Origin of the sequence: Dokdonella immobilis (genome assembly GCF_900115085.1) — a bacterium.
Lineage (GTDB): Bacteria > Pseudomonadota > Gammaproteobacteria > Xanthomonadales > Rhodanobacteraceae > Dokdonella > Dokdonella immobilis.
Window position 1 is genome coordinate 135,104 of record NZ_FOVF01000004.1, and the last position, 112,451, is coordinate 247,554.

General features: G+C 65.4%; 92 protein-coding genes and 1 riboswitch. Of the genes, 42 read left to right on the forward strand and 50 right to left on the reverse strand.

The annotated features are described in order from the left end of the window. Positions 1-551 precede the first annotated feature (551 nt). Positions 552-1,595 (forward strand): LacI family DNA-binding transcriptional regulator, encoded by a 1,044-nt coding sequence (locus BM125_RS04695; RefSeq protein ID WP_092405404.1) that lies wholly within the window; start codon positions 552-554, stop codon positions 1,593-1,595. On the opposite strand, the gene BM125_RS04700 is transcribed toward BM125_RS04695, so the two are convergent. The 12 genes from BM125_RS04700 to BM125_RS04755 form a co-directional block, all read right to left on the reverse strand. After that, the gene (locus BM125_RS04700) at positions 1,555-3,279 is read right to left on the reverse strand and encodes an alpha-amylase family glycosyl hydrolase (protein ID WP_092405406.1); all 1,725 of its coding nucleotides are present in this window, start codon (positions 3,277-3,279) and stop codon (positions 1,555-1,557) included. The genes BM125_RS04695 and BM125_RS04700 overlap by 41 nt on opposite strands. A gap of 1 nt (position 3,280) precedes the next feature. Then, positions 3,281-4,771 carry an MFS transporter gene (locus BM125_RS04705; protein WP_092405408.1) on the reverse strand — a complete coding sequence of 497 codons (1,491 nt, stop codon included), beginning with the start codon at positions 4,769-4,771 and terminating at the stop codon, positions 3,281-3,283. A gap of 898 nt (positions 4,772-5,669) precedes the next feature. Then, the gene (locus BM125_RS04710) at positions 5,670-7,130 is read right to left on the reverse strand and encodes a hypothetical protein (protein WP_245778788.1); all 1,461 of its coding nucleotides are present in this window, start codon (positions 7,128-7,130) and stop codon (positions 5,670-5,672) included. Then, a complete protein-coding gene (locus BM125_RS04715; RefSeq protein ID WP_092405410.1) occupies positions 7,127-8,287 on the reverse strand; it encodes an SPFH domain-containing protein in 1,161 nt (386 codons plus the stop codon). The genes BM125_RS04710 and BM125_RS04715 overlap by 4 nt, the downstream gene beginning before the upstream one ends. Before the next feature lie 215 nt (positions 8,288-8,502). Then, positions 8,503-8,844 (reverse strand): hypothetical protein, encoded by a 342-nt coding sequence (locus BM125_RS04720; RefSeq protein WP_092405412.1) that lies wholly within the window; start codon positions 8,842-8,844, stop codon positions 8,503-8,505. Positions 8,845-9,019: 175 nt separating this feature from the next. Then, positions 9,020-12,196: a beta propeller repeat protein gene (locus BM125_RS04725; protein WP_092405414.1), complete on the reverse strand. Its 3,177-nt coding sequence runs from the start codon at positions 12,194-12,196 to the stop codon at positions 9,020-9,022. Positions 12,197-12,706: 510 nt separating this feature from the next. Next, positions 12,707-13,300, reverse strand: coding sequence for a toll/interleukin-1 receptor domain-containing protein (locus BM125_RS04730; protein ID WP_092405416.1), 594 nt, complete (start codon positions 13,298-13,300; stop codon positions 12,707-12,709). Positions 13,301-13,476: 176 nt separating this feature from the next. Then, positions 13,477-14,046 (reverse strand): His-Xaa-Ser repeat protein HxsA, encoded by a 570-nt coding sequence (gene hxsA / locus BM125_RS04735; protein ID WP_092405418.1) that lies wholly within the window; start codon positions 14,044-14,046, stop codon positions 13,477-13,479. Further along, on the reverse strand, positions 14,031-15,233 hold the full coding sequence (gene hxsC, locus BM125_RS04740) for a His-Xaa-Ser system radical SAM maturase HxsC (protein ID WP_092405420.1): 1,203 nt from the start codon (positions 15,231-15,233) through the stop codon (positions 14,031-14,033). Before hxsC ends, hxsA begins: the two co-directional genes overlap by 16 nt. Beyond that, positions 15,233-16,732 (reverse strand): His-Xaa-Ser system radical SAM maturase HxsB, encoded by a 1,500-nt coding sequence (gene hxsB / locus BM125_RS04745; protein WP_092405422.1) that lies wholly within the window; start codon positions 16,730-16,732, stop codon positions 15,233-15,235. The genes hxsC and hxsB overlap by 1 nt, the downstream gene beginning before the upstream one ends. After that, positions 16,729-17,277 carry a His-Xaa-Ser system protein HxsD gene (hxsD, locus tag BM125_RS19695; RefSeq protein WP_139224856.1) on the reverse strand — a complete coding sequence of 183 codons (549 nt, stop codon included), beginning with the start codon at positions 17,275-17,277 and terminating at the stop codon, positions 16,729-16,731. The genes hxsB and hxsD overlap by 4 nt, the downstream gene beginning before the upstream one ends. Continuing rightward, positions 17,274-17,918 (reverse strand): hypothetical protein, encoded by a 645-nt coding sequence (locus BM125_RS04755; protein WP_245778789.1) that lies wholly within the window; start codon positions 17,916-17,918, stop codon positions 17,274-17,276. The genes hxsD and BM125_RS04755 overlap by 4 nt, the downstream gene beginning before the upstream one ends. 167 nt (positions 17,919-18,085) lie before the next feature. On the opposite strand from BM125_RS04755, the gene BM125_RS04760 reads away from it, so the two are divergent. Next, entirely contained in the window at positions 18,086-18,607 is a 522-nt protein-coding gene (locus BM125_RS04760) for a PIN domain-containing protein (protein WP_139224857.1), read from the forward strand. 283 nt (positions 18,608-18,890) lie between these two features. Here the strand turns inward: BM125_RS04760 and BM125_RS04765 are convergent, their stop codons facing one another. The 3 genes from BM125_RS04765 to BM125_RS04775 all read right to left on the reverse strand — a co-directional run bounded on the left by BM125_RS04765 (position 18,891) and on the right by BM125_RS04775 (position 23,756). Then, positions 18,891-19,352 (reverse strand): hypothetical protein, encoded by a 462-nt coding sequence (locus tag BM125_RS04765; RefSeq protein WP_139224858.1) that lies wholly within the window; start codon positions 19,350-19,352, stop codon positions 18,891-18,893. Between the two features lie 449 nt (positions 19,353-19,801). Next, entirely contained in the window at positions 19,802-21,382 is a 1,581-nt protein-coding gene (locus tag BM125_RS04770; RefSeq protein ID WP_092405430.1) for a hypothetical protein, read from the reverse strand. A 721-nt stretch (positions 21,383-22,103) separates the two neighbouring features. Next, positions 22,104-23,756, reverse strand: a complete 1,653-nt coding sequence (locus BM125_RS04775) for a TolB-like translocation protein (protein ID WP_092405432.1) — start codon at positions 23,754-23,756, stop codon at positions 22,104-22,106. A 356-nt stretch (positions 23,757-24,112) separates the two neighbouring features. On the opposite strand from BM125_RS04775, the gene BM125_RS04780 reads away from it, so the two are divergent. Together BM125_RS04780 and BM125_RS04785 are read left to right on the forward strand one after the other, a co-directional pair. Next, on the forward strand, positions 24,113-24,787 hold the full coding sequence (locus BM125_RS04780; RefSeq protein ID WP_139224859.1) for a hypothetical protein: 675 nt from the start codon (positions 24,113-24,115) through the stop codon (positions 24,785-24,787). Positions 24,788-25,151: 364 nt separating this feature from the next. Further along, a complete protein-coding gene (locus tag BM125_RS04785; protein WP_092405436.1) occupies positions 25,152-27,236 on the forward strand; it encodes a TonB-dependent copper receptor in 2,085 nt (694 codons plus the stop codon). Positions 27,237-27,752: 516 nt separating this feature from the next. Here BM125_RS04785 and BM125_RS20140 read toward each other — a convergent pair. The 4 genes from BM125_RS20140 to BM125_RS04810 all read right to left on the reverse strand — a co-directional run bounded on the left by BM125_RS20140 (position 27,753) and on the right by BM125_RS04810 (position 35,177). Then, on the reverse strand, positions 27,753-28,262 hold the full coding sequence (locus BM125_RS20140; protein WP_175497914.1) for an HIT family protein: 510 nt from the start codon (positions 28,260-28,262) through the stop codon (positions 27,753-27,755). 640 nt (positions 28,263-28,902) lie between these two features. Next, complete coding sequence (locus tag BM125_RS04795) at positions 28,903-29,703, reverse strand: hypothetical protein (RefSeq protein ID WP_217647804.1); 801 nt, start codon at positions 29,701-29,703, stop codon at positions 28,903-28,905. Between the two features lie 1,159 nt (positions 29,704-30,862). After that, complete coding sequence (locus BM125_RS04805; protein WP_139224860.1) at positions 30,863-32,596, reverse strand: Kelch repeat-containing protein; 1,734 nt, start codon at positions 32,594-32,596, stop codon at positions 30,863-30,865. Between the two features lie 565 nt (positions 32,597-33,161). Beyond that, a complete protein-coding gene (locus BM125_RS04810) occupies positions 33,162-35,177 on the reverse strand; it encodes a hypothetical protein (protein WP_139224861.1) in 2,016 nt (671 codons plus the stop codon). Positions 35,178-35,278: 101 nt separating this feature from the next. On the opposite strand from BM125_RS04810, the gene BM125_RS04815 reads away from it, so the two are divergent. From BM125_RS04815 to BM125_RS04825, 3 genes are all read left to right on the forward strand, one after another. Continuing rightward, positions 35,279-37,534: a prolyl oligopeptidase family serine peptidase gene (locus BM125_RS04815; protein WP_092405448.1), complete on the forward strand. Its 2,256-nt coding sequence runs from the start codon at positions 35,279-35,281 to the stop codon at positions 37,532-37,534. Between the two features lie 330 nt (positions 37,535-37,864). Further along, the gene (locus tag BM125_RS04820; protein ID WP_092405450.1) at positions 37,865-38,188 is read left to right on the forward strand and encodes a hypothetical protein; all 324 of its coding nucleotides are present in this window, start codon (positions 37,865-37,867) and stop codon (positions 38,186-38,188) included. 278 nt (positions 38,189-38,466) lie between these two features. Then, positions 38,467-39,084: a hypothetical protein gene (locus BM125_RS04825; protein WP_139224862.1), complete on the forward strand. Its 618-nt coding sequence runs from the start codon at positions 38,467-38,469 to the stop codon at positions 39,082-39,084. 192 nt (positions 39,085-39,276) lie between these two features. Here BM125_RS04825 and BM125_RS04830 read toward each other — a convergent pair whose 3' ends face one another. Then, positions 39,277-39,459, reverse strand: coding sequence for a hypothetical protein (locus BM125_RS04830; RefSeq protein ID WP_092405454.1), 183 nt, complete (start codon positions 39,457-39,459; stop codon positions 39,277-39,279). 149 nt (positions 39,460-39,608) lie between these two features. After that, positions 39,609-42,236, reverse strand: coding sequence for a tetratricopeptide repeat protein (locus BM125_RS04835; protein WP_092405456.1), 2,628 nt, complete (start codon positions 42,234-42,236; stop codon positions 39,609-39,611). Positions 42,237-42,396: 160 nt separating this feature from the next. Here BM125_RS04835 and BM125_RS04840 point away from each other — a divergent pair, with 160 nt between their 5' ends. Together BM125_RS04840 and BM125_RS04845 are read left to right on the forward strand one after the other, a co-directional pair. Next, positions 42,397-43,029: an aspartyl/asparaginyl beta-hydroxylase domain-containing protein gene (locus BM125_RS04840; RefSeq protein WP_175497915.1), complete on the forward strand. Its 633-nt coding sequence runs from the start codon at positions 42,397-42,399 to the stop codon at positions 43,027-43,029. Next, positions 43,026-43,721 (forward strand): hypothetical protein, encoded by a 696-nt coding sequence (locus tag BM125_RS04845; protein ID WP_092405460.1) that lies wholly within the window; start codon positions 43,026-43,028, stop codon positions 43,719-43,721. Before BM125_RS04840 ends, BM125_RS04845 begins: the two co-directional genes overlap by 4 nt. A gap of 40 nt (positions 43,722-43,761) precedes the next feature. On the opposite strand, the gene BM125_RS04850 is transcribed toward BM125_RS04845, so the two are convergent. The 4 genes from BM125_RS04850 to thiC all read right to left on the reverse strand — a co-directional run bounded on the left by BM125_RS04850 (position 43,762) and on the right by thiC (position 48,990). Beyond that, positions 43,762-44,349: a ferritin-like domain-containing protein gene (locus BM125_RS04850; protein ID WP_092405462.1), complete on the reverse strand. Its 588-nt coding sequence runs from the start codon at positions 44,347-44,349 to the stop codon at positions 43,762-43,764. A gap of 127 nt (positions 44,350-44,476) precedes the next feature. Further along, entirely contained in the window at positions 44,477-46,372 is a 1,896-nt protein-coding gene (locus tag BM125_RS04855) for a sulfotransferase (protein ID WP_092405464.1), read from the reverse strand. Between the two features lie 93 nt (positions 46,373-46,465). Continuing rightward, a complete protein-coding gene (locus BM125_RS04860) occupies positions 46,466-47,092 on the reverse strand; it encodes a plasmid pRiA4b ORF-3 family protein (protein ID WP_281243924.1) in 627 nt (208 codons plus the stop codon). 20 nt (positions 47,093-47,112) lie between these two features. Then, the gene (gene thiC / locus BM125_RS04865; protein WP_092405468.1) at positions 47,113-48,990 is read right to left on the reverse strand and encodes a phosphomethylpyrimidine synthase ThiC; all 1,878 of its coding nucleotides are present in this window, start codon (positions 48,988-48,990) and stop codon (positions 47,113-47,115) included. A gap of 92 nt (positions 48,991-49,082) precedes the next feature. Further along, positions 49,083-49,177, reverse strand: a riboswitch (TPP riboswitch). A gap of 291 nt (positions 49,178-49,468) precedes the next feature. On the opposite strand from thiC, the gene pepQ reads away from it, so the two are divergent. Then, entirely contained in the window at positions 49,469-50,809 is a 1,341-nt protein-coding gene (gene pepQ / locus BM125_RS04870) for a Xaa-Pro dipeptidase (RefSeq protein WP_092405470.1), read from the forward strand. A 159-nt stretch (positions 50,810-50,968) separates the two neighbouring features. After that, positions 50,969-51,520 carry a DUF3016 domain-containing protein gene (locus BM125_RS04875; RefSeq protein WP_175497917.1) on the forward strand — a complete coding sequence of 184 codons (552 nt, stop codon included), beginning with the start codon at positions 50,969-50,971 and terminating at the stop codon, positions 51,518-51,520. 15 nt (positions 51,521-51,535) lie between these two features. Here the strand turns inward: BM125_RS04875 and BM125_RS04880 are convergent, their stop codons facing one another. Continuing rightward, on the reverse strand, positions 51,536-52,309 hold the full coding sequence (locus tag BM125_RS04880) for a YdcF family protein (RefSeq protein WP_092405474.1): 774 nt from the start codon (positions 52,307-52,309) through the stop codon (positions 51,536-51,538). A 37-nt stretch (positions 52,310-52,346) separates the two neighbouring features. Further along, positions 52,347-53,534: a class I SAM-dependent methyltransferase gene (locus BM125_RS04885; RefSeq protein ID WP_245778791.1), complete on the reverse strand. Its 1,188-nt coding sequence runs from the start codon at positions 53,532-53,534 to the stop codon at positions 52,347-52,349. Between the two features lie 64 nt (positions 53,535-53,598). Between BM125_RS04885 and BM125_RS04890 the strand changes: the two genes are divergently transcribed. Beyond that, complete coding sequence (locus BM125_RS04890) at positions 53,599-54,351, forward strand: pteridine reductase (protein WP_092405476.1); 753 nt, start codon at positions 53,599-53,601, stop codon at positions 54,349-54,351. 51 nt (positions 54,352-54,402) lie between these two features. Here BM125_RS04890 and BM125_RS04895 read toward each other — a convergent pair whose 3' ends face one another. The 3 genes from BM125_RS04895 to BM125_RS04905 all read right to left on the reverse strand — a co-directional run bounded on the left by BM125_RS04895 (position 54,403) and on the right by BM125_RS04905 (position 57,106). Beyond that, entirely contained in the window at positions 54,403-55,248 is an 846-nt protein-coding gene (locus BM125_RS04895) for a DUF6159 family protein (RefSeq protein WP_092405478.1), read from the reverse strand. 119 nt (positions 55,249-55,367) lie between these two features. Next, a complete protein-coding gene (gene folK / locus BM125_RS04900; RefSeq protein WP_092405480.1) occupies positions 55,368-55,853 on the reverse strand; it encodes a 2-amino-4-hydroxy-6-hydroxymethyldihydropteridine diphosphokinase in 486 nt (161 codons plus the stop codon). Beyond that, positions 55,850-57,106, reverse strand: coding sequence for a mechanosensitive ion channel family protein (locus BM125_RS04905; protein WP_245778792.1), 1,257 nt, complete (start codon positions 57,104-57,106; stop codon positions 55,850-55,852). Before BM125_RS04905 ends, folK begins: the two co-directional genes overlap by 4 nt. A 106-nt stretch (positions 57,107-57,212) precedes the next feature. Between BM125_RS04905 and BM125_RS04910 the strand changes: the two genes are divergently transcribed. Continuing rightward, a complete protein-coding gene (locus BM125_RS04910) occupies positions 57,213-57,962 on the forward strand; it encodes a proteasome-type protease (RefSeq protein ID WP_092405482.1) in 750 nt (249 codons plus the stop codon). Between the two features lie 162 nt (positions 57,963-58,124). On the opposite strand, the gene folB is transcribed toward BM125_RS04910, so the two are convergent. Together folB and tsaD are read right to left on the reverse strand one after the other, a co-directional pair. After that, the gene (gene folB / locus BM125_RS04915) at positions 58,125-58,478 is read right to left on the reverse strand and encodes a dihydroneopterin aldolase (protein ID WP_092405484.1); all 354 of its coding nucleotides are present in this window, start codon (positions 58,476-58,478) and stop codon (positions 58,125-58,127) included. 42 nt (positions 58,479-58,520) lie between these two features. Continuing rightward, positions 58,521-59,561: a tRNA (adenosine(37)-N6)-threonylcarbamoyltransferase complex transferase subunit TsaD gene (tsaD, locus tag BM125_RS04920; protein ID WP_092405486.1), complete on the reverse strand. Its 1,041-nt coding sequence runs from the start codon at positions 59,559-59,561 to the stop codon at positions 58,521-58,523. 60 nt (positions 59,562-59,621) lie between these two features. Here tsaD and rpsU point away from each other — a divergent pair, with 60 nt between their 5' ends. The 7 genes from rpsU to BM125_RS04955 all read left to right on the forward strand — a co-directional run bounded on the left by rpsU (position 59,622) and on the right by BM125_RS04955 (position 68,059). Further along, a complete protein-coding gene (gene rpsU, locus BM125_RS04925) occupies positions 59,622-59,837 on the forward strand; it encodes a 30S ribosomal protein S21 (protein ID WP_092405488.1) in 216 nt (71 codons plus the stop codon). 209 nt (positions 59,838-60,046) lie between these two features. Continuing rightward, positions 60,047-60,493, forward strand: coding sequence for a GatB/YqeY domain-containing protein (locus BM125_RS04930; RefSeq protein ID WP_092405490.1), 447 nt, complete (start codon positions 60,047-60,049; stop codon positions 60,491-60,493). 133 nt (positions 60,494-60,626) lie between these two features. Continuing rightward, positions 60,627-62,429: a DNA primase gene (gene dnaG / locus BM125_RS04935; RefSeq protein WP_092405492.1), complete on the forward strand. Its 1,803-nt coding sequence runs from the start codon at positions 60,627-60,629 to the stop codon at positions 62,427-62,429. A gap of 215 nt (positions 62,430-62,644) precedes the next feature. Further along, positions 62,645-65,185 carry a bifunctional aspartate kinase/homoserine dehydrogenase I gene (gene thrA, locus BM125_RS04940; protein ID WP_092405494.1) on the forward strand — a complete coding sequence of 847 codons (2,541 nt, stop codon included), beginning with the start codon at positions 62,645-62,647 and terminating at the stop codon, positions 65,183-65,185. After that, the gene (locus tag BM125_RS04945) at positions 65,182-66,102 is read left to right on the forward strand and encodes a homoserine kinase (RefSeq protein ID WP_092405496.1); all 921 of its coding nucleotides are present in this window, start codon (positions 65,182-65,184) and stop codon (positions 66,100-66,102) included. The genes thrA and BM125_RS04945 overlap by 4 nt, the downstream gene beginning before the upstream one ends. Next, a complete protein-coding gene (gene thrC, locus BM125_RS04950) occupies positions 66,099-67,400 on the forward strand; it encodes a threonine synthase (RefSeq protein ID WP_092405498.1) in 1,302 nt (433 codons plus the stop codon). Before BM125_RS04945 ends, thrC begins: the two co-directional genes overlap by 4 nt. A gap of 449 nt (positions 67,401-67,849) precedes the next feature. Further along, positions 67,850-68,059, forward strand: a complete 210-nt coding sequence (locus tag BM125_RS04955; protein WP_092405500.1) for a cold-shock protein — start codon at positions 67,850-67,852, stop codon at positions 68,057-68,059. 101 nt (positions 68,060-68,160) lie between these two features. Here BM125_RS04955 and BM125_RS04960 read toward each other — a convergent pair whose 3' ends face one another. From BM125_RS04960 to BM125_RS04975, 4 genes are all read right to left on the reverse strand, one after another. Continuing rightward, positions 68,161-70,620, reverse strand: a complete 2,460-nt coding sequence (locus BM125_RS04960; RefSeq protein WP_092405502.1) for a choice-of-anchor B family protein — start codon at positions 70,618-70,620, stop codon at positions 68,161-68,163. Between the two features lie 161 nt (positions 70,621-70,781). After that, the gene (locus BM125_RS04965) at positions 70,782-73,697 is read right to left on the reverse strand and encodes a fibronectin type III domain-containing protein (RefSeq protein WP_092405504.1); all 2,916 of its coding nucleotides are present in this window, start codon (positions 73,695-73,697) and stop codon (positions 70,782-70,784) included. 267 nt (positions 73,698-73,964) lie between these two features. Continuing rightward, complete coding sequence (locus tag BM125_RS04970; protein WP_092405506.1) at positions 73,965-76,898, reverse strand: hypothetical protein; 2,934 nt, start codon at positions 76,896-76,898, stop codon at positions 73,965-73,967. 84 nt (positions 76,899-76,982) lie between these two features. After that, positions 76,983-77,804, reverse strand: a complete 822-nt coding sequence (locus tag BM125_RS04975) for a DUF4097 family beta strand repeat-containing protein (protein ID WP_175497918.1) — start codon at positions 77,802-77,804, stop codon at positions 76,983-76,985. Between the two features lie 252 nt (positions 77,805-78,056). On the opposite strand from BM125_RS04975, the gene BM125_RS04980 reads away from it, so the two are divergent. After that, positions 78,057-78,740 carry a TIGR02466 family protein gene (locus BM125_RS04980; protein WP_175497919.1) on the forward strand — a complete coding sequence of 228 codons (684 nt, stop codon included), beginning with the start codon at positions 78,057-78,059 and terminating at the stop codon, positions 78,738-78,740. A 217-nt stretch (positions 78,741-78,957) separates the two neighbouring features. Here the strand turns inward: BM125_RS04980 and BM125_RS04985 are convergent, their stop codons facing one another. Continuing rightward, positions 78,958-79,995, reverse strand: coding sequence for a type IV pilus twitching motility protein PilT (locus BM125_RS04985; protein ID WP_092405510.1), 1,038 nt, complete (start codon positions 79,993-79,995; stop codon positions 78,958-78,960). Between the two features lie 73 nt (positions 79,996-80,068). Between BM125_RS04985 and BM125_RS04990 the strand changes: the two genes are divergently transcribed. From BM125_RS04990 to BM125_RS05005, 4 genes are all read left to right on the forward strand, one after another. Continuing rightward, positions 80,069-80,755 (forward strand): YggS family pyridoxal phosphate-dependent enzyme, encoded by a 687-nt coding sequence (locus BM125_RS04990; RefSeq protein ID WP_092405512.1) that lies wholly within the window; start codon positions 80,069-80,071, stop codon positions 80,753-80,755. Positions 80,756-80,884: 129 nt separating this feature from the next. Further along, positions 80,885-81,730 (forward strand): pyrroline-5-carboxylate reductase, encoded by an 846-nt coding sequence (gene proC / locus BM125_RS04995; protein ID WP_092405514.1) that lies wholly within the window; start codon positions 80,885-80,887, stop codon positions 81,728-81,730. 10 nt (positions 81,731-81,740) lie between these two features. Continuing rightward, on the forward strand, positions 81,741-82,316 hold the full coding sequence (locus BM125_RS05000; RefSeq protein ID WP_175497920.1) for a YggT family protein: 576 nt from the start codon (positions 81,741-81,743) through the stop codon (positions 82,314-82,316). Between the two features lie 58 nt (positions 82,317-82,374). After that, complete coding sequence (locus tag BM125_RS05005) at positions 82,375-82,824, forward strand: DUF4426 domain-containing protein (RefSeq protein WP_092405518.1); 450 nt, start codon at positions 82,375-82,377, stop codon at positions 82,822-82,824. A 237-nt stretch (positions 82,825-83,061) separates the two neighbouring features. Here the strand turns inward: BM125_RS05005 and BM125_RS05010 are convergent, their stop codons facing one another. Both BM125_RS05010 and pdxH read right to left on the reverse strand, forming a co-directional pair. Further along, positions 83,062-83,877 (reverse strand): cobalamin-binding protein, encoded by an 816-nt coding sequence (locus tag BM125_RS05010; protein WP_092405520.1) that lies wholly within the window; start codon positions 83,875-83,877, stop codon positions 83,062-83,064. After that, positions 83,877-84,500, reverse strand: a complete 624-nt coding sequence (gene pdxH / locus BM125_RS05015; protein ID WP_092405522.1) for a pyridoxamine 5'-phosphate oxidase — start codon at positions 84,498-84,500, stop codon at positions 83,877-83,879. Before pdxH ends, BM125_RS05010 begins: the two co-directional genes overlap by 1 nt. Between pdxH and BM125_RS05020 the strand changes: the two genes are divergently transcribed. Continuing rightward, a complete protein-coding gene (locus BM125_RS05020; protein ID WP_245778793.1) occupies positions 84,499-85,380 on the forward strand; it encodes a kinase in 882 nt (293 codons plus the stop codon). The two genes, pdxH and BM125_RS05020, sit on opposite strands and share 2 nt — an antisense overlap. On the opposite strand, the gene BM125_RS05025 is transcribed toward BM125_RS05020, so the two are convergent. The 7 genes from BM125_RS05025 to xrtH all read right to left on the reverse strand — a co-directional run bounded on the left by BM125_RS05025 (position 85,328) and on the right by xrtH (position 91,418). Beyond that, positions 85,328-86,896, reverse strand: coding sequence for a hybrid sensor histidine kinase/response regulator (locus tag BM125_RS05025; RefSeq protein WP_092405524.1), 1,569 nt, complete (start codon positions 86,894-86,896; stop codon positions 85,328-85,330). The genes BM125_RS05020 and BM125_RS05025 overlap by 53 nt on opposite strands. Continuing rightward, a complete protein-coding gene (locus BM125_RS05030) occupies positions 86,893-87,393 on the reverse strand; it encodes a Rab family GTPase (RefSeq protein ID WP_092405526.1) in 501 nt (166 codons plus the stop codon). Before BM125_RS05030 ends, BM125_RS05025 begins: the two co-directional genes overlap by 4 nt. Then, on the reverse strand, positions 87,390-89,120 hold the full coding sequence (locus BM125_RS05035) for an OmpA family protein (RefSeq protein WP_092405528.1): 1,731 nt from the start codon (positions 89,118-89,120) through the stop codon (positions 87,390-87,392). The genes BM125_RS05030 and BM125_RS05035 overlap by 4 nt, the downstream gene beginning before the upstream one ends. 21 nt (positions 89,121-89,141) lie before the next feature. Continuing rightward, positions 89,142-89,690, reverse strand: a complete 549-nt coding sequence (locus tag BM125_RS05040) for a hypothetical protein (protein WP_092405530.1) — start codon at positions 89,688-89,690, stop codon at positions 89,142-89,144. 154 nt (positions 89,691-89,844) lie between these two features. Further along, on the reverse strand, positions 89,845-90,543 hold the full coding sequence (locus tag BM125_RS05045) for a response regulator transcription factor (protein ID WP_139224864.1): 699 nt from the start codon (positions 90,541-90,543) through the stop codon (positions 89,845-89,847). A gap of 57 nt (positions 90,544-90,600) precedes the next feature. Next, the gene (locus tag BM125_RS05050; protein ID WP_092405534.1) at positions 90,601-90,804 is read right to left on the reverse strand and encodes a dodecin family protein; all 204 of its coding nucleotides are present in this window, start codon (positions 90,802-90,804) and stop codon (positions 90,601-90,603) included. Positions 90,805-90,866: 62 nt separating this feature from the next. Next, positions 90,867-91,418 carry an exosortase H gene (xrtH, locus tag BM125_RS05055; protein ID WP_245778794.1) on the reverse strand — a complete coding sequence of 184 codons (552 nt, stop codon included), beginning with the start codon at positions 91,416-91,418 and terminating at the stop codon, positions 90,867-90,869. A gap of 30 nt (positions 91,419-91,448) precedes the next feature. Between xrtH and BM125_RS05060 the strand changes: the two genes are divergently transcribed. The 9 genes from BM125_RS05060 to BM125_RS05100 all read left to right on the forward strand — a co-directional run bounded on the left by BM125_RS05060 (position 91,449) and on the right by BM125_RS05100 (position 99,287). Further along, complete coding sequence (locus BM125_RS05060) at positions 91,449-92,000, forward strand: shikimate kinase (RefSeq protein ID WP_092405536.1); 552 nt, start codon at positions 91,449-91,451, stop codon at positions 91,998-92,000. Continuing rightward, positions 91,997-93,085, forward strand: a complete 1,089-nt coding sequence (aroB, locus tag BM125_RS05065; protein WP_092405538.1) for a 3-dehydroquinate synthase — start codon at positions 91,997-91,999, stop codon at positions 93,083-93,085. The genes BM125_RS05060 and aroB overlap by 4 nt, the downstream gene beginning before the upstream one ends. Before the next feature lie 55 nt (positions 93,086-93,140). Further along, positions 93,141-93,401 (forward strand): WGR domain-containing protein, encoded by a 261-nt coding sequence (locus BM125_RS05070; protein WP_092405540.1) that lies wholly within the window; start codon positions 93,141-93,143, stop codon positions 93,399-93,401. A gap of 19 nt (positions 93,402-93,420) precedes the next feature. Further along, entirely contained in the window at positions 93,421-94,377 is a 957-nt protein-coding gene (locus tag BM125_RS05075; protein WP_139224865.1) for a hypothetical protein, read from the forward strand. 103 nt (positions 94,378-94,480) lie between these two features. Beyond that, positions 94,481-95,527 (forward strand): uroporphyrinogen decarboxylase, encoded by a 1,047-nt coding sequence (hemE, locus tag BM125_RS05080; RefSeq protein WP_245778795.1) that lies wholly within the window; start codon positions 94,481-94,483, stop codon positions 95,525-95,527. Positions 95,528-95,536: 9 nt separating this feature from the next. Further along, positions 95,537-96,607 (forward strand): TraB/GumN family protein, encoded by a 1,071-nt coding sequence (locus tag BM125_RS05085; RefSeq protein WP_092405546.1) that lies wholly within the window; start codon positions 95,537-95,539, stop codon positions 96,605-96,607. A 138-nt stretch (positions 96,608-96,745) separates the two neighbouring features. Then, on the forward strand, positions 96,746-98,329 hold the full coding sequence (locus BM125_RS05090) for a flavin monoamine oxidase family protein (RefSeq protein ID WP_092405548.1): 1,584 nt from the start codon (positions 96,746-96,748) through the stop codon (positions 98,327-98,329). Continuing rightward, on the forward strand, positions 98,326-98,772 hold the full coding sequence (locus BM125_RS05095) for a c-type cytochrome (protein ID WP_092405550.1): 447 nt from the start codon (positions 98,326-98,328) through the stop codon (positions 98,770-98,772). Before BM125_RS05090 ends, BM125_RS05095 begins: the two co-directional genes overlap by 4 nt. 14 nt (positions 98,773-98,786) lie before the next feature. Beyond that, positions 98,787-99,287: a RidA family protein gene (locus BM125_RS05100; RefSeq protein WP_425429596.1), complete on the forward strand. Its 501-nt coding sequence runs from the start codon at positions 98,787-98,789 to the stop codon at positions 99,285-99,287. A 39-nt stretch (positions 99,288-99,326) separates the two neighbouring features. Here the strand turns inward: BM125_RS05100 and BM125_RS05105 are convergent, their stop codons facing one another. After that, a complete protein-coding gene (locus BM125_RS05105; RefSeq protein ID WP_175497921.1) occupies positions 99,327-102,929 on the reverse strand; it encodes a hybrid sensor histidine kinase/response regulator in 3,603 nt (1,200 codons plus the stop codon). 153 nt (positions 102,930-103,082) lie between these two features. Here BM125_RS05105 and BM125_RS05110 point away from each other — a divergent pair, with 153 nt between their 5' ends. The 5 genes from BM125_RS05110 (at position 103,083) to BM125_RS05130 (ending at position 108,073) form a co-directional block, all read left to right on the forward strand. Next, positions 103,083-104,591, forward strand: coding sequence for a GTPase (locus tag BM125_RS05110; RefSeq protein WP_245778796.1), 1,509 nt, complete (start codon positions 103,083-103,085; stop codon positions 104,589-104,591). 313 nt (positions 104,592-104,904) lie between these two features. Beyond that, positions 104,905-105,534, forward strand: coding sequence for a YceI family protein (locus BM125_RS05115; protein WP_092405556.1), 630 nt, complete (start codon positions 104,905-104,907; stop codon positions 105,532-105,534). Next, the gene (locus BM125_RS05120; RefSeq protein WP_092405558.1) at positions 105,515-106,090 is read left to right on the forward strand and encodes a cytochrome b; all 576 of its coding nucleotides are present in this window, start codon (positions 105,515-105,517) and stop codon (positions 106,088-106,090) included. The genes BM125_RS05115 and BM125_RS05120 overlap by 20 nt, the downstream gene beginning before the upstream one ends. Then, positions 106,087-106,632, forward strand: a complete 546-nt coding sequence (locus BM125_RS05125) for a YceI family protein (RefSeq protein ID WP_092405560.1) — start codon at positions 106,087-106,089, stop codon at positions 106,630-106,632. Before BM125_RS05120 ends, BM125_RS05125 begins: the two co-directional genes overlap by 4 nt. Before the next feature lie 52 nt (positions 106,633-106,684). Then, on the forward strand, positions 106,685-108,073 hold the full coding sequence (locus tag BM125_RS05130) for a GTP-binding protein (RefSeq protein ID WP_245778797.1): 1,389 nt from the start codon (positions 106,685-106,687) through the stop codon (positions 108,071-108,073). Positions 108,074-108,097: 24 nt separating this feature from the next. On the opposite strand, the gene BM125_RS05135 is transcribed toward BM125_RS05130, so the two are convergent. Next, positions 108,098-108,319, reverse strand: a complete 222-nt coding sequence (locus BM125_RS05135; RefSeq protein WP_092405609.1) for a glutaredoxin family protein — start codon at positions 108,317-108,319, stop codon at positions 108,098-108,100. A gap of 475 nt (positions 108,320-108,794) precedes the next feature. On the opposite strand from BM125_RS05135, the gene BM125_RS05140 reads away from it, so the two are divergent. Next, complete coding sequence (locus BM125_RS05140; RefSeq protein ID WP_092405562.1) at positions 108,795-110,177, forward strand: L-serine ammonia-lyase; 1,383 nt, start codon at positions 108,795-108,797, stop codon at positions 110,175-110,177. Positions 110,178-110,208: 31 nt separating this feature from the next. Here the strand turns inward: BM125_RS05140 and BM125_RS19700 are convergent, their stop codons facing one another. After that, on the reverse strand, positions 110,209-110,988 hold the full coding sequence (locus BM125_RS19700) for a hypothetical protein (protein ID WP_139224866.1): 780 nt from the start codon (positions 110,986-110,988) through the stop codon (positions 110,209-110,211). Between the two features lie 80 nt (positions 110,989-111,068). Next, positions 111,069-111,887: an REP-associated tyrosine transposase gene (locus tag BM125_RS05155; RefSeq protein ID WP_245778799.1), complete on the reverse strand. Its 819-nt coding sequence runs from the start codon at positions 111,885-111,887 to the stop codon at positions 111,069-111,071. Between BM125_RS05155 and BM125_RS20565 the strand changes: the two genes are divergently transcribed. Next, the coding region (locus tag BM125_RS20565; protein ID WP_245778800.1) for a hypothetical protein at positions 111,768-112,451 on the forward strand (684 nt) is incomplete at its 3' end. The two genes, BM125_RS05155 and BM125_RS20565, sit on opposite strands and share 120 nt — an antisense overlap.

A 112,451-nucleotide genomic window follows, 5' to 3' on the forward strand; every position in this document is an offset into this window, starting at 1 on the left:
GCGCGGGTTCCGATCACGCGAGCCGCGTCACCGCTCCGTTGTAGGAAGCGGCTTCAGCCGCGATGCTTGGTTGCGGCAAACCGCAAGACTTCTCCGCAACGCAACGTAGAGCATCGCGCCTGAAGGCGCTCCTACGAAGAGCGCGAAGCGCGATTGGGGGCGCGGGCTTCGATGACCGATGCCTGCCTGCGCAGGGACGACGAGCCTTTCCTCAATCCGGCTCGCCCAATAGCCGCATCCAACCTCGCCGTCTTCCCGGCGAAGGCCGGGACCTGGCGCCTTTTGCGCTCCCCAAGATCAACGCCGCGATGTGTCGCCTCTGCGACGCCCGCGCGCCCAATCCCCAATCCCCAATCCCCAATCCCCAATCCCGAATCCCGAATCCCGAATCCCGAATCTCGAATCCCGAATCCCGAATCTCGAATCCCGAATCTCGAATCCCGAATCTCGAATCTCGAATCTCGGCCACCAACCCATGCTGCAATGCAGAACGCCCAAAGGATGCCGATCCGGTAAAAAGGAGGCTTCGCATCCGCTGCGACAGCCACCGCGTGAGCTCGAAAGGAAAAGCCACCTCATTCGATATCGCCTACGAGGCCGGGGTCTCGCAGTCGACGGTGTCGCGCGCGTTGAGCGGCAGCTCGCTGGTCAGCCTCGACACGCGGCGCAAGATCCAGGCGATCGCCAAGCAGCTCAACTACAAGGTCGACAAGAACGCCTCATGCCTGCGCCGGCAGCATTCGGTGACCCTGGCCCTGCTCCTGTTCGAGGATCCGACCCCGGACGAGTCGCTGATCAATCCGTTCTTCCTCTCGATGCTCGGCTCGATCACGCGCGCCTGCGCGCGCCAGGGCTATGATCTGCTGATCTCGTTTCAGCAGTTCTCCAACGACTGGCACGCCGACTACCAGGACAGCCACAAGGCCGATGGCCTGATCCTGCTCGGCTACGGCGACTACCTGGTCGCGCGCAGCACGCTGCAGAAGCTCGAAGACCAGAACACCCATTTCGTGCGCTGGGGCGCCGTGGTCGAGGGCCAGCCCGGCATCTCGGTCGGTTGCGACAATGTCAACGGCGGGCGCGCAATCACCGAGCACCTGCTCGGCCTCGGCCGGCGCCGCATCGCCTTCGTCGGCAGCACCAGCGAGCAATGCCCCGAGTTCCTCGACCGCTACCGCGGCTACTGCGCCGCCCATGAAGCAGCCGGACTGCCGATCGATCCGGCCCTGCAGGTCGATGCGCTCGATTCTACCGAGCAGGTCGGCCACGAAGCGGTCGCCGCGCTGATCCGCAGCGGTGTCGATTTCGACGGTGTGTTCGCGGCCAGCGACCTGCTCGCGATCGGCGCGACCAACGCCCTGGTCGAGTCGGGCCTGCACGTTCCCGAGCAGGTGTCGGTGGTCGGATTCGACGATATCCCGATGGCCAGCTACGCAAGTATTCCGCTGACCACCGTGCAGCAGGACACCAAGCAGGCCGGCGAAATCCTCGTCGAACGCCTGCTTCAGCAGATTCGCGGCGAGCCGGCCGAGAGCGTCATGCTGCCGGCCAAGGTCATCGTGCGCCGCTCGTGCGGCGCTCACGCCCAGCCATGAGCTGATCGAGCCGCGCACGCAGGGCCGGGCGGCTGATTGGCGCATCGAGCAACCAGATCGCAACGCCATGCGCGGGTACCGAGAGTGACGGTGCCGCATTTGCCGCGATCGTCAGCGGCGGCGCATCGGGATTCAGGGCGTCATGCCAGACCCCAGGCTGTTGCTGCGCCCCGAGCATGAAGGTCTGTGCGCTGTCGCCCTTGTTGAGCAGGACCAACGCCGTCTGCGCGACACCGTCGTGTTCGTAGACGCGATAGAACGCGGCGCGATCGCCGGCCAGTTCGAGGTCGAGCTGCAGGCCGCGCTGCAAGGCCACCGAATCCTTGCGCGCATGCGCCACGCGTGACAGCGCGGCATGGATCGGATGCAGGCGCGCCGCGGCGATGCCCTCGGTGCCGAAATAATTGCGGTTGCCATGGTGCTCGGCGTGACCGCGCATGAAGCCTATTTCCGAGCCGTAGTAGACGACCGGAATCCCGCGCGCCGTGAACAACCAGTTGTGCGCGTCGATGAAGGCGTTGTCGCTGCCGGCGAAGCGGGCCATGTCGTGGTTGTCGTAGAACGTGGTCAGCTCGTAGGGGTTCTGGTAGGGCCCGCCTTCGAGCGCGAGCGCCGGGGCCAGCGCGGCAAAGTCGCCGCCGGGTTTCTCGAAGGTCGCCGCGATCGCCTGCTTCATCGGGAAGTCGAGCACGCTGTAGCGGCCATTCTCGTTCCAGGTGTAGGGCGCAATCTTGGCCGCGTCGTAATCGAAGGCCTCGCCGAACATGAAGAAGCCCGGGTGATCGGCACGGATGCGCGCGGCGAATCGGTTCCAGAAATCGAGCGGCTGATGACCGATCGTGTCGACGCGGAACGCATCGGCGCCCTGGGCGATCCACTGCCGATAGGCGCCGACCAGGTAGTCCATGAGCGCCGGATTGTCGGGATTGAAATCGCCGAGCTGGGCGAGATCGGGTTTCGTGTTGTACCAGCGCTGCAGCGGCTCGTGCGCCGGATCGAGGCGCTCGGGCGGAAGATTGCCGTGATCGGCGAGCAGCGTTCCGGAGGCATCAAACACTTGCCCAAAGCCGAGCTGCTTCTCGGGCATCGACCAGGCCGGCGAGCTGTGGTTGGCGACGATGTCGAGCACGGTCTTGAGGCCTTTCTCGTGCAGGCCGCGCGTCAGTTCGGCGAAGCCGAGTCCGGGGCTCGGCAGGTGTTCGTCGAGCCGGTAGAAATTCATGCCCCAGTAGCCGTGATAGCCGGCCTTGCCGCGATCGGTCAGGAACGAGGTGCAGGTGACTTCGTCGCCACCCGTGAACGCCTCGTCGGGATTGTCGACGATCGGCGTGATCCAGACCGCGCCGAAACCCATCTCGCGGATGTAGTCGGCATTGTCGAGCAGGCCGCGGAAGTCGCCGCCAAGGTAGCCGAGGTGGGCGACGATGCCGTCGTCGCAAGGCAACGGGATGTCGAAGGTCGGATGCACACCGCCCTGGTCGCGATGGTCATTGCCGGGATCGCCGTTGACGAAGCGATCGGTGACGACGAAGTAGATCGCATCACTGGCCAGCGGTTCGAGCGTGCCAAAGTACTCGCGCGAGGCCGGCGTCGCCTTGTCGTCGCGATCCGGTCGGGTCGTCTGCGTGCAGGCGCCTAGCGCAAGAGCAGCGAGCAGCGTGAAACCGAAGCGATATCGAACCATGTCAGCCTCCCCTCGCGGTCGCGACCGCCGCCGTCTGCACGTCTGGCACGCGCAGCATGCACAGCCCGGCGATCAGGAAACTCGCGCCGCCGAGCACCAGCGCATAGATCGGCTCGTTGCCGAAGAAGGTCTTCAGCAGCACACCGAGCACGCTCGCCGCGAGCAGCTGTGGAATCACGATGAAGAAATTGAAGATGCCCATGTACACACCCATCTTCTTCGCCGGCAGGCAGTCGCAGAGCATCGCGTAGGGCAGCGACAGGATCGAGGCCCAGGCAAAACCGATGCCGACCATCGAGGCAAGCAGCCAGTCCGGATCTCGGATGAACAGGAACGAGAACAACGCCACCGCGCCGATCCACAGATTGATCCAGTGCGTCGCACGCAGGCCGAGGCGCGCGACCATGAACGGAATCACGATCGCCGCGATCGCGGCGAAGCCGTTGTAGGCCGCGAACAGCACACCGACCCAGTTCGCCCCTTCGTTGTAGGCCGCCGAAGTCGGATCGCTGCTGCCGAAGTGCACCCCGGTCACGGCCGCGGTCGTGTAGATCCACATCGCGAACAGCGCGAACCACGAGAAGAACTGGACCAGGGCGAGGCGCCGCATCGGCCCCGGCATCGCGTGCAGGTCGGCCATGATCTGCACGAAAGCCCCACCCGAACGCGTGTAGCTTAATACCAGCAGGGCGATGCCGTAGCCGAGCAAGCCACCGGCCAGGATGAACAACTCATGGGCGAGGCCACCGAGCACGATCCAGGTCAGCAGGCCACCACCGGCGATCAGCCAAAGCAGCGCATTGCCCGGCGACGCCGACGTCGACGCTCCCGCATCGACAGGCACCGCATCATCGAAACCTTCGAGCGTCTCGGGCGGGTACTCGCGCGTGCGCAGCACGGTCCAGCCGACCGCCCCGAACATGACCACGGCCCCGGCATAGAACGCGTAATGGACCGTCTGCGGAATCTCGCCCGCCGCCGCCGTGTTGGCAACGCCGAAGCGCGCCAGCAGCCATGGCAGCAGGCTCGCGACGACCGCACCGATGCCGATGAAAAAGCTCTGCATCGCATAACCGCGCGCCCGCTGCTGCGCCGGCAACTGGTCACCGACAAAGGCGCGAAACGGCTCCATCGACACGTTGATCGAAGCATCGAGCAGCCACAGCAATCCCGCCGCCATCCAGAGCTGCGGGGAGTTCGGCATCAGCACGAGGGCCAGGCTCGCCAGCAGCGCCCCATAGAGGAAATACGGCCGCCGCCGCCCGAGTCGGGTCCAGGTCCGGTCCGAAAAGTGCCCAACGATCGGCTGAACGATCAGCCCGGTCAACGGCGCCGCGATCCACAGCAGCGGAATCTGATCCATGTCCGCGCCGAGCGTCTGGAAGATCCGGCTCACGTTCGCGTTCTGCAGGGCGAAGCCGAACTGGATGCCGAGGAAGCCGAAACACATGTTCCAGATCTGCCAGAAGGAAAGGGGTGGTTTGGTTGTCATCGGGGATTCCGCAAGACAAGGGGAAGCGCCGCGATCAAGGCAGTCGGCGGACTTCACCATGGTAGTTCGAGCGGCGGGCTGCGGGGTTGGCTGCATACGTATTCATCAATGACACGACCCCGTGCCTGTCGCATTGGACCGCCTAGAATCTCTCCGTTCGTCCTGAGCGTAGCGCAGCGAAGTCAAAAGACGCCCTCGGCACCCCGAAGCCTGCCACTATTCGCCCTGCTCAAACGAACGCCCGAAATCCCGCCGTTTGCCCTGAGCGTAATCCAGCGAAGTCGAAGGACGCCCCTCGCGCCTCGACATCCGCCTCCATTCGTCCCGCACGGACGAACGCCCAAAATCCCTCCGTTCGCCCTGAGCGTAGCGCAGCGAAGTCGAAGTACTCTCCCAGTACCCCAACATCCGCCTCCATTCGCCCTACGCAAATGAACGTAAACCACCTCCCCGTTCGTCCTGAGCGTAGCGCAGCGAAGTCGATGGACTCTCTCGGCACCTCAACCTGACCCTCAATCCCGTTTCGCGGGAGCGGGCGGGCTGGCGGCACAGCTTCTCACAAACGCCGTCCCCGCCATCGAAACCCGCGCCGCCTTTTGCACTCATCGTAGGAGCGCCTTCAGGCGCGATGCTTTTCGACACGGTGCGGAGAAGAGCATCGCGGCTGAAGCCGCTCCTACAACGGAGCGGCTACGCATCGAACACCATCGAAACCCGCGCCGCACGTCCGCGCCTTTCGAAGGGGGGCGTTCACGCCCGATGCTTTCCATCACTCTCGACGATCCTGAAAAGCATCGCGGCTGAAGCCGCTCCTACAACGAAGCGGCAACGCACCGCCCACCATCGAAACCGCGCCGGTCGCAACTGTCCGTTCCCAACGCTTCTCTGCCGCCGGCCCCTAGCGCAAACTCACCGTCTGGCTCTTCCACTCCGGATCCTGCCAGCGATAGAAGATGCTGAGGTAATCCGGCTTGTCGGCGCGCTTGTCGACATTGAGCGTGGCGAGGTCGAGCAGTTCGAAACTCTGCACGAAGCGGTCCTCGGCCAGGATCTCACGCGCGGCCAGCACCTTCTTTCCGCCCGGCACCCAGCCCGCGAATTCGATGTAGCCGAGATCGGGGCTGTCGGTGCCGGGCGGCGCGATGTCGACGCGCCACCGATTGCCGTCGCGATGGAACACCCACAACTCGCGCCAGGATTCGAGCGGCTGCACTGCCAGTGCAAGGGCCGTGCCTTGCGCGTTGACGCGTGCCGAGTTCAGCCACACGGTCGCGAACGTGCACTGGCGCATCAGCGGCGATTTCGGACCGTGCTTCGCGTCGACGAGCAACAGGCAGGTCTGGCCCGGGTCGCCGGGCTCGGTGACGAGCTTGAGGTCCGACTTGCTCGGGACGGCCCGCTCGGCCGCCCAGCGCGATGCGCCGACACGCACGGCCGCTTCGCTGTAGTCGTCAGCATCGCTCTCGGCGAGATGGCGCGTATCGACGGCGGCCAGTTCCGCGAGTGCACGCTCGGCCGCTTCGCGAGGGTCCTCGCCGCGACGCGAGCGCTGGAACGCGACACTGGCCCATACCGCCGCGCTTCGCATGCGCAGGCGGTTCTTCATGAGGTCCGACAGGTCATTGCGCGGCGCGCGGTCGAGCACGTCGGTGCGCCAGGTGTCGAACGCATGGCGCTGCACCGGCGTCATGTCGGGGTCGGCACACTCGGGACGCGTCAGCGCCAGCGCCGCGCGCGCCTTCTGCTCGTCGCTCGCCGGCAAGGCCAACACACGACGGAAGGCCTCGCCGTCGTAGCAGAGCTGCATGCGTCCGGCACGCTCGAAACTGCGGATCGCGACGCCGTACTGCGCCGCCACTTCGAGATGCGCCGCGAAGGTCACGTCACGCGAGGAATTGCGGTTCGACGAAGCGCGCTGGGCAAGGTGATCGGCCAACGTGCCGAGCGCATCGAAAATGTCGGCGCCGATCGCCTTGGCCGGCGCCGCACGCAGGTAGGCAGCCGCGTAGGCGATGCCGAGCGCCTCGTCACCGGGACTCTCGCGCAGAAACTGCACGACCGCGAACAGGTCAACGGCGCGTTCGGGATCGAGCGTGATGCGGCGCACGTCGCGCATGCGCACGAACCCGGCGCGCTCGCGCCGGTGGTCGTAGACCTGCAGGTATTCGAGGCGCTCGCCGCGCACTTCGAGAGTATCGCCCGCCCACAGCACCGCGTGCTGCGTCGCCGACCGACGCGGTTCGGCGCGTAGCGCGGACTGGTCCTCGACGACGATCGCGAGCGCAATCTCGGCGGCGCGCGCGATCGATGCCGAGCCGAGCAGGACGGCGATCGCGAACAGCACGCCGCGGCCGATCACTGCCCTGCTCCCCTGCTCACCGTGCCGATCAGGTTGCCGCCGACGAAGCCGCCGTCGGCGGGCGGTGCGGCGATGATCACCGAGATCTTGTCGGAGAGCTTGTCGGCCATGGTCTTCTGGATCAGCAGCGGGTACTTGCTGATCAGGGCGCCATCGCGTTCGAGCTGGATGCTCGAGACCTTGCCGATCTCGTCCATGCGGTAGACCTCGGCATCGGCGAGCTTCTGGCGCGACTTGGCCTCGGCCTCGGCTTCGATCAGGCGTGCCTGGGCCGTGGCTTCGGCCGCCTTCACGCGGGCGACCTTGTCCGCGTCGGCCTCGAGCTTGCGCTGCTCGATCTGCTTCTGCTTGAACGGGATCACGTGCTTCATCGCCTCTTCCTGGGCCTGCGCCGCGATCACCTGTTCGTTCGCCGCCGCCTCGGCCGCCTTCTGCCGGCGCACCTTCTCGGCCTCGCCCTGCAGCTCGGTCTGCTTGACCTCCTGTTCCTTGAGCTGCAGCGTGTACTGCATCTTCTCCTTCTCGAGTTCGACCGCGAGCAGGCGGTCCATGCCGGCGCGGTAGTCGGCCGGCAGATCGACATTGCCCATCATGACCTGGCGCAGGATCAGGCCGTCCTTTGCCATCAGCGGCTTGAGTTCGCTCTCGACCGCGTCCTGCAGTTCCTGGCGCTTGCTCGAAAAGATCTCGCGCACGGTGTAGCGCGTGAACACGCGATAGATCACGCCCTGCATGAGCGGATCGACGAGTCCGCCTTCGATGTCCTTCGGCAGGTTCACGCCGACCGTCGCGAGCCTGTCCGGATCGAGTGCGTAGCGGACCGTCAGTTCGACGCCGATCGACAGGCCCTCGGACGACTGCAGCGGCGCCTCGCCGTCGGCAGTCGCGCTGCGCGTTGGCCGAAACATGTGGTCCTCGAGCGAGAACCGGCGCAAGGAATGAACGCCCGGCACGACCACGGCCGCGCCTTCGCGCAGCAGCATCGTCGTTCCGGTCCACTGGTTCGTGCGAAGCGCGACTTCACGCCCCTTGATCGTCTCGACCGGCGGGTGCTTGACGAAGTAGACGACGCCGAAACCGACCAGCGCCAAGGCAATGATCCACGGGCGCAACAGCCGACGCCCGATGCGCTTCAAACCTTCAAATCGTTCCAACATGGGATCCCCCGGATGGTCTGTGTGGATGTCGACGACGCGAATTCGCGCGCCTCGCATTCACCCGGAAGGTCGCAAGTCCTCACCCATGCCACTGCGCATTCCGGGCGCAGGGTCATTGAGCAGGGCGACCGTGTCGACACGCGGACCGAGGTCTGACGGGATCATTCAAAGATATGGCGATTTGCGGGCAGCGAATCGCACGCCGAGCGACTGCCTCATCCGCGCGACGAATGACGCGCGAGAAGGACCTGGAGCGCGGAGCCGATGATCCAGGGGACGCCATCTTCGGGCTCGGCCCAGCGCTTCACTGCCGATCGGTGCAGGTCGATGTTGCGCTCGATCCGATCGAGGGTTCCACGCCAGTCGGGGTTGCCTTCGCGTTCCACGGAACAAAACTCGAACACGTTCAGGAGCAGCTCGACGATCAGCACGCGCTCGTCGTCGCGGGCATCGGGCCGGTCGTACGCCAGCAGCGCGGGCTCGATCAGCAGCGGGTCCGACATCGCGGCCGGCCAGTCCTCCCATCCGACGTCGTCATCGGGCTCGAGCGCAAGCACGGCATTGAGTCGCGCGATCGTGTCTCGACTCCAGCCAGGTTGAGGATCCGGTGAAGTGGCCATGCGCGTTGATCACCCACTGCGGTGCGCAGAGTGTATCGAATTGCCACGAGGCTCCGCGGGTTGGCGATTCTCCCTTGGCGGGACGTCGGTCCCGATGCGATGGCGCGGCCGCCTAGTCGAACCCGTCGCGGAAGATCAGGTCACTGAGGTCCACGCACTGGATCCGTACCGAGCTGATGTTCGCTCCGGCCAGCACGCCGCTGCCCCGGTTGACCCAGCACACCTGCTGGAACCCGGCCGCCGGTTGCGCCGAAATCGTCACGGCATAGCTCGACTCATCCGGCAGCGCGGTCGGGAAATCGAAGGCCGCGTTGGTCGACAGTACGCGCGTATCGCCGCCATTGTTCTGGACCGAGACGCTTGCGCCCGCGGCCAGGCCGGCGACCGTTCCTCCGACGAGATAGGTATTGATCGAGCAGGCGACCGCGACGTCGGCAATGTCGACACCGGCGATCGTGCCGCTGCCGTTCGAAACCAGGCAGGTCTGGCTCGGCGTGGTCGGCTGGGCGAACACGGTGACCGCATAGGGGCTGCCATCGATCACCGGCGCCGGGAACAGGAAGTTGCCATCGTCCGGGACGAGCAGGTCATCGCCGCCGTTGTTGCGCAAGGTCACGGTATTGCCGGGCGCCAGACCATTCACGGTACCGCCGACGCTGTTGAGGCACGGGTTGCAGATCCGCGTCGACCACACGCCGCGACCGTGCGTGAACGCAAACAGCCGCGTCCCGTTCTGGTCGACCTTCAGCGCCTCGACCGGCGTGCGCGCGAACCCCGAATTCTCCACGTTCCAGTTGACGCCACCGTCGGTCGACGTGAACACGCCGAGGTCGGTTCCGACGAACACCTGCTGCGAATCGTTGGGATTGACGACTACCGACAAGGCCGGAATCTGCGGGATCGACGTCGGGCCGCTGCCGACGCTCGGCGACCAGCCGACTCCGCCCGTGGTCGTCTTGTACACACTCGGAATACCGAAGGCGGAAACGGTCGCGTAGGCGACATTGACGTCGTTCGGATCCCACGCCATTGATGAAATGAAACCACTGGCGAGGGTGCCACCGCCCGGCCATGTACCCGTGTTGGGGGCCGACAGGGCGGCCGTGTTGTAGTGGAAGCAGCCATCCGACATGCCGATCAGGACGCGATTGCCATCGAGGGGATGGGTCGCGAACGCGGATATCGAACCGTTTCCACAGGTTCCGCTCGAGCCGGTCGCGCGCGCCCAGCTCGTGCCCTGGTTCGTGCTGCGCCAGATGTCGAACCCGCCGGTCCAGATCTGCTGGCGGTTGCCTTCGTTCATCGCGAACGGCGCGATGAACAGAAATCCCGTGCCGGTGATCGCGCCGCTGACGGAACTGAATGTCGCGCCGCCATTGGTCGATCGCTGCAAGGATTTTCCGGTGTTTTCCGCGAACAGCACGTCGTTGGCCGGATCCGAATCACCGAGCGTGTTGACAGCGGCATACCCGCCATCGCCACCGATCAGGGTCGACCAGTCGGACGACGACGAGTTTCCGCGTTGGGTGCCGTTGTCCTGAAGTCCACCGAAATACGTCATGCCGTTCGGATAGACGGCGCCGTCGTAGAACTGGCTGGTGACGTAGCCGGTGTTGCGATCGATCCACGCGGTGCCATTCGAAACGGGACTGCCGCAGATCTGAGCAAGCGTGGTATTGACCGGCGCGCGTGCGTTGTCCGTGCGTTCCACGCCGCCATCGCTGGTCGCGAACACGATGCGATTGCTGGTGCCGTTGTACTGCGGATGAAAGACGATGCCATGCTGGTCGGCGTGGTGGTATTCGGGATCGATGCCCTTGTCGAACCACCAGTAGCTTGCGGTGCCCCAGTCGACACCGGCATTGTCGGATCGCCACAGATCGACGCCACCGGCCCAGACGATATTCGGGTCGAGTGGATCGACGGCGAGGGCGTTGTCGTACCAGCCCTGGTTGAGGAATGAGGACGAGCCGAAGCCGCATTCGGTGAGCAGCGCGATGACGGGATTGCTGAGCAGCAACTGGTTGATCTTCTGCGCGGTGTTGGCGGGCGCGACGTTGCCCTGGCGCTGGGTGACGAAGGAACCGCTGGCGCCGTTGGACGCAGATCGATAGATGCCGTGCAGCCCATAGGTTCCGGGTCCGCCACCCGCGTTGCGCTGGGAGGCCATGACATAGACGACGCTCTCGTCGGACGGCGCGATCGCGATCGAACTGCGGCCCTGGCCGCTCAGCGAGAGCACGCTCGTCGGAGTCGAGGTGTCCGTGTCGTCGCCGCGATAGACCGTTCCTTGCGACGTTGCGCGCCCGCAGGCGACGAAGACGAAACCCGACGCCCCCTGATTCTGCATCGCGATGTCATTGCAGCCACCGACGGCGCTAGCGTCGATCACCTGGGTCCAGCTGCTGCCCGCGTCGAGGGACCGAAAGATTCCGGTGCCGGTCGCTGCCCACACGCGTTGCGTGTTACGAGGGCTGACGCCGATCTTCATCGAATAGTAGAAGTTCGAATTGTTGGTCGAGGCGAGCTGCGACCACGACGCGCCGGCATCCGCCGACTTGAAGATTCCGGCGCCGCGAATGGCATCCGAGTTGCCGAACCCCTCGCCGGTTCCCGCATAGATCACGTTCGAATTGCCGGGCTCGAAGGCCAGCGAAACCACGGCCAGGTTGGCCATCTGGTCGGTCAGCGCCGACCAGCTCGCCCCGCCGTCCGTGGATTTCCACATGCCCCCGGCCACGCCGCCCGCGTACAGGATGCTCGGGTTGACCGGGTCGATCAGCAGCGCCCGTGTGCGCCCGCCCTGGTTCGATGGACCGAGGTTGGTCCAGGTGCCGACGGCTTCGGGGGGCGTCGCCGCAAACGGATCAAACGGCGCCGCGGACCGCGCAGCGAGCGACGGATACGGCGCATTCCGCGCACTCGAAAAGCGTGGCATCGAGCGGATGTGCTTCAGCGCCGGGAAATACAGGTCGGGACTGATCGTCCCGGTGCCCACGGTCGGGTTCGGCCCTCGGGTCCGCAGCGGACCGAGGCGACTGTTCACGTAGAACTGTTCGGCCAGATCGGGATCGCCAAAGCGTTCCTCGGAAAACTCCGCATCCCCGGCTTCGAGTCGCGCGCGCCTCGACGGCGTCAGCGCACCGGAACTTTCGCTGCGCGCCTCACTCGCCTGCCCTCGCGACCCATCGGCCCCCGCGGCGGGAGCTTGCTCCGCCCTGACCGCTGTCGAACCGAAGACCCCCAACACAACAACAAGAACCCAGCCACAAACCGACAGTTTGCTCATGTGAATTCCAGCCTGATGCTGACGCGCCTGGGAACCGCGACGCACGACCGCCCGCGGGACGCGAAATTGTCCGCCTGTCCACGCTGAAAAGCCATGGTTTCGCGAGCCGGTGGAGTGAATCCGAACAGACCTGCCAGTCGACCGTTGACAGCTCGCGGATTGTCGCACCGACAATGGGGACACACGGGACCCCATGTCTTCTGCTTTCAGAAGCTCATACCGAACCAGAGCTTCGGTCTGCGTATGGGACAACTGGAGTAATGGTACGAAGGTAGACCTGACCCTCAATCCCCTGCGAAGGTAGACCTGACCCTCAATCCCCGCTCCAAGCTGGCTGCGGGTCCGGCGACGTGGCCATTCACTTCGAGCTCCTCCAGGGCCGTCGAGTGTATCGAACTGGAATCACGAAAAGGCAGGGAGTTTGAGATTCAAAATGAAAGACCTGATCCCGCTCTTCGCGCAAAACCTGACCCTCGTTCTCCGAATATACATGCGGACGCCATCGCACAGCTAACTGAAGTTCAGCTTTAGCGGATCGTACCGAACGCCATATACGTCTCGCAGTTCGTGCACTTTTCTGACATAGAATGATCTTGGCGTTTCGGAATCACGTCGTGATTCTATGCGCTTGTGGTAATCATAGCCAAGCTGGTCAATTAACTCTTTAATTTCTTGAATCTGACCTGCTTTCAGGACTTGCAAAATCTTCTTTATCCCTAGATCCCAATCAACCCAAAGACTTACCCATTGAAAATCCAAAAGCGTTCGACCACCGCCAATACTCAATGCGGGAACCTCACACTCAGATAGAAGAACTGGAATGAACCAAGGCTTATTTGCAGAGTGTTGACGCAGTTCATCTACTGCAAGTACGAGCTCCTCATTCATATAGCTCTTTGACTTGCTGCCGTACTCAGAAGAAAAACATGCAACAAAATACGATCCTCTCTGGATTGCTTCTCGGATTGCATCCTTCCAACGCACTCCAGGAGCAATATTGTCGCGATCTATCCAGACCTCTATGTCGTGTGCCCTCAATGACTCACATAGTTCTTTCACAACATGAGTGTTTTCGTGAACGTATGACAAAAAGACTGATGACATGGCTCATCCAATTCGTGGTTTCTTCATACAGAAAACAGTGAAGGTTTCAGATTTTACCCCGTACCTATGGGCGCTCGGGATGTGCTAACTCGCGCCCCCATCACGAGCTGAGCATCAAAAATGAGCTCACTTTTATCCATGCTTGACATCCCCATTGACAAGAAGAGTTGGTGTTTTCAGTTCAATGCGATCCCCAAGGCATTCAGTGTCTCGGTTGTGATGGTCCCGGTGACGGCCAGCCCTCGATCTGATTGAAATTTTCGCAGAGCCGTCTTGGTCGCTTCGCCCAGCACTCCGTCAATCGCGCCTGGATCGTAACCCTTGGAATACAAGCCCGCTTGGACACGCATGATCATCATCCGAAGCTGATCCGTCGTTGGCTTGCGTTGATCGACGGGCGCCAAGGTCTGGACCGGTGCCGCATTGCTTTCATCTGAGGGAGAAGGCGCGACGTTATTCCGCGGAGTGGCGTGCGCGGGTGCCGGTGCCGGAGCGCGATAACCGCCACCACTGCCTGAATAGTGCGAGCTGTGGGAACTGTGCGAACGATGTGAGCTGTGCGAGCGATGGGTTGCGTATAGGTTCTGCACGTTGATATTGAGCGGAGCGGTCAAGGTCGTCGCAAATGCCGAATCACGCGCACCCAGCTCCATGAGTTCTTCGGTCGTCGTGTGACCGTCTGGTTCCTGGGCAGAGCCTTTGAGTGTGGCCAATAGGCCACCAATCGCAGTCAATGCTTTTCGCATGAGACCCCCTCCTCATGGTGAGTAATGGTACGAATGGCGCGCGACGTCCACGCATCCGTCGTCCACGAAAAAAAGCCGGCGCACCGTTCCCGAACCAAGCAGCCCTCACATGGCGGCAAGTAGTCCCGCTTCCAGTTAGAGATGCTCTGGCGTGCGAACGGCCAGAGACTGCGAGACAGGGCGCATAGGGGCAGATTGAAGAGAGAGACAGCCATGCTGCGAGCAGCGAGGAACTCGACAGCCGCTTCAAGCGCGTCGGCCATGTCAGCCGGATCTATCCAGATGTCGTCGTAGTGAGCTTTGGCAAAGCCGGTAGGTTCGATACCCATTAGCGCAACATGCTCGACGAACGGCAAGTTCCGATAGAGGTATCGAACCAACTCCTGCAGGCGTTCTACTGTCGGCTTGACCAGGACGACGCGGATCTCGATGCGCTGCCCCGCCTGATGCAAGGCGTACAGGCCCTTGATGGTTTCAGCGAAGGCACCTGAACTTTGGACGACGTAATCGTGAAGGCAAAAGTGATCGCCATAGAGGGGCACGCCCCACGAAAGCGCGGGGTGGGCAGCTTCAAAGGTCGCAGCGTAGCCGTGCGCCGAGAATCGGCGACCGTTGGTCAGGACGTGAAGCGGTGTCGCCGGCAATCGGTCGGCGCAGTGCCCAATGACTCGGTTGAGCCCCGCGCCCAGCAAGGTGGGCTCACCACCGCTTATGGCCAGAGACGGTGTATCCGCGTCGATGAGTTTGACGAGTTCGCACATCTGTTCGATACGCCAGGCGTCGTCCACGTCGTGAGGCGGCTGCGAACACATCATGCAATAGCTGTTGCATTGTTCGGTTGCGAATAGAACATTGCTGGCATCGCCCCGCCGATATCGAACCAACACGCGCGAACGGAGTGGTTGCAGCTCGATGACGTCGCCCGGCCGTACGATGCCGGCTCGATCGTCGAGAACCACCCCAGGGCGACCCGATGGCAGCTGCGCGTCCTGATTAGCAATAAATCCTGCCCAGGGAAGGCCGACGAGTTCGGCTGTGGCGGCAGACTTCTGGCCGATTGACCGCAGATCCAACGCCATCCGCTCAAACGGAAAACGGCCAACTGCCATCTCGGCCAAGTCAGCGACCTTCAACAGAGGAGCATGGCCCCAGTTCGTCAGCTTCGCCTTGGTGTCGAGCGGGAGCATCAGCCCGCCTCACTCACATCGTCTGAGGGAGTCGAGCGCGGCGCTTTCAGCGCCCATTGTTCGAGTACGCGACGATCGGCATCACTGCCAAGCTCCCATCGCTCCAGTAGGAGATCGAACATTCCCATCTGCTTGCGGCAGAAATCGCTGGTGGGCCGATGTCCGACGGGATCGCCTTGCCGAGCGTAGTGGTCGATAGGGTCCGCGCCGCATAGGGGCACATACGCGCAGTCCGAACAGCCCGGCAATGCCTCGGCCACCCCAGCGTCGAGGATACGTCGCATCGCAGGCGAGCTCAGCCAGGTGCGTGGAGATTCTTCGACACGTCCTAATGCGAACGAGGTATCGCCCATCGCCGCTAGCATCCGGGCTTCATCGGACGGGTAAACCTGGCCATCGTAGTCGTAGACCACCGCGCCAAGCCCGGCACCCGTAGGCGAACGGAGATCTACATATCCGTGCGAGAAGGGGGTATGGAGCTGAGAGAGGAGCAAGCTCGCGTAACCTTCCTCCAGCTCGTATCCGTCGTGATTCACACTGAGGATGATCTCCAGAGCCTTGCGGTAGAAGGCCAGGAATTCGTCGATGGAATAGCCAGTGCGTGCCACGGTCTTTCGGGCAAAGCCATATGGGCTCAAGGGCCGGAGCGATATCGAGTGAAAGTCTCGCCTGCGGTATTCGTGGATGATGGCCAGGGGATCTTCCAGGCTGCGACGAGTAATCGTGGTCAGTGCCGACACCGAGCCTGGTCCCAGTGTTGCTCGTGCTCGCTCGATGCCGGCGAGCGTCCGGGCATGGCTGTCGCGCTCGGGGCGAGGACGGTTAGCATTGTGAAGGGCTTCGGGGCCGTCGAGTGAAGTCGAGAGCTGCACGTTATAAGTCTTCAGCACCTGTACTTGCTCATCTGTCAGGTCGTGAAGCGTGGAGGCGATAACGAAGCGGATTTCGCGATGTTCTCGTTGGTTGCGTTCAATGATTCGCGATAGGAGCCCATGAACCCGCTCGAAGTGAAGCAAGGGTTCGCCACCCTGGAGTTCGACGGTGAGGGTGTGCGACGGCCACTCGAAAAGGCGCTCAACTACCGTGTTCGCGACCTCCTCAGACATATCGAACGACGATGCACCGGTCGGTTTCCGAGAAACCTGGCAGTAGGAACACGTGTGGTGGCATCGCAGAGAGACCACAATGATGTGCAAGGCCGGCCCTTGCGAAAGGTAGGCCTTCCTCGCCTTGTATTGAGAGAGGAGCGGAGCGAGCGTGGATCGGTCGATATCGCGCGCGATAAGGTGCCGCGCCTCCATGTCGGTCAGAACGGGATCATCGGCAGCAAGAACTCGATCGATGACGCGCTCCAATGTCGCATGCTCCATGAGCAACCAGTCTCCGGACATCGATGAGACGAATGCGCGCGATGGATCCCAGGGGAGTCGTCGAAAGCGAAGCGGAAGCAGGCGATAGGGCCGGCTACCCGTGAACGCCTCGCGACCCCGAAACTTCATGGGGTCGGGCCTGCGTCGTCGGCTGGAACGGCTTCGCGAAGGGCGGCGGTTACGAGGGCGGCATGGACTTCACCGGTTTCTTCCCGAATCTGTTCCCGCATTCGCTCATCAAGTGCATCGGTCCGGAATCGCTCTTCGAGCAGGGCAAGGTTGACCGTGCTCGAGCGCGGCGCTAAGCGAACGACGAAGGTCGTGGCCTCATGTTCGACGGATGTGTAGAAGTCGCCAGAGTAACGGTAGGTCGTGCGCACGACCACGTCGGCGCTGAAGATCGCCGCATCGAAGCGGAGCTCGATTGTGCCCATAATTCCTTTGGACCCCCCTGTAACCTTGTGGAGCGGATTGACTTTGCACCTATTCAGACTATGGCGAAACGCCCTGGAGATGGGGAGATCGAGCGTTCCCGGGATGGACGGTCGTCCCCCATCGAATGCCTGAGGTTCTCGACTAAGGAGAGGCTCGGGGTCAAGTCTTGAATCTTGAATGGGTGCAGATTGCATGAAGGAACCGCGCTCTCGCTGGTCGCTTTCCTTCTCACCGCTCAATTCCTCTCCTGCTGCCTCTTGAAAGCGTCACGTAGTTCTTTCGAAACGACATCCACTTGCCGATTTTTCTGCAGGAAGGCTCGCCGGCCTTCCGGTAGCTGGCAGTTCCGCGAGAGCGTGGTTGCGCCGTCGGGTGTTGTTGCCCTCACGTCCTGAACGTTGATGACCACTGCAAGCGTATCGCCGAGCGGCTCGAGGGCCAGGCAGACGGTGTCGATCATCTTCATGCTGCGATGAGCGGCGCCGTCGACCATGACCACGAGGTTTTCGCGGTCCATCCAGACCGAAGACCGCACCCCGGGAATTTCTCGCACAGCTGCTCTTGCGGATTCGTGGTTTATCGGCCGCGTGTAATCGGGGACGCCGGCGGAGCGCGTAATTTCGGTGGTCATCGCCTTGATGTGGGCCGCGACGGCCTCGGAGTCGCCCAACGCGGCGGATGCGCGCGCGGCGTTGACGTGAGCGACCATCCTTGCCGGGCTGACCGGTTGGCCAGCCTGTTGGGGATGAGGGGATTGGGTAGCGGATTCAGAGGGGGCTTTTCCGCAGGCAGCAAGCCCCAGCGCAGTTGTCGCAACGACAATCAGCGCTGCAATATGCGCACTCGCACGCCAAAACGCCCTGGTCGCAACGGAATCCATCCCGACTCTTCCGCCCCTTGGCAATCCCGGAGCGCAGTAAGCAACAAACGCGCCTTCTGCGCAAGTGTATCGCGAGGCGCGGCAGTCCACGAACAGCCGGGACCACAGTTCGCTATCACCGAGCTACCCAGATGCCGGACGCCCGGAATCGAGCGGCGTGATGCTGGATGTCACCGATCAATCAATCCTCCGATCAACCAGGAATCTGGTTAGTCAACTATTCCGTGATTATCTCTCCGTTGGTTACACTCGCCGAAGCATCCGGCGCTTCGGGGAACGGCTTGGGTCTTCAATTCTTCCTGATCGATTTCGAGAACGTCCAGCCGACTTCGATCGGGTCGCTGGTACCAGGCCATTGCAGAGTCATGGTCTTTCTTGGTCAGAACCAAACCAAAGTGCCAGTCGCGCTGTTGCAGGAATTGCAGCCCCTTGGTAGCGATGTTGAGTACGTGCAGATTTCAGGAAGCGGTTCCAATGCCGTCGATTTCCACATCGCCTTCTATATTGGCAAGCTGGCTGTCTCGCATCCGGATGCAAGGTTCACGATCGTGTCGAAGGACACACACCCAATCGGGACATCCAGAATCCCGCTTCGATCCTACGCCGCGAGCCAGATATTTTCTACAAAAAGGCACTACTCCTGGCAACACGGTCGCCGTTGGCATCTAAAGCGAGGACCGGGACACTAAGGAACTCGAGTCGATTGTACGCCATAGATCGAAGTGTACAACTTGGTACACCTACGTTTCCTTCGCCTGATTCAGCGCAATGGTCCGCACATCCACCAAAAGTCCGGTGTCCTGCTCCACGGATTGACGATCTCCCACACTTGGTCGAATCCGACCAGGCTCCACCCTCGGAGATTGTCTCGACGTCCGGCTGCTGCGCGCTACAGCTTCCCAAATTGTTCGTGCCCGAATCACTTCGTTCCGATTCACTTCCGTTTGACGGGTATTGACCAAGCGACCGCAACTACCTGCCTTCAAGCAAAGCGGCAACCCAGGACCATAGGTCGTGACCCAGGGCTAGCAGTTGTCCCTCGGGCTCATCGGTTTTGTCGTTGCAGATGGTCAGCCGCTCGTCCCACGGAAGAACTAAGCAGCTGTTGTACTTCGAAATCTCCTTCCGCCCTAGAACGACCGGGGCTACGACCGCATCGAATCCGGCGGAGTGCGCGAGGTCGATCATTTTGGCGCAGTCACTAGCAACTAGGTGGCTTGAGAGAACGACAAGATCTCGTTCTCTCCACTCGGGATCTACGCCGTTCAAAGCGGAATTGACGGATCCGTACTCGAACTCAAGCGTCTCTTGGTAGGAGCGCGGTATGATCAAGGCATCAACGCTTCGGCCCCATGGAGAGACAAGCATGAACGTGCCTCTCTTCACCTTTTGAATGCTGCGGCGTTGACCTTGTGTGACGAGGGATCTGATCATGGTCGTCTTCCCATGATCGTTGTTGGCTAGCGGAACGAGGAATACACGTCTCGTAATTGCTTTTTTCAGCACAGGAAATTCTCCAACCAACCCTAGTGTCGGGACGACGGGGTATCCGGGGTGCGCACAATCTTCTGCCGCCGAGCTGCCGCACACCAAATCGGCACCAAATCGGGACATCCAGAATCCCGCTTCGATCCTACCCCGCGAGTCAGGGATTTTCTACAAAAGAAAGGAACCGGGACATCCACAGTCCCTCCGATCTCCCACTTGGCCAATCGACTATTTCCTGCACATTGGCGAATCCACCAGACCCCACTATCAGAAATGATCGGGACGCCCGATGCGCCAAGCTCTGTGACAGTGGGCGTTCCGAATGTTGGGTGTCCCGGATCCTGCGTTCTGATTTTGTCCCGATCGCTGTTGTCCGGATCACTGTTGAAATCTGATCACCTGGATGTCGAACAGATGCCATCTGGCTTTGGCGGCGCGACGCAGTTCAGTTTCAGCGTGGCACTGATCTCGGCGGCAGGGCCACTGCCGGAACGCCCGATGCTGGAAATCGATACACGGAAGAGTCCCTTCTGCTGGCGAATGCGTTCGAGGGCCGCGCGGGCTTCCGACTCGCTTGCGGCAGCGGCTCTCAGGTGGATTGTCTGGCCGTCGAGACGAACTTCGAGCAAGGTCAGGGAGTCGCCGACCAGCCTATCCAGGGTGCCGCGAACCTGTGCCTCGCTGTAAACCTCGGCATGCGGCGACTCGCCTGCCGGACATTCGCTCGGTCCGCCCGGCGCATCGCAGGAAAAGTTCAATTGTGCGGAGAACGCATATCCGCCAGCGCGTGGTGAACCGCCACCACCACTGACGTAGGTGAACTCGCCCGAATCCCGCAGCAGGCGCACGACATCGCGGGCAGAGGCAACGTCGGCCGCAACGCCTTCGAGGCGTCCGCCTCGGCGCCAGAGGGCAACATCCGTGATACGCGTGGATGCCGGAAGATAGCGCGCCACCACTTGCGCGACGTGTTCGCGCGGGTCGATGGGCAGGGCTGCAGCCGCGGCAGTCGGCAATGGCAAACCGGGCTCGGCGGACGCCAGTTCCCGCGCGGTCCCAACCTTGGCCAGGACGGCCTGGCGCAGCGCGCGTGCGGCGATTCGCGTGCTTTCGGCAAGCGGACTGGGATCGACCCGTCCCGCAGGCATGTCGAGTCGATCAAGTGGTCCATCGACCTCGATCCCGTAGTTCTTTGCCAGGGATCCGGGCGCTCGGGCGGGCTGATAGTAGCCCGCGGTGGTATCGGCACCGATATGGACTGACCAATGCGTGCCTGTCGTCGTGGTCGACACGCCCACATGCTGCGCACGGAATTCGTGCAGCAGCATCACGCTGCCGCCGTTCGAACTTCCCGCCTGCAGGAAGTCGATCTGGCCGTTACCACCGACGCGCACAGGAGCGTTGGCACTGATCGACAACAATCCGATTCGCGCCTGCTCCAGCCACAAGCGCTGGCCGAACCCCGGGTTGATCGAGATGCGCAATGCCGGCTGGTGCACACGATCCACCAGCACGGTCAAGCCATCGCCGCCCAGCAACAGATCGTGCGCCGTCGCGATCTGCACCGTGAAGCAGGCTGCGTCATCGCTGCCCGACCCTGACCCACGCGGCAATGACGTGATCGAAAGGCCACACGACCCCACCGCTGGACACGCCTGCGCGTGATCGGGTGCGAGCACCACATCGCGCGGAGTCGGCTTCTCATCCGGCGAAGTGTCGAGCACGCGAGACTGCTCGACCAAGACGACATCACTCCTGCCCGGGAACACCCGATTCTCGGTACCGGACAGGATCCGCACCGCACAGTCCTTGGCGGAAATCCGCAGATGTCGCAGGTTTCCGAGCCGCCCGTCTTCCGGCAACCAGGGGCGGTCGGCCGACTGGCGAACGCGGGCCGCCTGGGAAAGATACGAATCGGGGGAGGCCGGCAGCAGCCCGCCCGCGGCACAGGAGGAAGAAGCGACCAGCGCCAGCATCAACGCTGTTCCCGTGCGACAACGCGACAAGGTCATTGGCAGGCGCGGAATGGTGGCGAGCATTGACGAGGGCCGAGCGAACATGTGCTCCCATGATGTCATTTGCCCGGCGGGACGTATATCCGCGTTCCGCAATAGTGGGTTCTACCCGTCTCGCCGTGCCCTGCCCGCTTACTGCACACGGCGGCCTGGTGATGAAATTTCGTGGATTGGGCACGGGATTGGCCCATGCATCAATCGGCAATCCATCGAGGTTTCGGGGACACGCAAGGTTCGGGGGCGAGGATTCGGGGACAGATCGATAGGGTCATGATCGATGGGGTCTGAGCCAATGGATTTTCGACTTTTGATTTTCAATCGTTCTGCCCGCATCGATTGAGGACTTGCGCCTGCTGCCGATGGTCGAAGGCCGCGCCAAATGTACTAGTCTTGCCGACTGTGCAGTTGAAGCACGTCCAGGTTTCGAGTGGTGTGCCTCCGCCGTGACGTCTCGTTGTCGCTCGCGCACCGCGATGGGAATCAGGGAGGGACGAGTCATTGAGTCCCTGCCCCTTCGTTGGCCTGGATGGCATCGGCGGAAGATCGAGGTGTTCGGGAGCATGCGTCACAGCGCCTGCCTGCTACGCGCATTGAGTCCCGAATCCACGTGCACGGCGTTTTCGACGATGCGTCACGGCCATCATCAATCCGAATGAATGGTCGAGAGCATCGCTAGCGGCATCTACTCGAAACCGTTCGCGAAGAGGAAGTCGCTCGGCTCTCCCGTGGCGACGCTGTACAGCTCGAGCGTCTCGTCCGTGTCCTGGTCGGCGCGGTAGACCACAGCGCTGCTGTCGGGACTGAATCGCGCGTCGGAGACGTCGCCGCCGCTGACCATCGGTGCGCTGAGCTTTTCTCGGGTACCGCCGCTGATCGGCACCTGATAGAGCTCGATCACGCCGACGAAATCCTGGTCTGCGGCATACGCAACAAGATGACTGTTTGGACTGACCGCGAATTCCTTCACGCCGCTGCCGGTCGCGAACCCCACGGCAAGCGGTACGGCGGCGCCACCGTGTATCGGTACGCTGAACAGGCCGTTGTCCGGCGGTGAGTCTCCATTCACCGAGGCCCCGGGGCCAGCCAGCGATCGGGTTGTATAGACGACCCGACTGCCATTGTTGCTGAGCGCGAAGAACGAAACCTCGTCAGTCAGCGAGGGCGGCGCAATCAGCCGGGTGACGAGGCCGCCGTCGATCGCGACGCTGAAGAGCTCGTCGATGTCCACGTCGCTCTGGTAGACGACGGTGCTGCTGTCCGCGCTGATGGCGAAATAGAAAAGCGCGCCGAAACCGGGATCGCTCAGTTTGGTGGCGCTGCCGCCGCCAATCGGCACGCTGTACAACTCGCTGAGATCATTGGTTTCCTGGTCGGCACGATAGACCACTCGCGTACTGTCCGGGCTGACCTGGAACGAAGTGACGGCTCCGCCGCTGACGAGGGGTCCATTGAGCTTGCTGGGCATGCCCCCGGCAATGGGCACACTGTAGAGTTCGATCACGTTGTTCGTGGTCTGCTCGCCGGTGTAGATCACGCGACTGCCGTCCGGACTGAGGCCGAATCCAAAGGTGCCGATGTCCCCGCCAGCAGGCAGCGGCGCGTTGAGCTTGGTGACGGTGCCTCCTTCGATCGGCACACTGTAGATCTCGTTGACATTGTCCGTATCCTGGTCTGCCCAATACACGACGCGGCGGCTGTCCGGGGTGATGAAACGCCTGTTGAGAATGTTTCCGCCGGATGGCATGGCCCGATTGAGCTTGGTGACCGTTCCACCATTTACGGAGACGCTGTAGAGCTCGCCGACACCATCCCTGTCCTGCTCGCCCGTGTAGACGACCCTGGCGCCGTCGGGGCTGACATCGAAACTGAACAGGCCACCGGCGGAAGGGATGGGCTTGTTAAGCTTGATTGCCGTGCCGCCGCCGATCGGCACGCTGAACAGCTCATCGACGCCATTGGCGTTCTGATCCGCCAGATAGACGACCGTGCGGCCATCCGGGGTGATCCTGAAATCGGTGCGGACATCCCCGCCATTGACCAGGGGTGGGTTGAGTCTGGTCGGCACGCCACCGCCGATCGGTACGCTGTACATCTCGAAGATGTCATCCACGTCCTGATCCGCCACATAGACCACGGTGCGGCCATCCGCACTGACCTGCCTGGCCACTATGCGTCCACCGGCCACCATCGGGCCATTCAGTTTGATCGGCGGATCCGCGGCCAGCGTGACGCAGGAAAGCAACATCAGAAATGCGCCGCTCAGCAGAACCGGTTGCCTTGGGTGGCGGCGGATTTCCGCGGCGGGCGCGGCGGCATGATGGTGCGCGGTGTTCATGATGGGATCCTCGTTTCGATTGGCGACCCGGCAGCACGAGTCGGGCCTGGTCAGCGCATGAATGGCATGTCGGGGGCGAACCGCATGGGGGGTCGACGCGCATTGCACCCGTCGAACGTTGGAGCCAGCGTGGTAAGAGCGTGGTAATTCCGGGCTAAGCAAACGAGGCGCCCTGCGCGCCAGGATTGGTCCAAGATTCGTCCACGGGAATTCGACGTCTTCGTGCAGGCACCTCGACGGATCGCGAAAAATTTCCGGGTGTTCCGGAGCGATGTTGGATACGCTCTTCGCCCCCTTCCCCACACCGTGTCCAATTCTGGGGCGGCGTACTCGGAGCCCATAGCAAGGAGCAAGCGATGATCACACAGCACCATGTCGGACTCCTGCGAATCACAGGGCTGCTCCTGATCTGCCTTCTTTTGACAGCGTGTGGCTCCGACAACGTTGCTGAGCTTTCGACGGATCTCCCCGATGCGTCGCTCGCCACGCCCTACCCGGGCTGTTCGATCGTGAGCGTGTCACCGGCCGTCTCGCTGCCGTCCATATCGGGAAATGGCCTACGTCGTGCGTTGATGCGTCACGAGGCGGACTGCTATCCGGACGTGAGCGAGCCGCCCGACTGGCTTGTTCCGTATCGCATCGCGTTCGAGCAGGAGTTCACCGAATCCCGACAGGTTCCGGGCAACGTCGACGTCTGGATGGGTGGCGAAACCCGGTTTGCCGACGATCCGGAGGCGCCCACCGAACAGGTCGACGCCTCGACCGACGGCGCGGGAAGGAACTGCGCCTTGTTCATGGAGCAGTTCGAGTCCACGGCAATATCGTGCATGGCCTCGATCGATACGGACGCCAGCGAACGCGCAAAGGTCATGCTCGAGGGATTTCGACGGCAATCGGCCTTCAAGATCAACGTGAGGGGCGAAAACCATCTCAACGCGCTGCTGCTGGGCCGCGATGCCATGTGCCTGGAGCGCTGGCGACTGACACAGCGCCAGTTTGACAGTCGTTTTGAGTCCTGCCTCGTGAAGTGAAGCCTCGCGGCAGAACTTCCTTCCTCAATCCGCGAGATTGGGCCGCAGGTGAGTCGAGAATCCGGGAGGCGCGACCCGGGACGCGATCCGGCCCACTTTCATGGCCCCACTTACATGGCGGCTTCCGACTCGGACTGGAAATCTTCGCAGCTGTCTTCGTTTCAAACCGGACCTGATGATGAGCGGCAACGGTGACACCCAAGGCTCGACGCTGACCCCTGGCGGTGCGCGCAGTCGGGAATCGCGTGACGCCGAGTAGCGACATTTCGCCACGGCGGTGACCGCGCGGGTGCGACCGCGGGTCGCTGTGCGGACCCTGACCCGGCCGGTGTAATCGCTGCCTTGCCACCACCGGGATTGCTCCATGTATCAGGCTTTGCGCCCACTGCGCGCCGCGTTCGCTTGCGCCCTTCTGACCGTGGTGAGCGTGCATGCGCTCGCCGAACCGCCGCCCGTACCCGATGGCGCACCGGACGAGCTTGCGTCCGTCGTCGTGACCGGTGTCGCCGAGGATGCGCCGCTCACCGTGGTGACCGCCCCCAAGGCGCCACGCCAGCCCGTACCGGCGAGTGACGGTGCCGATCTGCTGAAGTCCATTCCCGGATTCGCGACCATTCGCAAAGGGGGAAGCAATGGCGATCCGGTTCTGCGTGGAATGGCCGGCTCACGCCTCAACATCGTCGTGGACGGCGGCGGTATCGCGGGAGGCTGCCCGTCGCGCATGGATCCACCCACGGGCTACATCGCTCCGGAGCTCTTCGACCGGGTCATCGTGATCAAGGGGCCGCAGAGTGTGATCCATGGTGCCGGCAGCTCGGCGGGAACGGTGCTGTTCGAGCGCGACCGCGTGCGCCGCGATGAAGCCGGATGGGACTTCGTGGGCAGTCTTCTCGGCGCCTCGTGGGGCCGCGCGGACGAAACCGTCGACGTCTCCGGGGGCACGCCGAATGTCTACACCCGCTTGCTGGCCAACCACGCGCGCTCAGGCGACTACGAAGACGGCAACGGCGAGCGCGTGCACTCCTCGTACGAGCGCTGGAACACCGACGTCGCACTGGGATGGACGCCGGATACCGATACCCGACTGGAGGTATCGGCCGGAAAGGGCGACGGCAAGGCCGCCTACGCATTCAGCATGATGGATGGAGCGCAGTTCCTGAGAGAAAGCCTTGGACTGGAGTACTCGAAGGACAACCTCTCCGAACACTTCACCCGTCTCGAGGCGCGCGCCTACTACAACTATGCCGACCACGTGATGGACAACTACACGCTACGCGATCCGGATCCCGGGTCGATGATGCCGATGGCGATGGCCAGCAATGTCGATCGAAAGACCACCGGAGGTCGCGTGGCCGGAACCTTCGCATGGCGCGACCTGAGTCTTGTGGCGGGCATCGACACCTCACAGAACATCCATACCAGCCGAAACGGTGGCCCTCAAGGCAGCATGATGGGCTACTACCGCGACATGCCCCGCATTCGCGATGCCCGGATGTCGACGACGGGCGCATTCGCCGAGACAAGCTGGACCGTCTCCGACCGGCAGCGGCTCATCTCCGGACTGCGGCTGGACCGCGGGCAAACCCGCGGATATGCGCTGTCGACGAGCGATGCGATGGGCGGCGGCATGGGTATGGGTGCGCCGTCGACGACGGTTGCGGCGAGCCGAAGCAATTGGCTTCGTTCGGGCTTCGTGCGATGGGAACACGACCTCCATGACGCTCCGACGACGCTCTATGCCGGCGTCGGCCATGTCGAACGCTTCCCGGACTACTGGGAACTGTTTGGCCAGCACGTCGATTCGTCGCTCAGCGCGTTCAATCAGCTTCAGCCTGAGCAGACCACGCAGCTCGACATCGGCGCGCGTTACGCCGGCGGTCGGCTGAAGACATGGGTATCCGCATATGCCGGCCATGTGTCCGACTTCATTCTGCTCCACTATGCCTCGGGCATGATGGGGATGAGCCGTGCGGACAATGTGTCGGCAATCATTGCCGGCGGCGAGGCTGGCGCACAGTACGCACTGACCGGAAACTGGAAGCTCGACACGTCGATTGCCTACGCGTGGGGTCGCAACAACACCGAGCACCGCCCTCTTCCGCAGCTGCCTCCACTGGAATCGCGTCTTGGCATCACATACGACGCGGAAACGTGGTCGATCGGCGCACTCTGGCGTGGCGCCTACGCTCAGAATCGCGTCGCTGAAGGTGAAGGCAACATCGTGGGCCAGGATCTGGGTCCCACCGCCGGCTTTGCCGTGTTCTCTCTGAACGGCGGCTACCGTTTGAGCCAGGGCCTTGTCCTCACATCCGGCATAGACAACGTCTTCAACAAGGTCTACGCCGAGCACGTGAATGCGGCCAACCCCGGCCTTGTCGGTTACGTCAACACGGTTCGCATCAACGAACCGGGTCGCACCGTGTGGCTGAAGCTCGGATTCAATTTCTGAGTAGGGCGCTTCGGACTTGCCTCAAGCGCCCATTGCACGCGGGAGAGGAGCGGTAATCGGGTAATCGGTGTAATCGGGTAATCGAGCGGGTAATCGGGGCGGGTAATCGGGACACGCAAAATCCCTGGGTAATCGCGGTAATCGGGACACGCAAAATCCCTGCGGAAGTAATGCGAGAACGCACGATCCGCTGGGAGAAACGGTGGTCACTTCCACTTTCGTAGCATCGCCACCCAGCCAAGGGGACCACGCAAACCGGGACATCCTGAACCTTGATTTGATCCTGCGCCCGGAGCCGGAGGACTCCCGCACACAGGCACGACGGTTCGAGTCAAGCTCCCGGGGGGACGAATGCCCGCAGCCTGATCGTCGATCCTGACATCCCCGCCCACCCTCAGACTTCCGCAAGGTGCGTTGGCCGGGCCTGGCTGCGGGATCAATCCCTGATGGCAGGGATTCGATACCGTCGGTTGCTGCTCATGCCCTACATGTGGGCCGAGTAGGATGACCTGCCGGCTACTCTGGCAGGTTCGAACGAATGCGGTTCACGGTTTCGGCGAGTTGCCGGGCAGAAGGCCGGACCCGCTGCCGACGTTGCGCATCTCCGCTGGCGTCGTGCGGGGTTCCGCATTCGCGTCCTGCACCGTCGAATGTCGCGAGTTGCGGCGGACCGATGCCCCAGTCGCTTCCCTGCTGCCGCGGCACGACGTGGAAGTGGAAGTGTGGGGTTTCCTGGCCGCTGTAGACGCCGTTGTTCTGGAACGTGAGGATGCCGAGGGGCTGGTAGGCCTTGACGAGCGCTTCGGCGGCCCGCTTGGCCGAACGCAGTACCTGTGCGCACTCTTCCTGCGAAAGTTCGAGGATCGTCGCGACGTGGCGACGCGTGATGACGCAGCACTGGCCCACTTCGAACTGCCACGGATTGATCACGGTCAGGGTGTGCTCCCCCTCCTCGATGATCTTCCACGGCTCCTCGCATGCCGCGACGCACAGGTCGCAGGGATCCCTGATGGGGAGTTCGATCACGCCATTCTCCAAATCGCCCTGTCGGTCCGTTCTGCCCGGATGGGATTCAACCTCGATTCGGGCGCAGGTGAAAGTCCCCGGGTCGCGCGATCCGATCAGCTGTCGGTAATCGGCACCGGTAATCGGGACACGGCGGTATTCGGGACACGGTATTCGGACACGGTATTCGGGACACGCACAATCCGCCGTGGAAACACCAGCAATGGGCAGCAATGGGGACGGCAGCAATGGGGACACACACAATCCACTGCGGCCAAGCCGCCGAGCCGCAGGTCGCGCGGGTGCCGATAACGGGAAGTTTTGGCCAACGGCAATGCCATGCCTCCGAAATGGACGGTATCCGGCCATCAATGGCCATTGAGCCGACTCACCTACCCGCTTTCGGGCAAGCAGGAGCCGGACTTCGGCAGAACGGCGCGGAACCGGCAGCAATGGGGACACACACACAATCCACTGCGGCCAAGCCGCCGAGCCGCAGGTCGCGCGGGTGCCGATAACGGGAAGTTTTGGCCAACGGCAATGCCATGCCTCCGAAATGGACGGTATCCGGCCATCAATGGCCATTGAGCCGACTCACCTACCCGCTTTCGGGCAAGCAGGAGCCGGACTTCGGCAGAACGGCGCGGAACCGCCTTAGCAGTCAGGCCACTTGTCGTCGCATCAGCAGTTGGGCGCTGCCGATTCCTTTGAGCCAAGCCTGTCCGATGGCGGCGGCTTTCTCCATCAGTGACCGGGGTGTGCCGATCGCCCGCCAGTAGCGGGTTTCCGTTCCCATCATCTGGTGGTGCCACTGCTGTCCGGTCAGTCCGAGCTTGCGCAAGATGGGCGGTTCGGTGGCGTCGATGCGGCTGCGCTTGTCGGCTCGGGCGATCCGGGCGCTCCAGTCGATCAGGTCGAGATAGGCTTCGGTGGTGATCGGCAGGTGGGCCGATACCATCGATGGGTTGATGGGCTTCAATGACTCGTTTCCCAGGGTTGGGCTGGATCGAACGCGCTCGATGCGCTGGACGGCGCTGGTGTGGGAGGAGGATTCGAGATTCCCGGCAATGCCGGCCCGGATCGGGTTCAGATCCACATAGCTCATGCAGGTCAGAACGGCGGCCTCATCGAGCAGGGCCTGGCATTTGTAGCGGCCTTCCCAGAATCGACCAGTACAAGCGTCTTCCCGATTGGCGCGGCGTGCGATGGGCTCATTGAGCGCCTTCATGAACCAGGCGAGACTACCGAGTCGCTGGCGGCAAGCGTTGAGTCGGTCCGTATTGCCAAGCAGGGTCGCCTCTTTCTGGCGACAGCCCGCATCGTCCACGTCTCCGCCCTTGGTTGCCGGAAACAGACGGACCCAGCGCACCGCGACTTCCTCGTCGTTCCACCTCGCTGCAGCGGTCGGATCGATCCGCAGAACCACATGCATATGGTTGCTCATCACCGCATAGGCATACACGCCGACGGCAAAGATCTCAGCCAGTTCCAGCAAGCGCTTCTCGACCCAACCGCGCCGGTGTTCGTACGAGGCGCCACTGTACGGATCGACACCGCACAGCCAGGCGCGACGCACGCACCGCGAGATGCAGTGGTAGAAGCCGGGGGCGTCCGGATCGACGAGAAGGCTGCGGGCGGAAGTCATGCCCGAAGCGTGACGCGACCGGATCAGCTTGTCTGTAGGAAAACGTCTACTCGTAACGTAGGATCATGTCGGGATTCTAGATGTCCGTGACTGCCGGTGACTGCCGTCCGTGACTGCCGTGCTTCTGACTGCCGTCCTGACTGCTCTTCTGGAACAAAGCCGTTCTATCCAGGTCCCGTCATGGATGACCTGGGAAACTCGCACCTTTGCAGGTAAATCTCATGACTCCGCGCGCGGATCAGCCATCGAGGGTGGGCATCGTGCTCCTCTCAGCCTTTGCGGCAACCGTCTCTGCAATCTGGGGCTACGACACCATCGCTTGCAACGGACTTCTGGCGGGCGCTCTTTCCGCACTGACGCGCGCAGGCTTTCTGGTCTTTGTGCATACCGGGACACTTGCAGGATGCCTTGGACTGTTGGCCTTGTTCATCGTGGTCGCCCATTGGCTAACCCGGCGTCGGGCTCTTGAAAACCGACAGGAGCTAGTCACTTTCGTTCTCCCAGTGGCGGCTCTGCTGGGCGGTCTCGCTCTCGGCATGTTTGCGCACATTGGATTGAGATGCGCTCTCCATCCTTGGGCCTAGACGCTTTTGTGTTCTGCGGGAGCCAGGCCCGGCAGTCCCACCCGGTCCGACGCGGACAGCAACCCAACAACCGGGACACACCCAAAGCGATGGGGAAAGCGATGGGGACACGCATGATTCGCTGCCGACGAGGAATTCTGGGTGTCCCCGTCCGCCCCTGGGTGTCCCCGTCCGCCCTCCCCGTCCGCCCCCCGTCCGCCCTGGGTATCCTCGCCCACCCTCCTCGACGATCTTCCACGGCTCCTCGCATGCCGCGACGCACAGGCCGCAGGCATCCCTGATGGGGAGTTCGATCATGCCAATCTCCAAATCGCCCGGTCGGCCCGTTCTGCCCGGATGGGATTCAATCTCGATTCGGGCGCAGGTGAAACTCCCAGGGTCGCGCGATCCGATCAGCTGTTGTCGCGGTAGGCCATGACGAGATACGGGCTGACCGCCGCCAGCGCCGGGCCCCGGGCCGACTTCACGTGGCCGTCCTTCGTGATCTTGATGTCCTGCGCGAGCCAGGCGTTGCCGTCGAACGTGTTGTACCAGAGGTCGGAACCGCCGCTCGCGCGGTAGGCGAGGTAAAGCTTGCCGTCGTAGCCCGCCAGGGCAGGCGAGCCGCTGGTTCTGGTGTGGCCGTTCTGGGTGATCTTGAGGTCCTGCGCGAGCCAGGTGCCGCCGTCGAAGACGTTGTACCAGAGGTCGTTGCTGCTACCGGCCTTGTAGGCGAGATAGAGCTTCCCGTTGTAGACGGCGAGGGCGGGACCGTCGCTGCTCTGCGTATGGCCGCCCTGCGAGATCTTGATGTCCTGCGCGAGCCAGCTGTTGCCATCGAAGACGTTGTACCAGAGGTCGTTGCTGGAGCCGGATTTGTAGGCCAGGTAGAGCTTGCCGTTGAACGCGGCAAGCGCGGGGCGCTTGTTGGTCCTGGTGTGGCCGCCCTGGGTGATCTTGATGTCCTGCGCAAGCCAGGAGTTGCCATCGAAGACGTTGTACCAGAGGTCGTTGTTGCTACCCGCCTTGTAGGCGAGGTAGAGCTTGCCATCGTACTCGGCGAGGGCGGGCGCTTCGCTGGTCCTGGTATGGCCGTTCTGGGTGATCTTGAGGTCCTGCACGAGCCAGCCGTTGCTATCGAAGACGTTGTACCAGACGTCGTTGTTGCTGCTGGCCTTGTAGACCGCATAGAGCTTTCCGTTGTAGGCCGCGAGCGCGGGTCCCTTGCTGGTCTTCGTGTGGCCCTGCTGCGAGATCGGAATGTCGGGAATGACCCAGCTCGCGCCGTCGAAGGCCGTGAACCAGATGCGCGCCGACGGTCCCGAGAACAGGTTGTCGATCAGCCAGCCGATCGCGCCGCCGATAATGCCGCCGAGGTAGGCGCCCAGCAGTGCGCCGAGCACTGCACCGATGACGGCGCCCACAGGTCCGAGAAGGCTGCCGAGGATCGCGCCGAGGTAGCCGCCGATGATGCCACCGACCAGCACGCCGACGCCGGAGCCGATCGCGCCGCCGGTATTGCTGAATCCGAACACCGAGTATCCGGCGGCAATGATCGCGAGCGGCCAGTTGATCAACGAACACCAGGTGCGCCCGACGCGGCTTTCGGTCTTGATCAGGTCCGGATTCGATTTCAGCGCGTCGGCATAGGCTTGTCCGCCTATCGTGTTCGGCGTCGGCCAGGGCGGCCGCCTGCAGGCGCATGGCAGACTGCCGCCGAGTTGCGCATCGATGAACTCGCTGAGCTTCCCATTGCCGTCGCAGCCGCCGTCGGAGTAATCGTAGGCCTCCTTCTCGAGCGCGTTGTCGCACTTCGCGCCGCGCCATCCGCAGCCGAGAAAGTGCGACACGTAGTAGGCCGCCCACGAGCCCGGTACATGGCCGCCACCGAGCATGCCCTGGATCTGCAGCGCGTGGACCAGTTCGTGCGCGATGACGAGGAAGGTGTCCTTCGAGCAGGGCCGGTAGTCGCGGATGTAGATTCGGATGTCGGGCCCGGGGCCGCCCGAGGACATCGTGAAGCCGTCCGCGCCCGACGCGCCGGGCGGAAGCCCCTCGTAGAACAGGATGCGGGAAAAATCGAGCTTCGGGAACAGGACCCTGCAGCAGTCCATCAGGCACGAAGGCAGAGCGATGGGGGTAGGCATGGCGCCTCCGGCTGCCGGGATTGTGGCCAATAGGATTAATAGAGAATAGGAGTCCTTATACGCCCGAACCAGCGCGCATGTGAAGATGATTGCCACACTTGGCACAGGGCCGCCTCGGGGAGGAGTTCGACCACGCGCCTGGCCCGTCCGTCGGCCGGGCCGGCACTTGCCCGCGCTGACGACTCCTGTCGCGGCGTGCCGCCGGCTCGACTCATCCACAATTCCCGTACGTTTTCATTACAAATTTCGGCGCGGACCCGGGAGCAATGGGGAGAGGCACGATCCGCCGCTGCTGATCCGAAGGTCGCGCGGGATTGTGTAGGCATGGGCGAAGCCATGGCCAACGGCGATGCCGCCGCCGAACCACCCGTTATCCGGCCGTCAATCGCCATTGAGCCGTCTCATCGGCATGCCTTCCGGCACGCAAGAGCCGGACTTCGGAAGAAGGGCACGAGGCACGCCGGACACCTACCCTTTTTCCGAGCATGACCCGTCTACGGCCCGCCTCCGGCTCAGAGCGTCGCGAACCCCACCGAAGAGGTGGCGTTCGCGACGCAATGGGGTATCAGTCGCCGTCGAAGCCTTCCCTGAAGATCAGGTCGCCGGCATTGATGATGGCAATGTTGCGGTCCGCGGTGCGCGTCAACGCGTCGCTGGTCGCGCGCAACACATAGATGCCTTCGCTGTCGGCAATGAGGTCCGCGAACGTCGCAAGGCCGTAGTAGGTCGTTGCGTCGGTGCCCAGCAGCACGGCGCCGGGCGGACCGCTGACAACGTCGAGCACGACCGGCGATCCGCCAAGAATGCCTTCATCGAAGACGTTGACGACGGCGACTTCGAGGGCGGGGGTGAGCGGCGCGTTCGGAAGTCCGACGCCCGGAATGCGCAGGAACTCGATATCCGACCCAATGCGGTCGACACGGTCAGCGGAAACTTCGAGGTTGTCCAGGATCATCGGACCTGGGGATGGGGAGGCGTTCGCGATTCCGAAGGCGAGTCGCCCAATGCCGATTCCGCTCGCCACCCCGTGAGCGCGTCCGCTCACGAGGGGGACGCCATCGCGGCTGACGTCGTAGGTACCTGCTTCCATGTCGTAGGCGAGGCGGAAGTGGTAGGTCTGGTTGACGACGTAGGACAAGCCCGGTGCCGATACCGTGCCGCCGGCGTCGCTGATCGAGCCCGCTCCCCCAGTGCCCGATATGGCAATCGTCGTGAAGACTCGTGCCGAACCGTTGGCCTCACGTACGCCAATGTTGTAACTGCCGAGCGCGCCGAACGCGACGTCGAATTCGACCACGACCGTGCCGACGGCAATTCCGATGTCGTCGAGAAGTTGCCACCGGCTGCTCTGCGCCGAGGACGTGTTCGTGCTCGTCAGAGCCAGGGCGTTATCGCCCGAGCCCTGGCTGATGATCTCTGTATCGAGCGCGGGGGCAATGAAGATCGGCTCCCCGACTTCGGCGCCTCCGGTGCCAATCCCGCTGCCGACAGCCGCTTCGTCGAAGTCGGCATACAAAGCGGTGCGCAGCGTGCGATCGGCCTGAACATGCACGTTGTCGAGATCGAATGCCGCGCCGCCCGAACCCGTCGGATATCCGATATAGAGGGTGCCGATACCTGACCCACTGACCCCTGTCGGCTGATCGAGGGCGAGAATCCGGTCGTTGTTCGCGAGCGTGACCGTGCCGTTATCGAGGTCGAAGCGCAGGTCGAAGTGCAGGCGCGCCCCGGCCGAAAAGCCGTTGTTGGCCAGCGCGATCGTGCCGGCGGCCGTGCTGGCCGAAATCGATCCGGTGCCCAGAACATTGAGGTTAAGGAAATTCGAGCCCGCGGAACCTTGCTCGCGAACGAGAATGCTGAAGAAGTCGAGTTCGCTCGGTGTGAAGTCGAATTCGATACGCACCGTGCCGCTCGAGACTTCGGCATCGCCAAGAAGGCCCCATTTGATGCGCCGCGCACTCGTGGTGCCGCTTTGGTTGATGACGCGAAGATGGTTCTCGCCCGCGCTGTCCTCGATGACGGTGGTCGACAGACCGCCGAGGTCGGCTGGCTCGTTCAGCTCGGCGTCGCCGGTACCGATGGGCAGCCCCGCGGGCTTGTTGTTGAAGTCGGCCTCGAGGAGGACGATCGGGGAAGAAGGGGCGCCGGCATTCGCCGTCGAAATACCGGCCGCAAGCAGGCCCAGCATGATCCAGATCGAGCTCATCGAGTGCTCCAGTGAGAGTCGAGGGTGGGGATCCCGCGCGTTCCCGCGGGGTGTCCCGATGTTGGCGCCAAGCCGGGGGCGATGCTTGCAGGAGTTCTGAAATTGTTGTGAAAAGCTCGGGCCTGTCGCTGAGAACCCCGGATTGGCTTCAGCCGGGCCGGGCCAATGGGCCGCATGAGCAGTGAATTCGGGTCGACATCGGGTGGAGCAGCGGAGCCAGGCCTTCTTTCGTACCTTCGCCATCCGGTCATGGGGGTCATGGGGACACACACGATTCAATGCCACCGGGGAATTCCTGATTCCCCCGTGCGAACCCCCGTCTGCCCCACCGTCAATTCGTACCGTCTGTCCGGGGCGGAACGTGGTCAGCGGCATCGCGGCCGCGCAGGCGTGGTCCGGTCGCCTCGACAACCAAGGGCACTGCGCTCTAGCATCGATCCGATGAGCCTGTGCTATCGACGAACCGGGACCAAGTGATGACGATGCGATCCATCCTCGTGGTTGGCTGGCTGGCCGCGCTCTCGTGCGCGCCGATCACCTCGCTCGGCGCGGACAAGGCGGCGCAGGAAGCGCCGTCGCGACGCATGACGCTCGACCGCCTCTACAGCCTGCCCTGGATCATCGGCACGGCACCCGGCAATCCGGTGTTCTCGCCCGACAGTCGGCGCCTCGCGTTCCTCTGGAACGACGAGGGGACGAACTTCCGCGATGTCTGGGTCGTCGACGTCAGCGGTGGTGCGCCAAGACGGGTGACGGCGATGCCGCGACCGTCCGCGCCGGCGGATCCCGAAACCGATTTCCACAAGCTCGAGCAGGTCGAACGCGCCGAGACCGATGGCGGTATCGACGAAGTGACCTGGGCAGCGGACGGCCGGCACCTGCTTTTCACCCTGCACGGTGCGCTCTATCGCGTTCTGCCGGGCAAGTCACCCGAGCCACTGACCGAGGCCGGCTCTGCGGTCTCGGACCTGGCGGTTTCGCAGCGTGGCAATGTCCTCGCGTGGCGTGCGGATCGCGAGCTGAAGGTCATGCAACTTCGGCCGGGCAAGCACAATATCCGTGTGGTCCACGCCCCCGAGCAGGCACGGGCCTCCGTGGAATCGTTCACGTGGTCGGCAGACGGTTCGCGCATCGCATTCATCGAGTCCGATTCGACGGATGTCCCCCGACGCGGCATTCCCGACTACCTCGGCGAGGAGACGCGGCTCGTCGAGATCGAGCGCGCTTTCCCGGGCGAGCCGTCGGAGAGTCGCCGGGTCGGCGTGGTCGAGGTGAACGGCGCGGCGGTCCGCTGGATGGACCTCGCCGGCGATCCGCGCGATCTGATCTTCGACGTGCGCTGGTCTCCGGATGGTCGGCATCTGCTCGTCGATACGAGCGATCTCTACATCAAGCATCGACGGCTGCTCGTGGTCGACGCCGACAGCGGAAGGGCAAGAACGCTGGTCGAGGAATCCGATCCGCACAACGTCACGGCCGAATGGTGGGCCGATTGGGCGCCCGACGGAGCGAGCATCTTCTTCACGTCCGACCGGGGCGAAGACTATCGCGTCTACCGTCAGTCACTGGATGCCGAGGATGCGGTGCCCGTGACCTCAGGCAAGGGCGCGGTCTTCGAGGCGCGCATTTCGGCCGGAGCCGAGGCGCTTTTCGTCGTCGACAATGCAGGCAACGCCGAGTCGCGACGCGTTTCGCGCGTATCGCTCGATGGCGGGCAGCAGCGCCTCGTCACCCCGGAGCCCGGTGCGCACCATCCGGTCGTCTCGCCCGATGGCCGGTTCCTGGCCGACCTCTATTCGAACGATGTCACGCCGCCTGATTTGTATCTGCGCTCGACCCGCGCCGACGGGTCGAAGACCCGCCGCGTCACGCATTCGCCGTTGCCGGAATTCGATGCGTATCGCTGGATCGCGCCGAAGTATGTGACGTTTGCAAACGTCGAGGACGGCACGCGGCTGCATGCGCGCCTGACCCTGCCGCCCGACTTCGACCCGTCCAGGAAATATCCGGCGATACTCGGATCGGTCTACAGCAACTCGGTCCACAACGAATGGGGTGGGCGGATCTATCACCCGACCTGGGGGCTCGACCAGTTCCTCGCCCAGCAGGGCTTCGTGATCATGAATGTCGACATCAGCGGCAGTTCGGGCTACGGCAAGACCTTCCGCCAGCGCATCGGCGAGGACTACGGCGGTGTCGACGTCGACGATCTCTACAGCGCGACGCGATATCTGGTCGACCAGGGTTACGTCGATGCGGATCGGATCGGCATCTGGGGCAGCAGCTACGGCGGCCTGCTGACGACGATGTCGATGTTCCGCTATCCGGATGTATACAAGGCCGGCGTCGCCGGCGCACCGGCGACGAGTCTCTTCCATGCCCTGACCGGCGAGATGCGCACGATGATGGCACCGCAAGGGCACGAGGCGCAGTACCGCAAGTCGTCGGCTTTCCTGCGTTCGGGCGATCTTGAGGGGCACCTCATGATCATCCATGGCATGCGCGACCCGATCGTGTTGTTCAAGGACTCGGTTACGCTCGTGCAGCGCCTGATCCTGCAGGGCAAGGACGTCGATTTCGTCGTGCTGCCGAACGCGCCACATGGCTGGGACACGCGCGGACTCGCCCAGACCCGCTTCGCCTTCCGCAAGCTCTACGAGCACTTCAAACGTTATCTTGGCAACCCCGAGCCTGCAGGCCAGGCGACCGAAGCCCGCACTGTCCCGCGCTGAACCGGTCTCGACCATGCGCGCGTTGCGGCGTGCGCATGGTGCAAAACGTCGCTTGCGCGGCCAGAGCAGCAAAGGAGCATCACCGAGGACACGCCAGATTCGTTGTCGCAGGGTATCGATGTCCCCGAATGTCCCTTAGCTTTGCATGGGCGAAAGGGCCGGTTTCGGGATCGACGACGTACACGGCCAGCTGTGCGGTGTCCGCAGCGGCAACCGGCAGCCTCTCGAACACGGCGACCGTCGGGGTCGGCGCAGGCGTCACCGACCCGACGCCTGGCAACAACTCGGCAACCGACACCGATACCGTGGTGCTGCAGCGGCCCACTGCAAGTGACCGCGATCACGGCCGCGCTGGCGCCGTTCGCGGAAGTCGTGGGCGGCACCTGCGGTACGGTGCCGTTCAACCTGACTGCCGGATCCAGCTGTACGGTGCTCTACAGCTTCACGCCGACCGCGCCGGGTCCGTACAGCCAGGATGTCACGATCACGGCCGATGTCGGCACCGCGACAGCGACCTTGTCCGGCAATGGCGCGGCCGGTGCAGTCGATGCAGTCGACCTCGATGCGGTCTCGCCCATGGCCGCCCTGCTCCTGCTGCGGGGCCTCGGGCTGATGGCGATGCGGACGATGCGACATAGCCGTCGGGTGTCCTGACGGCGAATCCTGAAAGCCCGGAGCGCACGCTCCGGGCTTTCTTGCATCCGGCCCTGCCTTACTCACGCGGATGCCGGGCGGCTTCGAGAGCCGCAGCGGGAACAAGCACCGTTCGCCGCCTGGCGTGATCCGCCCGCAATCGCCATTGCAGACTCCCGACGCGTGACCCACACTTCGCGGCAATGTCGTGGAAGTCGGACCTGTTCGTTCCGGCTTCTGCGCGCCCTGACAGACCTCGCAAGCCTCACACCCATCACCCCTTCTCGTCCGGTACTGCCATGAGCCTCGATGATCTGTCGCGAATGGTCCGGGAACACTCCGGGACATTCCTTTGCCACCGCATTCACGACGAAGAAATCACAAAGTGCGTGCATTTCGAGCACGTGGTTGGACCCGTTGCCGAGGAGGTCGATGTTCCGGAGCTGGGTCGACTCCGCGAGTTCTACGCAACGTTCGGCAGCATCCTCTTCTACCACGACGAGAAGTCCGGGGACGCCGGTCGGTACCTTGCGCACCCTTCCGAATGGCCCGGCCTGGAAGGCGAACTCAGCGGATGGCTTGACATGCTGGATGAGGACGAACGCGATGACTGCTTGCCGGGCGGCGTCGATGCCTGCCTCGTCATCGGGGAGACACCGCAATCAGGAAACTACATCCTGGTTCAATCCGCTGGAGATGCCGCTGGCCAGGTCTTTGAATTCGACCATGATGGCCTGGAGTTTACCCATTGCGCCAACGACATCGTCGAGTACGTGCACAAGCTGCTCAGACCCGATGGCCGACTGCTGACCGACATCGCCTCCCACATGCGATTCGTGGAGGGAGATTCAACCGATCAGTGGTGGATACGGGAGATGAAAGACAACGCCGGACTCGTCGTTGAGACGAGCGAGTAGCCTCCGCACGATTGCGCATGGTGCGATATCCGGCGTGCGATGGCGGGTGGAGAAGCGGGAACAGGGGAAGAACGAAGCTGGATCCGGCTCGCCGTGGATGGTCGCCGGAGACAGTCGGTCCCTGCGCGTTGCCACTTCTTCGTCGCTACCTGGTCGGATCGGCCCGAAGAACCGCATGCACATCGCTGCTCGTCACCGCATGGGCATACACGCCGGAGGCGACGGACCCAGCCCCTCGACCGGATCGCTGCACGACGGCGGCGCGGCGGCCCGCGCCGAGAATGCGTACAACATGAGCACGAAGATCAGGGCCACGCAAAGCGTGGCGGTCGAAATGCAGTCGATTCCGGGTTCCGGATCGGACTCGCGGCGCATCGCACACTCCCCTCTCGCTCGCTCGGCATTGCAACCTTGCGACAGCGGCTGGCGGAAGGCATGAAGGAACTCCGAAATTTCTCTTCAAATTTGCCTTGAGTCCGCCATTTGGGCGCGCTGATATCCCTCCGGCGCCGGCGTCCCGCGCTTCAGTACGGGATGGGTGGCGGCATGCCATCGACCGCCACGCCGCGACGACCGAGCTCGGCCCGGGCCTGTGCGGAACCGGCGCCATCGGCCAGCATTTCAGCGCGCAGGGCGAGCAGCTCGAAGCCGGTGGCGCGCGCGCGTGCGGCGACCCGCTCGAGCGCGGGCCCCCTGCTGGCCAGTCGCAGCGACGCGCGCAGCAGGTCGACGCGCAGGGTCAGCAGGGCATCCGGATTCTCGAGCAGTTCCTTTTCGAGGTCATCGAGCATGCGTTCGGCCTGCTCGGCGCGGCCCTGGGCGAGCAGGGTGCCCGCCAGCAGCACGCCGGCCTGGGCGGCGGCGTGGGCGTCGTTTGCTGCGCGCATGGCACGGCGCAGCTCGCGTGCGGATTGTTCGGCGGCCTCGAGCCGGCCCTGGCGCGCGGCCAGCTCGCTCAAGTCGAGCTCGCTCATGCGCACCCAGTCTTCGAGCCCGGCGCGTTCGCGCAACTCCAGGGCCAGGCGAAAACCGGCGTTGGCCGATTCGTTTTCGCCACGCAGGGCCGCCTGGCGCGCACGCGCCGTTTCGATAGCGGCACGGCGCGGCGCCGGAATGCCCTCCTCGAGACCGATCGCCGACAACAGCGCGTCGGCGCCTTCGAGGTCGGCTCGCAACAACAGCAGCTCGCCGAGACTGGCCACCACCTGCAGGCGGAAGTCGCTGGCACCCATGCGCGAGAATCCATCGAGCGCCTCGCGGAAGCGCGCTTCGGCGACGCCGATGCGACCGGCGCGACGATCCTGCACACCGAGATTGAACTGCAGACGGGCGACGTCGAGCGTGGCATCGACGGCCCTGAATGCGCGCAGTGCCGCTTCGTTGGCCTCGCGGGCGGCGTCGACGCGCCCGGCCCGCGCATAGAGAATCGCCAGGTTGCTGCGCGCGATCGCCTCGCCGCGGCGATCGCCACCCCGCTCGAACAGGGCCAGCGCCCTTTCCCATTGTTCCTGCGCATCGGCGGTTCGACCGGAGCGCGCCCGCAACATGCCCAGGGTATTGCGCGCCGATGCTTCACCGCCGATGTCACCGGCCTCGAGACAGGCCTTCAGGGCCGCCATGGCCGATACCTCGGCAGCCTCGAGATCGCCCGCACGCTGCTGGGCGATGGACAGCACATCGAGCGTACTGGCCTGCGCCCGCGGATCGCCGAGCTCCGTGGCTTCCTCGAGAAGATCATCCAATTCGGTCACGGCCCTGGCGTGTTGACCGCGGTTGGTCATGACGAACGCGGCATCGCGTCGGGCCGTCATGGCCAGGCTGTGCTGACCGAGCGCCGATGCCGACTCGGCGGCTGCCTCGAAGGCCGCGATGGCCTCGGCGAGCTTTCCTTCCTCGCGCAACAGGGTCGCACCGATGATCTGCCTTCGCGGCGAGGCCGCAGGCCAGGGCGTCGCATGAAGCAATGCGTCGACGCGGGCCAGGCTCGTGCGGACTTCGCCGAGATTGCCGGCGAGCATGCGTGCCGAAGCGAGTTCTAGCAGCGCGTCGACACGTGCACGATCGCTCGAAGCCAGACCGAAGGCGGTCTCGGCCGCCTTCGCGCGCGCCTTCTGGTCACCGCGAATGGCGGCCATGCGAGCTGTCATCAGGACCAGACGGGCGCGATCGAGGTCGGGCGACTTCGTGGCTTCGAGCTGGCCGAGCAGGTCAGCCGCTTCGCTCATGCGACCGGCGCCGATCAGCGCATCCAGCAGGCGGAATCCGGCATCGCTGTCGCCGGGATCGAGTTGGTGCAGGGCCTGCAGCGCAGCGATGGCCTCGCTGCGCCGGTACTCGAGACCGGCGCGGAATCCCTGCAAGCGAAGCTGGTCGGTTCGTGGCAGCTCACCCGCCACCGCAGCCGCCGCCTTCGCCCAGGCGCGCGCCTCGTTCAGGGCGCCGGAGCGCGCGCGGGTGTCGGCCAATGCGGTCATCGCCGCCACCGACCCGGGCTCGCGCTTGAGCACGCGCTCGAAGCGGTCGCGCGCGGTCAGCAGGTCGTCGCGGCGCAGCGCATCGATGCCGTGGCCATACCAGGCCAGTGCCTGCGGCTCGCGCGGTCGCCCTTCGTGCAGGACCTCGACCGCCGGCCAGGCATCGTTGCGGTCGGCATCGCGCGCCGCCTGCCACGGCTGCCAGACCAGGATCGCGGCGGCGACGATCCCCGGCACCGCCACCATCGCCGTCCACCTGCCCGCCGCACCGCGTGCTGACATCGATCCCGGCTCGGAGGCCACGTGCACCGGCAATTCGTTGGCCGCCGACTCGTTCGCGGCTGCATCTCCACCATCCGCCGCTTCGAGCAGAATCTCTGGTTGCAGCAGAAAACGGTAGCCGAGCTTGTGCTTGGTTTCGATGAAGGTGGAATTGCGTGCCGAGTCGCCCAGGGCCTGGCGCAATTCCCGGATCGACTGCGAGAGGACGCCGATGCTGACCGCCTGGCGACCCCAGACCTTGTCGAGCAGTTCGTCATGGGTGACCAGGCGCTGGGCGTTCTCGATGAGGTACCTGAGCACGAGAACGGTGATGGGCCTGAGCGCGATCTCGCCTTGCGGTCCGCGAAGCTGGGCATTGTCCGCGTCGAAGAGGTGGGAATCGAACCGATAGCGCATGGGTCCAGTCTAACCGGCATCGATGTCGCCACAACCGGCCCCGCTGGCGGATTTTCGCCGACCGGGCAGCTTGCCGACATGAACGCGAGCCACCACGATAGAATGAAGGCCCGGTCGAGAACCCAACCTTCCTCCAATGCTGTCGCTACCTGACCATCCCGTGCTGGACAAGATCGCCCTGATCGGCGGTTGCGCGCGGCTGCCGATTGGGTTCGACGCCGAGCGTGCATTGGCCGAAGTGGCCGCCCTGCCGGCCGACCACTGGGGGCACCGTGGCGGCCGCGTCGGTGTGCACAATCCGGCCCAGGCGATTTTCCTGCGCGGCCACGCGCCGGCCGAAGGCGAATTGCCGGTCGAGGATCGCGAGGTACTCGACCGCCTGCCGACCTTGCGTGACGTGATTGAAAGGATCGTGCCGGCCCCGTCCATGCGTTGCCTGCTGGCCCTGCTGCCGGCCGGTGCCGTGATCGCCCCGCACATCGACCAGGCCGACTACTTCAGCAAGACCCTGCGCCTGCATTTTCCGCTGACCAGCAACGAGCATGTCTGGATGTACAGCATCGATCGGTGCTACCGCATGCGACCGGGCGAGATCTGGGCGCTCAACAACAGCGCGCGGCACGGCGTGGTGAACGCCGACGCGAGCGAATCGCGCCTGCACATGATCTGCGACTTCCTTGCCAGCCCCGAACTGCTCGACCTGCTCGCCCGCGCCGATCGCAGCCTCGGCCGGCCCGATGCCGAAATCGAGCGGCAGATGCTCGCCGCCCCGCTGCCCGCGCGGCGCGCATGATCGCGACCAGTCGTTTCGTCTATGTGCATCTGCACAAATCGGGCGGCACCTTCGTCAATGAGTGCCTTGAGCGATTCTTCCCGGACGCCCGCCGGCTCGGCTATCACCTGCCGGCCAGGTTGATCCCGGAGGATCTGCAATCGCTGCCAGTGCTCGGCTTCGTGCGCAGTCCGTGGAGCTATTACGTCTCCTGGTACACGTTCCAGGCGCAGATGGCCCGACCCAATGCACTGTTCCGCTGCGTCAGCGAGGATCGACGGCTCGATTTTCCCGGAACGATCCGCAACCTGCTCGATCTCGGCAACGACGACGACCGGCTCGATGCGCTGCTGGCCCAGCTTCCGGCGACCTACGGCCAGCAGGGACTGAACCTGCCCGGGTTCGCGCTGGCGCCGATCCGTGGCAGTGGCAAGGGCTTCTACAGCTTCCTGTTCGACTACATGTACGGCGACAGCCGTGGCCCGCTGGCGATCGGTCGGGTCGAGTCGCTGCGCAGGGACCTGCTCGATTTCCTCGGCCGGATCGAGCAGCCGATCAGCGCCGAACTGCGCGCCTTCATCGAACAGGCGGCGCCGCGCAACACCTCGACCCACGGCAGCTACCGCGACTACTACGACGACGCGCTGGCCGCACTCGTCGCCGAGCGCGACCGCCACGTCATCGAAGCCTTCGGCTATCGCTTCGGGGCCTGAGGGGCATCGCGGTAGCTCTGCCGCGCCCCCGGCATCCGGCCTACTTGCGCTTTGCCGGCTTGGCCGGCTCGCCCTTCTTGCCGAGCGCCTCGAGCAGCGTGCTCATGTCTTCGGCATGCTCTTCCTCGACCGCGAGGATCTCTTCCATGATGCGGCGCGTGGTCGGATCGGCATTGCCGAGATAGGTGACGATCTCGCGATAGCTGTCGATCGCGATGCGTTCGGCGACGAGGTTCTCCTTGATCATGTCGACCAGATCGTCGCCCTCGACATAGTCCGAATGGCTGCGCGTGAGCAGGCCCTCCGGTGACAGGTTCGGCGCACCGCCGAGCTGGGTGATGCGCTCGGCGATGCGGTCCGCATGCCCTTGCTCCTCGTTCGCATGCTCGAGGAATTCGGCGGCGACGCTCTGCGCATTGATGCCCGAAGCCATGTAGTAGTGGTACTTGTAACGCAGTACGCAGACGATCTCGGTGGCTAGCGCCTCGTTGAGGATCTTGATCACGGTCTCGCGGTCGGCCTTGTAGCCTTCGGTGACCGCGCCGCGTTCGATGTGCTCGCGCGCACGCTTGCGGATGTTCTTGATGTCGGAAACGAAGGGTTTGCTTGCTGGATTGTTGGCGGCCATGGGTTTGATCTCCTTGCGTGGATGACGCGGGCCTGCCCGCGCGTTCGCGAAAATCGCGGACACGTTGCGGCACGGCGAAGCCCGACCATTGTGCAGATCGATCTACAGCCAAAGCTGAACGGAGCCGTTAACCCGTGCGCGATGCGGCTTCGGCGCGCTCGGCCGTGCCCGCGATCAAGGGCAGGATTGCCTCGATTTCATGTTCGTGACGTCGCCATTTTCCGGCCGATGGCGCGGACAACGTGTGCACCGAATGCGGTAGCGCCGCCTTTAGCAGGGTATCCCAATCCAGACCGAGTTCGGAGCAAAGTCCCTGAATGACCGACTGCGGGGCGGCTAGAAACGCGTCATAGCGGACCCGGTGAACGCGGTCAGCAGGGACCTCGGCCAGATCGTCGAGCAGGATGCGCGTGGTCGCCTCCCATTGCCGCGCCACGATTTCGGGCAAGGGTTTGCCGCGCAGCTCGCGCCAGCCCGGGACGAGGGCAAGCGACCAGGCTGGCTGGCCCCAGTCCGGCAGATTCGGATAGGTGCGGAATCGGCCGGAGCTCCACGCTTCGATCATGCTCGACAGAACCTCGCGGGGTTCGCGATAGAGATAGATGAATCGGGCGTCGGGAAAAACCTTGCGAAGAAAAGGAATGCGCAGCGCGTTCTTCGGAGTCTTTTCAAGCATGCGCAGACGATGGCCTGGCGGCGCCGAGCTGCCGTCGCGATCGCGCAGCACCTCATCGAAGCGACTGCGCAACTCGGCGATGACAGCGGGCGTGGCCTCATCGACACCGAGCCGGTTCGATTCGAATCCACGTGCCGCCGGATGCAGTTCGGGCATGCCCTCGAGGCGACCGTGGCTTTCGCCGCCCACCGTATACAGCGCCGGCGCCCGCGCCAGGGTCTCGAATAGCAAGGTAGAGCCCGAGCGGGGGGGCGATACGATGAAGACCGGGCGATCGAAGCGCGGATCCGCGATCGACGCCGACTGGGTGCGCTCGGCGACCGCAGACCTCAGGGCGACGCTGCTCGAAGGGGCATCGGCTCTCGCGCCAGCGTCAGGGTCGGTCCCAGGCGCAACAGACGAATCGGCTTTCGTCCGATCATCCAGGGCTGAACGCAGAATCATCGGTGCCAGCGCCGTGAGGAATGGCGATCCATTGCGCAACACAATCGCCTGGCCCTGTTGCTTCATCGCGTGAGCAAACCTGTCGAGCGCGGCGCGATAGGCGGGCCACCCATCGCGATCACTGCCTGATTGGGCCCAGAGGCCGAGCCAGGTAGCGCACAGCCGTGCGCTCTCCTGTTGAACAAGGGAAAGCTGGGGATGAGGTTGCGATTCGGCAATCAGGAAATTCAGATGATCACGCAGCTCCCAAGGCGACATCACACTGGGCAGGTTGACCGACTCATAGATGAGTTCAGGGTTGGCGCCCGGATCGGGGGCAATCGTTGGCGCATGCCATCCGGGAGCCGCGCGCCCCGCAACACGACCGCCACTGGCCAGTTCCCAGAAGCGTTCGCCGCCCACGGTGTCTGCGACCAGATGGATGCGCTGGCTTTGGGCGGCATTGATCACGCGATGCGTTCGCCAAGTATCGAATATCCAGCATTCACCGGCGGCCATGTTGACCTCGCCCTCGCCGCAGATGAAACGCACGGTTGGCTGGGTCAGGATCGGCACGTGCACCCGCACTCGTTCCCGCCAGTAATAGGCCAGATCGGAATGGGCTGGCACTTCGGCATGCCCGCTGAGGCGCATCAGACGACTGCGGCCCCAGACCGCGCCCATGCTGGCAAGCACCTGGCGCAGATAGGGACAGGCATCAAGATGGGGTGTCGGTCGCATTGGCCCGGAAATCGAATCGCTCGACGGATCGCCATCGACAGCGATCAGCGGCAAGGCGGAATTGCCGGCATAGCCCTGCGGATGCGGCCGCCAGACCTCCTCGCCGAGCCGCTCGACTTCTTCGAGCAGGTGGGCGGCGTCGTAGCGCAGCGGCAACTGGACAAACGGGACCTGGAGTTTCATGGCCCGATTATCCCACAGTGGCAGGATTCCTCGTGATCCTCTGCAGGCTCACGCGGCGCGCTTTCGCAAATGCCAGGCGATACGCGGATACCTTCAGGGCTTGCGAGAATCGATCGATCGCCGCTTGCCGAGCGCGGATTTTCCTGCCCTGGCCATGCGCTCCCAGAACGCGTGCAGATTCGACAACTGCCTGTTGACGGCTGCGATGTCGAACCGATTGGCGTCCCATTCACCGCCGAACCACTCAAACGTGTCGGCATGCTCCGGATGCGAAGGCTGCGCCATTACGTCGAGCAGCTCGCGATAGCGCCAGGGCCCGCCGCAGTCTTCGGGTGGACATGCGCCACTGCCCGCGAGGCACTTCAGTGCATCGCCTGCATGATCCGGAGGCGATACCGCCGTCACCGTCAGGTCGTGAATCCAGTCGTCGCCGAAATCGTAAAGATAAATGAGGCGAGCCCCCTCGGCGGGGGCAATCTGTTGCAGGGTGATCTTGCGTTCGTTGTCGGCCCCGCCGAACTCCGGATCTGGCGGGCCGTAACGCGCTCCGCTGCCAAGATCGGCGCCGGCCACGAACTGGTGCAGATGCGAATCCGTCCAGCCCATGGCGATCTGGATGGCGTCGTGCAATTGGTCCAGGCGCAGCCCTGACGGCGCGACGATTTCGCGGACCACGGTTGGCGTGACGTCCCTCAGCCGGATTCGCAATTGGTGCGTCACCGAAGTCTCCGTGGGGCGAGTCAGGCCGGCCGATACACGTCAGCGCCCGACTTGCGAAACTCCGCCGCCTTCTCGGCCATGCCCTCGTTCAGCGCGGCATCGGCTTCGAGGCCGTGTTCCTTGGCGTAGTCGCGCACGTCCTGGGTAATCTTCATCGAGCAGAACTTCGGACCGCACATCGAGCAGAAATGCGCGGTCTTGTGCGCCTCTTTCGGCAGGGTTTCGTCGTGGAATTCCTTGGCCTTCTCCGGATCGAGGCCGAGGTTGAACTGGTCGGCCCAGCGGAATTCGAAGCGCGCCTTGGACAGCGCGTTGTCGCGGGCCTGCGCGGCCGGGTGGCCCTTGGCCAGGTCGGCGGCATGCGCGGCAATCTTGTAGGTGACGATGCCGTCGCGGACATCCTGCTTGTTCGGCAGGCCGAGATGTTCCTTCGGCGTCACGTAGCAGAGCATCGCCGTGCCATACCAGCCGATCATGGCCGCTCCGATCGCCGAAGTGATGTGGTCGTAGCCCGGCGCGATGTCGGTGGTGAGTGGCCCGAGCGTGTAGAACGGCGCCTCGCCGCACTTCTCGAGCTGGCGCTCCATGTTCTCCTTGATCAGGTGCATCGGCACATGGCCGGGGCCTTCGATCATGGTCTGCACGTCGTGCTTCCAGGCGATCTGGGTCAGCTCGCCGAGCGTATCGAGTTCGGCGAACTGGGCCGCATCGTTGGCATCGGCGATCGAGCCGGGGCGCAGGCCGTCCCCGAGCGAGAAGCTGACGTCATAGGCCTTCATGATTTCGCAGATTTCCTCGAAGCGCTCGTAGAGGAAACTTTCCTTGTGATGCGACAAGCACCACTTGGCCATGATCGAGCCACCGCGCGAGACGATGCCGGTGACGCGCTTCGCGGTCAGGTGGATGAACGGCAGGCGCACGCCGGCGTGGATCGTGAAGTAGTCGACGCCCTGCTCGGCCTGTTCGATCAGGGTGTCGCGGTAGAGCTCCCAGGTCAGGTCCTCGGCGACCCCGCCGACCTTTTCGAGCGCCTGGTAGATCGGCACGGTGCCGATCGGCACCGGCGAGTTGCGGATAATCCACTCGCGCGTTTCATGGATGTGCTTGCCGGTCGACAGATCCATCACGGTGTCACCGCCCCAGCGAATCGACCAGACCATCTTCTCGACTTCCTCGGCGATCGAACTCGACAGCGCCGAGTTGCCGATGTTGGCGTTGATCTTCACGAGGAAGTTGCGGCCGATGATCATCGGCTCGGATTCGGGATGGTTGATGTTGTTAGGGATGATCGCGCGGCCGCGGGCGACCTCGTCGCGGACAAATTCGGGCGTGATGAGCTTCGGCAGCGAGGCGCCGAACGACTCGCCCGGATGCTGCTTGAGCAGGTGCTGCTCGCGGATCCGGTCGAGATTCTGGTTCTCGCGGATCGCGATGTATTCCATCTCGGGCGTGATGATGCCCTGCTTCGCATAGTGCATCTGGGTGATGTTGCGGCCGGCCTTGGCCCGGCGCGGTTTCGGCACATTCGGAAAGCGCACGTGGTCGAGCTGGTGTGCGCCGGCGTGCCTGCGCGTGAACGGCGAGGAGAATTCGGCCAGCGGCTCGCTGTCGCCACGCGCGGCGATCCAGGCCGCGCGCAGGGCAGGCAGGCCGGCGGCCAGATCGACGCGATAGTCCGGATCGGTGTAGGGACCCGAGGTGTCGTAGACCGCGAACGGTGCGTTCTTCTCGACGCCGAACGTGCTCGGCGTATCTTCGAGCACGACCTCACGCATCGGCACGCGGATGTCGGGGCGCGAACCCTCGACATGGATCTTGCGCGAACCGGGGATCGGCCGGGTCACGGATTCGGAGAGCTCGGCGGCTTCGGCCAGGAGCGGGTTCGGTACGGCGTTCATTGGACTTGTCCTGCTTTCCTAGGGATCGACCTCTGCGGATCGACTCCGGCGAGGGATTCGCGAATCAGAAAAGCGGGCCGTCGGGCGCGCAGCGCCCATCAGACAAAGCTCCCTACACCGGTGCAAACCGGATCAGGTTCCAAGGGACTCTCTCAGCCGGCAAACGCCGGCACCCCCGCTTCAGGCCGGCATTGAAGCACGTCGCCGCGCGGGAGGCCAGCCACTCACGTCTTGGGTCGAGACATGCGCAGTCGAAGCACCTCGAGGACCCCAGGCACCCTTCGAATTCGGCGCTGCGCGCCTACGCTCAGGGCGAACAGGGCATCCTCAGGTTTCGATGCCAGCGCCTTCGCTTCTGCGGAGCCCTGCGAAGGAGCCAGTCCGCAGGCTTGGGTAGCACCGGAGGCCTTCGGCATCCGACGCATCGCCATGCGAGCGCTCGCGGGGCACAATGGGCGCTCAATGCCGAGGAGTCGTCATGGATACGCAGCACCCCGACCTGTACCCGCTATTCGCCGCCCACATCGACGTCCTGAAGGCGCGTTCCGACGCCGCCCTGGCACGCGGCGGCTTCGACCATCTGGTCATGGCGGCCGGGGTCCCGCGCTACCAGTTCCTCGACGATCGCGACTATCCGTTCTTCGTCAATCCGCATTTCAAGCACTGGTTGCCGGTGACCCGGGCCCCGGGTTCGTGGCTGGTCTACACGCCGGGGCGCAAGCCGAAGCTGGTCTACCTGCAGCCGGCCGACTACTGGCACGTGGTGCCTGAAGCACCTGCCGGCTACTGGGTCGAGCATTTCGACATCGTCGTGATCCGCGAACCTCAGGATGCGCTGGCCGAGCTGCCGACCGACATCTCGCGCTGCGCGATCATCGGCGAGGACAACGCGGCGCTCGACGGCTTCAGCCCGAACAATCCGCAGGGCGTGATCGACGCACTGCACTACCAGCGCATGTTCAAGACTGACTACGAGCTGGCCATGATGCGGGTCGCCAGCAAGATCGGCGCGCGTGCGCATCGCGCCGCCGAGGCCGCGTTCCGCGCCGGCGAATCGGAATACGGCATCCACATGGCTTATCTCGATGCGGCGCGGCAGACCGAGAACGAATTGCCCTACAGCAACATCATCGCGCTCAACGAGCATGGCGCGATCCTGCATTACCACGACCTGCGCCATGCACCGCCGTCGCACCTGAACTCGTTCCTGATCGACGCCGGGGCCAGCTTCCATGGCTACGCCAGCGACATCACGCGCACCTACGCGGGCGCCGAGGCGGGCGAGTTCCAGGCCCTGATCGACGCCGTCGATGCGGTCCAGTTGGGCCTGTGCGAAAAGGTCCGTGCCGGCCAGGACTACGCCGCCCTGCACGTACACGCCCACCACGCGCTTGCCGGCGTGCTCAAGGACCACGGCTTCATCCGCATGAGTGCACAGAGCGCGGTCGAATCGGGCGTCTCGGCGACCTTCTTCCCGCACGGCCTCGGCCATCCGATCGGCCTGCAGGTGCATGACGTGGCCGGATTCGCGCGCGACGATTCGGGCGCGACGATTCCGCGTCCTGAAGGACATCCCTACCTGCGCATGACGCGCACGATCGAACCCGGTGCCGTGGTCACGATCGAACCCGGCCTGTACTTCATCGACATGCTGCTGGAAAAGCTCAGGAAAAAGCCCGAAGGCAGGGACATCGCCTGGGATCGTATCGATGCCTTCCGCAAGTATGGCGGCATCCGCATCGAGGACGATGTCGCCTGTACCGGCGATGCGCCGGAGAACCTCACCCGCGACGCCTTCGCCCTGGACAGGAAAGCCTGAGATGGCTGCCGCCGCGATCCGGACGGGTCCGGCGCGGCTGAACCCCGCACAAACGGCGTCGATCACGCCAGGCCAGGGTGCAACCGAATGGCTTCCTGCGACGTCCATGCTCACACGAGTGTGCGCAACTGCTGCGCACCCAGCCACGCGGAGATCGACATGAACCGTATTTCACCCTGGCGACGCTGCTGCGTGGCCCTGGCCTTGCTGGGCCTCGCCCTCGCCAGCGCAGCAACCGTGGCAGCGGAGGTCAGCGACGCGTCCCGCGTCAGCGTCAACTGGACCGATCCGGCGCAGTTCACCGAAGTCCGCTACAGCCATGCCCTCGGCCAGCCGAAGCCCGAAACCTGGCTCGAATCGATGCGCAAGACCGTGGTCCAGCGCGCCGACAAGCTGCTCAAACCCGGACAACACCTCGAAGTGACCTTAACCGACGTCAAGCTGGCCGGCCAGTACGAACCGTGGCGCGGCCCGGCCTACCGCGACGTGCGCGTCGTCAGGGACATGTATCCGCCGCGCATCGACCTGCGCTTCAGCCTGACCGACGCGAACGGCAGCGTCATCGCGAGCGGCGAGAGAAAGTTGCGCGATCCCGGCTTCCTGACCCGCGGTACGCCCAACGGCAGCGACTCGTACCGCTTCGAGAACCGCCTGCTCAAGGATTGGCTGGTGCGGGAGTTCGGCGCCGACGATTCGGCCGCCCGCAACTAGGGAGCGTCCGCCACGCTAGCGCTCGTCGGCACCGGCCCACGGATCACGCGTGGTGCTGCGTAGCCAGCCCATGCGATAGGCGGCCTCACCGACCATTTCATGGATGGCGGCGTCGGACTTGTCCAGCGCCGAGCTCGAGGGCAGGTAGTAGCCGATACTGTTGGGGCCGGCGTAGCGCGAATCGGCCGGCCAGGCACAGACCTCGAACCCCGTCTGCTCGAAGGCGTAGATCGCCCGCGGCAGGTGCAGGGCCGAGGTGACCAGCCCGATGCGCTGCGGGATAGCCAGTGCGCGGACGAACTGGGCGTTCTGCCAGGTCGAACGCGAGGCGGTTTCGAGGCTGATCGCCCCGGAAGGTACCCCAAGCCGTTGCGCCAGCGCGCCCATCAAGGCGCTCTCGGCGATTCCGTACTGGCCTTCGCCGCCGGAAATCACCAGCCGTCCGTCTGAATGCGCCTCGAAACGGTCGACCGCGGCAAACAGGCGTCGCAGGCTGTATTCGCCGAGCGCGGCAAAATCGCCTGCATCGCGTGGCTCACGAGAAATTCCCCCGCTCAACACCACGATCGTCGACGGCAGCGGAGGCGAGCAGAGGTTGCGTGCCGGCACACGCGACTCCTGCCAGCGCACCAACTGGTTGGCGACCACGGGCAGGCTGGCCAGCACGCAGGCCACCAACGGCAGCATCGCCAGCAGGCGCAGCCAGCGCGGCAGCCAGCGCCACAACGGCAGCAGCACGAGGGCAAGCAAGATGCCGAGGCGTGTCGGCGAGAGCAGGGTCGTCAGCATCGCTGTTGCACCGCTGGAGTGTCCGGGCAGGCCGGAGTCACAGCCGCGAACCCTGGTCGATCGCCGCCAGTCCGGGCGGCAGGGCCGCTTCGGGCACCTTGCGCGCCAGCAGCAGGGCCTGGAAGCGCTCACCCATTTCGCCGGGCAGGGTCAGGCGCTTGACCTCCTGGGCGAGACGATAGGTCGTCGCCTCATCAACGCCGGCACTGGCCTGCGCGAACCGCTGCGGCAAGCCGGCCGCGAGCAGGAACTGGGCCTGCGAGGCGTAGCCGGCGACACCGAATCCGGCCTGGTTGCCGGCCTCGGCCAGGGCAGTGAAATCGACGAAGGCGGTCAGGTCCTGCAAGCCCGGCCAGAGCAGCGCCTCGCCGTGTGCGCGATGCCGGTAGTGACAGACCAGGGTGCCGTCGTTGCGTTCGGGCAGGTAGTACTCGTTGCGCGGGTAGCCGTAGTCGACGAACAGCACCAGGCCCGCTTCCAGCGAGCCGAGCACGGCCTGCATCCAGTACGGCAGTTGCGGCAGGATTTCGGAACGGTAGCCGTCGGCGAACTCGCGCCCGAGGTCGCGCTCGACATGGCGTACGGCACCGGCCACTAGCGCGTCGGCGGGACAATCGGTACGCCGGAAGCGACTGTCGTCGTCGAGCGTGACGTGTTCTTCGTAGACCTCGCCATCGCGTTTGCTGAAGCGCGTCGCCGGCAGTGCATCGATGACCTCGTTGGCAAACAACACGCCCCGCCAGGCTGCTTCCGGAGGCCGTTCGAGCCACTCCACACGGGCGAACAACGCGGGCGCCAGAGCGTCGCGCAGCCGCTGGCGCTGGCGCTCGCGCAGGTCCGCGCTCGGTTCGAGGATGCGATAGCGGCGCGGCACGGTATCCGCCGCGGCGAGCGCACCGAGGGCGACCTCGGCAAAGGCACCGCTGCCACCGCCCAGTTCACAGAAATCGGCGTCGGCGCCGAATTCGCGCAGGCACGGCGCCAGGGCGTCGGCCACGGTCTGGGCGAACAGCGCGCCAAGCTCCGGTGCGGTGACGAAATCGCCGGCCGCGCCGAACTTGGTGCGACCGGCGCTGTAATAGCCGAGCCCCGGCGCGTACAGGCAACGCTCCATGAAACGCGAGAACGGCATCGGGCCGTGGCTGGCGATTTCCTCGCAGATCAGCGCGACCAGGCGCGCGGAGTGGGCGCGTTCCTCGTCCGAGGGTTGCGGAAGGGTATTCACGGCTGGTCCGCTGCGCCGACTTGCGGCAATCTGCGCAGGATACCGACGCGCACGGAGAACACCAATGACGGAAACCGCGAACGCCCGGCCAGTCGTGCTGATCACCGGCGCGGCCCGCCGCGTCGGCGCCACGATCGCGCGCACGCTGCACGCGGCTGGTTACGACCTGGCCCTGCATTGCCGACATTCACGCGACGAACTCGATGCACTGATCGCGAGCTTCGAGCAGGTGCGGCCTTCAAGCACGCTGGCCCTGCAGGCGGATCTGGCCGACTTCGAGCGCCTGCCCGACCTCGTCGATGCGACCCTGGGCTGCTACGGCCGCCTCGATGGCCTCGTCAACAACGCCTCGTCATTCCATCCGACCGCGTTCGGTGAAGTCGGCCAGGCACAATGGGACGAGCTGTTCGCCTCGAACGCGCGTGCGCCGTTCTTTCTTTGCCAGGCCGCCGTTGGCGCCTTGCGCGCCAGCAGGGGCGCCATCGTCAACCTGCTCGACATCTACGCGGAACGGCCGCTGCCCGGTTATTCGGTCTACTGCATGGCCAAGGCGGCCCAGGCCGCGATGACGCGCGCCCTCGCCCAGGAGCTCGGGCCGCAGGTGCGCGTCAACGGCGTCGCTCCGGGCGCCGTGATGTGGCCGGAACAGGGCAAGGCCTATGCGAAACAGGAAACGATCATCGAGCGCACGCCGCTCAAGCGCGCCGGTTCCCCGGAGGACGTGGCCTCGGCGGTTCTGTGGTTGTTGCGCGATGCGCAGTTCGTGACCGGCCAGATCATCAACGTCGACGGCGGTCGTTCGATCGCGATTCCGTGAGCCCCGCCCGCCGCGGTTGCGGCGAGCGGGAAGCGGTCGGGCGGGGAACGCTCAGGCCTTGACCTTGAACGCGCCGGCGACCATGGCGTTATCGAACGCCTGGCCTGCTTCACCTTCGGTGGCGTAGCGGTAGAGGGCCGCCGCATAGACCCCCTGCAGGGCGGCCTGGACCAGGATCAGCAGGAGCAGGGCCAGCACGAAGGCGACGATCGTCGTGACGATGATCGAAACGATGCCGGTGGAGACGGCCAGCACGATCAGGCCGCCGCCGAGGATCGCAAGGGCGAAGATGCCGAGCCCGAAGACGAGGCCGATGCCGCCGGTACCGATCAGGTTCTGGCCCCAGGTTTTCTTCAGCAGTTCGGCGCTGCGCTTGACTGCATCGATCGGACCGACATCCTGGCTGACCAGCACCGGCACGACGAGGAACGAGGCCACCGTCCAGGCCAGGCCGATCAGGCCGATGACGAAACGTCCGATGAAGCCGGCACGTTCCTGCAGCGCACGCAGGATGACGCCAACCGTGGCCGCGATCACCGCGTAACCGAGGATCGCCGGCAACTTGGACATGGCGATGCGGAAGCCGTCGGCAACGGTCGGATCGCCGCCATTGAGACGGATCATGGCCGCGCCGATCAGGGCCGAGTTGAAGAAGATGATGACGAAGTACTGGACCACGTAGAAGGCGAACAGGAACACATAAAGCAGCGGATTGGCATGCTCCTCGCGCATCCCGGCGAACAGGCCGCCGAGGATCGCCGGCACGAAAAAGCTCGCGGCGACGATGATGCAGCAGAGCGCCGAAAGCAGCGGAAAGACCAGCAGTTCCTTGTCGGCGCGGAGCACCGCTGCGCTGGACTTGACCAGCGACCAGCTATGCGAAAACTTCTCGAACATGTCGACTCCCTGGATTGGATACGGATGCAACGCGATGGCGCGGCCGGAGTATAGCGTTCAGGATGCGGGCGCGGCACAAGGCGCGGACGTTGCCGGCCGGACGACCCATGCCGGCACGCTCACTCGAGCGTCACGCGTTCCAGGTTGGCGGCATGCTCGGGATGCCGGCGCCACAGTTCGGCCATCGTTTCGCCGCTGAGCGGATGCCTTGCGTCCGGCGCGATGTCGGCGATCGGCGCCAGCACGAAGGCGTGGCGCAGTTCGTCGCGCGGCACCTGGAGGTGGCCCGGGCCGTCGATCACGCTGTCGCCGAACAGCACGATGTCGATGTCGAGCGTGCGGCTGGAAAAGCGCGGCACGTCGCGGCGGCGCCCGTGTCGGTCCTCGAGTGCATGCAGCCAGTTGTCGAGCTGCGGCGCAGTCCAGTCGGTGTCGAGGGCCACGGCCAGATTGAGGAAGGCCGGCCCGTCGAAGCCGACCGCTTCGGTGCGATAGGTCGGCGACACGGCCCGCACGCCGAACTGCGCGCGCAACTCGGCCAGCGCGGTGCGCAGATGGCGCTCCGGATCGAGGTTCGAGCCGAGACTGAGAATGGCCCGGGTCATGCCCGCGGTCCTGCGAGCGCCGAGGTGCCGGATCCTATGCGTTCGATCGCTTCGCGCAGGTCGCTGCCGGCCGGTTTCTGATACAGGCGCAGGCCGAACTCGGGCAGGATCGCGATCAGGTGATCGAAGATGTCCGAGAGGATGCCTTCGTACTCGCTCCAGGCCGTGGTTTTCGTGAAGCAGTAGAGTTCGAGCGGGATGCCCTCGCCCTTCGCATCGAGCTTGCGCACGATCAGGGTCATGTCCTGGCGGATGCCTTCGTGCGTCTTGAGGTAGGCCAGCGCGTAGGCGCGCAGGGTGCCGAGATTGGTCAGTCGACGCTGGTTGAGCGGCGAATGGCCATCCTCACCGAGAGCCGCATTGAAGCGCGTCACCTCTCCCGTCTTGTCGGTCAGGTAACCACGCAGGACCCGCGACTCAGCCATGCGCCGGACATCGTCGTCGCCGAGGAAATGCACGCTGCCGGCATCGATCAGCAGCGCGCGCTTGATCCGGCGTCCGCCCGCTTCGGTCATGCCGCGCCAGTTCTTGAACGGATCGGCGATCAGGCGCCAGGTCGGAATCGTGGTGATGGTCTTGTCCCAGTTCTGCACCTTGACCGTGTGCAACGCGATATCGATGACGTCGCCATCGGCACCGGCAGCGGGCACCTCGATCCAGTCGCCGACGCGCAGCATGTCGTTGGAGGTCAGCTGGACGCCGGCGACGAGGCCGAGGATGGTGTCCTTGAAGACCAGCAGCAGGATCGCCGACAAGGCACCGAGGCCCGACAGCAGGATCAACGGCGAGCGATTGATCAGGGTGGCGACGATGACCACCGCGGCAATGATGTAGAGGGCGATCTTGAGGAACTGCACATAGGTCTTGATCGAGCGCGTGCCGTTGCTGGCGCGCCGGTAGACCTCCTCGATCGCGTTCAGCATCGCGCCGAGGGCGAGCACGAGGAACAGGATCGTGCCGGCCAGGGCCAGGCTGCGGATCAGCGCGACCAGCGTGGCCGGCAGACCGGGAATGAAGCCGATGCCGAACTGGATGATCAGGGTGGGTGCGATCCGGGTGAGCTGGCGCAACGTGCCGTGATCCATCAGCACGTCGTCCCAGGTCCATGTCGTGCGCGCGGCCAGCTTGCGCATGCCGCCAACCAGGGTTCGCCGGACCACCGTGGCGGTCAGCCAGGAAGCCAGAGCGAGGGCGAGCAAGCCACCGACCGTTCTCGCCATCGGATCGGCCAGCCACGTGTTGAGCGTGTCCAAGATGTCGGTCTCCCCGTCGCAGTTCACCATCCGCTCAGGTTTGGGCTATCGCAGCGATAGCAAGCCGTGTCTACAATGTGGACCCGGATCGATTGCAGCTTCAAACATGACGTATTGTGTGGGAATCCATGTCGACGCCGGCCTCGTGCTGGCCGCCGACACGCGCACCAGCGCCTCGTTCGACGATGTGCGCACGCACGGCAAGATGCACGTGTTCGAGAAGCCGGGCGAGTGCGTGTTCGTGTTGATGTCGGCCGGCAACCTGGCCACGACCCAGGCCGTCATCTCGGCCTTGCGCCGCGACATCGAGAATCCCGATGCGCCGTTCAGCCTGTTCAAGGCCAAGCGTCTGTACGAAGTCGCCGATTATATCGGCCGCGTGCTCGTCGCCAACCAGGCCCAGGTCAACAAGAAGGCGCAACACAACAGCGTCAGCGTCGAGGCCACGCTGATCCTCGGCGGCCAGATCGCCGGTGGCGAAGCGGCGGTGCGCCTGATCTACCCGCTCGGCAACTGGATCAACGCGTCGCCCGAGACGCCGTATCTGCAGATCGGCGAATCGAAATACGGCAAGCCGATCCTCGATCGAATCATCGATCGCGACACCTCGCTGGAGGACGCCGCGCGCTGCGCGCTCGTATCGCTCGACTCGACGATTCGCTCGAATGTCTCGGTCGGCCTGCCGATCGATCTCGCCATCATTCGGGATGGCGAGCTGCGCGTCAGCCAGCAGGTGAGGATCGACGAAGACACCGAGTTCTTCGCGGATATCCGTGAGGCCTGGGCCGAAAAGCTGGCCGCGGCCGTGCATACGCTGCCGCCGTTTCCGTGGGAAACGACGACGGGTAACGCCTGAGCGCCACGCGGAACCCGAAGGATTTGGCTCGGCTTCTGCTCCAAAGTGCTTCGAAGGCAAGACACACCGAGCGGCTCACACACCTCGCTCCGCCCGAACCCTCACCCGCCCCTGCGGGGCACCCTCTCCCGGGGGGAGAGGGGCGCGGCACGTGGTTCCGCATCAGCTTCGCGCGCGCTCGATCTGGACACCCACCGAACGCGATCCGCGCACGGCGCCGGGCTTGGCCAGACGCAGCTTCACGTGCGTGACCTCGAATTCGTCGAGGATGATCGCCGCGCAGCGCTCGGCCAGGGTTTCGACGAGCTGGAATTCGGCGGCCTCGACGAAGGCGATCAGGCGCTTGGAAACGGCCTTGTAGTCGAGCGTGTCCTCGATGCGGTCGGTCGCCGCCGGTCGCGTGTTGTCGAAGCGCATCTCGATGTCGAGGGCGACGGTCTGGCGGATCCGGCGTTCCCAGTCGTAGATGCCGATGACGGTGTCGATACGCAGGTCTTCGATGAAAACAATGTCCATGGATTCGGATCGGTTCGGTGAATGGTCGGGGAGCCGCACGGATCAGATGACGGCAGGCAGGGATTCGAGATCCCAGCGCGGAAAGACCTTGATCTGCGGATCGTCGTGCTGGCCGGCCTCGAGACGGATCGCGCCCGCGAGGGCAATCATGGCGCCGTTGTCGGTGCAGAATTCGAGGCGCGGGAAGTAGGTGCGGAAGGCGTCCGCGTTGCCGGCGCCGGCAAGCGCAGCACGCAGGCGCCGGTTGGCGCCGACGCCTCCGGCCACGACCAGGCGCCTGGCGCCGGTCGCGGCCATCGCGCGCCGGCATTTGATGGCCAGGGTCTCGACGATCGCCTCCTCGAAATCGCGGGCGACCGCGGCACGCGTGGCCTCGCTGCCGTCGCTGCGCTGCCAGGCCAGCAGGACCTGGGTCTTGAGCCCGGAGAAGCTGAAATCGAGGCCGGGCCGATCGGTCATCGGCCGGCTGAAGCGGAACCGGCCCGGCTCGGCCGTTTCGGCCAGACTGGCCAGGGCCGGGCCGCCCGGATACGGCAGGCCCATGAGCTTTGCGGTCTTGTCGAAGGCTTCGCCGGCGGCATCGTCGAGGGTGTCGCCGAGCAGGCGATAGCGGCCGATCGCCTCGACCTCGATCAGCATCGAATGGCCACCCGACACGAGCAGGGCCACGAACGGCGGCTCGGGCGGGTCGTCCTCGAGCATCGGTGCGAGCAGATGGCCCTCCATGTGGTGCACGCCGATGGCCGGGATTTCGAGGCCCCAGGCCAGCGAGCGGGCCGCGGCGGCACCAACCAGCAGGGCGCCGACCAGGCCCGGGCCGGCCGTGTAGGCGACCCCGCCGAGATCCTTGACGGCCAGCCCGGCCTCAGCCAGGGTCTGCCGGATCAGCGGCAGCAGCTTGCGCACATGGTCGCGCGAGGCCAGTTCGGGCACCACGCCGCCGTATTCGGCGTGCAGCTCGACCTGGCTGTACAGGGCGTGGGCCAGCAGGCCGCGCTGGCGGTCGTAGACGGCCACCCCGGTTTCGTCGCAGGAGGTCTCGATGCCGAGCACCGGACCGGGTTTTGCAATGATCGATGCCATGAAATAGAATGCGCGGCTCGCCCGAGAGCCCGGGTTGTCGAGTTTAACAGCGGAGAGACTATGCCTAGCGTCAAAGTTCGCGAGAACGAACCATTCGAATTTGCCCTGCGCCGCTTCAAGCGCACCTGCGAGAAGGCTGGCGTGCTGGCCGAAGTGCGCAAGCGCGAGTTCTACGAAAAGCCGACCCAGGAACGCAAGCGCAAGCGCGCGGCTGCGGTCAAGCGCCACCTGCGCCGCGTCTCGCGCGACGTCACCAAGCGTCAACGCATGTATTGATCGAGCGGCTGCGCGATCGCTGCGGCGATCCGTGCGACCGATCGACAGGGGTCCGGGCACCGCGCCGGACCCGCGACATCCGGGCTGAATCTCTCGGCCGGCACTGCCCACGCAGCGCCGGCCGTTTGTGTTTGCGGCGTTCCGATCCGGCCCTGTCCCGGGCTTGAACCGTTCCGGGCGGCCCTCCATCCACGACCACGAGGTGCACGATGTCCCTTCTCAAGGCCCGCATTACCGATGACATGAAGGCCGCGATGCGCGCCGGCGAAAAGGATCGCCTCGGCGTGATCCGCCTGATCCTGGCCGCCCTCAAGCAACGCGAAGTGGACGAGCGCATCGAACTCGACGATGCCCAGGTGCTCGGCATCCTTGAAAAGATGCTCAAGCAGCGCCGCGATTCGATCGAGCAGTACACGGCCGCCAACCGCGAGGACCTGGCCGCGGTCGAGCGCGCCGAAGTCGAGGTCATCCAGACCTACCTGCCCACCCCGCTATCGTCGGCCGAACTCGAGGCGATCGTCAGCAAGGCCATCGCCGACACCGGCGCCACCAGCGCCCGCGAGATGGGCAAGGTGATCGGCCTGGTCAAGCCCCAGGTCACCGGCCGCGCCGACATGGGCCAGGTGTCGGAGTTGATCAAGGCCCGGCTCGCTTAGAGCCGGGAAACGGGAATAGAGAATGGGGAATGGATCGGGAGCAGCGCTGAGGCAAGGGCCAGCTGCTTTCAGCTTCATGCCGTCTCCATTCCCTATTCCCCATTCCCCATTCCCGGCCATTTAGACTTACCAAATGGCCGGCCGCATTCCCGAGCGCTTCATCGACGAACTCCTGACCCGCATCGACATCGTCGATGTGATCCAGGAGCGCGTGACGCTGAAAAAAGCCGGGCGCGACTGGTCGGCGCGCTGCCCGTTCCACGACGAGCGCTCGCCCTCGTTCACGGTCAGTCCGGCCAAGCAGTTCTACCACTGCTTCGGCTGCGGTGCGCACGGCAGCGCGATCCGCTTCCTGATGGACTACGACCGCCTCGAGTTTCCCGATGCGATCGAGGAACTGGCCGCGCGCGCCGGCCTCAAGGTCGAATACGAAGGCGGCCAGCGCGACAAGCCGCGCGAGGACGTCGGCGATCTCTACACTCTGCTCGATGCGGCGGCCACGTTCTACCGCGAGCAACTGAAACACAGCGCGGCGGCGCGCGCCTACTTCGAACGGCGCGGCCTCGACGCGGCGATCCTCGAACGCTTCAACCTCGGTTTCGCCCCGGACCAGTGGGACGCGCTGAAGAACGCGCTCGGCACGACACCGCAGCGCGTCGCCCTGCTCGACAAGGCCGGCATGCTCGCCAGCGGAGAACGCGGCGGCAAGTACGATCGCTTCCGCGATCGCGTGATGTTTCCGATCCTCGACCGGCGTGGGCGGACCATCGCCTTCGGGGGGCGCATCATTTCCAGCGATCGTCCTGATCGCGAGGATCAAGAAGCGGACATCCCTGTCCGCACTCCTGACAAGAGCCCTGGCCCCAAGTACCTGAATTCCCCGGAGACGCCGCTGTTCCACAAGGGCCGCGAACTGTTCGGCCTCTGGCAGGTGCGCGACACCCACCAGAAGATTCCGCGCCTGCTCGTGGTCGAGGGCTACATGGACGTGATCGCCCTGCACCAGTACGGCATCACCCAGGCCGTGGCCACGCTCGGCACGGCGACGACCAGCGACCATGCCGAACTGCTGTTCCGCAATACGGCCGACGTCTACTTCTGTTTCGACGGTGATCGCGCCGGCAGGCAGGCGGCCTGGCGTGCGGTCGAATCGGTGCTGCCGCGCATGCGCGACGGGCGCCAGGCCTGGTTCCTGTTCGTCCCGGACGGCGAGGATCCCGATTCGCTGATCCGCAAGGAAGGGCTCGACGGCTTCGAACAGCGGCTCAAGCAGGCCATGCCGCTCAGCGAGTTCTTCTTCGCCGAAACCGGCAAGGACGTCAGCCTGTCGAGCATCGACGGCAAGGCGCGCCTCGCCGAGCGCGCGCGCCCATTGATCGGACAGATTCCTGACGGCGCCTTCCGCGACCTCATGTACGCCGAACTCGAGCGATTGAGCGGGGCGAAGACCGTCGCCGCCGCGGGACCGGGCGGATCCACGGCGCGTCCGTCATCCGGCAGCAGTGCACGCCCGGCCCAGCGTTCGCTGGTGCGCACCGCGGTGGCCCTGCTCGTGCAGACGCCCGCGCTGGCTGCCGAAATCGAACCGCCCTGGACCTTTTCCGAACTGCGCCAGCCCGGCGTCCCGCTGCTGGTCGAGCTCATCCGCCTGTGTCGCGAGCGCCCGACCCTGACCACGGGTGCCCTGCTCGAACACTTCGCCGGGCGCGAGGAAGCGAGTGCGCTGAACAGGCTGGCGACGATGGACCTGCTCGTCGACGGCGAGCATGGGCGCGCCGACTTCCTCGGCGCGATCGGACAATTGGACGTCCAGACGTCCCAACAGCGACTTGACGACCTGATCGCACGCCAGGTCGAAGGTCGTCTCTCCGAAGCGGAACGCGACGAACTGCGCCAGCTGATGGCAAGCAAGCCCGCACATCGGCGCAAGCAATAGGTTTCCGATGCAACCGTAGCTTGACAAGCAGGGCTCCGATCGGCTCCACTTGCTGCATGTGCACAATTATTATGACTACGACGATGACGCCACCCCAACGGGTGCGGTCAGTCGTGCGCAGTTAGTTTTCATCGCAACGACCCCGCAGCCCGAAGAGGCTGCGGGATGCACGATCCCCACCCTCGACGAACGCGGGGCCACCACCCGGAGGCTTCATGAGTCCGTTTGCCCGTTTGTCCGCCACGCTTGCTGCCACGCGGCACAATATCGCCAGCGCCGCGGACAGCACACCGCTGCCGATCGTCGCGCACAAGTTCGGCGGGTCGTCGCTGGCCGATGCCGGATGCTTCCGCCGGGTCGCCGCAATCCTGCACGGACGCGAGGATGCGACCCAGGTCACCGTGGTTTCGGCCATGCAGGGCGTGACCAACACGCTGATCGCACTGGCGCAGTCGGCGGCGGCCAGGGATCCGGCCTGGCAGGCGCGATGGGAGGCATTGCGCGAACGTCACCTGCAGACCGCGCGCGACCTGCTCGGCGAGCGCTCCGGCGCCCTGCGGGTCTGGCTCGAGGCGCGCTTCGCCGATCTCGCCGACACGCTCAAGGCACTCGCCGTACTCGGCATTCCGGCGCGCGAGGCGCTCGATGCGATCCAGGGCCTCGGAGAGGTCTTCTCTGCGCATCTGCTGCGCGCGCACCTCGAATCCTTCGATGAACCCTGCGCCCTGCTCGATGCGCGCGAGGTGCTGGTGGTCAGCCATGCCGAGCTAGGCGTCGCGGTCGACTGGCAGGCCAGCGCGGCACGCCTTGCCGACTGGCGTGCCAGCCATGCGCAGCGGCGCATCGTCGTCACCGGCTTCGTCGCCCGCGACGGCGACGGCCGGCCGACCACGCTCGGGCGCAATGGCAGCGATTTCTCCGGAGCGATCTTCGCGGCCCTGTTCGAGGCCGGTGAATTGCACATCTGGACCGATGTCGACGGCGTACTGTCGGCCGATCCGCGGCTCGTCCCCGAAGCCGTATCGCTCGATGCGCTGTCCTATGAGGAAGCCTGCGAACTGGCCTATTTCGGGGCCAAGGTGATCCATCCGCAAACGATGCTGCCGGCGATGGCCCTGGGGCTGCCGATCCTGATCCGCAACACCTTCAATCCGGACCATCCGGGCACGCGCATCGCGACCTCGGGCAACGCGCTGCAGGGACCCGTGCGCGGCCTGTCGCTGGCCGATCAGCTCGCCATCGTCAACGTCGAAGGCGCCGGCATGATCGGCGTCCCCGGCACGGCCGAACGCGTCTTCGCCGCCTTGCGCGACGCAAAGGTCTCGGTGGTGATGATTTCGCAGGGCTCGTCCGAGCATTCGATCTGCGTGGTCGTGCGCGCCAGCGACTGCGCGCGTGCCGAGGTCGCCCTCGATGCGGTGTTCGGCCGTGAGCTCGCCTCGGGCCAGATCCAGGCCATCACGGTGACCCGCGACGTCAGCGTGCTGGCCGCGGTCGGCGACGGCATGGCCGGCACCCCGGGCGTCGCCGCACGCCTGTTCGCGACCCTCGGTCGCGCCCAGGTCAATATCCGCGCGATCGCGCAGGGTGCCTCCGAGCGCAACATTTCGGTAGCCCTGGCCAGCCACGACGCCTCGCGCGCCCTGCGTGCGGCGCATGCCGGGTTCTGGCTCTCGCCGCAAACCCTCTCGATCGGCGTGATCGGTCCTGGCAATGTCGGCCGCGCCCTGCTCGAACAGTTGCGCGAGGCCGGGCCGCGACTGCGCGAAACGGCCAATCTCGATCTTCGCGTGCGCGCCATCGCCTCGAGTTCGCACCTGTTGACCAGCGATCGCGGCGATCTGCCGGCCGACTGGACGGCGCGACTCGGCGCCGGAGAACCGAACTCCGATATCGAGCGTTTCACCGAGCATGTGCACGCCGCCCACCTTCCACATGCCGTGATCATCGACTGCAGCGCAAGCAATGCCGTGGCCGAGCACTACGCCCGCTGGCTCGCCGCCGGCATCCACGTGATCACGCCGAACAAGCAGGCCGGCTCGGGTTCGCTGGCGCGCTGGCGGGCGATCCGCGAAGCGCGCGCAGCGAGCGGTGCGCGCTGGCGCTACGAGGCCACGGTCGGCGCCGGCCTGCCGGTGATCTCGACCCTGCGCGACCTGCTCGATACCGGTGACGAGCTGATCGCGATCGAGGGCATCCTGTCCGGCACCCTGGCCTGGCTGTTCAACCGCTACGACGGCAGCCAGCCGTTTTCGGCGCTGGTCCGCGAGGCGCTCGCGCTCGGCTACACCGAGCCCGATCCACGCGACGACCTGTCCGGGCTCGATGTCGCACGCAAGCTGGTCATCCTGGCCCGCGAGGCCGGCCAATCGCTCGAACTCGACGAGGTCGACGTGCGTGGACTGGTGCCGGCCGAGCTGCTCGATCTCGACAAGGACCAGGCCATTGCCGCGCTCGACTCGCTCGATGCCGCGATGGCCGAACAGCTCGCCGCAGCCACGGCCAAAGGCTGCGTGCTGCGCTATGTCGCACGCCTCGATCGCGCCGGTGCCGCCAGCGTCGGCCTGGTCGAATTGCCGGCCACGCATGCTTTCGCCAACCTGCGCCTGACCGACAACAGCGTGCAGTTCACGACCCGGCGCTATGCCGACAATCCGCTGATCGTGCAGGGACCCGGCGCCGGTCGCGAAGTCACCGCGGCCGGCGTGTTCGCCGACCTGCTGCGCCTCGGCGCAGCGCTCGGGGCGCGCCTGTGAACGCGGCCACGGCCTTCGCGCCGGCCAGCATCGGCAATGTCGCGGTCGGCTTCGACATTCTCGGCCAGAGCATCACCGGCGTCGGCGATCGCGCGACGGTGCGCCGCATCGGCGCACCGCGCGTGCGCATCGACGCGATTGGCGGCTGCGTGCGCGACCTGCCCCTCAATGCGCCGGACAACACGGCCGGTCGCGCCCTGATCGCCCTGCGCGAGGCGCTCGACCTGCCGTACGGATTCGCCCTCGAGCTCGACAAGGGCATCGCGCTCGGCTCAGGCATGGGCGGCTCGGCGGCCTCCTGCGTGGCCGCCCTGGTCGCCGCCAACGCCTTGCTCGAACAGCCGCTGACGCGCGAAGAACTCTATCCGCTGGCCCTCGAAGGCGAGGCGGTCGCCAGCGGCAGCCGGCATGGCGATAACGTCGCCCCGATGCTGCTTGGCGGACTCGTGCTCGCCGCCGGCGGACGGCTGGTCCGCATCGAGGTCCCGCACGCCTGGCATAGCGTCGTCGTGCATCCCGACGCCGTGCTCGAGACGCGCCGCGCGCGCGAGGCCCTGCGCGGCAGCTACACGCTCGAGGAGTTCGTTGCGCAAAGTGGAAATCTGGGCCTGGTCATGGCCGGATGCCATCGCGGCGACGCCGACCTGGTTCGCGCCGGCCTCGCCGACGTGCTCGTCGAACCCCGTCGCGCCGCACTGATTCCGGGCTTCCATGCGGTCAAGCAGGCGGCCCTCGAGCACGACGCGATGGGCGCCTCGATTTCCGGGGCCGGACCCAGCGTTTTCGCCTGGTTCGAGGACCGGACCGCCGCTGAAACGGCGATACCGGCCATGCGCCGCGCCTTCGAACAGGCCGGCTTCGCCAGCAGTGCCTGGCTCTCCCCCATCAATGGCCCGGCAGCCACGGTGCTCGCATGAGATTCCACTCGACCCGCGACGATTGCAGCAGTGTCGACCTGAGCACCGCCCTGCTCGCCGGTCTGGCCGCCGACGGCGGACTCTACGTGCCCGACTCGCTGCCTTCGTTCACGCCCGCCGATTTCGCCGCCGACGATTCGATGGCCGCAATCGCGACGCGACTGCTGACGCCGTTTTTCGCCGGCGATGCCCTGGCCGGCGAGTTGGCCGCGATCTGCGCGGAAGCGTTCGATTTCCCGCTGCCGCTGAAACCGCTGGCGGACGGTGAAACCTGGGTGCTCGAGCTGTTCCACGGACCGACCGCCGCCTTCAAGGATTTCGGCGCGCGCTTCCTGGCCCGCTGCATGACGCGCCTGCGCCGCAGCGATCAGCCTCCGCTGACGATCCTCGTGGCGACCTCGGGCGATACCGGCGCGGCGGTGGCCGCGGCCTTCCATCGCCTGCCGAACCTCAAGGTCGTCATTCTTTACCCGGATGGCCGCGTGTCGCCGCGCCAGGCCCACCAGCTCGGATGCTTCGGCGACAACGTGCGTGCGTTCCGCGTCGCCGGCAGCTTCGACGACTGCCAGTCCATGGCCAAGCAGGCCCTGGCCGATCGCGAACTCCAGCAGCGCGTGCCGCTGAGTTCGGCCAACAGCATCAGCCTCGGCCGCCTGCTGCCGCAGATGGCCTATTACGCGCAGGCCTCGTTGCGCCACTGGCGACGGCATGCGACGCCGCTCGGTTTCGTCATCCCGACCGGCAACCTCGGCAACGCCTTGGCAGCGATCATGGCCCGCGCCTGCGGCCTGCCGATCGGAGAGATCGCCCTGGCCACCAATGCCAACCGGGTGCTGCCCGAATTCTTCGCCGGTGCCGAATACCGCCCGCGCGCCAGCATCGCGACCCTGGCCAATGCCATGGATGTCGGCGCACCGAGCAATTTCGAGCGTCTCGGCTGGCTCTATCCCGACGCCGTTGCACTACGCCAGGCTTTTACGGTGCATGCCGTCGACGACGACGAAATCCGCCGGACCCTCGTTTCCAGCCACGAACGTTTCGGCGAGGTGTTCTGCCCGCATACGGCCTGCGCGGCCCGCGTACTCGAAACGCTGAGAGAGGGCGGCGCCAGCGGCCCCTTCGCGATCGTCGCGACCGCGCATCCGGCCAAGTTCGAGCAGGTCGTCGAACCGCTGCTGGGACTGGCAGTGGCGCCACCGGCCTCGCTGGCCGCCCTGCTCGCACGTCCAGCCACTGCCGAACCGCTGCAGCCCGACCCGGCGGCACTGCGCGAGCGCCTGATCGCGGTCAGCGGGTAGTCCGCGCTGCGCTGTCGGGGCGGCCGTTGGTGTCCCGCCGAGGGTCGCGGGCCTGGCCGCCCACAGGCTCCGTGCGGCGCGCCATTCGTTTGCCAGCGCTGCCGATTCGCCTGCGCGGGTGCAGCCGGATTGGGCCACCGACCGCCAGGATCTTCCAACCCGTTGTTCCTGAACGACTTCCCAGAATACTCGAAATGACCACCCAGGCCAGAAAGGCAGCCCCGCCGCCGGCCTCAACGAAATTTTCATTCACCCAGTCGCTTTGTAGAACAATCCTCTGTAAAGTGTGCGCACTGTGTTTGCCAGGGTCACTCTGAATCGTGGCCCGATGTGGTCGAATTTCACGATTCCATCGTTCCGATTGCGCGCTCCTTAGCAACCTCAGTCTCGTCCAGCGGGGTCTCCCCAGGACGTGAATACCATTACTTTTGAGTTGTTAGGAGTTAGATATGTCCAATCGTCAGAACGGTACCGTCAAGTGGTTCAATGATGCCAAGGGTTTTGGCTTCATCACCCCGGAAAGCGGCCCCGACCTGTTCGTGCATTTCCGTTCGATCCAGGGCAGCGGCTTCAAGTCCCTGCAGGAAGGCCAGCGCGTGACGTTCGTCGCCGTGCAGGGCCAGAAGGGCATGCAGGCCGACGAAGTCCAGGTTGCCTGAGCTTCGCGCCAACGCGATATGAAGAACCCCGGGTGGCGACACCCGGGGTTTTTTTATTGGTGCAATCCGGTCCGTGCGGGCGTGGGTCCGGGACCCATGCCCTACGGCGTGGTCGTTGCTGCCTCGAATCCGTCGGCGAAGATGAGATCGACGCCTGAACTGCAGGATCCGGGGACCTGGGCGTGGCTGACCCGGATGTCGTCGATCCACCAGCCCTGGTCGGTGACGCCACCGTCGGTGCTGAAGCGCCAGCGCAGCTGGATGGCCTGGCCTGCATAGGCCGCCAGGTCGAACTGCTTCGGCGACCAGCTCAGATTGGCCGCAGCGGTTCCGGTAAACGCGCCGCTGTTGTTCGGGAACCCGCAGGCATTCGTGTTGTTGCCATTGAACGTGCCCGGATAGCCACCGACCGGCGTTATCGTGGTCCAGTCCTGTCCGCCATTGGTCGAAATCTGCACCACGCCGCCGTCGTAGCCGGATTCGATGCCGAAGCGTGTCCAGAACTCCAGCGTCGGGCTCTGCCCGGATGTCAGCGAGATCGGTCCGGTGCCGATCGAGAGGCATTCGGAATTGTTGTAGCCGGAGTAATAACTGCGGCTGCCACCGTGGGCGATCGTGTCGACGATTTCCCAGGCCACGTGCTGCGGGGACTCCACGTTGGCGCTGATCGGCGAAGCACCGGTATCGGAAAGTATCGGCGTGCCGAGTTCCGCGCCACTGATGAAATCGCCGTCGGCGAGCGGTCCGCTGGCGCGCGCGCTGAGGCGCACGCTGTTGCCCTCGACGGTGCCGTTGCCGAGATCCGCCGCGCGCACGATATAGGTGTAAGGCGCCGCATCCGACACCGAGGTGTCGATCCAGCCGAGCGTCGACAGGGCCGAGGCGAGCAGGTTGCCCGGGGCCGGCTCGAAGGTCGGATCCTGCGAGCGATAGACCTGGTAGCTCGCTGTCGAGCCACAGGATGACTGCGCCGCCGGCCAGGCCAGCTCGATCGCACAGGACGAGGTGCCGGCCGAAGCGGCACTGGCGATGCCGGCGAACACCGGCGGAGCCGTACAACTGCCGCTCGTGCTCGCCTCGACGCAGGCGCCCGGTACCGAGGCGCATTGGCCGGACGCGGCGACGCTGCGGATGCGGTAGCCGTAGGTGACCACGCCGGACGCGGTCGTGTCGCTGTAGTTCGGGCTGCTCAATCCGCTGGCGATCGTCTCCACGCTGCCACCGCTGCATCCACCGAGAATGCGTTCGACCGAATAGCTGGCATCGGGCGTCGCGCTGGCGTTCCAGCTCAGGTCGATGCGGTGGTCGCCGTTGCCGACGGCGACCAGCCCGGCCGCCACCTCCGGCGCCCGGCACAAGTCGGGCTGCAGCACGAAGAATCCGCGATTGATGTCGCTGACGCCGACCACGCCGCTGGCGTAGTAGGGATAGTTGCTCCAGGTGCCATTGAAGTTGGCGCTGTCGCTGGCCGGATAGGTATCGAAGAAGGCCGCCTCGCTCAACGTGCCGCTGTCGATCTGCGACAGGTCGAGGATGCGCAGTCCGCTCTGGTAGTTGGACTGGTAGGCATAGCCCTCGTGCACGTACATGTTGTGGTCGATGGCCGCCGTGGCCCCGTCGTGGAAGAACTCCAGATGCGGATCGATCAGATCCTCGACGTCCCAGACATAGGTGCGCGTGTTATGGCCGTCGTTCTGTTCATCGAGCTCGTCGTCGATCAGGAAGTGGCGGCGGTCCTCGGTCAACCAGCCCTGATGCGTGTAGCCGGACCCGGAGTAGGTCTTGCGTGCAATCTGGATCGGAGCCGACTTGTTGCTGACATCGACGATCGTCAGGCTGTCTTCGTTGGCCGCGAAGCAGATCTCGTGGCCGGCGAAATTGGCATCGGGTCCGTCGTAGGTGACGCACTGCGCATCATGCGTGTAGCCGTCGGCGCTGAAGCAGCCGGCGAACGTCGGCACGAGCGGGTTGCTCATGTCGATCATGTGCAGGCCCGCGCCGCATTGCTGGTTGCCCTGGCGCGAACCCACCGCGTAGGCGTAGCCCGACGCCTCGTTGACGACGATGTTGTGGGCACGCCCGAACTGGCCGTACCAGGCGTCTTCGGTGAAGGTCGCCGGCGGCGAGGCGACGCTGCGCAGGCGACGCAGGTCGAATACCTGCAGGCCATGGTTCTGGGCTTCCGACACGATCAGCGCGTAGTAGCCGAGCGTCTTGATGTCGCGCCAGGTCGAATTGACGCTGTGCGTGGCCAGGTTGCCGAGGCGCACGGGATGTTCCGGGTCCGAGATGTCGACGAACGCGGTGCCGTTGTCGAGGCCGACCAGGGCATATTCCTTGCCGGTATCGGGATCGGTCCATCCCCACATGTCGTTGCCGTTGCCGCCCGCGGTCGTGCCGAGCGCGACCAGGTCCATGTGCGCGAGCAGGTCGACATTGTTGCAGGCATAGCCTTCGATGACGCCGTCGATGCATTCGCCCGCGTGACGGGTAGCCGCTGCTGCCGCCAGGCAGGACAGCATGGCCGCACAGCACAGCAGGATTCTTGTTCCGGCACGCATGGAGTGGCTTCCCCGGGGAGTCGATGCGGGAAGCTATCACACTGGTGCAATGGCGATCGAGCGGAACGCTTCGAGCCGCCCCTTGCCGCGGCTTTCAGTGTGGCGCGGACAAAAAAGCGCCCGGTTTCCCGGGCGCTTCGTTGACCTGCCGAATCTGTTGCCTAGCGGACTGGCGGATCGAACCCATCCACGAAGATGTAATCGTTGATGCCGGTGCTGCAGGCGCTGGCGGTGCCGGCGTTGCTGACCGTGACGCTGTCGACGTACCAGCCGGTCGCCGTGGCGGAGCTGTCGTCGCCGGCATGCCAGCGGAGCTGGAACGACTGGCCGGCATAGGCGCCGAGATTCACGCTGACCTGGGTCATCGCGCCGATCGTGCCGGCACACCAGGCACGCTTGCCGCCAATCGGATTGCCGAATCCTGCGTTGGCCGTTCCGGTGAACCCGCCGGCGGTGAAGGCGGCGTCGGGGACCACGCTCCAGGTGCTTCCGCCGTTGGTGGAAATTTCAAGCGTACCCGCGTCGTAGCACTGCGCCACCGTACCTTCGAAGGCATAGGTGTGGAAGAAGCTCAGGGTCGTGTTCGCCAGTGCCGAGAGGACCGGCGATGTCAGCACGCGATCCGACGTCGAAGGCTGTTCGGCGGAGAACCACGAATGGGTCGGGGTCTGGCTCTGTGCTGCAGACCAGACCCAGTCGACCGAACCGGATACCACGGCATGGCTCCATCCGGCATTGTCGAACCCGCCGCCGTTCTCGAACGCTTCAACGAGGTTCCCGGTCGCGATAGGACCGGTCGGCGTGGCGCTCTGCTGGACCGTGTTGCCGTCGATGACGCCGTTGGACTGGTCGACGGCGCGAACCACGTAGTAGTACTGGGTGCCGTTGTTCAGCGCGTCCATGTCGACGTAGGACGTCCCGCTGACCCCGCTCGCGATCAGGTTGGCCGGCGACGGCGTAAAGCCGCTGGTCGTATCGCGATAGATGTTGTAGCTGACCGGCCCGGCGCACTGGGCAACCGCCGAGGACCAGCCGAGGTTGTTGGTGCAAGTGCTGGCCGCCGAATTGGTCGCCGTGGCGATACCGTTGAAGGTCGCGCCGAGGGTGCACTGCCCGGTTGCGGTGGCCTCGACGCAGGCACTTTGGGCCGAGACGCAGGAGCCGGTGCCATCGACGCCGGCGACCTTGTAGGCATAGGTCGAACCGCCCGACACCGTGCTGTCGGTGTACGGACTGCCGGCCAGGCCGGTGGCCAGGGCAGCGAACGTGCCGGGTGCGGCACAGGTGCCCGTGGCACGCAGGATGTCGAACGTGGTCGAAGCCGGCGTGCCATTGGACCAGGTCACCTGGATCTGGTTCGGCGCGATCGCAGTCGCCGTGCCGGCATTCGGTGCCGCCGGAGCCGTGCAGGCCTGGTCGGTGATCTTCGCGGTCCAGATCTCTTCCTTCTGCCCGGCGCGGCGATCGGTCCATGACGGGAAGAAGTTGCCGGCAATGCCCGACATCGCGTTGTAGTCGCCGTACTGGTTGCCATTGTCCTGGCCACCCGTGGTTTCGTCTGTCTGCGCGGTAGTGACCTGGACTGCAGGCAACCAGGTCACGCCGTCATCGAACGACGACTGGTAGTACAGGTGGGTCTTCTTGCGTCCGGCATCGGCGACCGTGTCGTAGTAGACGACGCCGATGGCGCCCGAGGTTTCATCGACGACCAGCCACTGGTTGAACTGGTCGTTCAGCGAGGCCTGGTTGTTGAGCATTGTCTTGGCCGACCAGGTGGCTCCGCCGTCCGCGGAACGCGAGAACCAGATGCGCGTCTTGCAGGTCGAGGCCACGTTCGAGCCCGGCTCGTTGGCGGCTGCCGTGCAGCCAGCCTCGCCCGAGAGATCCGTCCATGCTGCATAGACCATGTTCTTCGTTGCGGAACGGTACGTACCGCCCGAAATGTAGATCAGGATGCGGCGCGAGTTGAACGACGGCACGCCGATGTCGTAGCCGTCGAACGTGTTCGCCACCTGCACCGGCGTGGCCCACGAGGTGCCGCAGTTGGTGCTCTTGGTGACGATCACGCGCCGGTTGCTCGTTGTCGGCCAGAAGCCGAATGCATCGCCGGCCGAATTCGACTTGACGTCGCTGCCGATCGCCGTGCCGGTCGACTCGGCGCCGCTGACCTGGATCGGAGCTCCCCAGGTATTGGTGGTCGCGTTGCGCGTCGTGATGAAGGCCGGATTGCCGTTGTGGTAGATGATGTACTGGTAATCCTTGCAGGTCGACGTCGCGCTGTGGTCGACCCAGTGCATCTGCTTGTCGACCGAGGTCTGCGCGGCGGACGGCGTTGCTTCGTTGGTCCAGGTCACGCCCGAATCGGTCGAACTGTAGGTGCGCAGCTTCAGCACCGAGCCGGCGGAATTGATGCCGAGCGTGCTCGACCAGGCCTTGCCGTCGGACGTCCACTCGACGGTCGGGTCGGACTGGAAGGCGTCGCCACTGACCAGGCTCAGGGTGGTCTGGCCCCAGGTTGCGCCGCCGTCGGAGGAATAGAACTGCGCCTGTACGCCGGCGCCCGAAATATTGTTGGATGCCGAAATGATCTTCTGCGGATTCCAGTAGTTGACGCGGATGTCGGATTCGCTGCGAGGCGAGGTCTGGGCCCCCGAGATGCGGACTTCGCCGCTCAGGATCGGTGCGTCCGGGTCCGGGTTGCCGGCCGGGAACTGGTCATTCTCGGGCGTGCCCGATTTCAGGTCCTGGTGGCTCAGCATCCATTCGTGCGCTTCGCGCAGTACATGCGGGTAGCCGCCGGTCGGATCCTCGGCCGTGTAGTTGCCCTTCGGGTGTTCCTTGCGCCAGATGACCTTGAGCCAGGGTGGCAACTCGGGACGGGTCGTGGTCAGTTCGTCGGGACGCAGCAAATCGAAATCCTGGTTGGCCCGGATCAGGTTCTCCAGCGCGCTGCCCGGGCGAACCTGGTCTGCCGCGAGTTGTTCCGAGATGCTGGGCCAGGAAGTGGCGGCTGCGGCGATGCTCGCATAGGCGAACAGGCCCAGCACGGCCGAGAGGCCGGTGGCGCGGTTATTCATTGAGGTCCCCGTTGGCAGAAGTCCGACGATCCGTCGGCAGGCGGACCAAGAATTGATCCGGTGGCGGATGCTAGCTGAGCCCGGGGCAGGTTTCCAAGTGCCGCATGACAAACGCGACACGGGCATGTCGGGGCTCGCGGAGCCAGAGCGGCGACGTTCGCGATGCCGGCGAAGACGCTCGTGGCGGAGCGGCAACGAGTCACCTCGCGGCCAGAAAAAAGCGCGCCCGGTTTCCCGGGCGCGCTCAAGCATGCTGACGCGTGTCGCTTACGGAGGCGGCGGATCGAAGCCGTCGGCGAAGATCACATCGGACGACGAACAGCCCTGGACCTTGACGTCATCGATGTACCAGCCCTCCTTGCCAACGGACGAGTCGCTGCCGATGCGGAAGCGGAACTGCGCGTTGTGGCCCGCATAGGTCGACAGGTCGACGACCACGCGGCTGAACGGAACCGCCGCTCCGCACCAGGCCTGCAGGCCGGCAATCGGGCTGCCGAAACTACCCGACACCGCGCCGGTATACGGCCCCACCAGCAGTTGTGCATTCGGGATCTGTGTGAAGGCCCCGCCATCGACCGAGATTTCGAGCAGGCCACCGTCATAACACGCAGTCGCACCGTTGTTCTCGATGTCGACGAACTGCTGGAACTGGAAGTTCAAGCCATTCAACGAGCCCGGCAGGGCGACCGTCGGCGAGACCAGGCGCTGGTCAGACAGCGCAGCCGGATCGTTCGCGAACCAGGAATGGGTCGGGCTCACCGCGCGCGCCGTGCTGATCGCCCAGCTGTCGGTTCCGGTGGCGGCCGAATGCGTCCATCCATTCGTACCACTCTCGACATTGTCGCTGAACACCACGTTGGTGAACGAGCCCGGCGAGCAGTCGCCCGGAGCGGCCTGGGTGGTGAAGCTGAAGGTCGCGCTCGGACCTGCGGTGCCGCAGACGTTGTTGGCCGAGACGCGCCAGTAGATCTGGGTGTTGGTCGGCAAGGCCGCCGCCGGCTGGAAGCTGGTGCCGGAAACCGATTGCGACAGGATGATGTTGCTGAACCCGGGGTCGGTGGCGATCTCGATCAAATAGGAGTTGCCCTGTGCCGAAGCCGACCAGCTGAAGGTCGGGGTCGAAGACACGTCGGTCGCGTTGTTGGCCGGCGTGGTCAGGGTCGGCGAACCCGCCGCCTGCGTGGCAATGGTCGCGTTGAGCAGGAGATCACGATCGGTGCCGCCGGAGCTGCCGCGCAGGGTAATGACATTGAGCCCGGGCGTCGCCGTGTTGTTGACGGTCAGGTTGGCTGCGGTGCTACCCGGCGGAATCACCGGAGAGACCGTATAGGAACCTGCAAAACCTGTCGGCAGACCCGAGCCGAAGCCGAAGTTCACGGGCGAATTGAAGCCGCTGATCGAACCGACGTTGATGTTGACCGCGCTCAAGGCGACCGGAGTGGCGCTGGGCGCGCAGACTTCCTGCGCGAGGGGCGTGCCGGATACCGAGAACGTCGGGGATCCGCAGGCATCGAAGCGGAACGATGCGATCCGCGTCGCCCAGTTGCTGGCCCCCATGTATTCGCCGGTGAACCAGAACGTGCAACCGTCCGCGGGATCGACTCCCATCTGGAAGTAGTCGCCCCAGCGATCGAAGCTGGTTTGCGCGGAACCGCCCAGAACCAGCGAAGTCTCGGCCGTGGTCATCACGCCCGGGGTGTCGCCGGCCTGGCGCCCGACGTAGGAAAGGCTGGCAAACTGGGTCGGCGCGACGGCGCGGTCGATGCTGTAGCCGAGCGCGATGTTGCCGGACGAATCCATGGCCGAAGCACCCATCCAGCGATTGGTCGGCGCGGGGTCACCGGCCGGGGTGTAGGTGCCTTCCTGGAACAGCGTCCAGGCACTGGCCAAGCCCCCGGTCCGGCGCAGCTCGAACCAGCGGATCGCCGACTGGTTGTTGGCGCCAACCTTGGTCACGAAGTTGCCGGTGATCGTTTCGTTGCTGCCGAATGCGCGATAGTGCACCGGGAACATGATGACCTCGAGCAGGGGATCGAGCAGCCTCGTGGTGCCTGGCTGCGGAATGGCGCCGAACCCGGATGGGACATCGAACGCACGATCGAAATCGTTGATCTGGATCGGGATCGGCCCGGTCAGGGTCGTATTGGCCGGGGTCGCGAAATCGACGTGGAACGTGAACAGCTCGATGCGATCGTGCAAGGGATCGTTGCTGCCCGGATTGTTCAGCTCGTCATCGACCTGGCGCAGGAAGGTGCCGGGCGCGCCGGCCGGGGGAGCATCGATACCATTGAACGACGCCGGCGGCAGCATCTGGAAGCCGAGTTCGCTCAGGGTCGGTACGCCCTTGCGCTGGAACGTGGCCGGCAGACCAGCCAGCATGGCGGTGCGATCGAGCGCATAGGTGGCATTGCTCTGATTGGCGCCGACATAGTAGGCATCGGGCCAGACGCCGTACTTTGGATAGTCCGGGAAGCTCGGTGGCACGAAGGCATAGCGGGTCCAGGTCGTGGTGACCGGGTTGCTGTCGGCGCTGAGGTAGACGCAGAGATTGTTTCCGCTCGAGGAGAACTCGGTCAGCAACCAGCGACTGGCAAGCTGGTCGAACAGGATGACCGGATCGCCGTTGCCGCTGGCGCAGGCGCCGCCCGAGCCGAGTCCTTCGAGGGTGAACGGGCCGGCGGCGATGGTGCCGTCTATGGTGTTGTAGACGACATAGGTGGCGCCGCCGCTGCCGTTGATCGACTGCACATAGAAACCGCCGCCGACGTCACCACTGGGGTCGGGTGGGAACACGCCACTGAAGCCCTGGCCGTCCCGGTTGACCAGCGGTGTCGTGAACGCGCGGCTGTCCGTTCCGGCACCAAAGGCCCGCTGCAACTCACTGAGGATATCGCCCTGCGGCACCGGATTGACCGGATGCGCCTGCATCTGCCGGACTTTCGGGTCACCATTGAAGAGGCGCGGCACTTCGCGAATCGGATCGCCCGGCTTCCAGGCCGGGACGATCGGCCGCGTGCGCGCATCGAGGAAGAATTTATCAGGTTGCGACGGCGGGCTGACCCAGTCGGCGCCGACGCTGACCTGGATGCCCTCGGAATTGATGTAGGTTTGTCCCGGATTGACCTTTTCTGCCGCCTGGGCAGAACCGGTCGCGGCGATGGCGACGGCCACCGCCAGTAGAGTCTGGCAAATCTTGCTCATTTGATTTCCCCGCAGTCTGAATCGAAATCCCCTGTCATGGTCCGCCCAGGCGGATCAGCCCGTCGGTCCACCGCTGGGTGGAGCCTAGTCCACCTCGTCGGAAGAGTCACCATCCTGCTCCAGTAGGACCGCATGTTCAAGAATCACTTCACCTGAATCACTGTAAACCTCCAGTTTGCTGGCTCCTGAACCATAGCGGGCAGAGGCAGAGAAGCCGCCGGTCTCGCGCGGATGGACGCTGAGCCCGAAATCCGTGCTGAGGCGTCCACCCGTCTCCGCGTTCAGGGAGATATCGCCGGAAAGCGGTATCAGGGCGATGATCCGGCCGCTGCCGCTGCGGATGCGGCTGCCCCCTGTCCAACGTTCTGCCAGCACGGCTGCCTTGATCGCTCCGGTATCGGTCGAGAGGTCGAGCCGGGCATGCGACGAAGCATTGATTGCACCGCTGGTGGTTCGGGCGGTCACCGGCCCCAGACGCTTGCGCGCATCGACCCGATCGCGCGCACCGTTGACGACCAGATTCAGGCTGCGCGGCAGGTAGGCGGCCATGTCGTAGCGCCCGCCGACCTTGCCTTCGGGCAACTCCACGGCAAGGCGCAGTACCCCACCATTCACCGAGGAAACCACGCGGGCGCGGGCGAAATCGGGCGGCAGGGTCTGGATGACGCCGTGCACGCCGACTTCGTCCTCATCGTGATCGCGAACGTTGATCTCGCCGTATTGATTGTCGATTTCGACGGTACTGACGCCTTTTTCGATCGGGAAGCTGACATCCTCTCGGATGATCTCCGCCTGCTGCGGCGGTTGCTGCGCCGGGCGCGGCGTCGATGCGGAACCTGCGCAACCGGCCAGAGCCGCCAGCAGGCATCCTTGAATCAGGGTCTTGGCGACCGTCGAAGCGCGCAAACGGCGAACATCAGGCATGGTCATGTTCCATGGTCCGGGGAGGCGGGCACTCCATGCTACGGCCAATTCACGGAATCGTGAACCGTACGCGCGCGTGCGTGGGATTAGATGCAATCGAAACGGACCGTGCACTCCGATCGGGCATCGGTCCCGCGCGCGACCGACGCACCCGGACCCGATGCCGCGAGCCCGTCTGGCCCGGCTGTCGGCATACCCGGCATAATTGGCGAGGATTCCGGCCAGGGTCGATCGATGAGCGTCATTTCCCTTTTCTCCGTTCCCATCGTGCGCACCCAGTGGCCAAACGCCGCGGCACTGAACGCGGAGCTGCGCGACCTGTTCCTGCGCCGCGAGGCCGAGGGTCGGCACTGGAGCAACCCCGAGCCGAGCATGAATATTCCGCGCGGCCTGTTCGAGAGCAAGTTCGATCTGTTCTCGTGGCCCGAGCGCTGCGTGCAGCAGCTGCATGAATTCTGCATGCGCCAGTTGTTCGCGACGGTCGGTGAACTGAATGCCTATTCGACCGAAGAACTGCACAAGTTCGAATCGCAGACGCACGCCTGGTTCCACATCACGCGGCGCGGCGGACGTTTTTTCGCGCACAACCACCCGATGGCTTCGTGGTCGGGCGTCTATTGCGTGACGCCCGGGCAGACCGACCCGGACGAGCCCTTGTCCGGCGCGCTGCATTTCCAGAATCCGCACCAGCTCGCCAACATGTTTTCCGACCCGGCCAACCGCCGCCTGGTCCGCGAATACTCGCTGGCCGGCCGCAACCTGTCGCTGACGGCCGGCGAGCTGATCCTGTTTCCTTCCTGGCTGTTCCACGAGGTCCATCCGTACACCGGCGAAGGCGAGCGCATCACCGTGGCCTTCAACTGCTGGTTCCGTCAGCTCGGCGTCGACCCGGAACTGCAGGGTCCATATCTGCGCTGACTGCGCCTGCAAAGCAGCCCTCCGGCCCGGGCGCACGGCACGGATCGGCCTGAAAGGGTCCAGGACAGCAATGACGAAAGAATGGGTCCGGGCGATCAGCGCCGCTCTCGCCGATTGCGTTGCGCTGCCAGCGCAAACGAGGAAACGGCCCTGTGGCCGCGGCTGCGCGCCGCGCGGCGAGGCCCGGCGCGGCCGATTCCGGTAAAGCGATACCGGCCTACTTGAAGATTTCCTTGTTCTTGGCGTAGCCGATCGCCTGCTGGCGCGTGACCAGGCCGCGCTTGACCAGGTCCTGCAGGCATTGGTCGAGGGTCTGCATGCCGTGCTGGGCACCAGTCTGGATCGACGAGTACATCTGCGCGACCTTGTCCTCGCGGATCAGGTTGCGGATGGCCGGGATGCCAACCATGATTTCGTGCGCGGCGATGCGGCCGCCACCGACCTTCTTCAACAGCGACTGCGAGATCACCGCACGCAGCGATTCGGACAGCATCGATCGCACCATCGGCTTCTCGCCGGACGGGAACACGTCAATGATGCGGTCGATGGTCTTGGCTGCCGAACTGGTGTGCAGGGTGGCGAACACCAGGTGGCCCGTTTCGGCGGCGGTCAGGGCCAGGCGGATCGTTTCGAGATCGCGCAACTCGCCGACCAGGATGTAGTCGGGATCCTCGCGCAGGGCCGAACGCAGCGCCTCGTTGAAGCCGTGCGTATCGCGATGCACTTCGCGCTGGTTGATCAGGCATTTCTGCGAGGTGTGCACGAACTCGATCGGATCCTCGACGCTGAGGATGTGCGCGTACTCGTGCTTGTTGACGTGGTCGACCATCGCCGCCAGCGTCGTCGACTTGCCCGAGCCGGTCGGGCCGGTGACAAGGATCAGGCCCTGCGGTTGCTCGATCAGCTCGCGGAAGATCTTCGGGCAGCCGAGGTCCTCCAACGACAGCACTTCGGACGGAATGGTCCGGAACACGGCGCCGGAGCCGCGGTTCTGGTTGAAGGCATTGACGCGGAAGCGGGCCAGGCCGGGAATCTCGAACGAGAAGTCGACCTCGAGGAATTCTTCGTAGTCGCGACGCTGCTTGTCCGACATGATGTCGTAGATCAGCGAGTGGATCTGCTTGTGGTCGAGCGCGGGAATGTTGATACGGCGCACGTCGCCGTCGACCCGGATCATCGGCGGCAGGCCGGCAGACAGGTGCAGGTCGGAGGCCTTGTTCTTGACCGAAAACGCGAGCAGCTCGGCAATGTCCATGAGAACTCCCCTGATGGCGCCTGTCGGCGCGTGGCTGCGGTAAACACGAGTATAGCGTGGCAAAATCAATGCCATGCAAGTAAAACCCGCGGTTTCCCTCGAACAAGCCTGGCGTTCCGTGACCCAGCGCGCGGAAGCGGCGGCCGGCGGCCGGCCGGTCCGCGTGCTGGCGGTCAGCAAGACCCAGCCTGCCACAGCCATCCGCACGCTCGCCGGATTCGGCCAGCGCGCCTTCGGCGAGAACTACGTGCAGGAGGCCCTGGCCAAACAGGTGGAACTGGCCGACTGCGCACTGGAATGGCACATGATCGGGCCGCTGCAGTCGAACAAGTGCCGTGAGGTCGCCGAGCACTTCGACTGGTTGCAGACCCTGGACCGGACCAAGCTGGTCGGCCTGCTCGCGCGCCATCGACCCTCCGGCATGGCGCCGCTGAACGTGCTGATCCAGGTCAACATCGACGACGAGGCGAGCAAGTCCGGCTGCCGACCCGACCAGGTCGCCGCCCTGGCCGAGGCGATCGCAGCGCATCCACAGCTCTGCCTGCGCGGCCTCATGGCGATCCCGGCACCGGACCCGGACATGGCCCGGCGACGCGCCGCCTTCGCCCGCATGCGCGAGGCCTTCGATCGCCTGCGCGCGGACGGCGGCAGCGCCGACACGCTTTCCATGGGCATGTCGGAGGATTTCGAACTGGCGATCGCCGAAGGCGCCACGATGGTGCGCGTCGGCAGTACGATTTTTGGACCGCGTGGCGGCTGACGCCGCCGGGATTCGAGATTCGCGATTCGGGATTCGGCAACAGCGCCGGCTCCGGATGAATCGGCATCGTTTTGGATGCAGCCTTGGTATGCTGAAAGGCCTGTTTGCAAGCGGACACCAGCGCCCACGATGTCGAATCCCGAATCCCCAATCCCGAATCCCGGATCCATAGCCTTCATCGGCGGCGGCAACATGGCGCGCAGCCTGATCGGGGCGCTGCGCCGTGGCGGTACGCCGGCGGCATCGATCACGGTGGCCGAGCCGAACGAGGCGGTGGGTCGTCAGCTGGCGACGGATTTCGGCGTTTCGGTGTTCAGCGATGGTATCGAGGCGGTCAATGGCGCCGGCACGATCATGCTTTCGGTCAAGCCGCAGGTCATGCGCTCGGTCTGCGAGCACCTCGCGCCGGCCCTGGCCGGGCGCCATCCGCTGATCCTCTCGATCGCGGCCGGGCTGCGCATCGATCAGATCGACCGTTGGCTCGGCGGTGGATATCCGGTCGTGCGCTGCATGCCGAACACGCCGGCGCTGATCGGTGCCGGCGCCAGCGGCCTGTTCGCCAACGATGCCGTTTCGCCGGCACAGCGTGAGCGCGCGCAGGCGATCCTGGCCGGATCCGGCCTGACCGTATGGATCGAGCGCGAAGACCTGATGGACACCGTGACCGGCCTGTCCGGCTCGGGCCCGGCCTATTTCCTGCTCATGATCGAAGCCCTCGAAGACGCCGCGGTGGACCAGGGCCTGGCGCGCGAGACGGCGCGGGCGCTGGCCATCCAGACCTGCCTCGGCGCGGCGCGCCTCGCTGCCGAAGACGGCGAAGCGCCGGCGCGGCTGCGCGAACGCGTGACTTCGCCGGGCGGCACCACGCATGCCGCGCTGCAGGCATTCGCCGCGGGCGGCCTGCGCGAACTGGTCGCGGTGGCGGTTGCGGCGGCCACCGAGCGCGGTCGGGAAATGGCCGAGGAACTGGGCTGAGGACGCGGCAATGAGCTATTTCGCCAATGCCGGTCAGATCCTGATCGAATTCGTCTTCGGCATCCTCGTTGGCCTGATCGTGTTGCGCGTGCTGCTGCAGCTGGTGCGGGCCAATTTCCACAATCCGATCTGCCAGTTCCTGTACAAGGCCAGCAACCCGATCCTGATGCCGCTGCGCCGGGTCATCCCGGCCTGGCGCCGCCTCGATATCGCCGGCGTCGTGCTGGCCTGGGCCCTGCTGCTGCTCAAGCGTGTGCTGCTCTTCGCCATGATGCCGGTGATGCCCTCGTTCGCCGGCCTCGTCCTCATCGCCTTCGCCGACCTGGTCAGCTTCGTTTTGATGCTGATGCTGATCCTGATCCTCGTCCGCGTGATCCTGAGCTTCGTCGGCAGCGACAGTTATCATCCGGTCGTGCCACTGGTCTTCCAGCTGACCGAACCGGTGCTCAAGCCGGTGCGCACGCGCCTGCCCTCCCTCGGCGGCCTCGATTTCTCGCCGATGATCGTCATGCTCGCGATCGCCCTGCTGCAGGCCCTGCTGGTCGCGCCCCTGCTCGATCTCGGCGCGCGCATCGGCTTCGGTTGAACGCCGCCGACCGGGCAGGGTCCATGACTGAACACGCTGACTGACACGAGGACTCGCCATGACCCCGCTCGCCCGCATCGCCCTCGGCATCGCCCTGCTCGCGCCGGCCGCGCCGGCCCTGGCCGATGCGTCATCCGGAACCGAAAAATTCGGCGATTTCCTGGTCCACTACAACGCGCTGTCGACGCGGTCGCTGAATGCCGACATGGCGCGCCAGTATTCGATCGAACGTTCGGACAAGCGTGGCCTGATCAACATCTCGATCCAGAAGGTCGCCGCCGACGGCACGGCGGCGGCCGTGAAGGCCGAGATCCGCGGCGAGGCGACCAACCTGACCGGCCAGAAGTCGCCGATCACGATCCGCGAGATCCCCGACCTGTACGTCTCCTACATCGGCCTGTTCGACGTCTCACCGCCCGATACCTACACCTTTGCCCTTTCGATCACGCCGGCTGGTGCCGATCGCGCCTACGAGGTGCGCTTCAGCCAGAATTTCGTCGCCGATTGAGACAGAATGGGGTGCCGCGTTTTCTCGAATCGTGGCGAAATGCATCGCGCGTGAACGCGCTCCAACGACGAGGCATAAACGCGTCGACCACTATCGAAATCCGCGCCACCCTTCGCCGCCCTGCGCCGCCCTTCACCGCCCTTCGTAGGAGCGCCTTCAGGCGCGATGCTCTTCAGCAGGATTTCGGAAAAGCAGCGCGGCTGAAGCCGCTCCTACAGTGCCCTACCGGGGTGGCCGCTATGGATCCGGGCTCGCATTGGCCGCCTCGGCAATACGCCGGTGCAGCGCGTCGAGCCCGTCGAACAGCGCGGCGGGACCGGGCTGCAGGATGATCGGCGACTTGATCTCGTGCAGCTGGCCATTGCGCACGGCGGGTATCGCCTGCCAGCCGGGCCGCGATGCGACGCGATCGGGGCGAAACTTCTTGCCGCACCACGAACCGAGGATCAGGTCGGGCTGGCGCCGCACGATTTCCATGCCATCGGCAATGATGCGATCACGGGCCAGCGATTTCTCCGCCAGTTCGGGAAACACGTCGTCGCCGCCGGCGATGCGGATCAACTCGGCGACCCAGCGGATACCGCTGATCGGCGGCTCGTCCCACTCCTCGAAGTAGACGCGTGGGCGCCGCGGCAAGCGTGCCGCTGCCGCTTCGATCGCGACGATGTGGGCCTCGGCTTCGCCCGCATAACGCTCGGCCTTTGCGGATGCGCCGACCATGGCGCCGAGCCGGCGGATATAACCGAGGATGCCGGCGACCGAACGGTGGTTGCTGATCCAGACTTCGACGCCGGCCTTGATCAGATCGCGCGCGATATCGGCCTGGATATCGGAAAAGCCGATGACGAGATCGGGTTCCAGTTCGAGGATGGCACCGATCTTCGCGCTGGTGAACGCGGAGACCTTCGGCTTCTCGCGGCGCGCCCGCGTCGGCCGCACGGTGAAGCCGGAAATGCCGACGATGCGGTGCTCCTCGCCGAGCGCGTAGAGCACTTCGGTCGGCTCTTCGGTCAGGCAGACGATGCGTTGCGGGAACGGATCGCCGCCGCGCATCACGGATAGAGCAGGCGCTGGCTCCAGACGCCAATCCGGCATTCGTAGCGCTGGCGGTCATGCAGGCGGAAATTCGCGCCGTACCAGAATTCGAACAGGTCGGGTCGAAGCAGATAGCCGCCCCAGTGCGGCGGCCGCGTCACCTCGATACCCTCGAAGCGGCGCTCGATCTCGGCCACGCGCGCATCGAAGGTTTCGCGGTTCGGCAATTCCTGCGACTGCAGCGAGGCCCAGGCACCGATCTGGCTCATGCGCGGGCGCGTCGCGAAATAGGCGTCCGAATCGGACGCACCCAGTTTGCCGACCTGGCCTTCGATGCGCACCTGGACCTGGTCGCGCAGGGTCTTCCAGTGAAAACCGACGGCGGCCTGTTCGTGCGTGGCGAGCTGGCCGGCCTTGGCGCTTTCGTAGTTGCTGAAGAAGCGCAGGCCGTCCTCGCCGAGGCCCTTGAGCAGGACGATGCGCGAGGACACACGACCGTTCGCAGCGACCGTGGCCAGCGACATCGCGGTCGGCTCCGGATCGCCGGCGGCGCGCGCTTCATCGAGCAGACGGCGCAGGGTATCGATGGCCTGCTGGTAGAGTGCGGCGGAATTGGATTGCGGGGCGGCGGCATCGGTCATGGGTCGAAATGCTAGCACGCGGCCAGGCTTCGACCCGGCCGTGGTCGCGGACATCCTGTCGCACATGCTCGATGGCATCGGCGCATCCTCGCGGCCGCACCTGGTCGGCCTGAGTGCCCTGCAGGGCAGCGGCAAGAGCACCCTGGCCGCGCAACTGGTCGCGGCCGCGAAGGAACGTGGCATGGCTGCGCTGGCCCTGTCGCTGGACGATTTCTACTTCGGCCGGCGCCAGCGCCTGGCTCTCGCGCGCGAGGTGCATCCCTTGCTGGCCGTGCGCACCGTGCCGGGCACGCACGACATTGCCCTGCTCGAACGCACGCTCGATGCGCTCTCCTCGGCGGCGCCCACTTCGCCGGCCCGGATTCCCCGATTCGACAAGGGCACCGATACGCGACTGCCGCCGTCACGCTGGCGCACCGTGCGCCGACGCCCGCAACTGGTCGTGCTCGAAGGCTGGTGCGTCGGCGTCGGCGCACAGGAGGACGCCGCACTGCGCGAGCCGCTCAACGCTCTCGAGCGTGAGCACGACGCGGACAGGCGCTGGCGGCGCTTCGTCAATGCCCAGTTGGGCGGCGACTATGCGCGTCTGTGGCAGCGCATCGACCACGTGGTCCTGCTGCGCGCGCCCGCCTACGAAGTCGTGCGGCGCTGGCGCGAAGAGCAGGAACGAGGCCTGCGCCGCCGCGGTGCGGCGCGCGCCATGTCGCCGGCGCAGGTCCGCCGCTTTCTCGAGTTCGCCGAACGCCTGAGCCGGCATGCCCTGGCCAGCCTGCCCGAGCGCGCCAATCTGGTCGTCGCGCTCGATGAGGAACGCAGGGTGACCGCTGTCAGGCCGCGGATACCGCGCGCTGCATCGCGCGCGCCAGCTGGTCGATATTGATCGGCTTGGTCAGGTACTGGTTGGCGCCGGCATTCAGGGCGACCTTGCGCGCCTCCTCGGTCGGCGTTGCCGACAAGGTGACGATGTGCCCGCGATAGCCCTTGGCGCGCAACCGGAACACGGCCGTATTACCCGACAGTCCGGGCAGTTCCACGTCGACCAGCAGCACGTCGGGCGGATTCGCCAGGGCCTGTTCGACCGCCAGGGTGGCCTCGCCGACCGAGCGCACGCGAAAACCGAGGTCGGTCAGCATCACCTCGAGAAGATGGGTGATGTCGGGATCATCGTCGACCACGAGCACGCTGCGCACGCGCTGCTGCGTGCCCCCTGCGGCATCGGACGACAACAGTGGTGCGTCCGCCGGTTTGGCCAGGGCCAGGCCGGGCAGGACGATGCGGAAGCGCGACCCCTTGCCGAGCGTCGACTGCAGGTCGAGCGTTCCATGCATCTGCCGGACCAGGCGCTTGACGATACTGAGGCCAAGACCCGCGCCGCTGCCGGCCGCCTGACCGACCTTGTTGAACGGCTCGAAGACACGCTCGCGATAGTCCTCGCCGATGCCGATGCCGGTGTCTCGGACTTCGATCAGCAGGGCCGCGTCCTTCCAGGCCAACCTGGCCTTGACCTCGCCGTGATGGGTATAGCGCACCGCGTTGGAAATCAGGTTGACCAGGATCTGGCGCACGCGCAGTTCGTCGAGCACCGGCGTGGTCTCGTCGACCCGTTCGAGTTCGATGCCGAAATCCAGGCCCTGCTCGACGGCCAGCGGGCGGAACATGCCGTCCAGATCCTCCTGCATGGCCTGCAGGTCGGTCTCGACCGGCGCCAGCAGGCTCGACCGCGTATCGGCACGCGCGTATTCGAGCAGGTTCTCGGCCAGCGTGAACAGGTAATTGGCATTGCGCCGGATGGCACGCAGGGCATGCCGTGTTTCTGCATCGGGCTCGGGCTCCACGCGGGTTTCGAGCAGGTGCAGATAGCCGAAAACCGAAGTCAGCGGCGTGCGGAAATCATGGCTCAAGGTCGCGATCAGTGCGTTCTTGAGGGCGTTGGCATCCTGCAGGCGCGCGCGCTGCTGTTCGAGTTCGCTGCGGATCTGGCGCAGCTGGGCGATCGCCTTGCCTTTCTGGTATCCGATCAGGGAGGCCTCGTTGCTGGTCTGCTGCTGCGCCTGCTGGCGATCGTGTTCACCCTGCGCATCGAGCAGCAGCACCCGATAACCGTCACCGGCGACGAGCAGATGCACGTGTGCACTGCGCCCGTTCGGCATCTGCACGAACGGCAGGTCGACGCTTTCGTCATGCGACAGGCCGATGAAAAGATCCTGCAGCTGGCGGGCACCGGCCTGGGCGTTGTCGACATCGAAGCCAAACCGGTTCGCATCCCCCTGCAGGTTGATCAGGTGCCAGGCCGAATCGAATTCCAGCAGCAGGGGTTGTGCGCGCTCGAACAGGAACCGGGCGATGTGGCGCTCCACTTCGGGCGAGAAGTCGGCGAGCTCCGGCGCATCCTTCATGGGTCGAGACTCCGTGCCAGTTCCACGAATGCCTGGTCCACGCCGTCGCCGGAGAGCGCGCTGGTTTCGATGACCGGCAGGGTCTTGCGCAGTTCGACCAGGGTCGACGGCGCGACTTCCCAGCGTTCGACCAGATCGAGCTTGTTGACCAGCAATACCGCCTGCGCCCCGGACAACAGGCTGCGCGACTGCAGGAGCAGATCGATCGCCGTGCGCAGGGTTTGTTCGCGCGTGCCATCGGCGACCAGAAGCAGGCCGCTGGCGCCGCGCAGGTAGCTCATGTTGAGCGCATCCAGAGCGCTCTTGCCGGCGATGTCCCAGACCACGAGCTTGAGCGGATCGCGGCCGTCGCGGATGACTTCCTTGCTGTCGACCTTGACCCCGACCGTGGTCAGGTACCTGTCGGAAAAGGTGTTGCGCACGTAGCGCGAGACCAGGCTGGTCTTGCCCACGCCAAAATCGCCGAGCATGCAGATCTTGCGCGCCATCGCGCTCATGGCTGCGGCTCCGCGACGACCAGCTCGACGCTGGCGCCACGGAACGTCGACGCACCCTGCCCTGCCACTTCATCCATCCGCGACTCCTGCAGCAGCGTCGCCGGAACGCCCGCCTCGCGCAGTCTATCGCGAAGCCAGTCGGCCCGCTGGACGCGCAGGCGACGGTTGATTTCCTCGGTTCCGCTCGAGTCGGTATGGCCGATGATGCGCAGGCGCAGGGCCACGCCGGCCCGTTCGGCCAGCTGGCGAGCGCGGGTGATCGCTGCGACCGCGCGTCCGGCAAAGGCAGCCCCATCGGCGTCCGGATCGAGGTCGTCGACGAACTCGGCGCGGTCCGCGGCCAGCGCTTCGGCCAGGGTGCCGAGCTCGGCGCGCGCCGCCGTCCGCGCCTCGAGCTGCGGATCCGGCGTCTCTTCCACGCGCGCGCTGACTCGCCATTCGACGCCATGCAGGCCGGCAATCCAGGGCGCCTGCGAGCGGCCGGCTTCGACCCAGGCAGCATCGGCAACACCGGTGACCCCGAGCACGCCCCGATCCACGCTCAGGCCGACGCCGTCGGGGGGCCGCAGCAATCGCCGTGCACGGCGAAGCAGGACGGCGTCCGCCGTCGAAAGATAACCGTCCAGCTTCAGTTCGGGCTCGACTCCGCCGAGATCGACGGCGCCGAGCAGAGGTTCGATGGGTTCGGCATCCGCATCGAGCAGGCCGTGGATGGCCAGCGCCTTCCAGGGTCTCGAGTCGATTTGACCCAGCAGGAAGCCCGGGTGGGCGACCAGTGCCGTGCGCACGGCATCGACACGCGCGTTCCAGCGCTCGATCCGCACGAAATACCAGGCCAGCGCGCCGAGCACGAGCACCAGCACGAAGATCAGCGGCCAGCGCGAGGCCCTTTTCGAGGCCGGAGCACCGTCGCGATCGTTCAGCTCGGCGCTGGCGGCGATGATCGCCGCAGGATTGAGTGCCGTCTCCCACTCGGCCGCCGGCTCCGATCGCGCGTCGGCGGGCAGCTGCGCGTGGATCTGTTCGAGCCGGTCGCTGAGCACGGCGCGCAGGCTGTTCGGCGGAACACCGGTGATGAAGCAGGCCAGCGAGACCCTCGGCCCGTCGAGCACCCACAACAGGTGATCGCCGACCCGCGCCGCCTCGAGCGAATCGCCGCCATCACGGCCGACCGAGTCGCGCACGAACTCACCGATCGCGGTGAGCATGCCGGCGATCGCGTCGGCATCGAGATCCGGCAGGCCCGGCGACGATTGCCGATGCAGGACCAGGCCCGAATCACGCTCGATCAGGAACACATGATCGATGCCATAGCGCAGGGTATGGCGCAGCACGATCTGGGCGAACGGCACGCCGCTGCGCCAGGCCTCGATACGCCAGCGCACGCCGCGCGGACTGAAACCGTATTCGAGGACCCGGTTCAGATCGCTCATCAGGCCGCGCAGGGCCTCGGCGATGGCCTTGCGGATGATCGGCCCGATCACCGGGAACAGCGCATCGACGATGCTGTTGCGGTTGTCGCGCACGGCACTGCCAAGCGCGGCCGCGACCGGACTGGCCAGGGCCCGGGTCATCGGCTCCTGCGGCGCCGCACGCACCAGCGCCGGCAGCAAAGCGGAAAGCTCGCGGTTCTTCTGCTCGAGTTCGGCGACGCGCTGTTCGGCGCGCTGCAGCTTCTCGCGCTCCTCGGCAAGCAGAATCTGCTTGAGCCGGTCGAGGTCGCTCATGGCGGCGGCAGGACCGGCAGGTCAGCGCTTCGGCAGTTCGAAATCGCCCTTCAGGCGCAGCGCGAGCTCGGTCAACAAGGCGGAGAGATCTTCACGGCCGACCTTGTCGGCGCGCAGCTCGGCGCTGTTCCGGGCCAGCGACGCCGCCGCTTCGCTGGAGCGCTCGTTGAGCGCCGAACCGAGTTCGGCGAGGGCATCGCGCAGCCGCTCGTCGACCGCGCCGAGTTCGCCGCTGAGGCCTTCGAGGGCGTTGTTGATCTCGGCACGCGCCGTTCGCGCCGCCTGCTGCACGCGCGTCTCGAGGTCGTCCACGGCCTGGCTGCGGTCGCTGATCTCCTGGCGCAGCTGCCTGGCGAGCTTCTCGAACTGTTCGTCGACGCGCTTGTCGATCTGGGCCAGGCGCTTGTCCTGGCTCTCGCGCAAACGCGCCATCTCGGCCTCGAGGCGCTGGCCGAGTTCCTGGAAGCGGCGCTCGTAGTCGCGCATCTGGCCGCCGAACAGGATGTCGCGGATCTGGTCGACGTTGCGCTCCGCATCCGCTTCGGCGGCGGGTTTCTTCGGCTCGGCCATGGTCCTCTTCCTCGCTGTCGGCTTGGCTTGCTTGGCGGCGGCCAGTTTATGCGAAGCGGAACGCGATCCGGCCTTTTTCCGAGCGGACTTGCCTGCAGCTGCCATGCGCTTTCCCCTTTTCGGTATCGAGCCAACGTCGTCGGTCAGTTATTCCTCAAGCCTGCTCCAGCCGATATCCATGTTGATACACGGCAGACAGTCGCCAGCCATGCTCGCCATTGAGTTCGAGCTTCTTGCGCAGCCGGCTGACGTGCGTGTCCACGGTTCGCGTGGAAACGGAGGCATTCATGTTCCAGACGTTCTCGAGCAGGGCTTCGCGGCTGACGATACGCCCGTGGCGACGAAACAGGAACGCCGCCAGCTCGAATTCCCGTGGGGTGAGTTCGATGTCGCGACCGTCGAAGGCGATCCGCTGGCGGTTCGGATCGACGCGATAGGGCGCTACGTCGAAGCAGCCGCCCCCGCCGTCGTCGAGGCCGAAACGGCGCAGCACGGCAGCCACCCGGGCCACCAGTTCGTGCTGCTTGGCCGGCTTGACCACGTAGTCGTCAGCGCCCGCATTGAGTCCGCGCACGACGTCGGCCTCGCTGGCCCGCGCGGTCAGGAAGATGATCGGCAGGCGCGCGTTGGCCGATGCGCGGATCCAGGCCGCGACCTCCGGGCCGCTGGCATCCGGCAGCATCCAGTCGAGCAGGAGCAGGTCGATGGCTTCGGAACCCTGGTGGCGGCGAAAGTCGGATGCCGACGAATACAGGCGCGTGCGGTAACCGGCCTGTTCGAGCCAGTGCAGGATCAGATCGGCCTGATCCGGATCGTCCTCGAGGAATCCGATTACCGCATCAAGCTTTTCCATGAGGCCTGGGGCTCCCTGGGCGCCACCGGCGCCTGCCACGCTCCTGCGGCGACGGATCTACTCGACGACGAAGGTGATGCGCAGGTTGACCCGCCATTCCTTGATGTGGCCGGAGGAATCCGTGATCACCTTGGTCTCGCTGACCCAGGCGCCCTGGATATTCTTGACGGTCTCGGCGACTTTCTTCAGGCCGCTCTGCACCGCGTCCTCGACGCCCTTCGTCGAGGAGCTGCTGAATTCAATGACCTTGGCTACCGACATCGCTGAATCTCCTTTGCCCGAGACGAAGCGACACTATAGCAAAGCCCGAAGCAGGGCGGTCTTCAGGCGGCTGCGGGGCCGGATCCCTGCGCCCGCGGCACCTTGGGGATGTAGCGAAGCCAGACCAGAAAGACGATCAGGGCATCCAGCACGATCAGCGCCTGCCACAGGTACAGATGAAACCATTCGAACCAGACATGGCTCCAGAGACCGAGGAAGAACAGGCTGACGATGCGTACGAGGTTCAGCACCTGCACGGCCAGGAAGCCGAATACGAGGCCGAGCAGGCGGTGCTTCCACGGGGCCGGGAAGGCGAGGATGGCGGAGATGAGGATGATCACCGCCTCGATACCGTTGCAACCACGCTCGATCGAGACGATGAAGCTGCCGCTGGCATTCTGGATCAGCTTGCCGTGCGAGATCGTGCTGCCATCGAACAGATGGATGATCCAGGCGCTGGCCTCGGCCAGAACGGACGTGAAAGGCACGATGAACCAGCGCTCGACGAAGGGTGTCAGTTCGGCGACGAACAGAACGACGAGCAGGAGCAGGAACACGAGAATGAAGCGCAGCATGGCGTTGACGGTATCGGCAAAGCGCGCAGTGTAGCCCATGCGGCGAACGACGCTGATAGCATTCCCCCCATGAATCCCGCCGCAAACCTCTTCCTGATCGGCCCGATGGGCGCCGGCAAGACCTCGATCGGTCGGCGCCTGGCGGCCCAGCTCGGCCTGGCCTTCGTCGACCTCGACCTGGCCTTCGAGGAACGCGCCGGGGTCAGCATCGCCCTGACCTTCGAGATCGAAGGCGAGGCCGGCTTCCGCAAGCGCGAAAGCGCCCTGCTCGCCGAACTCGTCGAGCGCCGGGACATCGTCCTCTCCACCGGCGGCGGCGCGGTGCTCGATCCGGGCAATCGCGAGCAGCTGCGCAACCACGGATTCGTGGTCTGGCTCGATGCCGACGTCGACACCCAACTGCACCGCTTGCACGCCGATCGCAAGCGGCCGCTGCTCGGCGTCGGTGACCGCCGCGAACAACTCGAACGCCTGGCGGCGATCCGCAACCCGTTGTATGCCGAGATCGCCGACTTGCGCATCGGCGCATCGGGAACGCATGGCAGCGCCTCGATGGCGCGCCATGCAGGCGCGCAGATCGCACAGCTGTGGCGGCGCAGCCATGACGGAGGCAAGGCATGACCCGCGTCGACGTCGCCCTCGGCGAACGCAGCTACCCGATCCATATCGGCGCCGGCAGCCTGGCCGATGCCGCGCGCTGGCGACCCGCGATCGCGGGCCGCCATGTGCTCGTGCTGAGCAATACGGTGGTCGCGCCGCTGTATCTGGATCGCGTGGTCGCCGGCCTCGACGGTCTCGATCACACGATCGTGGTGCTCGACGATGGCGAGCAGCACAAGACGCTCGAGAACGTGGCCCGCATATTCGACGCGCTGGCCGCGCTCGGCGCCAGCCGCGACGCGACCCTGATCGCCCTCGGCGGCGGCGTGGTCGGCGACCTCGGCGGCTTCGCCGCCGCCTGCTGGATGCGCGGCATCGATTTCGTGCAGATGCCGACCACCCTGCTGGCCATGGTCGATTCCTCGGTGGGCGGCAAGACCGGGGTCAACCTGGCTGCCGGCAAGAACCTGGTCGGCGCCTTCCACCAGCCACGCGCGGTATTCATCGACACGCGCACCCTGGCCACCCTGCCCCGCCGCGAATACCTGGCCGGGCTGGCCGAGGTGGTCAAGTACGGCGCGATCGGTGATGCCGCCTTCTTCGCCTGGATCGAACGGCATGTCGAGGCCCTGCTGGCCCGCGACGAAGCGGCGCTGGACGAAGCCATCGCGCGCAGCTGCCGGCACAAGGCCGGCGTGGTCGCCCGCGACGAGCGCGAACTGGGCGAACGCGCCCTGCTCAACTTCGGCCACACCTTCGGCCATGCGATCGAGGTCGAGGCCGGTTATGGCGAACTGCTGCACGGCGAAGCGGTGGCGATCGGCATGGTCCTCGCCGCACGCCTGTCGGCGACCCTGGGCCGCGCCCCGCGCGCCGATGCCGAGCGCCTCGAGGCGCTGCTGCGGCGGCTCGACCTGCCAACCCGGCTGCCGGCCGGCTGCCAGCCCGAACGCCTGCTCGAGCGCATGCGTCTCGACAAGAAGTCGGTCAGTGGCCAGTTGCGGCTGATCCTGTGGACCGGTCTCGGCGCCGCGGATGTCGTTGCCGGCATCGACGAGTCGCGCATTCTCGCCGAGCTGGAAAACGACGTCGCCAACCTCGCCTGAACTGCGACGATTGCACGCGCAGCGCGTTTTGGCGATTGCGGGGTAAAATCGACCCATGCGCATCTATATGCAAACGCGTCCGGATGAATCCGAGGCGCCCCGCTTCTATCAGCTCAGCCTGCAGCAGGACCTGCTTGGCGGCTGGACCCTGTATCGCGAATGGGGTCAGCAGGGTGCGCGTTCGAGCCTCAAGCGCGAGGTCTATCTCGACCACGACAGCGCCCTGGCGGCCTTCGAGAAGGCGCGCGACTCGCAGGTCAAGCGCGGCTTCCGCGTCGTTTTCAGCCAGGGCATGGACAATTCCCGTGCGCATTGACGTGCGTTGTCTGCGCTTCGTGCCGATCGCCGGCCTGTGCCTGGCGACGTTGCCGGCCGTGGCGTTCGAGCCCGGTACGAAGCATGTCTGCGTGCCCTCGTCCGACGGCCAGAGCTTTGACTGTCGCGACACGTCGGCCGCGGCGGCCGAACCGGCACAGCATGAACCGGTGACCGGCGTGGCACCTGAAACGGCGCAGGCGAACCCGGTGCAGGCCGCCCCCGCGCCGGCAGCGCCCACCCGGATGCCGATGGTCGAGCCGGCCCCAGCGGCCAGTCGCCCGCCCAGCTACCTGCTGCAGCAATCGGGTGATACCGGTCTTCCGCTGGAAGCGCCGGCGCCTGAACCCGCGACGGTATCCGAGCCGACTCCAGGATACGAACCGGCACCGGCTTCAGCCGCCGCTGCCACGCCGGCCGCCGAAACCGCGGTCGAGGCAAACCGGGCGCAAGCCGCGCCTGCAGTCGAAGTCGCCCCCGCGCCCGCGGCGGTCGAAGCGGCCCCGCTGCCGGCGGCCGAACCCGCCGCGTCGAAACCGACTGAGCCCAAGGCCGTCGACAGCGATGCTGCACGCACCGTGACTCCTGCGGCGGAATCCCGGACCGTGAATTCAGCGACGGGCACACCGCCCCCTGCCCCGGCGGCGTCGAAGCCTCTTGACGGCGTCCTCGGCGCAGAGGATTTTGCCCGTTTGCCAGGCGCCCACTACACCCTGGTCCTGGCCAGCGTGCGCGAGCCGGGCACGCTCGACGCGCTGATCGCGGCCATGGCCGATCGACCCGGCGCGCTCTACCTGCTCAAATTCGGCATGCCGGACGGCACGTGGTACAGCCTGTGCTGGGCGGAATTCGACGATGTCGAGGCTGCTCGCGCAGCCCGCGTCCAGTTGCCCGACGAATCCACCCTGAGCTCGGGCTGGCCGCGCCGGATCGGTCTGCTGCAAGCCGAAATTACCCGGGAGGCTCCGAACAGGTGAGTCTCTCGTCATGGCGTCGGCGCGCCTCGATCCTCAAGTCGGCAGGTGCCGAAATGCGTGTTCCATCCGTTCAGAGCCACCCCGGATAATCCCAGGAGTTCCCGTGACCGATCACCGCTTCCTGCGCGCGCTCAGGCGCGAGCCTGTCGACACCACGCCGGTCTGGATCATGCGCCAGGCCGGGCGCTATCTGCCCGAGTATCGGGCCACGCGCGAGCGCGCCGGCAGTTTCCTGGCCCTGGCAAAGACCCCCGAACTGGCCTGCGAAGTGACCCTGCAGCCGCTCGAGCGCTTCGATCTCGATGCGGCCATCCTGTTTTCCGACATCCTGACGATTCCCGATGCAATGGGCCTGGGCCTGCATTTCATCGAAGGCGAAGGCCCGAAATTCCATCATCCGTTGCGCACGCGCGAGGCGATCCTGAAGCTCGGCGTGCCCGATCCGGAAAGCGAGCTGCGCTATGTCACCGACGCGGTCCGCCTGATCCGCCGCGAACTCGCCGATCGCGTGCCCTTGATCGGATTCTCCGGCAGTCCGTGGACGCTGGCCTGCTACATGATCGAGGGCGGCGGCTCATCGAATTTCTCGAGCGCCAAGGCGCTGATGTGGGACGACCCGAAAACCCTGCACCACCTGCTCGACATCAATGCGCAGGCGGTCACGCGCTACCTTGCCGCGCAAGCGGCCGCCGGCGCCCAGACGCTGATGGTGTTCGACACCTGGGGCGGCATGCTCGCGCCGGATGCGTTCATCGAATTCTCACAGCGCTACCTGACCGTCATAGCGCAGTCGCTCAAGGCCGCCCCGACCACGCGCGACATTCCGCTGATCCTGTTTTCGAAGGGCGCCAACGGCCATCTCGAAGGCCTCGCCGACAGCGGTTGCGATGCGCTTGGCCTGGACTGGACGATCCGCCTTTCCGAAGCGCGCCAGCGCGTCGGCGCGCGCGTCGCCCTGCAGGGCAACCTCGATCCGGCGACCCTGGCCGCGAATCCGCAGGCGATCCGCGCTGCGGTCCGGGCCACCCTGGCCGATTTCGGCGACGGCCCCGGCCACGTGTTCAATCTCGGCCACGGCATCACCCCCGACATCGATCCCGACCATGTCGCCGTGCTGGTCGATGCGGTGCATGAATTCGGGCGACGCTGAGCGCCGCCCATGCGATACGCAAGACTGATGCCGATGCGCCGCAGCGCGTTGGGCGTGCGTGGTCGGATCCACACCTGGCTGATCGCGATCGCGTTGCTGCCGACGCTCTGCAGTGCTCGCGACACGCCTGCCGTGGCCGCTATGCAGCAAGCCGGGCCAGCACAGACGTCCACCCTCGAAACGATCGTGGTCAGCGGCGAACAGCCGGGACCCGGCCTGTGGAAGGTCAGCAAGGGCGAGCATGTGCTTTGGATCCTCGGTACCCTGAGCCCGCTACCGAAGAAGATGACCTGGGTCTCGCGTGACATCGAGGCGACCATCGCCCGCTCGCAACAGGTCCTTCTCGTGCCGAGCGCGTCGCTCAGCGTCAAGGGCGGCATGCTGCGCGGACTGTTCCTGCTGCCCTCGCTGATCGGAGCGCGCAACAATCCCGGCGATGCCCGCCTCGTCGACGTCGTTCCGGCCGACCTCCATGCGCGCTGGAGTACGCTCAAGCAGCGCTACATCGGCCGCGACCGCGGCATCGAGAAGCGCCGGCCACTGTTCGCCGCACAGGAGCTCTACGTGGAGGCGATCAAGGCCGCGGACATGTCGCTCGACGACGTCGTCAGCAAGTCGGTGAAGAAGACCGCGCGACGACAGAAGGTCGAGCTGGTCGAGCCTCACCTCGAACTTCGCATCGAAGCGCCCGGCAAGGCCGTTCGCGAATTCAAGAAATCCGCCCTCGACGACATCGACTGCTTTGCCAAGACCATGGCGCGGCTCGAGACCGACCTCGAAGCGATGAAACTGCGCGCCAATGCCTGGGCCAGCGGCGATATCGAGGCGATCCGCGCGCTGCCCTACGACGACCAGTTCCAGGCCTGCGGCGATGCCGTGCTCAAGGCCGGCGTGGTCGAGGAGCGCGGTCTCGGCGATCTCCGCGAACGCATCGCCCGGGTCTGGCTCGAGGCGGCGGAAGGCGCGCTCGAACGCAACGAATCGACCCTGGCGATCCTGCCGATCCGCATCCTGCTGCAACCCGACGGTGCATTGTCGGCCCTACGTGATCGCGGCTACGCCATCGAAGAGCCGCAATAGGGCTGACCGCTTTCGCCTGCCGCGCGGTCGACGAAGAAGGTGCGAACCGCAGGCTGCATTTGACGGTACACTCGCCGCACTCGCGGGGGGGGGGGGGGAGGGGGGAAGCGCATGCACGACGATGCTCGGCAAGGCGGGATGACTCGGCGGCAGCTGCTGCGCATGATCGGCATGAGTGCCGGCAGCGCGGCCATGTACCAGGCGATGACCAGCCTCGGCTTCGCCGCCGAATCGGATTTCCACGGCGTGCCGCAACTCGGCGCCGCCCCGAAGGGCGCCTCGGTACTGGTGCTCGGTGCCGGCATCGCCGGCATGGTCGCGGCCCTCGAACTGCGCAAGGCCGGCTATGCCGTGCAGGTACTCGAATACAACGCGCGCGCCGGTGGACGCAACTGGAGCTTGCGCGGCGGCGACACCTACACCGAACTCGGCGGTGAAACCCAGCGCTGCGGATTCGCGCCCGGCCAGTACATCAATCCCGGCCCCTGGCGCCTGCCGCACCATCACCGCGGCATCCTCGGCTACTGCCGGCAGTTCAACATCCCGCTCGAGAATTTCGTCCAGGTCAACTACAACGCCTACCTGCACACGACCTCGGCTGGCGACGGCAAGCCGCAACGCTATCGGACCGTGCGCGCCGACTACCACGGCCACGTCGCCGAACTGCTGGCCAAGGCAACCCGCAGCAACCAGCTCGATGCCGCGGTCAGCAAGGAAGACCAGGAAAAATTGCTGGCCTCACTGCAATGGTGGGGCGCGCTCGACAGGGACTACCGGTACACGCGCAGCCGCGACAGCAGCGATCGGCGCGGCTACGACAAGGACGCCGGCGGCGGACTCTCGGGCGACCCGGTCCCTTCGACACCGATGGGACTCGGCGACGTGCTCGGCAAGACCCTGTGGGGGCGCCTGCCGTTCGGCGATCTTTACGAAATGCAGACCACCCTGATGCAGCCGGTCGGCGGCATGGACCGCATCGGCCTGGCCTTCGCGCGCGAGCTCGACGGACTGATCCGCTATCGGGCCAGGGTCCTCGACATCCACCAGGACGAACACGGCGTGCGTGTCGCCTTCGAGGACACGGCCGAGCCCGGCAGCCGGCACCAAGCCAGCGCCGACTGGTGCGTGTGCACGATTCCCCTGTCGATCCTGGGCCAGATTCCGATCAATGTCGGCCAGGCCATGGCCGATGCGATCGCCGCCGTGCCGTACGCGGCCTCGGTCAAGATCGGCCTGCAGTTCAAGCGCCGCTTCTGGGAACAGGACGAGGCCATCTACGGCGGCATCAGCTACACCGACCAGCCGATCGACACGATCAGCTATCCGAGCCACGGCTACCATGACAGCGGCAAGGCCGTGCTGCTCGGCGCCTACGCGTTCGGCGCCCATGCCATGCAGTTCACCGCGATGAGCCCGGCCCAACGCATCGAGGCCGCGCTCGAACAGGGCAGCCGCATCCATCCGCAATACCGCGCCGAATTCGAAAACGGCGTCTCGGTGGCCTGGCACCGCTCGCCGTTCACGCTCGGCTGCTTTGGCCTGTGGACCGAAGCGGCGCGCGCGAAGCACTATCGGAACCTGTGCGCGATCGATGGCCGCATCGCCCTGGCTGGCGAGCACGCCTCGCAGTTGCCGGCTTGGCAGGAAGGTGCCGTGACTTCGGCGCTCGATGCGATCGAGCGCCTGCACCATCGCGCGCTGGCGCAGGGGGCCGCCGCATGAACACCGCAACGTGGGATCGCCACCTCCTCGCGAACGGCGTATTGCTGTTCTGTAGCTTCATGGCCTGCGCGATCGGTCCGGCGCGGGCCGCGGATCCGGATCTACCGGGCATGTTCGATTTTTCCGATGGCGAACAGGTCTATACGCACCTGTGTCAAGGCTGCCACATGCCGGATGGACGCGGCGCGCAGGGCGCCGGCCACTACCCGGCCCTGGCCGGCGACCCGGCCCTGGCCTCGGCCAATTTCGTCGCCGCGACCATTCTGAACGGCCGACGCAACATGCCATCCTTCAAGCATGACGAGAACTTCGAATTCTTCTTCGGCCCGACCTGGCTGACCGATACCCAGGTCGCCAATGTCGTCAACTACGTGCGCACGCATTTCGGCAACCGCTTCGAAGGGGCGATCACGCCTGCCGAGGTCGCGACACTGCATCCCTGACCCGCGAGGAATCGATCATGCGACCCATCCCCTGCCGCCTCATCGCACTGCTCCTGCTCGTGCCGTCAATGGCCGGCGCGGAGGACGTCATCCGCCACAAGCTGCCCGTCAACAGCACGTTCCCGATCGCCGCCGCGGTCGAGGTGCCGGCCGGCGCAACCACCGTCTACCTGAGCGGAAAAGTGCCGCCGGCGATCGACGACAAGGCGCCGCGCGACAGCGTGGCTGCCTATGGCGATACCGAGCGCCAGACCGTCGGCGTGCTCGGCGCGATCCGCGACCAGCTCAAGGGCCTCGGCCTCGGCATGGGCGACGTCGTGAAAATGCAGGTCTTCCTGGTCGGCGATCCTGACAAGGGTGGCAAGATGGATTTTGCCGGGTTCATGAAAGGCTACACGCAGTTCTTCGGTACCGCGGAACAGCCGAACCTGCCTTCGCGCTCGGCGATGCAGGTCGCGGCCCTGGCCAATCCGGGCTTCCTGGTCGAGATCGAAGTGACCGCGGTACGCCCCTGAGGGCTTGCTGCACTGGCCACGCTGGCCTCCGTCTCGGGGTCAGCCGTCCGATCCTGTGCGCTCCCGCAACCATGGCGCCATCGCCCGTTCGAGGACCGCGCTGCTGAGCGGCTTGCGCAGGAAACCGTCCATGCCGGCCGCGCGTGCCTTCGCCTCCTCGTCGCCGGTGGCGCGCGCGGTGATCGCGATCAACGGCAGGTGCCGACCGCCGCCTTCGCGGTCGCGCAGAAGCCGCGCCAGCTGCAGGCCGTCGATGCCAGGCAGGTCGAGATCGACCAGGGCCAGGTCGATGCCCGGATCCTCGAGGGCGGCCAGCGCAGCCAGACCGTGCGCGGCATGCGTGATGCGGTGACCGGCCGCCTCGAGCATGCCGACGACGACCGCGGCGATGGTCGCATCGTCCTCGACCACGAGGATATGTGCGGCGGTCGCGTTTTCGTCCGCAACGGAATTCGGCGAGTGTAGGCGGTCGTCGAAGCGGCGTGCCGGAGTCGGCTGGTCCGGCGCGCGTGGCGCGACTTCGGTCAGCGGCAGGCGGATCGTGAAACGCGTGCCTTCGCCGAGCGCGCTCTCGACGTCGATGCGTCCGCCCATCAGGTCGACCAGCTCCTGGCAGATCGACAGGCCGAGGCCACTGCCGCCATAGCGCGGGGTGACCCCGGCGGATTGCTCGAAGCGACCGAACAGGCGTTCGCGCATGTCCGAATTCATGCCCGGACCGGTATCGCTGACGACGAATTCGAGCGAGCCGTCGGCGGACTTGCCGAGTTCGACGCGGATCGTGCCGCGCTCGGTGAACTTCAGGGCGTTGTTGACCAGGTTGAGCAGGACCTGCTTGATGCGGGTGGCATCGCCGCTGACCGAAGCCGGTACCGAGGCGTCGATGCGCGAGAGCAGTTGCAGGCCCTTCTTTTCCGCCAGCGGCCCTTCGAGGGCGACCACCTCGCGCACGACCTGGGCCGGGTCTAGCGCGCGACGGTCGAGTTCGAGCTTGCCGGCCTCGATGCGGGCGAGGTCGAGGCTGTCGTTGACCAGGCGCAGCATGAGGTCGCCCGAACGGCTGATGGCCTCGGCGTAGCCGCGTTGGCGCTCGTCCAGCGGCGTCGCGCGCAGCAACTCGGCCATGCCGAGCACGCCGGTCATCGGCGTGCGGATTTCATGGCTCATGGTGGCCAGGAAGGCGGACTTGGCGGTAGCCAGTTCTTCGGCCGCGCGGCGCTTCTGTTCGGCAAGCGCGAAGGCATGCCGCTGATTCACACGATTGCGCCAGCTGCGCAATACGAGCAGCAGGCCGAGTGCCGCGAGGACCAGGTAAGCCAGATAGGCCGTGGGCGTTCGCCAGGGCGGAGAAGCCACCGATACGGCCAGGCTCGCGGTGGTCTCGCTCCAGACGCCATCGGCATTCGCCGCGCGCACCTGCAACCGGTAGCGACCCGCCGGCAACTGCGAGAACACGCGCTCGCCGCGCGCACCGGTGTCGACCCATTCCTTGTCGAATCCTTCGAGCCGGAAGCGGTAGCTGTTGCCGCCCGGATTGAGAAACGACAATGCGCGCGCCTCGATCGTCAGGTCGCGATCGGCATGCGCGAGGGCGATCGGCTGGTCCGGGTCCAAGCCGACGACACCACCTTCGCGGCGCACCGAAACCGCGGCAATGCGCAACGGCGGCGGCGGCGAATCCAGCGAGATCGCGGCCGGATCGAAGGCGACCAGCCCGGCGCGCGTGTTGGCATAGACGACGCCGTCGTTGGCCACGGCGAAGTTGCCGATGATTTCCGCGCTCGGCAAACCATCGCGCTCGCTGAAGCGCCGGATCGCATGGCTGCGCGCGTCGAGTCGCCACAGACCGCGTGGACTCGCCGCCCAGATCGCCTGGTCGGCGGCGACCAGCAGGTCGCTGACCTGCATGGCCGGCCAACCGTCCCGACTGTCGAATCGCTGCGCGAGTACGAGGCCCGCGTCATTCAGATCGTAGCGTTCGAGCGCGCCGAGGCGATGCAGCCAGAGCGCCCCTGCCGTATCGAAAGCCAGCGCCTGGACCGAATCGTCCGGCGACCCGACCGCCGCAACGAAGCGATCGGCAGCGCGATCGTAGCGTTCGATACCCGAGGTCGTCGCAAGCCAGGGCGCGGCCAGACGATCCAGCGCCATGCCCGCGATGTCGGCGTTGCCAATGCCGCCATTCGCCATCGAGTAGCCGCGGATGGCCAGGTTAGACGGGTCGATGCGGGCCACGCCACCGCCGCGCAGGCTGGCCCAGAGCATGCCGTCGGGCGTGCGCAGCAGACGATTGACGTAGCCTTGCGGCAAGCCGTCCCTGGTTCCCTCGGCGAGCGGAAGTTCGATGTGCGATCCGTCCTTGAGCGCGTAGCGGCGAATTCCCCGATAGTGGCCGAGCCAGAGCTGGTCGCCGACCCGCAACAGTGACCGCAGTACGCTGCCCTGCACGGAGAAGCGCCCTCCGAGGCGCTCGACGCGGCCGCTCGCCGCGTCGATATGGTCGACACCATCGCGCCCGCTGCTGACCCAGACGCCTCCCTCGCTGTCGACGCTGACCGCCTCCGGAGCCGAATGCTGCAAGCTGTGCTCGTCGCCGGGGCGATGCCGCCAGGTCGAGAAATTGCGCCAGCGTGCCGGCAGCCGCGCGATGCCGCCATCGAGCAGGGCGATCCAGAGCCCGCCTTCGCGATCGCGCAGGATATCCATGACCCGCGTCGAAGGCAGCTCGCCGGGCAGGGAGTCGCCGCCACCGAAACGCTGCTCGCCTTCGCCGTCGATGCGCCAAAGTCCGCCCGTGGTGCCGATCCAGAATTCATTGGCGGATTCGGACAGCACGGCCATGGTGGCGACGCGCGATGGCGGCGTGAACAGAACGCCACCTTCGGAAAGATCGGGCATGACCCTGGCCACGCCGTAGTCGCTGCCGACCAGCATGCTGCCATCGGCCTGCGCACGCAGGCTGCCGATCTGCAGCTTGTCGGCCCGGCCGGCCAGGCCGGGCAAGGCGACGTGGACCAGGCGACCGTCGGGCAGACGCACGTCGAGGCCATCGTCGGTGCCGATCCAGAGTCGGCCCTGGGCGTCCGCCGCGAGCGAGACCACGGTGGTCGAGCGCAGGCTGCGCGCATCGTTGGCGTCATGCTCGAAGCGCTCGAACGTACCGTCCGCGCGCAGTCGATTGAGCCCGCCGAGATAGGTGCCGACCCAGATCGCGCCGGCGGCATCTTCGGCGACGGCGAAGACGTCGTCGCTGCTCAGGCTCGACGGATCGTCCTTGTCGTGCCGGTAGTGGCGAAAACCGCCGCCCGCGAGCAGTTCGTTGAGTCCGCTGGACTCGCCGCCGCACCAGACTCCGCCGTTGCGATCGATGAGCAGGGCCGAGACATCGTTGCTGGCCAGCGAACGCGCGTCGTCCGGGTCGTGCCGCCAGATGCGGAAGTCGACGCCGTCGTAGCGGGCCAGGCCATCCTGCGTACCGATCCAGACATAGCCATCGGCGCCCTGGCGCAAGGCATAGACGGCATTCGAAGGCAGGCCGTCGGCCACGCGCAGTGACTCGAACCACGGCGCCGCTGGCGGCGGGCCCGCCCAAAGCAGCGCGGTGCACAAGGTGCCCAGGGCAAAAGCGACGAATCGTCTCATTCTGCATTCCTTCGCCAGATCCACCCGATGGTGCCATGCGGACTGGCGGATCGGCCAGCCCGCTCCTTGCGGCGCCTCGGCCGGTGGCCCCGGCGCGCCATGACGATGGGGCCGGTGCAGCGGGCAAGACGACCCGCACATGCGGATACACGAATGCAGGCTAGAATCCCCGCAATGCCGCAATCCCGCCTGCCCATGCGCTATCTCCTGTTGGCCGTGCTGGCGATTGCCGCGCTGATCGTGATCGGCCTCGCCATCGGTCTGGTCAACAGCCTGCTCGAGTTCTACGAGCGCATGGCCAACCTCCCCCTGCTGCTGCGGGTACCGTTGATCGTGGTCGCCGCCGCCGCGGTGCTCGGATTGGCGCTGCTGGCCTGGAAGCTGCTGCGACCGGGGCCCGGCGCGAACCGGCGCAGCCAGAAGACGGAGCCACTGGACCGCGAAGCCATCGCCACGCGGGTTGCCGAACTGCGCCAGCGCGAGGCGGAGGCCGAGAGTCTCGAACAGGAACTGATCGAACTCGACCGTCGGCGCCTGAGCGGCGATTGCCATGTTGCCGTCTTCGGCGAGATCAGCACCGGCAAGTCGAGCCTGGTCCGCGCCCTGGCCGCGGACTCGGTGGTCGATATCGACGTGGTCGGTGGCACCACGCGCTGGATCCGCCACTACACCGGCACCCTGCCGGACGACCGCAAGCTCGTCATCACCGACATGCCCGGCTCCGGCGAGGTCGACGGCGCGCAGCGCGAACAGCTGGCCCGCGACGAGGCGCTGCGCGCCCATGCCGTGGTCTACGTGGTCGACTCCGACCTGACCCGGGCCCAGGACGCCGAATTGCGCTGGCTAGCCGGCTTCGGCAAGCCGTTGATCCTGGCCTTGAACAAGATCGATCGCTTCGGCTTGGACGAACGGATTTCTCTGCTGGCCGCGCTCGGCGAACGTTACGCCGCGGTAACCCGGGCGATCGTCGCCATCAGCGCCGGCGGCAAGGAGAATTTCCAGCGCAAGCTCGCCGACGGCAGCATCGAGCGCGTCGTGCGCGAGCGCAAACCCGATGTAGGCAGCCTGCGCGATGCCCTGATGGAGGTGACCGCCGCTGGCGCCGAAGCGCTCGAGCCGGCGCGCGAAGCCGCGGTGCTGAGCAGTGTCGACCAGCGCAGCCGCGCCCTCGCCCGCATCGTCGCCGCGCGCGAATCGGAGACGATCGTGCAACGCTATACGCGGCGCGCCGTGGTCGGCGCGATGGCCGCGGTGGCGCCAGGCAGCGACATCATCATCCAGGGCGCACTGGCCACGGCCATGGTGCGCGAACTGGCGCGCATCCACGAGATCCCGGTGCGCGACATCGATGTCGAGAACCTGCTCAAGCGCCTCGGCCTGAGTATCCGCAACACCACGGCCATCGTCCTCGCCATCGCCGGCAATGCACTGAAGGCGTTCCCCGGACTCGGCACCCTCGGTGGCGGCGCGCTGCATGCGATCGCCTACGGCCTCGCCTTCGACTCGGTCGGCCGCGCGATCGCCATGACCCTGGCCGAACACGCCCGTCTCGACGCCGACGAGACCGAACGCAATATCCGTGACTTGCTGGCCAAACCGAGCCGCGACCGCATCGAGCGCGTCGCCGGCGTGGTCGTCGACCGCTTGCGCAGGAAGGATTGATCAGCCCGGGGAGGCCCTGCACAGGGGGCCGTCCCGACACGGCACGTGCGAGCCTTTCGCGGCGCGCCAATGCATATTGACTGGCCGTTTCGGCAACGGCTTCCTGCGTCGCCCTGCCTCCCGCATCCCTGCGGTCGTTTCGAGCCGGCGCGAGAAGGAACCGGGTACAGGCGGGTGTCATCCATGCGGCAGATTCAGCCACCAGAGAGTGGCATCCGGAAGAGCCGCCACCCGTTCAGAGTCTTCGTGGACGAAACAATGCGTCAACGCCGTTGCGCTGGCGATCCGGTCGGGTTTTTGCCAAGCTGCGGCGATGCTGCCTCGAATCCTGATTTCGCTGGCCACCGCGATGCTGCTTGCCGGCGCTGCCGAGCTGCGCGCAGCGAGTATGCAGACCTATGTGCTCGATCCGGTGCATACGCAGATCGTCTTCTTCGCCGATCACCTCGGCTTCTCGCACGGCATCGGCCGGGTCCGTATCCGCCAGGGCTGGTTCCAGTTCGACGCGGACGACTGGAGTACGGCGCGCGCCGACGTCGTCGTCGACATGACCAGCCTCGACATGGGCGAACCGGCCTGGAGCGAGAAGGTGCGCTCGCCGCAGTTTCTCGATACCGCGCAGTGGCCGACCGCTCGCTTCATCGGCAAGCGTCTGGAGCAGACAGCCGCCCGCGACGGCATCCTGCACGGCGAGCTCTGGCTGCGCGGCGTTCGCCGCGATGTCGACCTGGCCCTGACCTTCAATCGCGCCGGCGGCGATCCGTACGCGTTCAAGGACAAGGCCGGGTTCACCGCACGCACCGAGCTGGACCGCTTCGAGTTCGGCATGCAGACCTATCGCGAAGTGGTCGGCGCGCCGGTCGAACTGCGCATCGAGGTTGAAGGCGTGCGCAGTTCCAGTCCACCGAAGGAGACCGTGTCCGATGCCGTTGAAGAACACTGAAAGCCGCTGGGGCGGCATGGCCCAGTCGCTGCACTGGCTGATGGCGCTCGGCATCCTCGGCAACGGCGTGCTCGGCCTGATCATGGACGAGATGCCGCGCGGCATGACCAAGCTCAACACCTTCGCGATCCACAAGTCGATCGGCCTGACCGTGCTCGCCCTGCTCATCCTGCGCGTGAGCTGGCGCCTGTTCGACCGCGCGCCGCCGGACGAGCCGATGCCGCGCTGGCAGCGCCTGGCCGCGCATGCCACCCACGGCGTGCTGTATCTGCTGATGCTGGCGATCCCGCTCAGCGGCTGGATCTACAACTCGCTGCATGGCTATCCGCTGCAGTGGTTCAAGTGGTTCAACCTGCCGGCCCTGATGGAGAAGAACGAGGCCCTCAGCGACATCGCCGGAGAAACCCATGAAGTCCTGTTCTTCGTGCTGCTCGCCGTGCTCGCCGCGCATGTCGGCGGCGCCCTCGTTCATCACTGGTTCGAACGCGACAACACCCTGTTGCGTATGCTGCCGTTCGTCCGCCTGCGCAAGCCAGGCCAAGGAGACTCGCCATGAAGACACTGTCCTGCCTGCTCGCCACGCTCGCCCTCGCCCAACCGGCGCTGGCCGCCGACTACGTGGTCGACGCCGACAGCACGCTCGGTTTCACGGCGACCTTCCAGGGCGAGGCCTTCGACGGCAGCTTCAAGCACTTCGAGGCGACGATCCGCTACGACTCGAAGGACCTCGCCACCTCGAAGTTCGATGTCAGCGTCGACCTGTCCGGAGTCGCCACCGGCGACAAGGATCGCGACGACACCCTGCCGACCTCCGAATTCTTCAATATCGCGAAGTTCCCCAAGGCGCACTTCGTGACCACCGGATTTCGGAAGGTCGGCGACAAGGTCGTGGCCGCCGGCACGCTTTCATTGAAGGGCATCGAGAAGCCGGTCGAACTCGAGGTCAGCTTCGAGCCGACCGAACACGGCGCCCTGCTCGATGTCGCCACGACCCTGCAGCGCCTCGATTTCCAGGTCGGTACCGGCGACTACGCGGACACCTCGACGATCGGCGACGAGGTCCGGGTCAAGGGCCATCTGGTGCTGACTGCGAAGTAAGCCGGGGTCCGCCGGGATGACCTGACCCGGCGTCTGCGTCTACCATCGGCCGGTGAGCAACCAAGACAGTTTCTGGCAGCGCCTGCGGCGTCGGATCAGCGCCGCCCCGGCGGATGCCGTCTGCAAACCCGATCCTTCCGGACAGCATCACGCGCAGGCCGAGGAAAGCCTGCGCGGCCTGCTCGAGGATCCGCACATTCCGCCGGCGATCCGCACGTCGCTGGCGGCGGATTTCGCCCAGCTCGAAGCCATGCTCGGCCGGCTCGAGCGCGGCGAACTGCACCTGGCCGTGTTCGGCCGGGTCAGTGTCGGCAAGTCGGCCCTGGCCAATTCCCTGCTCGGCGAGACTGCGTTCGAGGTCGGCGTTCTCCACGGCACCACGCGCACGGCGTCGCCACGCCCGTGGCAGGTCGTCGCCGGCAGCGGCGTGCACCTGATCGACACGCCCGGCATCGACGAGCTCGACGGCGAGGCGCGCGAGCAGCTCGCCCACGAGGTCGCCGGCATCAGCGATCTCGTCGTCTTCGTCGTCGATGGCGACATGACCACGCGCGAGCGCGATGCCCTGGGCTTGCTCGCCGCGACCGAGCGTCCGCTGTTGATCGCACTGAACAAGGCCGACCGCTACGACAGTGAGGAACTCGAACGCCTGCTCAAGCGGCTGCGCGAACATGCGGCCGGCCTCGTGCGCGCCGAGGACGTGGTCGCGGTCAGCGCGATGCCGCCGCCGCTGAAACGCGTGTCGCTCGATGCCGATGGTCGCGAACAGGTCGAGATGATCCGCCAGGCGCCGAACATCGATGCCCTGCGCGACCGCCTGACCGATGTGCTGGCGCGCGAGGGCCGCACCCTGTCCGCGCTCAATGCCAGCCTGTTTGCCGGCCGTCTGACCGATGCCGTGGCCCGGCGCATCGTCGTTGCCCGGCGTGAACTCGCGGCCAAGGTGATACGGCAGTACTGCCTGGCCAAGAGCATCGCGGTCGCCCTCAACCCGATTCCGGTTGCCGACCTGCTCGCCGCCGGCGCCCTCGATGCGGCCCTGGTCATGCATCTGGCCCGCGTCTACGGACTGCCGATCACGCGCCGCGAGGCCGGCGGCCTGATCGGCACGATTTGCGCGCAATTGGCCGCCCTGATGGGTGCGATCTGGGGCATCCACCTGGTCGCCTCGGCGCTCAAGGGCCTCAGTGCCGGCATGTCGACCGTGCTGACCGCGACCGCACAGGGCGCCCTGGCCTGGTACGCCACCGAGATCGTCGGCCGCGCCGCCGACCGCTACCTCGCCGCCGGCAAGTCCTGGGGCGAGCTCGGCGCCAAGCGCGTGGTCGCCGACATCGTCGAGAGCCTCGATCGCGATTCGATCCTGCGCGAGGCACGCGCGGAGATCCTGCGCCGGCTGCGTTCGACGGGAACTCCCGGGGCGGAGTCGCCGGGCGCTTGAGGGCGGATCCGGCGAGCCGCTGTCTCAGGCGGAGAGGAATCGCAGCACATCGCCCACATCGAACGGCCAGCCGAGGTCGCGGTCACGGCTGACGTCGTGCAGGACCGGCACACGTACGCCATAGCGCGCGCTGAGTTCCGTATCATCCTCGATGCAGACGCATTCGAAATCCGGTGCCCTGGCCGCGGCCAGCACCGCCACGGCGCGATCGCAGAGCTCGCATTCTTCGGAAACGTAAAGTCGCAATTTGCAATCGCCTTGATTCACCCGGATCCCCGAATTTGGCCTGACGTTTGGCGACCTCGTCGGCCCGGGACTCGGTACCGCTGTCGCCTAGGGAGGGTCTGATCAAGTAGCAAAGTCGTCACGATGCCTGCCTGTGTGCAGATCGCGACGCGTCGACGCAGACAGACTGGCCGTCTTTCAAGTCGACGCAACAAAGATCTGCGCGCAGGCAGGCGTCGCCCAACTGATTGATTGGATGCTGAAAAGGTGGCGTCCAGAAGGCTCTCCACATGCACCGCGCGCCTCGCCAAGGCAACCAGCCTTCACTTCGCCACGCGGCACATGCGGAAAACCTTCTGAACGCCATGACGACTTTGCTACTTGATCAGACCCTCCCTAGAGGAATGATCAGGCTCCGGCCCGCGCGGTGCAAATCGGAGCAGCCGCCCGCGCGGCGGCGTAGAATCCGGGCCATTCCCTTTGCAGAACGTCAACCATGGCTGTCAGCGTTTTCGACCTGTTCAAGATCGGCATCGGCCCGTCCTCCTCGCATACCGTCGGGCCGATGCGCGCAGCGGCGCGCTTCATGACGCGCTGGCTCGATGAACGCGGCCAACTGGAGAAAACCGCACGCGTGCGCGTCGAGCTGTTCGGCTCGCTGGCCCTGACCGGTCGCGGTCACGGCACCGACAAGGCCGTGCTGTGTGGCCTCGAAGGCGAATGGCCGGACCGGATCGACCCCGACATCATCGCCGACAAGCTCGCCCGCATCCGCAGCAGCAAGCGCATCGAGCTGCTCGGCAGGCATGCGATCGATTTCGACGAGAAGAAGGACCTCGTCTTCAACAAGCGCCAAAAGTTGCCGTATCACAGCAACGGCATGCGCTTCGCCGCCTTCGATGCCGAAGGCAATGAGCTGGCCTCGCGCGACTACTACTCCGTCGGTGGCGGCTTCGTGGTCAACCATGACGAGGCAGCCGACGATCGCATCGTTGCCGACACGACGACGGTCAAATATCCGTTCAACAGCGGCGACGAACTGCTGGCACGCTGCGAGGAATCAGGCTTGAGCATCGCCGGCGTGATCCTTGCCAACGAACAGGCCTGGCGCAGCGAGCAGGAAATCCGCGAGGGCCTGCTGAAGCTTTGGCAGGCCATGCAGGATTGCGTCGCCCGCGGCATGCGCGAAACCGGCGTGTTGCCGGGTGGACTCAAGGTCGTGCGGCGTGCCCCGGCAATGGCCGCCGAGTTGCGCGCGCTGCCGGAAAAGGCCCTGCGCGATCCATTGACCATCCTCGACTGGGTCAACCTCTACGCGCTGGCCGTGAACGAGGAGAATGCAGCTGGCGGGCGCGTCGTCACCGCCCCGACCAATGGCGCGGCCGGCATCATGCCGGCGGTCATGCACTACTACGACCGCTTCTGCCCGAAGGCCGACGAGCAGGGCATCATCGACTTCCTCCTGACCTCGGGCGCGATCGGCATCCTGTACAAGGAAAACGCCTCGATCTCGGGCGCCGAAGTCGGCTGCCAGGGCGAGGTCGGCGTGGCCTGCTCGATGGCCGCCGGCGGCCTGACCGCCGCGCTCGGCGGCAGCATCTACCAGGTCGAAAACGCCGCCGAGATTGGCATGGAGCACAACCTCGGCCTGACCTGCGATCCGATCGGCGGCCTCGTCCAGATCCCGTGCATCGAACGCAATGCGATGGGCTCGGTCAAGGCGATCAACGCCCAGCGCATGGCCATGCGCGGCGACGGCAAGCACCGCGTCTCGCTCGACAAGGTCATCAAGACCATGCGCGACACCGGCCGCGACATGCAGGACAAGTACAAGGAAACCTCGCGCGGGGGCCTGGCAGTCAATGTCATCGAGTGCTGAGCGCGGCTCAGCGGGGTCACGCCAGCCCGGGTTATTCGTGAACCATGCGCGCCCTCGCCTGTTCCTTGAATCCACACGACTTTCGCCTCGTTCGGCGATGGTGCCCGCTATTCCCTCGTTCATCGAAAGCCGTGTGAATCCAACGCCCGGCGCGATCATCGCGCGTATTCACGAATAGTCCGGGCCAGGGAGGCTCTGAACCAGTGGCGCAATCGTCATGGCGTTCAGAAGGCTCGCCAAAGGTGCTGCGTGGCGAAGTGAAGGCTGGTTGCCTTGACGAGCCGCGCGGTGCCTGTGGCGGGCCTTCTGGACGCAATCCCTCGGCGCGTTGTTCAGGCGCGACCGTCGGCGATTTCGGCAAGCAACTCATCCAGCAACTCCGAGCGCTCGAACAGCGCAAAGTACTCACGGACTTCGGCCATATTGAGACGAGCGGCTTGCGCACGCAACAGCGCACGAATATCGGACAGATCACGCCCCGCGACAGATCGTTGACCAGTGCCCGCAACTTGAACCCGATCAATGCTTCCGCGCTGACCACGCGCAGTCGTACCATCGGCGTATCGCGCTCCAATGCGGTTCGCAACAGGCGTCTGGCGATCGGGCGATGCGCATAGATCAGGTCAAGGCCTTCGTCTTCACGAACATAGTTGGCTGCATCCGCGCTGCGATGGACGCAGCGATAGTCCAGCGCGATCAGGGCGCCGTGCAATCGGTCGGCATCGTCCACATCGACCAGGAAATCCACATCGCGGGTCCCGCGCACGACGGCATAGGCTGCCAGCGCAAGTCCACCGATCAGCGCAGGCATGGATCCGGTTGCAGCCGGATGCACCGGTTCCACGACCACTGAAGCTGCTTCTGGTCGGGCAAACAGGCCAGCGCCCGCAGTCAACGCTTACGTTCTGGGTTCTTTTCCCGGTTGACGATTCGGCTGATCATCGAATAGTGCAGTCCGAAGTGATCGGCGATCGCCTTCATGCTGTATCCGCCGCTCGCATAGGCGGCCACAATGGCCTCGTCCCGATCACGGTGCATCTTGGCATAGTGCTGCAACGACCTGGGTGGCGGTCGATGCTGGGTCGCTGGAACCTCATCCAGTGACGCGTCACCCTCCAGACTCGCAATCATCCGGTCGACGAAGGCCTCGTCACCGAGATACATCTGCCGCTTCAGATCGTCCCAAACCGAAGCCGCGCCACGTCCCTCGCTCACGAACCGACGATAAGCCTCCATCGCTGCCTTGCGTCGGGTTCCGAATGCCGACAGCAGCCAATCGCTGTTGAGCCACGGCGGCGCCTCCACCCAACCGCCCGTCGCGCGATAGCTGCTCCAGGGCCAGTCGTTGGCGGACCGGACCATGCCGGCGCGAACAGGATTCAGGACCACGTAGCGGGCCACCTCCAGAAGATAGGTTTCCTTCTGGACCAGGATGGCCTTGTAGCGCCCCTGGAAAACGTGCCCGACGCGTCGGTGCCTGCGGTTGGAGCGCTGGGTGAAGACCCCGTTCAACTGGCGCATACCCTTGGCCAGCGTCGAATCGCGGGTCTCGATCAGCAGATGATAATGATTGCTCATCAGGCAGTAGGCATGGCACGCCCACTGAAAGCGCTCGCAGACCTCACCCAGCACCTCGAGGAACATCGCCCGATCGGCATCGTCGAGATAGATGTCCTCGCGTCGATCACCCCGCGAGGTGACGTGATACAGCGCGCCTGCAAGTTCGATGCGAAGGGGTCGGGCCATATCCTCAAACCTACGCCGAAAAACGACGCGATTCAAGATTCAAGACCTGACCCCTTTCTTTGTTTTGTAGCGCCCCTGGAAAACGTGCCCGACGCGTCGGTGCCTGCGGTTGGAGCGCTGGGTGAATACCCCGTTCAACTGACGCATACCCTTGGCCAGTGTCGAATCGCGGGTTTCGATCAGCAGATGGTAGTGATTGCTCATCAGGCAGTAGGCATGGCACGCCCACTGGAACCGCTCGCAGACCTCACCCAGCACCTCGAGGAACATCGCCCGATCGGCATCGTCGATATAGATGTCCTCGCGTCGATCACCACGCGAGGTGACGTGATACAGCGCGCCTGCAAATTCGATGCGAGGGGTCGGGCCATATTCTCAAACCTACGCCGAAAAACGACGCGATTCAAGATTCAAGACCTGACCCCTTTCTTCCAAGGCGTCGCCGTTCGCTGGGTCCGCCTGTTTCCCGTCATGGTGGACGGAGTGCGCGACGAGGCTGCTTGCCGGATCAAGGCGCAGAATCTGCTC

Bases quoted from the DNA above. Each gene is read 5' to 3' on its own strand.
- BM125_RS04700 (WP_092405406.1), bottom strand. From the start codon at position 3,279: ATGGTTCGATATCGCTTCGGTTTCACGCTGCTCGCTGCTCTTGCGCTA.
- BM125_RS04705 (WP_092405408.1), bottom strand. From the start codon at position 4,771: ATGACAACCAAACCACCCCTTTCCTTCTGGCAGATCTGGAACATGTGT.
- BM125_RS04715 (WP_092405410.1), bottom strand. From the start codon at position 8,287: ATGTTGGAACGATTTGAAGGTTTGAAGCGCATCGGGCGTCGGCTGTTG.
- BM125_RS04725 (WP_092405414.1), bottom strand. From the start codon at position 12,196: ATGAGCAAACTGTCGGTTTGTGGCTGGGTTCTTGTTGTTGTGTTGGGG.
- BM125_RS04730 (WP_092405416.1), bottom strand. From the start codon at position 13,300: ATGTCATCAGTCTTTTTGTCATACGTTCACGAAAACACTCATGTTGTG.
- hxsA (WP_092405418.1), bottom strand. From the start codon at position 14,046: ATGCGAAAAGCATTGACTGCGATTGGTGGCCTATTGGCCACACTCAAA.
- hxsC (WP_092405420.1), bottom strand. From the start codon at position 15,233: ATGCTCCCGCTCGACACCAAGGCGAAGCTGACGAACTGGGGCCATGCT.
- hxsB (WP_092405422.1), bottom strand. From the start codon at position 16,732: ATGAAGTTTCGGGGTCGCGAGGCGTTCACGGGTAGCCGGCCCTATCGC.
- BM125_RS04755 (WP_245778789.1), bottom strand. From the start codon at position 17,918: ATGGATTCCGTTGCGACCAGGGCGTTTTGGCGTGCGAGTGCGCATATT.
- BM125_RS04760 (WP_139224857.1), top strand. From the start codon at position 18,086: ATGTCACCGATCAATCAATCCTCCGATCAACCAGGAATCTGGTTAGTC.
- BM125_RS04765 (WP_139224858.1), bottom strand. From the start codon at position 19,352: ATGATCAGATCCCTCGTCACACAAGGTCAACGCCGCAGCATTCAAAAG.
- BM125_RS04770 (WP_092405430.1), bottom strand. From the start codon at position 21,382: ATGCTGGCGCTGGTCGCTTCTTCCTCCTGTGCCGCGGGCGGGCTGCTG.
- BM125_RS04775 (WP_092405432.1), bottom strand. From the start codon at position 23,756: ATGAACACCGCGCACCATCATGCCGCCGCGCCCGCCGCGGAAATCCGC.
- BM125_RS04780 (WP_139224859.1), top strand. From the start codon at position 24,113: ATGATCACACAGCACCATGTCGGACTCCTGCGAATCACAGGGCTGCTC.
- BM125_RS04785 (WP_092405436.1), top strand. From the start codon at position 25,152: ATGTATCAGGCTTTGCGCCCACTGCGCGCCGCGTTCGCTTGCGCCCTT.
- BM125_RS04805 (WP_139224860.1), bottom strand. From the start codon at position 32,596: ATGCCTACCCCCATCGCTCTGCCTTCGTGCCTGATGGACTGCTGCAGG.
- BM125_RS04810 (WP_139224861.1), bottom strand. From the start codon at position 35,177: ATGCCGCTGACCACGTTCCGCCCCGGACAGACGGTACGAATTGACGGT.
- BM125_RS04815 (WP_092405448.1), top strand. From the start codon at position 35,279: ATGACGATGCGATCCATCCTCGTGGTTGGCTGGCTGGCCGCGCTCTCG.
- BM125_RS04825 (WP_139224862.1), top strand. From the start codon at position 38,467: ATGAGCCTCGATGATCTGTCGCGAATGGTCCGGGAACACTCCGGGACA.
- BM125_RS04830 (WP_092405454.1), bottom strand. From the start codon at position 39,459: ATGCGCCGCGAGTCCGATCCGGAACCCGGAATCGACTGCATTTCGACC.
- BM125_RS04835 (WP_092405456.1), bottom strand. From the start codon at position 42,236: ATGCGCTATCGGTTCGATTCCCACCTCTTCGACGCGGACAATGCCCAG.
- BM125_RS04845 (WP_092405460.1), top strand. From the start codon at position 43,026: ATGATCGCGACCAGTCGTTTCGTCTATGTGCATCTGCACAAATCGGGC.
- BM125_RS04850 (WP_092405462.1), bottom strand. From the start codon at position 44,349: ATGGCCGCCAACAATCCAGCAAGCAAACCCTTCGTTTCCGACATCAAG.
- BM125_RS04855 (WP_092405464.1), bottom strand. From the start codon at position 46,372: ATGAAACTCCAGGTCCCGTTTGTCCAGTTGCCGCTGCGCTACGACGCC.
- thiC (WP_092405468.1), bottom strand. From the start codon at position 48,990: ATGAACGCCGTACCGAACCCGCTCCTGGCCGAAGCCGCCGAGCTCTCC.
- pepQ (WP_092405470.1), top strand. From the start codon at position 49,469: ATGGATACGCAGCACCCCGACCTGTACCCGCTATTCGCCGCCCACATC.
- BM125_RS04875 (WP_175497917.1), top strand. From the start codon at position 50,969: ATGAACCGTATTTCACCCTGGCGACGCTGCTGCGTGGCCCTGGCCTTG.
- BM125_RS04880 (WP_092405474.1), bottom strand. From the start codon at position 52,309: ATGCTGACGACCCTGCTCTCGCCGACACGCCTCGGCATCTTGCTTGCC.
- BM125_RS04890 (WP_092405476.1), top strand. From the start codon at position 53,599: ATGACGGAAACCGCGAACGCCCGGCCAGTCGTGCTGATCACCGGCGCG.
- BM125_RS04895 (WP_092405478.1), bottom strand. From the start codon at position 55,248: ATGTTCGAGAAGTTTTCGCATAGCTGGTCGCTGGTCAAGTCCAGCGCA.
- folK (WP_092405480.1), bottom strand. From the start codon at position 55,853: ATGACCCGGGCCATTCTCAGTCTCGGCTCGAACCTCGATCCGGAGCGC.
- BM125_RS04910 (WP_092405482.1), top strand. From the start codon at position 57,213: ATGACGTATTGTGTGGGAATCCATGTCGACGCCGGCCTCGTGCTGGCC.
- folB (WP_092405484.1), bottom strand. From the start codon at position 58,478: ATGGACATTGTTTTCATCGAAGACCTGCGTATCGACACCGTCATCGGC.
- tsaD (WP_092405486.1), bottom strand. From the start codon at position 59,561: ATGGCATCGATCATTGCAAAACCCGGTCCGGTGCTCGGCATCGAGACC.
- rpsU (WP_092405488.1), top strand. From the start codon at position 59,622: ATGCCTAGCGTCAAAGTTCGCGAGAACGAACCATTCGAATTTGCCCTG.
- BM125_RS04930 (WP_092405490.1), top strand. From the start codon at position 60,047: ATGTCCCTTCTCAAGGCCCGCATTACCGATGACATGAAGGCCGCGATG.
- dnaG (WP_092405492.1), top strand. From the start codon at position 60,627: ATGGCCGGCCGCATTCCCGAGCGCTTCATCGACGAACTCCTGACCCGC.
- thrA (WP_092405494.1), top strand. From the start codon at position 62,645: ATGAGTCCGTTTGCCCGTTTGTCCGCCACGCTTGCTGCCACGCGGCAC.
- thrC (WP_092405498.1), top strand. From the start codon at position 66,099: ATGAGATTCCACTCGACCCGCGACGATTGCAGCAGTGTCGACCTGAGC.
- BM125_RS04955 (WP_092405500.1), top strand. From the start codon at position 67,850: ATGTCCAATCGTCAGAACGGTACCGTCAAGTGGTTCAATGATGCCAAG.
- BM125_RS04960 (WP_092405502.1), bottom strand. From the start codon at position 70,620: ATGCGTGCCGGAACAAGAATCCTGCTGTGCTGTGCGGCCATGCTGTCC.
- BM125_RS04965 (WP_092405504.1), bottom strand. From the start codon at position 73,697: ATGAATAACCGCGCCACCGGCCTCTCGGCCGTGCTGGGCCTGTTCGCC.
- BM125_RS04970 (WP_092405506.1), bottom strand. From the start codon at position 76,898: ATGAGCAAGATTTGCCAGACTCTACTGGCGGTGGCCGTCGCCATCGCC.
- BM125_RS04980 (WP_175497919.1), top strand. From the start codon at position 78,057: ATGAGCGTCATTTCCCTTTTCTCCGTTCCCATCGTGCGCACCCAGTGG.
- BM125_RS04985 (WP_092405510.1), bottom strand. From the start codon at position 79,995: ATGGACATTGCCGAGCTGCTCGCGTTTTCGGTCAAGAACAAGGCCTCC.
- BM125_RS04990 (WP_092405512.1), top strand. From the start codon at position 80,069: ATGCAAGTAAAACCCGCGGTTTCCCTCGAACAAGCCTGGCGTTCCGTG.
- proC (WP_092405514.1), top strand. From the start codon at position 80,885: ATGTCGAATCCCGAATCCCCAATCCCGAATCCCGGATCCATAGCCTTC.
- BM125_RS05000 (WP_175497920.1), top strand. From the start codon at position 81,741: ATGAGCTATTTCGCCAATGCCGGTCAGATCCTGATCGAATTCGTCTTC.
- BM125_RS05005 (WP_092405518.1), top strand. From the start codon at position 82,375: ATGACCCCGCTCGCCCGCATCGCCCTCGGCATCGCCCTGCTCGCGCCG.
- BM125_RS05010 (WP_092405520.1), bottom strand. From the start codon at position 83,877: ATGCGCGGCGGCGATCCGTTCCCGCAACGCATCGTCTGCCTGACCGAA.
- BM125_RS05020 (WP_245778793.1), top strand. From the start codon at position 84,499: ATGGGTCGAAATGCTAGCACGCGGCCAGGCTTCGACCCGGCCGTGGTC.
- pdxH (WP_092405522.1), bottom strand. From the start codon at position 84,500: ATGACCGATGCCGCCGCCCCGCAATCCAATTCCGCCGCACTCTACCAG.
- BM125_RS05025 (WP_092405524.1), bottom strand. From the start codon at position 86,896: ATGAAGGATGCGCCGGAGCTCGCCGACTTCTCGCCCGAAGTGGAGCGC.
- BM125_RS05030 (WP_092405526.1), bottom strand. From the start codon at position 87,393: ATGAGCGCGATGGCGCGCAAGATCTGCATGCTCGGCGATTTTGGCGTG.
- BM125_RS05035 (WP_092405528.1), bottom strand. From the start codon at position 89,120: ATGAGCGACCTCGACCGGCTCAAGCAGATTCTGCTTGCCGAGGAGCGC.
- BM125_RS05040 (WP_092405530.1), bottom strand. From the start codon at position 89,690: ATGGCCGAGCCGAAGAAACCCGCCGCCGAAGCGGATGCGGAGCGCAAC.
- BM125_RS05045 (WP_139224864.1), bottom strand. From the start codon at position 90,543: ATGGAAAAGCTTGATGCGGTAATCGGATTCCTCGAGGACGATCCGGAT.
- BM125_RS05050 (WP_092405534.1), bottom strand. From the start codon at position 90,804: ATGTCGGTAGCCAAGGTCATTGAATTCAGCAGCTCCTCGACGAAGGGC.
- xrtH (WP_245778794.1), bottom strand. From the start codon at position 91,418: ATGGGCTACACTGCGCGCTTTGCCGATACCGTCAACGCCATGCTGCGC.
- BM125_RS05060 (WP_092405536.1), top strand. From the start codon at position 91,449: ATGAATCCCGCCGCAAACCTCTTCCTGATCGGCCCGATGGGCGCCGGC.
- aroB (WP_092405538.1), top strand. From the start codon at position 91,997: ATGACCCGCGTCGACGTCGCCCTCGGCGAACGCAGCTACCCGATCCAT.
- BM125_RS05070 (WP_092405540.1), top strand. From the start codon at position 93,141: ATGCGCATCTATATGCAAACGCGTCCGGATGAATCCGAGGCGCCCCGC.
- BM125_RS05085 (WP_092405546.1), top strand. From the start codon at position 95,537: ATGCGATACGCAAGACTGATGCCGATGCGCCGCAGCGCGTTGGGCGTG.
- BM125_RS05090 (WP_092405548.1), top strand. From the start codon at position 96,746: ATGACTCGGCGGCAGCTGCTGCGCATGATCGGCATGAGTGCCGGCAGC.
- BM125_RS05095 (WP_092405550.1), top strand. From the start codon at position 98,326: ATGAACACCGCAACGTGGGATCGCCACCTCCTCGCGAACGGCGTATTG.
- BM125_RS05105 (WP_175497921.1), bottom strand. From the start codon at position 102,929: ATGAGACGATTCGTCGCTTTTGCCCTGGGCACCTTGTGCACCGCGCTG.
- BM125_RS05110 (WP_245778796.1), top strand. From the start codon at position 103,083: ATGCAGGCTAGAATCCCCGCAATGCCGCAATCCCGCCTGCCCATGCGC.
- BM125_RS05115 (WP_092405556.1), top strand. From the start codon at position 104,905: ATGCTGCCTCGAATCCTGATTTCGCTGGCCACCGCGATGCTGCTTGCC.
- BM125_RS05120 (WP_092405558.1), top strand. From the start codon at position 105,515: ATGCCGTTGAAGAACACTGAAAGCCGCTGGGGCGGCATGGCCCAGTCG.
- BM125_RS05125 (WP_092405560.1), top strand. From the start codon at position 106,087: ATGAAGACACTGTCCTGCCTGCTCGCCACGCTCGCCCTCGCCCAACCG.
- BM125_RS05140 (WP_092405562.1), top strand. From the start codon at position 108,795: ATGGCTGTCAGCGTTTTCGACCTGTTCAAGATCGGCATCGGCCCGTCC.
- BM125_RS19700 (WP_139224866.1), bottom strand. From the start codon at position 110,988: ATGCCTGCGCTGATCGGTGGACTTGCGCTGGCAGCCTATGCCGTCGTG.